Genomic DNA, 100,260 nt, shown 5'->3' with positions numbered 1-100,260 from the left:
GCGCGGGCCGTGCGGGCGGGCGCCGGCTGGGCGGTGCCACGGTCCATCACCTTGATGATGTGGAAACCGTTGCCGCTCTGGATCAGGCCGCTGACCTGGCCTTTTTGCAGATTGCCGACGGCCTGAACAAACAGGTCGGGCCAGCCGTCCAGCGGGCGCACACCCATGACGCCGCCTTGCAAGGCTTCGGGACCGTCCGAGGCCGCGGCGGCCAGGCTGGCGAAGTCATCGCCACGCTTGGCTTGCGCCAGCAGGCTTTCGGCCTTCTTGCGCAGCACCGCCAGCTGCTCGGGCGACGAACCTTCCGGCACGCGCACCAGAATCTGGGCCAGGGCGTAGAGCATCGGGCCCGACGGCGCAGCGGCCTGTTGGGGTTCGGGCTGCGGCTGGGCCTGCGGTTGCGGGGCTGCCTGCGGCGCGGCGCCGAACGCCGGATTGCGCCGCTGGTCCTTCAGAAACGCGTCGACTTCGGCGTCGGAAATCACGATCGTGGAATCCACCGCGCGCTGACGCAGGCGATCCGTGCGGATCTCGTCGCGCAGCGACTTGCGATAACCGTCCCAGCTCGTGCCGGTTCTTTCGATTTCCTGGCGTAGCTGGGCCACGGTGATCTTGTTGCGAGACGCAATGGTCTGGATGGCTTGGTCGATTTGCGCATCATCCACGCGTATGCCCAGGCGATCCGCCTCATGGCGCTGCACGCGCTCCATGATCAGGCGTTGCAATACCTGATGCTGCAAGGTCTGATCATCGGGCACCTGGATGCCCCGGGTCTTGAGCTCGCTCGAAATGCGCAACGACGCATCGCGCAATTCGCGCAGCGTGATCACGTCCTTGTCCACGACAGCAGCAATGCCATCGACGAACTGCTCGCGCTGCGGCGCGGGCGCAGCGTTCTTCTGCGCGGCGGAATTCGGCTTGGCGCCATTGTTCGCGGCCTTGCCGCCCTGCTCGGCCGCATGGGCCACGGGCAAGCCGGCGCACACGGCCAACAGCAGCGCATTGCCAGAGAGGCGGCGCAAAGAGTGCAACCTACGCATCATTCATACCTTTCAAATGTGGTCCCGGTGGGCACAGGCGGCGTAACACGCGTGTAGCCGGGGATACTTCTGTTCAGCAGGTTCATCGGGTCGGTTCCCAGGGAACCCAGACCGGTCAGTTCAAGCTGGAAGAACAGTGCCGAGTTGGCGTCCGTGGCGGATACCGCGTATCGCTGGTAGACCATGCGGCCCACCCAGCAGCAATCTCCCTTGTACTCCAGGCCGGCAATGGCCTGCGTGACGCGAGGCGAGTCCATCGTGCCGGCCAGCGTGCTGGACGGACCGCTGCGCAGCGAGTAGTCCACGCGCCCGACGCCGTACCAGCGCTTGGAGAACGGCCACTGCATGGCCAGGCTCACCTGATTCTGACCCTGCGCCTGATATTGGACGCCGGGCTGGGGATCGCGTTGGTAGCGGTAGGACACGGCCACCGTCGTCAGGCGCTGCGGCGACCAGCGCGCGCTGATCAAGCCGCGCGACCAGTTGCTGTCGTAGGGATTGTATTGCGCAGCAATGTCGGTGCTAAGCGTGTCGGTGAGAGCCGCGCTCGCCCCCAAAAGGAAGTCGGAGCGCACGTTCTCGCGTGGCGTCTCGTAGGGAAGCGTCACCTTCTGGTCTGCGAAATACAGCCGCTGCGCGACACCCAAGGACATGCGCTCGAAACCGGTGTTGGCATCCAGCCAACGCGTCGTCAAAGCAGCGGTTAACTGGTTAGCGTTCGCGATGCGGTCCCAGCCGCCGGTATAGATGTTCTCTTCGAACGCCTGCGAGAAGCTGAAGTCCGCCAAAGCCGTATCGAAGACAGGCAGCTTGGACTGGTCACGATACGGCACGTACAGGTAGTACAACCGAGGCTCTAGTGTCTGCGTGGAGGCCTTGCCGAACAGCGTGGTATCCCGTTCGAAAACCAGGCCGGAATCCAGGGACAGGATCGGTACGGTTCGCGATTGCGAGCGCGGTGTGCCCGGACTCAGGTTGTACCAGTCGGTGTCGTACTGGGTGTAATTTACGCCAGCCTTCGGGATGATGAACCAGCCCGGTTTGACGATGGGGTAGGAAACCGTCGGATAGGTCTGGAAGCGATTGCCATCAGGTCCGAGTCGCTGCCCTTCGAACAACGATCTGCGGAAGCGCACCGCCGTGGAAGTCCAGTCGACGTCAAAGCCTCCCCAGTCATAGCGGGCGCCACGGAAGGAGAGCTCTGGTTCCTTGTCATACGGCGGTGCCAGCGGCGCGTCGGGATCCTGAAGCGTCTGGTACTTGTAGACCTGCGCATACCCGCTCCAATAGCCCGACGCGGACGACCAACCCACCCGCGCGCGTTGGGGCAAATAGGTCGTTGAAGCCTGATTCAGGCCCAACTGCGAAATGTCGCGGAAATAGTTGTCGTCCGATACCTTCGCGACATCCCAATCCGCATAGAAGCCGTAGGGCAGGATCTGCTGATGGCGCCACCAGTACATCCAGCGGTCGCTGTCGGTCAGCTTGTCGTTGGGCAGGTACGTACCATCCAGGATGCCGCTATAGGAGCCACCGAGATAGCGGAACTCACCCCCCAACTGCAGCCCGCGCTTGGAGAAGTAGCGCGGCTGCACGGTCATGTCATAGTTCGGCGCCAGATTCAGGTAGTACGGAATCGAAAAATCGAAACCGCCCTGGCTGGTCGTGCCATAGGTCGGCATCAGGAAGCCCGACTTGCGCTCCCGCTTGACCGGAAAGGTCATGTAAGGCGACGCCAGGATGGGCACGTCCTTGAAATACAGCACACCGCTGCGGGCCACACCTTCATTCTCATCGAAGTCGATGTCGACGGTATTGGCCTTGATGTACCAGGACGGCGTTTCGCAGGCGCAGCCGCTGTACGTCACCGTGTGCAGCCGCATCTGCGAGCGGCTGAAGATGTCCGCATGCTCGGCGACGGCGAAGCCGCCGTTGGCGCCCATCCAGAAATTGGGTTTTTCGATCTCGCCCGAGGACTTGTCGACGTTGAACTTGGCATTCGGCCCGATCACCAGGGTGCCGTCGCGCATCATGCGCGCGCTGCCCTGCACGTCGACTTCACCTGTGTCCTTGCGGTAGTTGATGCGGTCGCCCTTGATCACGCTGTCGATGCGGCGCACCTGGGCATTGCCCGTCAGGGTCAGGTCAGAGTCGGGATCGCCATCAATGCTGTCCGCCTCCATGAAGGCGGGAATGCTGTCGTCCGGCAGGCGGTGGATCCGCAGGCCCGGCGAGGTGCGCAACACGGGAGTCGCCGAGGTCGACGACGCGGCGGGAGCGCTGCCCTGGCTACCTTGGGCCTGGACGGCTCCGGCGGCGACACTGACAGCAGAGAGGATCAACCATCGAACCTTGCGCACGAGTGAAAACAGCCCTTTTTGACGATGGTGGGAACGCGACACCGGCACCCACGGAGGGCCAATGCTAACGGAAACGAGCCGGTATTATAGAGAAGCCGCGCCATAGGCCCAGACTTATGTGCTCGGGACACAATTCTCAGCAATATTGCCTTTCTGACACGGATCTTCCTTGAAAAACGATCACGACCCCCGCCTGGAGCAGATCCGCCACTGGCTGGGCGGCCTGCCCGCCAGCCTGAACCTGGCCATCGACACGCTGCGTCCGGCGTCAGCCGACGCCAGCTTCCGCCGCTATTTCAGGCTGGACGCCGGCGAGCGCACCTTGATAGTCATGGACGCCCCGCCCGCACACGAGGATTGCCGGCCCTTCCTGCACGTGGACCGTCTGCTGGCGGACGTCGGCCTGAACGTGCCTGCAGTGCTGGAGCAGGATCTGGACCAGGGCTTGCTGCTATTGTCCGACCTGGGCGAGCAGACCTATTACCAGCGCATTCAGGCCGGACTGCCGGACAGCGAACTGCAAACGCTGTATCGAGAGGCCCTGGCCGCCCTGGTCCGCCTGCAACAGGCCTCCACTGCCGGCCTGGGCACTTATGACACCGCCCGCCTGGCTGACGAACTCAAGCTCTTCCCCGAGTGGTACGTGCAGAAGCATCACGGCGTGACGCTGGACGACAAGACCGCAAACGCGCTGGAAAAGATCTTCGCATTGCTGTCCGCGAGCAATGGCGGACAGGCCCAGGTGCTGGTGCATCGCGACTACCATTCGCCCAACCTGATGGTCTGCGACCAGCCGAAGTACGGACCGAACCCGGGCATCATCGACTTCCAGGATGCGCTGGCCGGCCCCATCACCTATGACCTGGCCTCCCTGGTGACGGATGCCCGCACGACCTGGGAAGAACCCCAGCAATTGGACTGGGCCATCCGCTATTGGGAAATGGCGCGGGCGGCCGGCCTGCCGGTGGACTCGGATTTCGCGGAGTTCCACCGCGCCTATGAATGGATGGGCCTGCAACGCAACCTGCGCATCCTGGGCGTGTTCGCCCGCCTGAATCACCGCGATGGCAAGGCGCATTACCTGGCCCACATTCCGCGCATGAACGGCTACGTGCGCCAGGTGGCCCAGCGCTACGGCGTCTTCACGCCGCTGCTGCGCCTGCTGGACAAGCTCGACGACCGCCAGGTCAGCGTCGGATACACCTTCTGATGCGGGCCATGATCCTCGCGGCGGGCCGCGGCGAACGGATGCGCCCCCTCACCGACCGCCTGCCCAAGCCCCTGTTGTCCGTGGGCGGCCAGCCGCTCATCGTCTGGCACCTGCGGCGGCTGACGGCCGCCGGCATCCGCGACGTGGTCATCAACCACGCCTGGCTCGGCCACGAAATCGAGCAGGCGCTGGGCGACGGCAGCACATACGGCGTACAGATCCGCTATTCGGCCGAAACCTCCGCGCTGGAAACCGCCGGCGGCATCGTCCAGGCGCTGCCGTTGCTGGGCGACGAGCCCTTCCTCGTCGTCAACGGCGACGTCTGGTGCGACTGGGACCCCGCCGCGGCCGCAGGCTTGGCGCGCACATTGCCTGAAGGCGGCGCCTGGCTGCTGCTGGCGGACAACCCGCCCCAGCATCCGGCTGGCGATTTCCGCCTGGATGCCGACGGCAGCGTCCATGCCCAGGGCGAACCTCGTTTGACCTTTGCGGGCATCGGCGTCTACCATCCCTCGTTGTTCGCCGACGTCCCCCGGGGCGCGGCAGCGCCCCTGGCGCCTCTGCTCCGGCAAGCCATGGCCCGCGGCCTGGTGCGCGGCGCGCGCCACCAGGGCAAATGGACGGATGTCGGCACGCCGCAGCGGCTCGCCGACCTGGATGCCGAGCTCACCGGCCAAGCACGCTGATGTCCACATATTTCACAATATCAAGGTGCGCAACCAGGCTTGTCCGCGCACCCAACGGTCCCGGCTAACGGGGTATTCTCTAGCGCTTTGACCTGCGCACGCAGCGCGCGGGCGAGCAAACACACAGGAAGTTTTCTAGGAATGGGGATGTTTGGAAGATCGCAACGGGCTGTATTCAAGCCTTCCGTATACCAGCCCGGTCAACGCACGCGCCGCATGCCGCGCTGGCTGGTCCTGCTGCTGGTGGGCATCGCCCTGGGCGCCGGCGGCGTGCTCTTCCTGCAGACCAACTACGGCCCGCAACGCCTGACCGTGGAGCAATCCGAGCAGCTGCACAGCGAACTGAGCACCGCCAACCTGGAGCGCCAGCGCCTGCAAAGCCAGCTTGAGGAAGCCACCCAACAACGCGACGCCAACAAGTCCGGCCATGAAAAGCTGACCGCCGACCTTTCTGAAGCCCGCAGCAAGATTGACACGCTGAACAAGGAACTGGTGCTGTTCCAGGACGCCATGCCCGCCGACCCGCGCGGCGGCAACCTGGGCATCCGCTCGGCCACCTTCAAGCGCGCGCCCGGTCTGCTGGACTACCAGGTGCTGGTCATGCGCGAGGATCGCCAGGGCGCGCCGTTCAAGGGCACCCTGACCTTCTCCATCGACGGCACCTACCCCAACGGCCGCGCCGCCACCGTCACGCCGGAAGGCCCCGCCCTGAACGTCGACCGTTACGACTACGCCCTGGGCCAACTGAAGCTGCCCGACGGTTTCACTGCCAAGGTCGTGGTGCTGCGCGTGCTGGACGGCGCCCAGAAGCAGCAGGCGATGCGCATCTATTACGTGCGCAACTGATAGATACGCCGCGCCCGAAGACCCGCCCTGATCCGGCGGGTTTTTTTTTGCCCCAAAAATATGGTTGCGCACGCAACCTCTTAAGCATATAGTTGCGTAAACAACCAATTTCTGGAGACAGCATGCCGCTCCCCGCGCACGTTCCCGTCCTCATCGCCGGCGGCGGCCCCGTCGGCCTGACGCTGGCCGCCCTGCTTGCCGAATACGGCATCCCCTCGCTGACCCTGGAGGCCGACGACGACTATTGCAGCGGCAGCCGCGCCATCTGCATCTCGCGGCGGTCGCAGGAAATCATGGGCTGGGTCGGCGCCGACCAGCCCCTGACCGCCACCGGCCTGGCCTGGACCGGCGGCCGCAGCTACTTCCGCAACAGCGAAGTCCTGCATTTCGAGATGCCGCACGATCCGCTGCAGCGCTACGCGCCCATGGTCAACATCCAGCAATACGCCGTGGAGGAGTACGCCCATCAGGCCATGCAGCGCCATCCGGCGCTGGCCGAGCTGCGCTGGTCGGCGCGGCTTGCCGGCCTGAGCGCCGACGCGGACGGCGTCACGGCTGAAGTGGACATCGAAGGCGGCCGCCAGACCGTGCGCGCCGATTGGCTGATCGCCTGCGACGGCGGCCGCAGCACCGTACGCGAGGCCATGGGCCTGAAGCTGGAAGGCATGCAGTACGAAGGACGCTACGTGATCGTGGACATCGAACAGGAGTCCAGCCGCCCCGTGGAGCGCCTGGCCTGGTTCGATCCGCCTTCCAATCCCGGCTCCACCCTGCTCATGCACCGCCAGCCCGGCAACGTGTGGCGGGTGGACTACCAGATCCGCGACGACGAGGACCCCGAAGAGGCCGTAAAGCCCGAGAACGTGCTGCCCCGCGTGCAAAGCCATCTGGACATGATCGGCGAAACCGCGCCTTGGAAGCCGTTGTGGATCTCCATCTACAACGCCAAGTGCCTGACCTTGGAAAACTACCGCCACGGACGCGTGCTGTTCGCCGGCGACGCCGCCCACCTGGTGCCGATCTTCGGCGTGCGGGGCCTGAACTCGGGACTGGACGATGCCGGCAACCTGGCCTGGAAGCTGGCCTGGGTGCTGCGAGGCCAGGCTCCCGACAGCCTGCTGGACAGCTACAGCGTGGAGCGCGTCCACGCCACCCGCCAGAACCTGACCTATGGCGCCAAGAGCACCGAATTCATGGCCCCGCCGGACTTCGGATTCCGCCTGATGCGCGAGGCCGCCCTGCACCTGGCGCTGACGGATGAGCGGGTGCGCCAGCTGATCAACCCGCGGCAATCGGCGCCCATCTCCTACGATGCCTCGCCGCTGAACCTGGATGACGGCGCGCCGCAGGCCGGCGCAACCGCCGCGCCCGGCCAGCCCGCGCCCGAAGCGCTGCTGCACGATCGCGGCGCGCCGCTGCATCTCAGCGCATGCTTTGGCGCCGGCTTCGTCGCGCTGGCGCTGGCCCCCGACACCGCTCTGGCGGCCGAACTGGACGCCCTGGCCGCCGCCACTCGCAACTCGCCCCAGCCGCTGCGTGTGCTGAAGACGGGCGATGATGCCTTGCAGGACCCGCACGGGCAGCTACGCCAGCGCTACGGCGCGCAAGCCGGCGCCGTCTACCTGCTGCGGCCCGACGGCTACGTCCTGGGACGCTGGATTGCCCCCTCGGCCGCCACCCTGCGCGCCGCGCTCAAGCCCTACTACCCCTCGATCGCACTGGACGCGCACAAGGAAGAGCTAGCATGAACAACGATGAACTGGACCAGGTCTATACCGCCATGGCGCAGACCCTGACGCGCGTCGGCGAAGAACAGGCGTCGCTCTTCCTGTCGATCCTGAGCCTGTCGCTGCTGGCCCGCGTGAGCGATGCGCGCGACGCCGCCGCGCTGCTGGCCCAGGCGGAAGCCGCCTGCCTGGCCAACGGCCCTGTGGCACACTATCCCGCCTCCGCCCCTGCCCGCCCGACGTGAAACAGCCCGCCCTGGAACGATTCCTGACCTACCGCCTGCACGTGCTCAACAAGATCACGGACAGGGACACGAATCGCGCCTATCTGGAAGAATGCGGGATTCCTCTGGGCGAGGCGCGCTGCCTGGCGGCCATCGGCCGCTACGCGCCCTTGTCGGTCAACGATCTGGCGCTGGCGGCCAATCTGAACAAAGGCCAGGCCAGCCGCTCAGCACAGGCGCTGGTGGACCGCGGCCTGGTGGAAAAGACCATGTCCGCCTCGGATGGACGCGGCGTGGTGCTGGCGCCCACCCCGGAAGGCCTGGTGCAATACCAGCGCGTCATCGACCTGATCGCCCGCCGCAATGAAGAGATCTTCGGCTGCCTCAGCGCCGACGAGCAGCTCCTGCTGGGCGACATGCTGGACCGCGTGAACAGCCATTTGCAGCCCGACGCGGACGGCTCGGAAGAGCCGCTCCCGCCCACGCCGCCAGGAAACGCGCCCTAAGCCTTGGGCGCGGTGGCGCCCAATTGCGCTGCCGCCTCGTCCATGAACTGCGCCATGCGCACATCCAGCTCGGTCACGCCGCCGGCGTCGTGGGTGGTCAAGGTCACGTCCACGCGGTTGTAGACGTTGGTCCATTCCGGATGATGATTCAGCTTCTCCGCAAACATGGCGACGCGCGTCATGAAGCCGAATGCCGCATTGAAATTGGGAAAGCGGAAACGCTTTTCGATGGCGTCGCGCATCGCCACGGCCTGCCAGCCAGACAGGGCGGCCACGGCGGTATCGGTGCCGATGCGGGCGGGAGGGAACATGCTCATGACGGACTCCAAAAAAAACAGGCGGCGGCACGTTGCGCCAGCCGCCTCGGACACTGGGCTGGCCCAGGTTTACTGCTGGACCGCGTACAGGTAGATCTCCACCCGGCGGTTCAGCGCGCGGCCTTCGGCGGTCGCATTGTCGCCGATCGGATCGTTCGGCCCGCGGCCCTCGACCGTCAGGCGGCCCGCTGCCACGCCCTGCTTGCTGAGGTAGTCGGTCACGCTCTTGGCGCGGTTGACCGACAAGGTCTGGTTATGCGCCAGGGCGCCCGTGCTGTCCGTGTGGCCGACCACCTTGGCCCGCAGTTCAGGATGCTGGTTGAGCGAGCGCGCCACGCTGTCCAGCACCGGCAACAGCGCGGGTTTGAGCTGCGTCTTGTCGGTATCGAACGACACGCCGCTGGGAATGTTGACCTTGAGGCTGCCGTCGGGCATTTCGACCACGTCGATGCCCAGCGACGAAGCGCCAGACTTCTGCACGTCTTCCTTGACGACCTTCCAGTTGTAGCCAACCAGGCCGCCCGCCACCGCGCCGATGCCGGCGCCGATGGCCGCGCCCTTGCCGTGGCCGATCAAGGCGCCGATGCCGGCGCCGATCGCCGCCCCCGCGCCCGTGCCCACGGCGGTATTGGTCTGCTGCTGCGTGGCGCATCCCGCCAGCAATGCACCCGCCGCCGCAACGACTGCGATCCGGTTGAATATTGTTCTTGAGCTCATGGCAACCTCCACTTATTCCGTCGGTGTGCCGGATCATTCCGGCCAGACCATGCTAGCAAGCACACGAAGGGAGGCAGGCAACATTTTGTACTATCAGGAAGGTCCTGAAGATAGTGCGGCCGCGCTGTGGAACACGGCCGCAGCCTGGGCGGAAAAACGCTCAGGCCCGCAACAATGGGCTACATTCCACCCGCCGCCGGCCGGCCTCCGATGCGAAGGCCGGCGCCCGGCGCCTAACGCTGCTGGAACGTCCGGCGCGCCACGTTTAGCGACACCATCGCCATGAGCGCAATGGCCAGCAGGTAATAGCTGGGCGACAGCTTGGAGTCGGTGGTCGCGATCAGCCAGGTCAGGATGAATGGCGCGAAGCCGCCGAAGATCGTCACTGCAATGTTGTAGCCCAGGGACAGGCCAGTGGTGCGCACCTGCACGGGGAAGATGGCGGACATCAGCGCCGGCATGGGCGCGAAGTACGCCGTCGCCAGGATGCCCAGGATGACCTGGACGATCATCAAAACGCCCACCGTCGGATACGACACCAGCAGATAGAACAAGGGATAGCACAGCAGCGCGGTCGAAAGGGCCGCGGCCATCATGATGCGCGCGGGTCCGATGCGGTCGGCCAGCGCGCCGACGAAGGGCGCGCCTACCGTCATGATGACGCCCGTGACCAGCGTCGCCAGAAAGCCGATGGTAGGCGGCAGACCCAACTGGCGGATCGAGTACGTAGGCATGTACAGGGCCAGGTAGTTGCCCACCGAGCCCAGCGCCACGAAGCCAACGGTAACCAGCAGCCGCAGCTTCTGCCCCGCGAACATGTCGCTCAACGGCGAAGCCGATGCCTCTGCCGCGCTGAACTCCGGCGTTTCATCCATGTGATGGCGGATGTAGTAGCCCACCGGCGCGATCAGCAGGCCGAACACGAACGGAATGCGCCAGCCCCAGCTTTCCAGCTGGGCCTGGGTCAGCGTCGCATTGAGCACCGCGCCGAACAAGGCCGCCAGCAGGATCGCCGCGCCCTGGCTGGCGACCTGCCAGCTGGCGTAATAGGCGCGCCGGTCCGGCGCATATTCTATGAGGAAGGCCGTGGCGCTGCCGAATTCCCCGCCCGCCGAAAAGCCCTGGATCAGCCGGGCGACCAGGATGATGATCGATGCGGCCACGCCGATCTGCGCATGCGTGGGGACCACCACGATGATCAGCGTGCCTATCATCATCAGGAAAATGGACGCCGTCAGCGCCGCCTTGCGGCCCGCCCGGTCGGCATAGCTGCCCAACACGATGGCGCCCAGCGGCCGCATCAGGAACGACACGCCGAAGGTGGCCAGCGCCAGCAACAGCGAGGAGCTCTCGCTGGCGGACGGAAAGTACAGCTTGGCGATGATCAGCGCGAAGGTGCCATACGCGATCATGTCGAACCACTCCAGCGCATTGCCGATGGACGCGGCGATCACCGCGCGCCGCGCCTGGGTGCGCCGGTCGCCTGCCGGCGCCGCCTTGCTGCGGCCGGCGGCGGCCGCATTCCACGTTGTCTTCTCCGAATAAGCCATTTTTCCCTCTGTTATTTTCTAAAAATTAACGATCGATCAACTCATTGGCCGGCCATCGCAAGATGGCCCGCCAGCTTTTCCATGAACTGTTCGCACAGGCCGATCTGCGACAGCGCGACATACTCGTCCGGCCGGTGCGCCTGCTGCAGATTGCCGGGACCGCAAATGACCGCCGTCATGCCGGCCCGCTGGAACAGGCCGGCCTCCGTGCAATACGCCACCTTCTCGGTGCCGCGCGCGCCAGTCAGCGCCTGCGCCAACCGCGCAATCTCGGCGGTGGCGGCGGTATCGAAACCGGGCACCTCGGCCAGCGCTTCCAGCTCGATGTCGGCCTGCGGGTTCTCCGCCTTGATGCGGTCGCGCAGCTCGCCAGTGATGTAGCGGCGCAAACCGCCGATCACGTCCGGCGCCAGCACGCCCGGGATGGTGCGGAATTCGAACTCGAACTGGCAACGGTCCGGGATCGTGTTGACGGACAAGCCGCCCGAGATCGTGCCGGTGTTGGCCGTGGTGTACGGCACCTCGAAGTCCTGGTCGAAAGGGCCGTTCTGGCGATGGGCGTCGGCCATGTCGCGGATGTGGCAGATGGCGCGCGCCGCATATTCGATCGCGTTGACGCCGCGCGGCGTCAACGAAGAATGCGCGGCGTGCCCATGCACGGTGCAGCGGTACAGATTGCTGCTCTTGTGGGCGGAAATGACGCGCATCTCGGTGGGCTCGCCCACGATGCAGCTATCGGGGCGGATATCCAGCTTGGCCAATTCACGCAGCATGATGTCCGCCCCCAGGCAGCCGACCTCCTCGTCATAGCTCAGCGCCAGATGCAGCGGCACGCGCAAACGCCGCGACGTGAATGACGGCAGCATGGCCAGCGCGGTTCCGATGAAGCCCTTCATGTCGCAAGTGCCGCGGCCATATAGGCGGCCATCGCGCACCTCGGGCGCGAACGGATCGCTGCTCCAGGCCTGGCCGTCCACCGGCACCACGTCGGTATGGCCGGACAGCACCACCCCGCCCTGGGTGCCGCCGTCCGCGGCAGGCACGGTCACGAAAAGATTCGCCTTCTTGCCGTCGGCGTTGTAGATCAATCGGGGCGCCAGACCGGTCGCGGCCAGGTGGTCGCGCACCGTTTCGATCAAGCCCAGATTGGACAGGCGGCTGGTCGTGTCGAAACGCACCAGCCGTTCTATCCATTCCAGGGAACGGGGAAGCTCTGCAGTATTCATGGGTCGTACCCTAAGGTTGAGGCCTGGCGCTCAGGCAGCCTTGCTCCGCGCCGCATCCAGAAAGCGCGCCAGTCTAGCCACGCCTTCATCCAGGCGCTCGTGCGCGCTGGCATAGCACCATCGCAGATAGCCCTCGCCCTCGGGACCGAACGCCATGCCCGGCGCCAGGCCCAGCCCGCCGCGCACGACCAGATCCTTGCAGAACACCAGGCTGTCCGACACGCCCCGAATGCGGAAGAAGGTGTACATCGCCCCCGGCGCCGCACCCGCGAGTTCAACCCCGGGCACCTGCGACAGCTTCGACGCCAGATGGTCGCGCGCCAGCCGCAGCCGCTGCACGGTACGCGCGATGACGGGCTCGCCCTGTTCAAGCGCGCAAAGCGCGGCGGTCTGCACGAAACCCGGCGTGCAGGTGTTGCTGTATTCGATCAGCTTGCCGATTTCCGGCAGCAGCCCGCGCGGCACCACGACCCAGCCCACGCGCCAGCCGGTCATCAGCCAGGCCTTGGAGAACGAATTGCAGCTGACCACCCGGTCGTCCGGCGCAGCAATGTCCAGGAAGGTGGGCGCCACCGCGCCTTCGTAGTAGTAGCGTTCATACACGTCGTCGGAAATGATCCAGATGCCGTGCTTGCGGCAGTGCTCCAGCACCGCGCGCTGCTGCTCGGCGGTCATCACCCAGCCCGTCGGGTTGTTCGGCGAATTCACCAGAAGCGCGCGCACGTCCGGTGTCAGGGCGCTGAGCAAGGCGTCCAGGTCCAGGCGCCAGCCGCTCTCGGAGAACGACAGCGCAACCGTCGTCACGCGCGCCCCCAGCACCTTGGGCATTTCCACCAGGTTGGGCCACAAGGGCGTCACGGCGACCACGTGATCGCCCGCGCCCACGATGGCCTGCACGGCCGTCATCAGCGCCGACGTGCCCGAGCTGGTGACTGCGATGTTGTCCACATCACGTTGACCGTGCAGCCCGCTCACATACCCGGCCAGGCGTTCGCGCAACGCAGGCACGCCCAGCGTCTGTACATAGAAGGTCTGCCCGGAAGCGATGTGGGCGATGGCCGCGTCGCGGAACGCGGGCGGCGTCTGCTCATCGGGTTCGCCGAACCAGAAGGGCAGCACGTCGGCGCGGCCCATGCCCGCATTGGCGACTTCGCGGATTTGCGACGAACGCAAGCTCTGCACGCTGGCGCGCGCGCTCGCCGTGACGCCGCCGGTAGATACTGCTGTATTCATGCCTGTTCCTGACTTGCCAGTAGATTGAGATCGCGCCGCCACTCAGCGGCATGCCTCGCTGAACTGCGCGCGCGCCTGGCGGGCGCCGCGGGCCAGCCAGGCCACATCCGAGTGCAGCGCAATGAATTGCACGCCCAGCTTGCGGTAACGCGCGGCCTCTTCGGGATCGTTGGCGAAAATGCCGACCGCCTTGCCCGCCGTGCGGCCGGCGTCGATCACGCGGCCCACGGCCTCGCGCACCTCGGCGTGGGCCATGTCGCCCAGCCGGCCCAGGCTGGCGGCCAGGTCGGCGGTGCCGACGAACAGGCAGTCCGCCCCAGGCAGCGCGGCAATGGCTGCCACGTTGCGTACCGCCTGCGCCGATTCGATCTGCAGGATCGCGCAGGCCTGCTCATTGGCCCGCCTGACGTAGGAAGGGTCCTGCCCGTACATGCCGGCCCGCACCAGCCCCGCCACGCCGCGCACGCCGCCATTGCCTTCGCACGGAAAGCGCATGGCCGCGATGGCGCGGCCCGCGTCCTCGGCCGTGTCGATGTTCGGGAAAATGATCGTCTGGGCGCCGCAATCCATCGCGCGCTTCACCAGCGCGGCGTCGTTCACCGTCACGCGCACGACCGGATACGCGGCGGCGCCATGCGCGCGTGCCGCGTCGATGGCCTGCAATTGCGCCGTCAGGCCCGCCATGTCGTTGGGCGCATGCTCCATGTCAACGACCAGCCAGTCGAAGCCGCAATGCGCAATCGCCTCGGCCACGGCCGGGCTCGCCAGGGTCAGCCAGCACCCCTCGGAAGGCTCCAGGGCCAACAGCTTCTTGCGTATCGGATTCGGATCTTTCATGTCTGCTCCATAGTGTTCAAACGGGGAGCATTCATGACGTCGACGCCCCCTCCAGCAATCGAACAAAGATACCGGAGCGGAATCGCGAATATTTCCGAATTTTCGACGCGAATGTGTAATATTTTGGATTGAAATTAGCGAAACCTTCAATTTCTTGGAAAAATCGTGCAAAGCAAGAATTTCGATCCCACGGACCTGCAGATCCTGGCCGCCTTGCAGGTCGACGGACGGCTTTCCAGCGCCGATCTGGCCGAGCGCGTTTCGCTCACCCCCTCCCCCTGCTGGCGACGCGTCAAGCGCCTGGAGGACGAGGGCGTGATCCGCGGCTACCGGGCCGAGGTCGACGTCAAGAAGCTTGGCTTCGGCGTAACCGCGTTCGTCTGGATTTCGCTGGACATGAAGGGCGCCGAGCACGTCAAGGCGTTCGAGGACGCCATCAAGGACGTGCCGGAGGTGCTGACCTGCCATTGCGTGTCGGGCCGCTACGACCATCAGCTGACGGTCATCGCCCGCGACCTGGACGCGTTCGGCGACCTGGCGCGCTACGTGCTTGGCGCCCTGCCCGGCGTGAAGGAGGTCTACACCTCCTTCGTGCTGAAAGAGGTCAAGGGGTTGGGGGATGCGATTTCATTGCCGGCGGACTGACGCACGGCATCCACGGCGGCCAGCCATCAGGCCGCGTTGAACCGCTGCAGCCACGGCAGCGCCGCTTCCAGCCGCGCGGATTCCAGCTCCGGCTGCGCCGCGCCTTCAGGCAGCGTCAGTCCCACCCGGTTATGCCAATACGTGCGCAGGCCCACCTTGCTGGTGCCGAACATGTCGTAGCCCGAGCCCGCGACGAACGCGGCCTCGGACGGCTGCACCTGCAATCGGGCCAAGGCCAGCTCATAGGGGCGCGGGTCGGGCTTGTAGTAGCCCGCCTCCTCCGACGTCACCACCACGTCCCAGTCCACACCCAGCAAACCGGCGGCGCGCTGCCCCAGACGGGCGGAACAGTTGGTGACCACGGCCAGGCGGCAATGCGGCCGCAAGGCCTGCAGCAATTCACGGGCGCCATCCCAGGCGGGCAGCTCGTCCCAGCCCGCCTCCAACGCGGCGGGTGCGGATGCCGGCAGGCCGACCGCGGACGCGGCTTCCTGCACCAGACGCTCATAGGGTTGATAGGCGCCGCAACCATAAGTGCGGCGCAGGTACTCCGCGCGCCAGGCGCGTCCGGCGGCCTCGGAGCCGGCGGCGCGGTTCCATACGGTCCAGGAATCAAGCAAGGCCGTCAGCAGGTCGAACAACACAGCCCGGGGATAGGCGGGTACTGCGGCGGGACTGGACATGTGCGGCTCTCTCGGGTGGGTACGGACCCACTATAAAGAGCAACGCAGCCGCTGTGGTTCAACCTGCGTTTACCCAGAATTAAGCCTGAACTTAATCGCGCTACCAGCGGTACGCCACCCGCGCCATGATGGTCCGCTCCAGACCGTAATAGCAGTTTGTCACGCTGTCGCACGCCGCCACATAGCGCTTGTCGAACAGGTTGCTGGCGTTCAGCGAGAACTGGTAGCTCCCCATGTCGTAGCGCAGCGCCGCGTCCACCAGCGTGTAGGCAGGCACATGCACCGCATCCGGAATGTCATTGGTCGACCCCATGTAGCGCACGCCCGCGCCGAACCACAGGCCGGCCAGCGGCCCCGTCGCCGACAGGCGGTAATCGGCCCACAGCGACGCCATGTGATCGGGAATGTAGGGCGGACGCTTGCCCAGGTTGACCGCCGTCCGCGCCGCCTTGGTCACCTTGACGTCGTTGTAGGTGTAGGACGCCAGCAGGTTCAACTGCGGCGTGACTTCCCAGGTGCCTTCCAGCTCGATGCCGCGCGAACGGATTTCGCCGGTCTGCACGCTGAAGCCGGGATGGGCCAGGTCCGCGGTCGACACATTGGTCTGCCGCAGGTCGAAGAGCGAGACCTGCGCGAAGCTGCGGGCGCCCGCCGGCTGATACTTCAGGCCGATCTCATACTGCTTGCCGCGCGTGGGCTCGAATGGCGTACCGCCGTAGCCCGCGCCCGCCACCGGCTCGAAAGACTCGGTGTACGACGCGTAAGGCGCCAGGCCGTTGTCGGCCAGGTAAACCAGCCCGACCTTGCCGCTGAATTGTTCGTCGTTGCTGCGGGTCGTGGTTTCCACGCCGGTGCGCAGGATCGTCTCGCCCGTGGTGGAACGCGCCCAATCGTAGCGGCCGGCCAGTTGCAGCACCCATTTGTCGTAGAACTTGATCTGGTCCTGCGCATACAGGCCGAACTGCCGGCGCACCTGATTGGTATCGTTGGACGCCTGCGGTGTCGCGCCGGGGAACGGCCGCCCATACACCGGGTCCCACACATTGATCGGATCCACCGCGGCCGTACGCAAGCCGTAGAGCCGGTCAAAGCGCGATTCCTGATAATCCGCGCCCAGCAGCAGCGTGTGCGCCACCGGCCCATGCGCAAGATTGAACTGCGCCTGGTTGTCCAGCGTGAACAGGTGGAAGCCCTCTTTGCTGACCAGCGAAATGCGGCGCAGGTCGGTGTAGGGTTCACGCGTCTGCACCCAGCCTCCGTTCGCCCCCAGGCTGCGGTAATCGACGTCCAGCGTGGAATAGCGCAGGTTCTGGCGCAGCGTCAGCTGGTCGTTGACCCGATGCTCGGCCAGGTAGCCGATCTGCGCCTTGCGCCGATCGGTCTGGTCGAAGGTCGGGTCACCCGTGAAAAAGTCCACCGGAATATGGCCGTTGGCGACCGGCCAGAGCGTGCCCGCAGCGGGCAGGAAGTTGGCCGTATTGCCCGTGCGATCGTGCTGGTACTGCGCGAGCAGCGTGATCGAGGTCGCCGCGCTGGGCTTCCAGGTCAGCGACGGCGCCAGCAGGACGCGGTCGTCATCGACGTGGTTGGTCTGCGTGCCGCCCTCGCGCCCCACCGCCGTCAGGCGGTAAAGCCACTGGCCCGCATCGTCCAAGGGACCGGTGAAGTCGCCGGAGAGCTGCTTGCGGTCGAAGCTGCCGTACTGCACCGCCAGTTCGCCGCTGCGCGTATCCAGCGGACGCTTGCTGACCTGGTTGACCAGCCCGCCCGGCACGGTCTGCCCGTACAGCACGGACGAAGGACCGCGCAGGACTTCCAGACGTTCCAGCGTGTAGGGGTCGACCTCCCAGCCGCCGTAACCGCCCGAGTAGGCCAGCTTCAGGCCGTCCAGATACTGACCGTTGTTGGCGACGTTGAAGCCGCGCACATAGTAGGTGCCGCGGCGCGTGTCGTAGATGGGTTCGGTGCGCACCCCTGCGCTATAGCGCAAGGCCTCGTCCACGCGGCTGACGCCCTGCGCCGCCATCTGCGCCTGGGTGATGACGCTGATCGACTGCGGTGTCTCGATCAGCGGCGTGTCGGTCTTGGTGGCGGTCGCGCTGTTACGCGCGACATAGCCGTCGACCGGTCCCCAGGCCTGCTCGCCGCTGCCGTGCACCGTGATCGGCTCCAGCGTGCTGGCGGCAGCGCCGGACGCGCGCCGAATCGTATAGCCTGCCTCGCCGCGCGCAATCGCCTCCAGCCCGGTGCCTGCCAACAAGCCGGCGAACGCCTCCCTGGGCGCCACCGTGCCTGACAGGCCCGGGCTTTGCAGCCCGGCAGTCAACGCCGGATCGAACGACAGGATCAGGCCGGCCTGCTCGGCGTAGCGATTCAGCGCGGGAGCCAGAGGACCGGGCGCCACGTTGACCGTGCGGGCAACTGCCGCAACGGACGCATTCGACGACTGCCCCCAGACGGGATGAACTGCGGCCAGCGCGGCCGCGGCGGACAGCGCGCGCAAGATACGCACTGTGAACTTGGAATGACTCATGAGCGGACGACCCTCTCCAGATTGATGGCTACTCATGAGTCATGACGAAGCAAACCGCGACAGGGACAGCGGAATGCAGATTTTTTTTCAACGACGCTGCACCAGCACCAGCCAGGACGTGTATCGGTTCACCGTGATGGGGAGGCTGGCCGCCAGCGATGCCAGGGCCTGATCGGGCGCTTCCAGCGGGAATACGCCCGACACGCGCAGGCCATCCAGAGAACCCGCGTCGTACTGCAGGCGCCCCTTGCGGTAGCGGCTCAGCTCCGCCAGTACATCGGCCAGTGGCTGGTTATCCACCACCAGGCTGTGCCGTGTCCAGGCTAGCGCCTGTTCTGCGTCTACTGGTTCAACCTCGCCGACTTGGCCCGCGCCCATGCGCACGCGCTGCCCCGCCGCCAGATCGGCGCACACCGGCGCGGGAGCCTGAGCGCAGGCCCGCACACGGGATTCCTGCACGACCACATCCGTATGGCCGTCGCCGCGCCGCACCGCATAACGCGTGCCCAGCGCCTGCGCCGTGCCGTCCGGCGTCTGCACCACGAAGGGCCGTCCCGCGTCCTCGTGCGCCACGTCGACGAGGATCTCTCCTTGCCGCAAGGTGATCAGCCGTTGCCGGGCATCGAAGCGCACGTCGATCGCCGAATCGCTGTTCAAGGTAATGCGGCTGTGGTCGTCCAGTTCGATGACGCGCCACTCGCCGACTCCGCTGCGGTGATCGGCCAGCAGCCAGGCCGGCGGCGCCATGCGCCACAGGCCGGCCCCACACACCAGCAATGCCAGCGCGGCCGCTCCCAGTGCGCGGCGGCCGGTACGCGGCTTGCGGTCGGCCTGCTCCAGGATGCGGCGGGCTGCCGCAGGCGAATCGAAGGCCGCGGCCCGGTCGAAACTTCCCCAAAGATCCTCAAGCCGGCGATAGACCCGTTCGTGCTCGGGATCCGCGGCCCGCCACCGCAGACAGGCTTCGCGGTCGGCGTCGCTCGCGCACTCATCGCGCAAGGTGGCCATCCATTGGGCCGCGTCCGTCACGACGCAAGGAATAGCGTCTGCCTTCACGCCGCCTCCATCACCAAGTAGCAATGGGCAAGCGCGCGCGCGACATACTGCTTCACCATGCTGGAAGAGACGCCCAGTTCGACCGCGATCTCGCCGTAGTTCCATCCCTCCAGCCGATGCAGCAGAAAGGCGCTACGCGGCTTGGCGGGCAAGGCATCGAGCATGCGCGCCAGTTCCGCCAGGATCTCGACGGTTTCCAACAACTGTTCGGGAGCGGGCGATGTCTCGCCGCCATGCAGGATGGCCCAGCTTTCCAGGCAAACCGCCTCAAGCTTGCGCCGCCGTGCGTCGTCGATCACCAGCCGGGTGGCGGTCGTCGTGAGGTAGGCGCGCGGCGTCCTGATCGCCGCCAGATCGTCGCGGCCGATCAACCGCACAAAGGTGTCCTGCGCGAAATCAGCCGCGTCGCAGGACGAGCCCAGCTTGCGGCGCAGCCACCCGACCAGCCAGCCATGATGATCGCTGTACCAGGTCAACAAGGCCGCGTGGCGGGCGGTATCGGGAGCGGACATGGTGCGCGCGAGGAAATACTGGAATAAGAATGATTAGCAATCATATCAAAGTCCATGCCCCGCCATCGCGCTTTTTCCACCGCTGCGCGGATGCGTTTTCCCTACACCCGGCGATTCACGCAGCCTGCCCTGACATCAGCTTGACGCGGCAAAAACAAAAGGCCGTTGACGATGACGTCAACGGCCTTTGAAATTCTGGTGGGCTGTGAGTGGCTCGAACACTCGACCTACGGATTAAGAGTCCGCTGCTCTACCAACTGAGCTAACAGCCCTGCAACTTCACTCAGTCTCGTCCGCTTTGCTGCGCGTTGTTTAGTCCGCTGCCGCTGCGTTTCGTTATGTGTGTAGTGCGAAGAAGCAAGATTATATGCAGCTTTTTTGGTTTGTGCAAGTCAGGTGGAAAAAACTTTTTCCAGACCGGCCTCAAGCCGCAAATCCGCCGTCCACCGCCAGGCTCGCGCCCGTGACGTAGCGCCCTTCCGGCCCGGCCAGGAACGCCACCATGCCGGCGATGTCACGCGCTTCGCCGTAGTGCGGCAAGGACAGCACCGCCACCAGGTCCGCCGCATGCGCGCCGTCGGCGGGATTCATGTCGGTGTCGATCGGGCCGGGGTGCACTACGTTGGCGGTGATGCCACGTGCGCCCAGGTCGCGCGCCAGGCCCTGGGTCAGGCCGACCAGCGCGGACTTGCTGGCGGCATACAGCGCGACACCGGCGCGGCCCGCGCGGCCTGCCAGGCAGCTGCCGATGTTGATGATGCGTCCGCCGTCCGGCATGGACGCCTGTGCCGCCTGGATGGCGACGAAGGGCGCGCGCACGTTGACGTCCATGGTGCGCTCGTAGTCGTCGAGGCTGGTCTCGCCGATCGCGCCGGTCAGGAAGATGCCGGCGTTGTTGACCAGCACGTCGATGGGGCCCAGCTCGGCGATGGCCCGGTCGACCGCGCCGCGGACTGCGGACGCGTCTGCCGCATCTGCCTGGATGGCGAGCGCGCGGCGCCCGTCCACCGACAGTTCACGCGCCAGCGCCTGCGCACCGGCGGCCGAGGAGGCGCTCACGTAAGTGAACGCCACGTCGGCGCCATCGGCTGCAAGGCGGCGCACGATGGCGGCCCCGATACCCCGGCTGCCGCCGGTGACGAAGGCAATTTTTCCAGTCAGATTCGGCATTGCGATACCCATATTTGTAGTGATCAGTACAAATATATTCGCCGAGCCCTCCATCGCCCGTCAACTATTTTTTTATCAATCACCACAAAAATCCCTGCCGGGTAAAATCACGCCTATGGCAGAACGTGGGCGCCCCAGGAACTTCGACCGTGCCCAGGCCTTGCGCAAGGCCATGGACGTCTTCTGGTCGAAGGGATATGACGGAGCATCGCTGACCGACCTCACGGCGGCGATGGGCATCAATTCGCCCAGCCTCTATGGCGCATTCGGCTCAAAGGAAGGACTATTCCGCGAAGCGGTGGAGCTCTACCGCGAGACCGAGGGTGGCTCGGCCCGGCGTGCGCTGCAAGAAGCGCCCACGGCGCGCGAAGCCATCCAGTCCATGCTGCTGGCGTCCGCCGAACGCTTCACCGCTCCCGGCACGCCCTCGGGCTGCATGATCGTGCTGAGCGCGCCGGCAGGCTGCGTAAATCCGGCCGGCGTGGGCGACTTCCTGGGCGACAACCGCCGCGACATGCAAAGCCGCATCCTGGCCCGCCTCAATGCCGGCGCCTCGCATGGCGAACTGCCGGCCGGCGCCGACCTCAAGAGCCTGGCCGCCTTCTACACCACCGTGCTGCACGGCATGTCGATCCAGGCGCGCGACGGCGCCAGCCGCAAGACCTTGCAAGCCGTGGCCAGACAGGCAATGAGAGCCTGGGACGCGCTGACCGAAAGCATACCCAACGGATAACGTCATGTTCCGGATCAATCTGCGGCATCTCATCCTGTGGATCAGCTTGCTGTCGGTTGTGCTCGCGCTGATGGGCAGCCTGCATGCCAGCTACCTGGTGCAGCGCGACCTTCTGCTGCGCACCGCGCTGGAACTCAATCAGGCCTACGCTTCCAAGCTGGCTTCCGTGACCGACGTGTTCCTGACCGACCTCAGAAACTATCTGTCGTATAGCGCGGAAATGCTGACCGACATGGAAGTGCACCCCGAACACATGGTGGCCGAGACGCAGCGGCAGGAACGGCAACTCGGCCAATTCAACTCCACGTTTGTCGTGTCGCCGCAAGGCAAGGTACTGGCGGCATCGACATCAGACCGCGCGTTACTGGGCCAGCAGCTGAACAGCGAGGCCGTCAGGCGCGCGCAGGCAACCTTGCTCCCCACGGTCAGCCCTCCGTTCCTGGACCTCAAGAACCGCTGGCTGATCCTGTACACCCACCCTATTTTCTCGGCCGACCACCGCTATCTGGGGTTTCTCGGCGGCACTCTCTACCTGCATGAGCACAACATGCTGGATCACCTGCTGAGCCAGCACTTCTACCGCGGCGACTCCTCTCTTTACGTCATCGATCGCAACGGCACCCTGATCTATCACCCCGACCGCGGCCGGTTGGGACAAAGCGTCTCCAAATCCGACGCGTTCGCCCCCGCCTTGCGGGGCGAAACCGGTGAAATGCGCTTCACCGACGACGACGGCCACGCCTTGCTGACGGGCTATGCGCCAGTGCCCGGCATGGGCTGGAGCATCATCGCGCAACGCCACGTCGACGCCACGTTGCAGCCCCTGGGCGATCTGCTTCTGACCACGGCTCTCCATACCCTGCCCCTGCTGCTGCTTTCCGTGGCTTCCATCTGGCTGCTGTCGCGCTGGATCGCCCGGCCGCTAGGCGAACTGGCCGGCATCGCCAAGCACATGCAGAACGCGGATTCGGCGGATCGCATCCGCGACGTGCGCTCCTGGTACTTTGAAGCCGCGCAACTCAAGCGCGCGCTGCTGGCGGGCCTGTCCTCGATCCATCACAAGATCCGCGACCTGCGCCGTGAAACCACCACGGATACCTTGACGGGCCTCTTGAACCGGCGAGGAATGGACGAGGCGCTGGCGCTGCTGCAAGCCGAGAAGCAACCGGTGGCCGCCGTGGTCATCGACATTGACCACTTCAAGCACATCAATGACCGCTACGGCCACGCGGTGGGAGACCGCGCACTGCAGTCCCTGGCCAAGCTGATGGGCGAAGGTTCGCGCAGCGGCGACACCGTGGCGCGCGCCGGCGGCGAAGAGTTCGTCATGCTGCTGCCCGGCGCCCCCCTGGAAGCCGCCATCGCGCTGGTCGAGCGGCTGCGCCAGCGCATTGCCACGGAGCCGGGTGCCGTCGCCACGCCCCTCACCATTTCGGCAGGCGTGGCGGCCTACCCCGCACATGGCGCGACGCTCGACGCCGTACTACAGCGCGCCGACCAGGCGCTCTACTACGCCAAGAACCATGGCCGCAACGCCGTCTGCGTCGCGGACGACGATGCCCAGGCCGGAGCGCGCCGGGCCTCGCCGGCCTGAGCCCTATTTGCCTTTGGGCTGAGCGGGCGGCGGGGCCTTGGGCGGCACGCGCATCTCCTTCAGCAAGGGGCCGCAGGCATTGTCGTCGGTGGTGCTGGGCGCAACCAGCGCCAACAGCCCGGCGGCCGGCGTCAGCAGTACGCCCAGGGCCACCATGCCCGCGCCACGCGCCGCCAGCGGCAACACATGCACGCCCACGTCCGGCGATCCGAACGTACCCCGCACATACAAGGGAGAGCGCAGCGAGAAGATGCGGAAGCCCTTGCTGTCCGGGGTGATGTCCAGGTCCATCTTCTCGTTCTTGAAGTCAGCCGTGCCGGTAATGCTGATCAGCGCGTTCTCGGTGTCGAACACGAACACGCGCGGCGTCATGACGCCGTTCTTCATTTCCAGATCGGCCGCGCCGCAATTGATCTTCACCTCGTCGTCGCCGAACAGCTTGGAGACGACGTAGTTGCCCACGTTGAGCCCCGCGATCTCCATCAGGCTGCGGCTGATGACGCCATCGTTGACCAGCATTTTCACATCGCCCGTCGCCGTGCCCAGCAAGGCGGCCACCGAATTCCCCGCGCCGCTCACCGCCATGTCGCCATTCAGCTCGCCCAGCGTTTTCTGCATGGCGGCTGTGGCGGGAAACAGCTGCTTGAGCCGCAGGCGGCGCGCGCTGATGTCCACGCGCCCGGTCAGGGTCGAGCCGGAGCCGTCCAGCCGTATGGTGGAATTGATGTTGCCGCCGGCCATGCCGAAGCGCAGGGGGTCGAGCGTCAGCTTGCCGTCCTGCAGCACCAGGTGCACGGACAGGTCCGACAGCGGCAGCTTGCTGTCGTGCACGATGCGGCCGGCGTCCAGCGCAACGTCCGCATCCATGTCACGCCAGCGGTCCGTGCGGAATGCCTGCGTGGGCAGCACCTTGCCGCCCTTGGGCTTGGCCGGCGCGTCCTTGGCCTTGTCCGTTGCGGCGCCCGCCACCTTGCCCGACGGCACGCCGATCAGCGGCCCCAGGTCCTCCATGCGCAATTGTTTGGAGGAAAGCTTGCCGGTCAGCTTGGGCCGGGGCATACCCAGTGCGAAGCTGATGTCGCCATGCAGATCGCTGTTGCCTACCTTGCCGTTGAAATCCTTGTAGTCGAACACCGCCCCGCCGGGATTGCGCAGCTTGGCCACCAGATGGCCGTCAGTGGAATACGGCGGCGTGTCCGGCAGGGTGACACCCGTCAGCGGGTACAGTTGCGCCATGGACGCGCCCGACAGCTTCAAACGCAGATCCAGCGAGCCAAGATTGACCGGATCGGTCAAGGTCCCCGCGACTGACGCCCGGGTACCGCCGATGGTCACGTCCGCCTGCACAGGAAAAGGCTGGCTGGCGTCCTGCAGGGCAAGCATGCCGCCAACCTTGCCTTCGCCCTTGGTGGCCAGGCCCTTGAACTTGCCGTCCAGCTTCCAGCCGAATACGTAGTCGCGCGGCGACGTCGCGGCGCCACCCTCCGGTGCCGCGAAGGCCGTCCCGGCTACGTCCGCGAACGGCACTGGCTTGCCCAGCGGATCCACCATCACGGTCAGGTCCGCCTTGAGGACTTCGTCCACCAGCGCCGCGCGGCCCTTGTCAAAGCCGATCTCGTTGATGTCCAGCACCCAGGGCGAAGGCTCGCCGGTTTCTGGCAACGTAAATTCCCAGTTGGCGCGGCCGTCGGCCAGGCGCTGCAAATCGGCGGCGGGTTCGGTCAGCTGGATGCGGCGGATGACCACGCGCTGGCGCAACAGCGGCAGGAGCGCCAGGCTGAACTCGCCGCGCTTGAGGGTTGCGAACTGGGGGGCCTTGGCCCAGGGCACATTGGCCACCGAGATATCGTTGGCAATCACATGCGGCCATGGCACCCAGGCCCGCCAGCTGCCTTCATCGGGCTCGCGAGTCCATTTGACGCTGAGATCGCCGTTGATGGCAAAGGGGCGTCCGATCGCGGCGCTGGCCCGTTCGTTGATGAAGGGCTTGGCGCGGTTCCAGTCGAAGGTGGCGATCACCGCCACCAAAATCGCCACGAGGAGCGCCGCTCCCCCTACAATCCCGATCGCTATTTTTCCTGAGCGCGTCATGGTTATTATCCTTGGCATTGCGGCCGGCGCACCGCTACCGGCCCTCGTTACCTTTAAGGGTATCGCGGCCCGCAGGGCCAGCCAGGCTTTCCGGCCCCATAATGTGTGCGGATTTTTCCTCGCCCGGCTCTCCAGGCGGCGGCGCCCGGCGCGTGCCAGCCGGGGTTTGCACAGCATGGCGCGTGCCCAGCCCTGGGACGGTCGGTTACAAACCGAAATGGCTTCCTACGGCGAAATGTGACCCAGACGTCGGCGCCTACCGAATTTTCGACGCCGGTCACGCTCAAATGCCTGAACGACAGACCCCGGCCCCTCTGACCGGGCAGCAGAACAACCTGGAGGCCCGATGCGGCATTCGACCTTGATTTTCGTGGTAGCGGCATTTGCGCTGCTGACGCTCAGCCGCCTGGCGCTGGCCGCCTGGCAGTCCAAGCGCGTGCGCGATGCCGGGGGGCTCCTCCCCCTGCTGCTCGGCGGGCTGCGCATCGACGCGCACCAGATCGCCGTGCTGGCGGCGCTGCCGGCCGTGCTGTCGCCCTTGTTCGGACACATCCCGCTGGCCGCCACGCTGGCCGGCTACTGGTATTTGGTCGCCTTCATCCTGCTGGCCTTCCTGGAAGTGGCCACCCCGCCCTTCATCCTGGAATACGACTCCCGCCCCAACCGCCTGTTCGTCGAATACCTGAAGCATCCGCGCGAAGTCTCCGGCATGCTCTGGCGCGGCTACAAGGGCGCACTGGTGGGCGGTCTGGCCGTCGTGGGCCTCATTGGTTGGGGCGCCTACGGCCTGTTCGGCCACGCCCTGCCCGACGCGCAACTGAGCTGGTGGCAGATGCCGCTAGCCAGTCTGGCGATCCTGGCCATCGTCATCCTGGCCATCCGCGGCACGCTGGGCCACCGCCCGATCAACCCGTCCTCGGTCGCCTATAGCTCGGACGGCATGCTCAACACGCTGGCGTTGAACTCGCTCTATAACGTGTTCTATGCCGTCTACAGCATGAAGAACGAAAAGTCCGCCTCCGCCGTGTACGGCGGCATGGACGACGACAAGATGCACGCGAGGGTGCTGGCCCAGGCCGGCCTGCCCAACCCGCCCGCCAACCCCGACTACCCCAGCCTGCACCGCCAGGTGGCCACCCGCAAAACGGCGCGGCCGCTGAACCTGGTGATCATCCTGGAAGAAAGCCTGGGCGCGCAGTATTGCGCCGGCCTGGGCGGAGCCGACCTGACGCCGGAACTGGACGCCCTGGCGCGCGAAGCCTGGACCTTCACCCGCGCCTATGCCACCGGCACCCGCTCGGTGCGCGGGCTGGAAGCGGTGGTCACGGGCTTTCTGCCCACTCCGGCGCAGGCGGTGCTGAAGCTGCCGCGCTCGCAGCGCGGTTTCTTCTCGCTGGCCGACCTGCTCGGACGCCATGGCTACCATTCGCGCTTCATCTACGGCGGCGAATCGCACTTCGACAACATGAAGGGCTTCTTCCTGGGCAACGGTTTCAAGCAGATCGTGGACCGGCCCGATTTCGTGGACCCGGCCTTCGTCGGCACCTGGGGCGCGTCGGACGAAGACATGTTCAACCAGCTTGACCGGCTGCTGCGCGAAGACGGCGACCAGCCCACCTTCACGCTGGCCTTCAGCGTGTCCAACCATTCGCCCTGGGAGTACCCGGCAGGCCGCATCCAGACCGACGGCAACCCGGCCACCGTGGAAAACACCGTGCGCTACGCCGACTGGGCGCTGGGCCGCTTCTTTGAACGCGCCAAAGCCTCGCCGTACTGGGAGAACACCGTGTTCCTGATAGCGGCGGACCACGATTCCCGCGTCTTCGGCGCCAGCCTGGTGCCCGTGCGCCACTTCCATATTCCGGCCGTGATCCTGGGCGCCGGCATCGAGCCGCGCCGCGACGACCGCCTGATCAGCCAGATCGACCTGGCGCCGACCCTGCTGTCGCTGATAGGCGTGGACACCGAGCACCCGATGATCGGCCACGACCTTACCCGCAGCACGCCAGGCCGGGCGATCATGCAGTACGACAACACCTACGGCTATCTGAAGGAAGACGATCTGCTGGTGATGGCGCCCAACAAGACGCCGCTGCAATATCGCTACACGGCGCCCGAGGAATACGCACCCGTGCCGCTGGATCCCGAGTTGGCGGCCGAGGCGCTGGCGCATGCGCTGTGGCCCAGCTGGGCCTATCGCGAAGGCCGCTACAGCCTGCCGGAACAGGCTGGCGCATCCTCCGCCTCCGGCGACAAGCCGGCCCTGTGAGTTCCCTGCCCCGCGGCCGCTACGCCGGCCGCTTGAACGCTTTGCGGGCTTTCTCGCTGGCGGCGTGGCAATGGCAATCGGGGCTGTGGTCATTCACCATGCCCACCGACTGCATGAAGGCGTAGACGGTGGTGGGCCCGACAAATTTCCAGCCCAGTTTCTTCAGCGCCTTGGACAAGGCCTCGGATTGCGCCGAGGTCGAGGCGCCGCGGGTCGACGGCGCCCCCTTCGGGGCTTCGAAGCGCCACAGGTAGGCGCCCAGCGAGCCTTCGCGCTCGATCATTTCCAGCGCACGGGCGGCATTGTTGATGACGGCTTCGATCTTGCCGCGATGGCGCACGATGCCGGCGTCGTCCAGCAGCCTCAACACCTCTTTTTCGCCGAAGCGCGCCACCTTGGCGGGCTCGAAGTTGGCGAAGCCGCGGCGGAAGGCGTCGCGCTTGGACAGGATGGTGCGCCAGCTCAACCCCGACTGGAATCCTTCCAGGCAAAGCTGCTCGAACAGCGCCCGGTCGTCGCCCTCGGGGTAGCCCCATTCAGTGTCGTGGTAGGCCATGTACTCGGCGGACGTGTCCACCCAGCCGCAACGGATCAGACCGTCGGGGGATTCGATGTTGGCGTTCAAGGCAGGCTCCTGGGCGCTATCGGGGCTACCGATGCTACCGCAGCAACGTCCCCGATAAAAGTCCGCCCATGCGCAAAAAAGCATGGCGGCCGCCGATCATATCCCGCTACTATTTGCAGCCCTGATCCCGCGCCGGCCCTGTCCGCGCGCATCCCGGCGCTGCACGGGGGGTCTGCATCATGCAGCCCGTTTTGCGAGCCAGCCGGGGCCTGGACAGGTTTTCAGCCTTCCGCGCGCCATGTCCCTGCTAGAGTCCTCTCTTATTTCCTTCGTCTCTCCCGCCGTCCTGGCAGGCGACGACCCGGCCGCCAACCCCTGTCTGGACTGCGGGGCGTGCTGTGCGCATTTCAGGGTGTCGTTCTATTGCGGCGAACTGGCAGGCGAGAACGGCGGCCATGTGCCGGTGGAACTGGTCACCCAGATGAGCCCGCTGCGCGCGTGCATGAAGGGCACGGAAACCGGCGGCGGCCGCTGCATCTCGCTGCGCGGCGAACTCGGCCAGCCCGGCATCCATTGCGCCATCTACGAAAACCGCCCCACGCCGTGCCGGGAATTCGACATCTGGATGCCGGACGGCTCGCCCAATCCGGATTGCCAGCGCCTGCGCCTGGCGCTGGGATTAGCCCCGGTGCCGCCCCGGCCGGACGCCGAGAACGATCCGCAAGGCCCCCTGCACCCCAACCAGCCCGCCGCGGCCTGAGTCGGGTTTCAGCCGGCGCAGGAATGGCCGGCCTGCGCCAGCATCGCCTGCCCGGAGCAGACATCGGCCGCGGGGGCCCGAACCCGCTTGCGCATTCGGACGATGTCGGGGTCCTTGCCCAGGAAGCCCAGCACATTGCGCATCACGCGTTCGCGCTCCTGGTCCACGCAGATCATGTGATAGCTGTCCTCCAGCATCACCACCGTCGACTGGGATATGCGCCGCTCCAGGAAGCGGGCTGAGCGCGGACTGGTCAGCTCGTCCTCTTCCGCATGCATGATCAGAGTCGGGCAGCGCATGCGCTCCAGCCCGCGCCGCACCATGCCGCGCAACCGGTCCACCTGGCGCACGCAAGCCAGCGGCACCCACTGGTAATGGAAACCGTCGCCGCGCGCGAACCCCGCCTTGATGAAGGCGCGCACCAGTTCGCTCTTGACTCCATATGGATCTTCCTCGCGCACGCGAATCCGCCGCCGCAGGCCCGGCAGGCGATACACCAGGTAGCGCACGGCCCGGTACCAGGGCGTGCTCCATCCATCCAGGAACACCGGCGCGGACAGCGACACCAACGCGCCGCGCGTGTGCGATTCGCGCTTGCATAGCTCCACCGCCAGCAGCGCCCCCAGGCACATGCCGATGACATGCAGTACCTCGTATTGCGCACAAAGTTCGCGATAGCGCTGCGTGACCACCGCCATCCAGTCCTCGACCGTCACGTCAAGCAGGTCTTCCGGACAACCGGCATGGCCGGGCAAGGTCACGCCGTGGGGTTCGACCCCGGCGCGCGCCAGCACCTTGTGCATGGCGCCCATGTCGAATTCGGTGCCGCCCAAGCCGTGGATAAGCAGCGCGCCGACGCGTTGCTGGCTCACGGCGCACTCCCGGACGGCGGCAACGCCAATAAAAACAAGTCATTCATGAAACACCCCTGAAGCATGGCGGGCAGGACGAAAAGGCCTGTCCGACCCTGGCGTCATACTAGGCAGGGGGTGTCCGGGAAGATCGGCAAAACTGTCGGAGAACCGTGAAAATCCGTAAAGCCCACGGCCGGGGGGCTGAACTAATCGCGTTCGGCCAGGTAGCGCGTAGGCGTCACGCCGAAGGCGGCGCGGAAGCTGCCGATGAAGGCGCTGGTGCTCTCGTAACCCACCGAGAGGCCGGCCTCGGTGACGGAGCCGCCGCGGCAAAGCAGCTCCAGGGCGCGCAACAAGCGCGCCTGCTGGCGCCATTGCCCCAGCGTGACGCCCGTTTCCTGGCGGAAACGGCGCATCAGCGTGCGCGAGGACATGCTCAGGCGCTGCGCCCACTCATCGATGCCGGCGGTGTCGTCGGGCCGGTCCAGCAGCGTATTGGCCAGATCCTGCAAACGCGGATCGACAGGCATGGGCAACAGCACGGGTTCATGCTCGCGCTGCTTGAGCTCTTCCAGCAGCACGTCGAACAACTGTTCCTGGTAGGCGGGAGACAAGGTCGTGTTCGGCTGGACCGACGTGAAGCGGTCCATCAGGGCTTCGATCAGCCTGGACGCGGGCCAGGAGCGGCAGCGGTCCGGCAGGCGCCCGCAGGCGTCGCGGCGCACGTACAGGAAGGACCCGCGCGCCTCGCCGAACCAGCGCGCGCCGTGCTGCACGCCGGGCGGAATCCAGCCCAAACTGCCCGGCATCACCGTCCAAACCTGGGCGCCCGCCTGCACCAGCACCAGCCCCTCGTGCACGAGCACCAGCATGCCCTCGTCATGGACATGAGAGGGTACGGCAATGCCTTTGGATTCACGCCGTCCCTGGACGCTGAACGGCGTCAGCAATACGTCCGGCAGGGGAGGCGCAACGGCCACGTGAAGCATGGTTGGCAGGTTTGAGCTACAGGTTGACGGTTTCCGGTGAGCGGATCCAGTTGGAAATGTACATCATTCTCACCTGGATATCAGCCACGCAAGGAAAACCTCCCATGGACCACTCAAGACTGCGCCATGCCGGCATCAAGGCCACCTTCCCGCGCATGAAGATCCTGGATCTCTTCTATCAGCACGCCGGCCTGCACATGAGCCCGGCCGACATCTACCGCAACCTGCTCTCGGACAGCAGCAACATCGGACTGGCCACCGTTTATCGCGTCATCACGCAACTTGAAGGCGCCGGCCTGCTCAAACGAACTCAGCTCGACGCCCACACCACCGTGTACGAGCTCAACGACAAAGGACACCACGACCATCTGGTCTGCACCGATTGCGGACGGATCCTTGAGTCCAGCGACCCGGCCATGGGCCAGCTGGTCAGGAAGATCGCCAAGCGCAGCGGCTTCCTGCTGGACTCCTACAGCCTGGTGCTTTACGGCCACTGCGGCTGCGGCAAGAACGCCGCCGCCCTTCCTCACGGAGAATTCGAATGAACCACGAACAGTTTTTCTTCCACGACCTGTCCCAGTTTCCCATCGTCACGTCCAGGCATGGCGGCGCGCCCGACGGCTATTCCGCCAGCTGGATACGCGAAATGGAAATGCTGGTAAACAACCCCCAGAGCTTCGTCATGGTCGTGCCCGACATGCGGCAGGAAGCCGGCCAGGCCGACCGCAAGGCCATGATCGAATGGCAGACCGCCAACATGCCGCGCCTGAAGGCCCGCTGCCGGGCATTCATCGCCGTGGAGGGCAATGCCGAAGCGTTGGACAAGATCCGCAAGCGCGGCGAAAAGATGACCCGCGCCTTCGGCGTGCCATTCCTGGCCGTGGCCACCGTCGGCCAGGCGGCGCAATGCGCCCGCGAACTGCTGGGCCAGTCGGGCCCGGGGGGCTTTATCGTCGACTAGAAGGGCCCGTCGATTTAAGAGTTGGCCGCCAGCGCCGTTGTCCATTGATGTCAGGGCGCTGGTACCCGCCGGGTTGCGCGCCCCTTCAACCCCAGGACCGGCCGCCCAGCATGAATCGCGCACTCGCCTGCATTTTTTGCCAATCGACGCTTGCGCAAGGTGCCCCGCTGCTCGAACAGAACGGTGCAGCCATCTGCAAGGCCTGTGCCGACAGCTTCTCGGCCCGGTTCTCCGAACGCGCCTGGACCATGGCGGCCAGCCTGCAGGAACAGCTCGACGTGCTGCTGGACGAAAGCCGGCGCGCCCTGGCGCATAGCGAATTGATGGCGGAGCGCGCCCGCAGCTGCGGCCTGAACCTGCACGATCTGTCGGCCATGCCGGCGCGCACCCTGTCCTGAAATCCCCGCGGTCAGCGCCCTCCTCCTGCGATTTGCACACGTTGGTCGATGGCGCCGAACGGCGCATCGCCATCCGGTCCGCGCGCCAGGATGCGCACGCGATCGCCATGCCGCAGGTAGGGCGGCAGCCGCGCTTCCGGCACTCCGTCGAGCTGCGCGCGAACCCGCGCTTCGGTAATGCAGGCGCTGCCCGCGCCCGGGTCCGCATTGCTGATGGTCCCCGCGCCGATGATGCTGCCTGCCGCCAGGCTGCGCGTCCTGGCAAGGTGCGCGATGATCTGTGCGAAGTTGAAGACGATCTCGCTATTGGCGTGAGGCTCGCCAAAGCGTTCGCCGTTGATCTCGATGCGCACGGGCAGGTCCAGCATGCAATCCTTCCAGGCGGCGCCCAGCGCGTCCGGCGTCACCGCAATGGGCGCAAAGCTGGTCGCCGGCTTGCTCTGGTAGAACCCAAAGCCCTTGGAGAGCTCACCCGGAATCAGCCCGCGCAGTGACACGTCGTTGAGCAGGACCACCAGCGCGATCAAATCGGCGGCCCGGGCGGCATCGGTGCCCATGGGCACATCCTTGGTGATCACGGCGACCTCGGCTTCCAGGTCGACCTGATGGGCCTCGTCGATCGCCACGATGGCGTCCTGCGGCCCGATCATCACGTCCGACCCGCCCTGGTACACCAGCGGCTCCTCTTCGTAGCGCGGCGGGATAGGCTCCCGGCGCCACTGGTAGATCAAGCGCGCATGATTGCGGTAGACGGAGGCATCCGCCCACTGATAGGCCCGTGGCAACGGGGCCATGCACTGGCTGGCGTCGAACGCGCCCGCTCCCGCCCACTCGGCGGCGTCGAGCTCCTGCGCGTGGCGGGCGAGCTGCGGCGCCAGCGCATCCCAATCATCCAGCAGGGTTTGCAGCGTAGCGGCGCAGCTCCCCGCGGATATCCATCGCAGGCCCGACGGGCTCACCAGCATCAGCTCGCCGTCACGCGTGCCGTTCCTGCGCGTCGCCACGCGCAATGGCAAGGCAGGCTTGGTCATGCCAGTCTCCCCGGCGCCGCCGCGGCGCCCCGCTTGTCCTCGGTCCAGCGGTCCAGCGCCGCGCGGGCCTCCCGCACGTAACCCTCGACGACTTCGGGCGCGGCCACTTCGACCGTCAGCTCCAGCCGCAGGCCGTTGGGATCGAAGAAATAGATCGATTCGATGTAGCTGTCGTGGTCCGTAACGCCGACCACTTCCACGCCATGGGCCTCCAGCCGCGCCTTCATGGCAAGCAGATCGTCGCGCTGCGGCACCCGCAGGGCTATGTGATTGACCCACCCGGGCGTGTTCGGCGATGGCAGCGCCGCGGTCTGGTCACCCAGGTCGAAAAACGCGATGCAGGAGCCGTCCCGCATGCGGAAAAAAATATGCACATAGGGGCAGAATTCACCGGTGCTGGGCACGGAGTCCTTCTTGATGACATGCACCAGCGGCAAGCCCAACAGGTCTTCGTAGAAGCGTCGGGTCTCCTCGGCATCCCGGCAGCGCCAGGCGAAGTGATGCAGTCCCTGCACGGGACGAGCGGCAGTATGGTCCATGCGATTCCTCAATCGAGCGAGATCTTGTTGGCGCGGATGACTTCGCCCCAGCGGGCCGATTCGGCGCGCGCCAGAGTCCTGAATTCATCAGGCGTTCCGGGCAGCGGCTCGAAGCCGAACTCGGCAAAGCGTTTCACCACGGCGGGATTGGCCAGCGCCGCATTCAGCTCCTGGTTCAGGCGCGCGACCGCTGGCGCCGGCATGCCCTTGGGGCCGAGCATGCCCTGGAACGCGAACACCTCGGCGTCCGGCACGCCCAGTTCGGCCAGCGTCGGCACATCCGGCAGCAGCGACGAACGGGCCTGCGAGCCGATGGCCAGCGGCCGCACCTTGCCGGCCTTGATGATGGACGCGCCCGAAGCCAGGTCCAGGAACATCACCGGCACCTGCCCGCCCATCACGTCCTGCATGGCGGGCGCAGCGCCGCGGTAAGGCACGTGGGTCAGACGGGCGCCGGTCCGGCTCTGGAACAGCTCCATGGCCAGATGATGCGGCGAGCCGTTGCCGACCGAGGCGTAGTCCACCTTGCCCGGCTCGGCCTGCACGCGCGCCATGAACGTCTTGAAGTCCGCAGCCGGAAACGCCGGATTCACCACCAGCACCAGCGGAAACTTGCCGATGGCCCCGATATAGGTGAAGTCCTTTTCCGGACTGAAGGCCAGCTTGCGGAACAGGTGCTCGTTAAAGGCCAGCACGCCGTTGTCCGCCGACATGACGGTGTAGCCGTCGGGCTTGGCGTTGGCGACCTGCTCCGCGCCGATATTGGTCGCGGCCCCCGGCCGGTTGTCGATGATGATCTGCTGGCCCAGCGCGGCGCGCATGGACTCGGCCAGCGTGCGCGCGAGGTTGTCGGTGCCTCCGCCCGCGGGATACGGCACCACCCACTTGATCAGTTGGTCGGGATACTTGCCCTGGGCGCGGGCCAGCGGCGTGGCTGCGGCCAGGGCCGAGGCCCCAAGCGCCGCGAGGAAATGGCGTCGGTTCAAGTCTGTCTCCTTTGGAATGGTCGTCGCCGGTCAGTCGGCTGAAAGCGAGGGATTGGGCAGGTCAAGCAAGGCGTGCTCGATGGCGTCCAGGCAACGCTGCTCGTCCTGGACCTGCTCGAACAACAGCAGGGCCAGGCGCGCCAGAAACAAGGACTCACGCCCGCGCCCGGCGGTCGCGATGGCGTTGCTGCAGCGGGCATAGATACGGTCCTGGACCGCGGCGTCGACAATCATTGAATGGCTCCTTGCGCCCCGCAGGCGCGTTCGATGGCGGACAGCACGGTGTCCAGCGATGGCGAACGCCACCGGCCGCAGACATGGCCGTCGGGCCGCAACAGATAGGCCATGCCGGCCTGCGGCGACTCCGCGTGCGCCGCAGGCGCGGCACAACGGCAAGGCAGAAACCGCCACGCAGGCGAAGCCGTCAGCGCTTCCAGCGCCTCCTGTTCCGGCCAGCCGCCGAACGCCAACAAAGTGAAACTGCCAGGCGTCAGCAGATCGGTCAGGTGCCCGCCGCCCGCCGTCCCGCCGTCCGTCAGCGGCGCGCCTGGCGCCCAATCGCCCCCGCCCTCGTCATCCGTCGACAAGGGCGATCCCGCATAGGCGATGGCTCGCGTCTGCCGCGGATTGACCAGGCGCGCGATGCCCGGATGCCGGCCCGCCAGCGACAGGCAGGCCTCGCGCATCAGATCGAAGCCGCGATGCGGCGGCGACATGAACTCGGTACTGCGCATGGCGTTCTCGGCATTGATGTGGAACGCCTGCCGCCGTTCGCCGCAATAGCTGTCCAGCAGAGCATCCGCGCCCTTGCCTTGCAGCACGGCCGCCAGCTTCCAGACCAGGTTGTCGGCATCGTCAAAACCTGAGTTCAAGCCGCGCACGCCGAAAATCGGCATGGCATGCGCGGCGTTGCCAGCGAACAGGATGCGGCCATGCCGATAGGCATCCAGCGTCATCGCGCCCGCGCGGTACACCGAAGTCCACACCGGCGTCCAGGGCAGATGTCCTTCGCCGATGGCGTCCAGATGCGTCTGCACGAATGCCTGCACCTGATCCGGCTGCAAGGCTTGCGCGGCATCCGCGCCGGCCGCCAGTTGATAGTCCACCCGCCAGATGTTGTCCGGCTGGCGATGCATCAGGATGGTGGTCCCGCGCGCCCAGGGCGGGTCGAACCAGGCGCGGCGCTCCGCAGGATGGTCGCTGGCGAGCTCGATATCGACGATCGCGTAGCGGCCTTGATAGCCCGTACCCTTCAGCTCCAGACCCAGGCTGGAGCGTATGAAGCTCTGGCCACCATCGCAGGCCAGCAGCCAGTCGGCGCGCGTCTCGTAGCTGCCCAGCGGATTTTCGACCCGCACGCTCACGCCCCCGGTGTCGGGACGGCATTCGACCACCTTGCTGGCCCAGCGAATATCCACCCGCCCCGGGAAGCGGCCATTGATGTCGTCGATGGCGTCCAGCAGGAACTGTTCGATGTAGTACTGCTGCAGATTGATCATCGGCGGGTACTTGTCGCCCGGCGTCGACGGCATGTCGAACACCAGCACCTCCTCGGTGCCGTAAAAGCTGCGGCCCCGGGTCCAGGCCAGGCCTTTTTCCATGAAGGCCGGCGCCACGCCCAGGCGGTCCAGGATTTCCAGGCTGCGGCGCGAAATACAGGCCGCGCGGCTGCCCTCGCAGACCGAGTCGTCGGCCTCGATCACCACGCTGTCCAGGCCCAGTCGGGCCAGACCCAGCGCGGCCGCCAGCCCCACCGGACCGCCGCCCGCAATCAGCACGCGATGATGCCGGGCCTCACCGCCTTCCGCGTTGAGCCGGGGCAGCGACGGCGGGTAGCGCCGGTACTCGAAGGGTCCGATTCTTTCCAAGGGCATGCGCAAGTCCTGAACGTGTCATCAAAAAAAGGCCGTATTGGCTTGCGTCATATTCTGCGGGGCCGGACTGGTTAATATGTCCTAATTAATCAGGACAGACTAACCCGCTATGAAATTGCTGCCGCTGCCGCCGCGGCCCCTTCCTCCCGGCCAAGCGCTGAGCATTGCACTGATGAATGCAATCGGCGCCGAAAACTTCGCCGCCGGGGTGCTGGACGCGCTGGGCACCACCTTGCCCGCCAGTCATTGCACGGTGTTTGCGCTGCGCAGCAGCGGGCGTGTGGAAGCCGTTTCGAGCGCCAGCGCCATCGGTGAAGTCGCAACGCTGACCGCCATCGAATACATGCGCCTGGGCTTCGACAAGCAGGACTCCAACATGATCTGGCTGTCCCGGCGCAAACCCGCCAAAGCGCGCCAACTCTGGATCGGGCATCAATTCGCCGAAGAGGTCGCCGATGCCCACTACCGCCGCGTCTGCTATGACGAGCCCGGCATACGCGAACGCATGTCGCTGCTGGCCGTGTTCCCTGACGGCTACCGGGTGGCGGTCAGTCTGCACCGGAACTTTTCGTATCCGGACTACGGTCCCAAGGACTTCGAGCGCATGTCGCAACACGCGTCGCTGATCGCGGCGGCAGTCATGCGCCATGTCCAGGTGACCCGGCGCGCGCCCGCGGACCAGCCGCTGCAGGTACAACTCTTGACCAAGCTATCGGGCCGCGAACGGCAACTGATCACGCATGTGCTCGACGGACTGACCACCAAGGAAGCAGCCCTGGAAATGGGCGTGTCCGAGACCACTGCCCTGACCTATCGCTACCGGGCCTTCCAGCATCTGGGCGTGCGCAACCATCGGGAGCTCATGGCGCTGCTGGGCGCGAGCCTTCCCAAGCGCGGCAGGCCGGCGCGCTGACCCAACTTCCGGGCGACAGCCGGCATCACGGCAGGGCCAGTCCCGCGGAGTCCATGAGACCGGATTTTTGCGCGCTGGACCGCCCTTCCTTGGAGGCAGCGAACATGGAGTCCCGTGTGGCGATCAGGCAATCGATGAAGCACTCGGCGGCCGGCGTGGGCGGCGACTCCTTTTTTGCCAGGATCGAAATGCGGGCAGAAGGCAACTCATGCGCCAACGGCATCATGCGCATGTTCGCCGGCAGGAGGTCATGCTCGAACAAAGGGCGTACGAAAATGCCCAGCGCATCGCTTTTTGCCATGATGGCCAACGCCACTGCCACCGAATGGCAGGAAATGGTGTCGCGCGGCAAAGACAGGCCGTGCGCGGCGAAAGCCAGCCTCAGCAGGTTTGTGGGGGCTTCCGGGTTACCCGGCACGAGCCAGGGCGCGTCATGCAACTCAGCCAGGCTGCGCGCCTTGCGCAGCGGATGCCCCAGACGCGCGCCGACCGCGAGCGGCAGCGTGAACAGCGGACGATGCGCGAAACCGTCGATGATCTCGCCGTCGTACTCGGTTTGCACCAGAAAATCGTAGCGTCCGGACTCCAGCTGCTCATGGCTGTAAGGCGGCGCCACTTCATTGAACGAAACCGCCACGCGCGGCATGCGCGCGCGGAATGCAACCAGTGCGTCCGGCACGACGACCAGCGCCGCCGAACTCACGGCCAGGTTCAACGTACCGCCTTCACCATCGCGCATCTGACCGATTTCCTCACGCGCGCGGCGGGTCTCCTGCAGGATGACGATGGCCCGTTTGTACAGCGCCTCGCCGTAGGTAGTCAGCTCCACACCCTTGACGCTGCGGCGCACGAGATCGACCCCCACGGTCTGTTCGAGTTCGCGCAAGCTGCGGGTCGCGGCGGGCTGCGTCACGGAGAGCGCTCGCGCCGCGGCGCGGATGCTGCCGTGCTCGGCGATCAACGCGAAGGCGCGCAATTGGCGTAGGTTCATGCGTTCGGCTCCGGCGGACTTTTGCGGAATACAAAAGGACAGATCACTGCGCGCAACTTCGGTTTTTCATTCTATGGCAACCATATAGCAGCGGCGCACAGATGTGCTCGCGCGGAATTCACCGGCAGCCTGCGGCAGGAACGCCGCCACCGGCGCGGCCACCATTCATGCAAGGCACGATTCGCCCCCGGGGTATATGCGCAGGACTTTTCAGGTCACCCGCCCTATAAGGAAAAGTATTCATTAGAACGCAAATCCTGTCTTTTTCTTATTTCAAGGCGTCCTTATAGTGCCTCTCAAAGAAGGGGGGCCGAGACCAGGATGCACAGACCGCGCCCCCCGAGAGACACCAGGGAAAACCATGCCTTCCGATCGGCGTGGCCGCCCCATGACGACACTGACGCGCCTGTGGCGTGACGCCCCGAATCTGAATCGCCATTCCATGTTGGCGACCGGATCAAAACACTGGGGGAAAGGGAGGCTGCTCTATATAAAAAAGTGTTCACCAAATCGAATTTTCTTTCTTTTTCTTATCCAAGGGCATCCGTATAGTGCCCTTCGAGAGGCGAGCCCAAGGCCCGGGACCACGGATCGGCGCACCTCTCACCAGACACCAGGGGAAACCATGTCTATCGCAATCGCAGCGACCGCGTCCAACGCGCTTTACACGCCGTCCATGCGCCGGCGCGTCATCGCTGGCACCACCATCGGCAACGCACTTGAATTCTTCGATTTCACCGTTTTCACCTTTCTGATGCTGGTGCTCGGCCCGCTGTTCTTCCCGGCCGCCTCGGGCTACGGCCAATTGCTCTTGACCACCGCCACCTTTGGCGTCGGATTCCTGATGCGCCCCGTGGGCGGCATGCTCATCGGCTCCTATGCCGACCGCCACGGCCGCCGTGCGGCCATGACGCTGACGCTGTGGATGATGGGCCTGGGCTGTGCCTTGATCGCCGTGGCCCCCACGTATGCGCAAATGGGCATGGTCGGCCCGGTCATGATGGTGCTGGCCCGACTGATCCAGGGCTTCGCCGCGGGCGGCGAGGTCGGCGCCTCCACCACCCTGCTGGTTGAACATGCGCCACGAGGCAAGCGCGCCTTCTATTCCAGTTGGCAGTTCGGCAGCCAGTCGCTGGGCGTAATGCTTGGCGCACTGGTCGTGACGCTGCTGACCATGGGACTGACAACGGAACAGATGCAGGCCTGGGGCTGGCGCGTGCCATTCGTGATCGGCATCCTGACCGTGCCCGTGGGCGCCTACATCCGCCGGAACCTCGAAGAAACGCTGACCAGCTCGCCTCAAAACACCGGCAAACCGCAACGCGCGACCGCGCACCGCGCCACCACTCACCAACCTTTGCGCCGCGTCTTCGCCGACTACAAGGTCACCATACTCAAGGGCATCCTGTTGCTCATCGGCGGCATGGTCAGCACGCAGATCCTCAGCTTCTACATGCCAGCCTATGCCAACCGGGAATTGGGCTTGCCGGCGACGTCCACGCTGTCGGCAAGCGTCGTGTTCGGCGCTGTCGGCTTCCTGATTGCGCCATTTGTCGGCATGCTTGCGGACCGCTATGGCCGCAAGCGCGTGATCTTCTGGTCGCGCCTGGCGACCCTGATCGTCCTGCTGCCCTGCTTCCAGTGGCTGATGACCGCACCCAGCACCGAACGGCTGATGTTGCTCGTCGCCCTGTTTGCGGTACTGGTGGCGCTGCAGTCGGCGCCGGCATTCACGATGCTTCCCGAACTCTTCCCCAAGGCCGTACGCACGACGGGCATGTCGGTCGTGTACGGACTGGGCATCTCCGTGTTCGGCGGCTTCGCGCAGTTCTTCGTGACCTGGCTGCTGCACGTGACCGGCAACTCCATGGCGCCGGCGTGGTTCCTGATGGTGGCGATAGCGCTTTCAACAGTGGTGCTGTTCTGGATCGACGACCGCACCCACGACGACATCGACGCTCAGGAGGCCTGATGCAGCTCGGTTCCAGCTACTTCTCGCGCAGCTACGAAGAGGCTCGCCACCGTTTCGTGCTCGCGGCCAAACCACTGGCCACGCACTTTCACTCCTACGTCATCGAACCCGCGGGCCGCGCAGGCGAAGCGTTGGCAACCGATGTCGCGTTGATCGGCCCGCCGGACGCGGAACGGCTGTTGATCATGACCTCCGCCACGCATGGCGTGGAAGGCTTTTGCGGCTCGGGCTGCCAACTGGCCCTGCTGGACGACGCCGCCATGCTGGAACGCGCCCGCAGGGCCGGCGTGGCGTTGCTGCTCGTGCACGCAATCAACCCTTACGGGTTTTCCTGGCTGGCGCGTACGAACGAAGACAATGTCGACCTGAACCGCAATGACCAGATCTTCGACGGTCGCCCCCTGCCGCAGAACCCTGGATATGCCGAAGTACATGATCTGCTGCTGCCCAAGGAATGGCCGCCCGCCCCGTCGAACATCGCGCGAATCGAAGCCTACCTCGCCGAGCACGGCCGGGCGGCTTTTGCCCAGGTCGTGACCCGCGGACAGTACACGCACGCCGACGGCCTGTTCTACGGCGGCAACCACACCACTGCGTCGCTACTGAATCTGCGCCATATCCTGCAACAGCACGGCAGTCGCAGCAAGCATATCGGCTGGATCGACGTGCATACAGGATTGGGGCCTCGCGGTCACGGCGAGAAAATCTACGCGGGCCGCCGCGACGCTGCCGCGGTCGCCAGGGCCCGCCAATGGTGGGGCAGCGATATCGCGGTTCCCTACGAAGGCAGTTCCGCATCGGTGGACATTACCGGCCAGTTGGCGGGCCTGATCTACCAGACTTGTCCGGACGCCTTGCACACGCCGATGGCGCTGGAGTTCGGCACCGTGCCCCTTGACGTCATGATCGAAGCGCTGCGCGGCCGCAACTGGTTGCTCGCTCATCCAGAGGCCGACGACGCCAAGCGCGACGCCATCCTGAACGCCACGCTGGATGCGTTCTACTGCAACGCCGCCGATTGGCACGGCATGATCCTGGGCCAAAGCCGCGTGGCCGTTCTGCAAGCCCTGTCCGGCTTACAGGAGGCCTGATGCTAACCAGCGCGAGCTACTTTTCCCGCAGCTACGCCCAGGCGCGCGAGCGTTTTGCGCAGGCGGCCAGGCCGCTCGCCGATTCGTTCCACTCCTATGGCATCGACCAGACCGGCAGCGAAGGCGAGGCATTGAGCACCGATGTCGCCTACATCGGCGACCCCGACGCCGATCGGATTCTCATCATGACATCCGCCGTGCTGGGAGTGGAAGGATTCTGCGGCTCCGGGTGCCAGCTCGCGCTGCTCGACGATACCGTCATGCTGGCCCGCGCACGAGAGGCCGGCGTGGCCTTGCTGCTGGTGCATGCGGTCAATCCTTACGGCTATTCCTGGATCGCCCGGACGGACGAGTACAACATCGACCTGAACCGCAACGGACTGCCCTTCGACGGACGACCGCTACCGGCAAACCCCGAATACGCAAGGCTGCACGACCTGCTGCTGCCCGAGGAATGGCCCCCCACAGAATCCAACCAGCAACTGATCGCCCAGTACATCGCCGAACACGGCCAGTCCACATTCGCGCAAGCGGTCTCGCGGGGCCAGTATTCGCACGCCAACGGCCTGTTCTATGGCGGTGACCGTCCGGCGGCATCGCTGCAAAACCTGCGCCGTATCCTGCACGAGCATGCGCGTACGCGTACCCATATCGGCTGGATCGACGTGCACACCGGCTGGGGACCGCGCGGCCACGGCGAAAAACTCTACGCCGGCCGCCACGACGACGCCGAAGTGGCGCGCGCACGCCAGTGGTGGGGAAGCGACATTACCGTTCCCTATCAAGGCAACTCGGTGTCGGTAGATATCTCCGGCCAGCTTGCCGATCTGATTTATCAGGCCTGTCCTTTGTCGCTGCCGACGTCCATGGCCATTGTTTTCGGGGCTGTCCGTTTCGACGCCATGGTGCATGCGTTGTGCGGCAGGAACTGGCTGCACGCGCACCCCGAAGCGCCGGACGAATTGCGGCGGACCATCCTGCAGACCACGCTGGACGCGTTCTATTGCAACGAGGCGAATTGGCACGGCATGGTGCTGGGACAAACCCGGGTTGCAGTGCTACAGGCGCTACGCGGCTTGCAGGTAGCTTGACGCAATGAGTCAAAGCGATTGCTCGGGGTGTACGCGCTCATGGTTTGAAAGGAATTGACTTCGTCTCAGGATACGGGGGGTGCATAACATGGATCGGTTGGGCTTTACGGAAGAACAGATCAGGCATGCGTTGAGACAGGCGACGCTTGGCACGCCGATGTCTGACATCTGCAAGCGCATGGGCGTGAGCGTAGCGATTTTCCACGAGTGGAAGACGCATTACGACGGGCTTGCGTCCTCTGAACTGAAGTTGCTGAACAAGCTGGAAAGCGAGTGCAACCGGCTTGAACGCCTGATCGCCATCCTGGCGCTCAACAAAGTGATACTGCAGGACACGCTCGGAGCCAAGGAGTGAATCGCGCGCGACGCGGCAAGTCTGCCGCTATCCCTCCCGCCTGTTGAAATCTCTTCGTCCGCACCGTTCTTTTGAAATCCCTGAACCGCTACACGGTGGCCTATGTCATCGGCGTGCTCATCCCGGTCAGCGCGCTGATAGGCATTCAACTTACGCATAGCTGGCGGGCCCACGCGGCGGCGCGCGATGCCATGTCGAGCCTGGGCGTCGTCCAGGGCACGCTGGAGGCGATGGCTACCGTCCTGATGGAACGCGGTTCGATGAATGCGGCGCTGATTGAAGGCCAGCCGGTATCCGAGGCCAGACAGCAAGAACTACAACTCGCGCGCAACGCCAGCGACAACAGAATTGCCGAGCTGCTGGAACTGCACCGAACCCGCAGCTGCGACAGTTGCAGGGATGTCCGAGCCACCATCCAGCACATCGCGCGGACCCTGGTCCAACACCGCGCCGCCGCAGATCGGCTCATCGCCAGGCCGCGTGCGCTGATCAGCGCGCAAGAGCTGAATGACGTGGTGGTCATCATGGCCGGGCTCATTCCCGCTCTCGAGGAAACCGCGCTCGACAACTCGGCCGTCGTGATCCGACATGAAGTGGAAAGCCCCGGCCTCATGACCATTGCCATGCTTGCTGCAGGCCTGCGCGAACAAGCCGGCCTGCTGGGATCCTCCTTCATGCCCGCACAGGTTCAGCGTCGCCCTCTCAGTGACTTGGAAACGCAACGCATCGAACAGCAGCTTGGACGCGTTTCGCAATTGCGTGCGTTGCTTGAAGTACAGCTTTCCACCCATGCGGACCTCGAGACGCGCGCGTATCCCCGAGTTCAGTTTGAGTATTTTGGCGCAGGCCTGGAGTACATCGAAACCTTGCGCCACACGCCGCCTTCAAGCGCGGACTCGCCCAGTCCGCAGGCGGGCACGCAGGAGCGTTATGTTCCGCTGATGCAATCCATCGTCGACTTCCGCGATGAAGTGCTGAGCGTATTGGAAAAGCTCCTGGAACGGCAACGCGTCAACGCGGTGACGGAACTGGTCACGACCACAGCGGTCGCCATCGTGCTGTTGCTGGCCGCCACCTGGGGATTCACCAAGTTCCGCTGGCGTCTGATACGACCGTTCGTCGTGGCCACCGAAATCATCAACTCCATCAATGACAACGCCCCCGCGCCAATCTCCGGCGCCGGCTATCGGAAGGAAGTCCGCGGCCTGTTCGACGCCATTCAGAGATTGAAGGAGGACGCCATCGCCAAGTCCCGGACAGAGCATGAACGCGAGCGGCTCATCGCCGATCTGGCGACCTTGGCGGAGACAGACTTCCTCACGGGGCTGCTCAACCGTCGCGCATTTCACGTCCGCGCCGTAGCCTTGTGCGCAAGCCTGCATGAGCTGGAACAGATGCTGACTTTGATCGTCTTCGACATCGATCATTTCAAGCGGATCAACGATTCCTACGGCCACGCCGGCGGCGACAACGTGCTGGTGGCGGTGGCCCAGGCATGCCATCAGACATGGCGGCGCACCGACATCGTTGCGCGCATCGGCGGCGAAGAATTCGCGGTGCTATGCACGGTTCCCAGCATGGCGCAAGCAAGCGCAATGGCGCAGAGCATGCGCCGCCGCATCGAACGCCTGACGGTCCCTGCCGACGGCAGGACCATAACGTCGATCACCAGCAGCTTTGGCGTGGTCTGCGCGCGGGCAGATGAAATCAGCGATATCGACGCGTTGCTGAAGCAAGCGGACGCACTGCTCTATCGCGCCAAGGCCTCTGGCCGCAACTGTGTCATCACGCAATCCGACAACCCGGCGCGATAAATCGATGGATGGCTTTCACCTGCGCCGCGCGGGCTTGCGCGGCGTGATCTACGGTCGCCCACAAAATAGGAAAAAGTGCTTGGCGGAACAAAATTTCTGTCTTTTGTCGCGCGCAGCGCGTCCGTATAGTCCGGACAGCGTGAACCGAATACAGAGATTCCATTTTTGAAAGCGAAACTGAAATGAAGCCATCAAAGCTGAAGATGCGTACTCGCCTTGCCATGGGTTTTGCGATGATCATGGTGGCGCTGCTGGTGTCCGGCGTTCTCGGCGCGTTTGGCATCCGGGCGTTGGAGCAGGATGTCTATCAGATCACCTCGATCAACAACGAACAGCGGCGCCTGGCGATCGACATGCGCTACCAAGTCCAGGAACAGGCCATCGCGATCCGCAACATTCTGCTCCTCACGGATCCGTCGGTGCTGAAGGCCGAACTACTGCGAGCAAATGAAGCGGAGAAACTCTACAACGAATCTCGAGACAAGCTGGGCGGCATGTTCTCAAGCCGCTCTGGCACCACCAACGAGGAAAGGCGTCTGTTCGCCGCCGCCGGCGTTGCACAACAAGACATGCGTTCGCAGTTCGTGCGAGTCATGGAAGAAGGATTGAACGGCGACCGCCAGAACGCGCAACATCTGCTGGAAGAGGAACTGCGGCCCAAGCAACGCGTGCTCCAGGAAACGCTTTCCACACTCGCAGCGCTCGAAACGCAGATCAACGACGCACGCGCGGCGGATACCCGAACGTTCGCGAACCAGTTGCAATGGGCTGTAGGAACGACCGTCATGATCGCGCTGCTACTTGGGGTGCTTGCTGGCTGTCTCACGGCGCGCAGCATCCTGCGCCAGCTGGGTGGCGATCCCGGCGATGCACAAGTCCTGGCGGTAAGCATCGCGGATGGCGATCTGACCAGCCGACTGCAGCTCGATTCCCGCTATGACCACAGCTTGATGCATGGTCTGGAATCCATGCGATCACGTCTATCCAGAATCGTCGATGCAATCAAATCGTCGGCTTCGTCGATTTCGACGGCTGCTGGTCAGATTGCCCAAGGCAATGCAGACCTGTCGCACCGTACCGAGGAGCAGGCCGCCTCTCTGGAAGAGACAGCCGCCAGCATCGAACAGCTGACGTCCACCGTGCGACTGAATCAAGACAACGCGGCAAGCGGAGACGAGGTAGCCATTGAAGGAGCCAAGGCAGCCGAGAAAGCTGGCAGCGTGGTGTCCGAGATGCTCGCAGCCATGACAGAGATTTCCGCCAACTCCGAAAAGGTCGCTCAGATCGTGTCGCTGATCGAGAGCATTGCATTTCAGACGAACATACTTGCGTTGAACGCTGCGGTGGAAGCCGCCAGGGCCGGGGATCAAGGCCGCGGCTTCGCCGTGGTCGCCGGCGAGGTCCGGGCGCTGGCTCAACGCAGCGCCACATCCGCAAGGGAAATCAAAGACCTGATCGAGACCTCCACTTCCGTGGTCCAGGCCGGACGGGATCTCGCCGCGCGGGCTGGCCGGGACATGGAGAACGTCGTGACCTCGGTGATGCGCATGAAGACAATAACAGGAGAGATCGCCACCGCGTCGCGCGAACAAGCCATCGGTATTGAACAGGTCAACGTCGCCATCGCGCAACTGGACTCCGTGACACAGCAGAACGCGGCATTGGTCGAGGAATCAGCTGCCGCGGCGCATTCCATGGCGGAACAGGCGCGCGACCTGCTGCATGCGGTCGAAGTGTTCAAGACGGCATCGTCCCAGCCCCCGCGGCATGTGCCGATGGCGGAGCCGACCCTCATCGCGTTTGCGGCCTCTACGTAAGAGAGCAACACGAATGGACCGGCTGCAACGCGCGCCGGTCCAGCAGCGGCTTCAACCCGGCCACAAGCCGAGTCCATAGCCAGGTCATGAACCACAATGATCAAGAAGCAAAAAAAACGCCGCTAGAAATAGCGGCGTTTTTCTTGAGTACAGCAATGCTTGGACAGCCATTGCTTTGTACGAGAATTGGGGTGGTGGGTTGTGCGAGACTCGAACTCGCGACCAACGGATTAAAAGTCCGCTGCTCTACCGACTGAGCTAACAACCCGACCGAAGCCAGAAATTATGGCCGATTTGGCGCCGTTTGTCAAAATTCGGTGCAAGGCCCCAACCCATAACTTCCACCGAGCAACAAAAACGGCCGCTCGCGGCGGCCGTTCCTGGAGCTGGCGGTGCTGGGCTTACCAGGCGGCCACCACCGCGCCCTTGTACTTGGTCTCGATGAACTGCTTCACGGCCGGGCTGTGATAGATGGCGATCAGCTTGGCGAACTCGGGACGGTCCTTGTCCTTTTCACGTACGACCAACACGTTGGCGTACGGCGAGTCGGGCGATTCCTGGGCGATGGCGTCCTTGGCGGGATTCAGGCCGGCTTCCAGCGCAAAGTTGGTATTCACGGCCGACGCATCGGTGTCATCCAGCGAGCGCGGCAACTGAGCAGCGTCGAGTTCGATGAAGCGCAGTTTCTTGGGGTTCTCGACCACGTCGATCGGGGTCGCCTTCAGGCCGACATCGGGACGCAGCTTGATCAAGCCGTTGGCCTGCAGCAACAGCAGGGCGCGGCCGCCATTGGTCGGATCGTTCGGCAGCGCAATGCGGGCGCCTTCCTTCAGCTCGGACAGCGACTTGATCTTCTTGCTGTAGATGCCGATGGGGAAAATCACCGTCTTGGCGATGCTGACCAGCTTGTAGCCGCGGTCGGCGTTGGCGTTGTCCAGATAGGGCTGGTGCTGGTAGCTGTTGGCGTCGAGGTCGCCCGAGGACAGCGCGACGTTGGGCTGCACGTAGTCGGTGAATTCGATGACCTGGATGTTCAGGCCCTGCTTGGCGGCTTCCTGCTTCACCACATCAAAGATCTGGGCGTGCGGGCCGGCGGTCACGCCGATCTTCAGCGGCTTGTCCTGGGCCAGCGCGGGCTGGGCGAAAACGGCGGCGCCGAGTGCGAACGCGGCCAGCGACTTCAAAACCTTGATGCTCATGTTGCAGTATCCCGAATGTCGGAAGTGAGGAGAAATGGATGCGGCGCCGGCAGGATCAGCGATGCGAGATGCGGCGCACGTAACGGTCGCCCAGGCTCTGGATCACCTGGACCAGGACGATCAGCACGATGACGACTGCGGCCATCACGTCGGACTGGAAGCGCTGGTAGCCGTAGCGGATGGCCAGGTCGCCCAGGCCGCCTCCGCCGATGGCGCCGGCCATGGCCGAATAACCGATCAGGCTGACGACAGTGACGACCGTGGCTGCGATGAGGCCGGGCAAGGATTCGGGCAGCAGCACCTTCATGATGATCTGCATGGGCGACGCGCCCATGGCGCGCGCCGCGGTAATCAGCCCCGGGTCGACTTCGCGCATGGCGTTTTCGGCGATGCGGGCCATGAACGGAATCGCGGCGACCGACAAGGGCACGATGGCGGCGGTGGTGCCGATGGAGGTCTGGGCCACCAGGCGCGTGAACGGGATGATCGCTACCATCAGGATGACGAACGGCACCGAACGCGTGGCGTTGATCACCGCGCCCAGCACATGGTTGACGGACTGGTTCTCGAGCATGTTGCCGCGGGCCGTCACCGTCAGGATCACGCCCAGCGGAATGCCGATCACCACCGCGATGGCGCTGGCCACGCCCACCATCAGCAGGGTGTCAAGCAGCGACGTAATAAGCAGGTCGATCAGTTGCGGACTCATGAGCTATTTCTTCAACGGTAATGTCACGGGCGGCCAGCGCGGCAATCGCGTCCTTGACCGATGCGGGCGCGCCTTGGGCCAGCACGAACATCGTGCCCACGGCCACGCCCTGGATGTCTTCCACGCGCGCCTGGATCAGGCCCACGTCCAGCGAATACTGCTTGTACAGGTCGGACAGGAAGGAGCCCGACGCGTCGGTGCCGGTCAGCGACAGGCGCAGCAGACGCACGGCCTGGCCCGGCTTGGCGGCGGCAAGCGCCTGGATGCGCTCCTTGACCGCGGCCAGCGTGGCGTCGGTCAGGTCGGACGCGGTGGCGGCCGACACCATGGCGCGGGTCACTTCGTGGCGCGGCTGCGCGAACACTTCGCGCGTGCTGCCCATTTCGACGACTTCGCCCTGCGACAGCACGGCGACGCGATCGCAGACCTCGCGCACGACTTCCATCTGGTGCGTGATCATGACCACGGTCACGCCGGTCTTGCGGTTGATGTCGCGCAGCAAGGCCAGGATGTTGTGGGTGGTTTCCGGATCCAGCGCGGACGTGGCTTCGTCGCTGAGCAGCACGTCCGGATTGTTGGCCAGGGCGCGGGCAATGCCGACGCGCTGCTTCTGGCCGCCGCTGATCTGGCTGGGATAGCGGTCGCGCAGATGCTCCAGGCCCACCAGCGCCAGCAGGCGCTCGACGCGGGCCGGAATCTCGGCCTTGGCCACGCCGGCAATTTCCAGCGGCAGCGCAACATTGCCGTACACCGTGCGGCGCGACAGCAGGTTGAACCCCTGGAACACCATGCCGATGCGGCGGCGTTGCTCGCGCAACTGCGCCTCGTTCAAGCCGGTCAGGGACTGGCCGCCGATGGCGATCGATCCTTCATTGGGCCGCTCCAGCAAGTTGATGCACTGGACCAGCGTGCTTTTGCCGGCCCCGCTGGGGCCGATGATGCCGAAGACCTCGCCCTGCTTGATATGCAGGTTGATGCCGCGCAGCGCCTGGAATTGTCCGTGCGGCGTGGCGTAGGTCTTGGATAGGTTCTCGATCTGAATCATGGCAAGCGATTTTGTATCTTTTCTCTTCTACAGAGAACGACTGTTTCTTTCATTTTTTATAACTACAAGTAATATAAGAGCCCGTACCCGCGCCCGGTTGCGTCCCTAAGGAGCACACGCCATAACGCGGAAAGGGCAGTCAGGAAGGAAAGCCTTCCTGACTGCCCATTTTGTGCCGGACCGGCCGCAGCCGGCTTTTTCAGCGTGCGCGCGAGATGCGGACTTCCGCGCCGCGGCGCTTGACTTCCAGGCCCTCGGACGGAGAGATGCGCAGGCCTTCCAGCCCCTTGATGTAGCTGGAGCCTTGCATCTGCATCACGCGGATCTTGTTGCGCATGACGACCGGGTTATGCACCGGCATGCCGAACATCCAGACCTCGTCCAGGATGCGGGCCGAGTTGAACTCGCCCGTATGCTGCGCCGCCGGTCCAAGACAGAGCATGTGCCCTTCGCGGCCGAAAACCGGGAACTGGCCCAGTTCGCAATCGATGGTCCAGGTGGTGCCGCCTTCGTAGCGGTGCCCGGTGTTCAGGTCCCACCAGGCCTCGCCCTTGGGCAGGTACACGCGCACCTGCTTGCCGGGTTCGGTCACCGGCGCCACCAGCAGGGCCGGACCCAGCAGGTATTGCAGGTCCCAGTCATGCGCGTGCGGATCGTTCGGGAACGACATCGCCATGGAACGCTGCACCGGCAAGCCGGTGCGCGCCGAGTCCTCGATGGCGCCAAGCACGTAAGGCACCAGGCGGTAACGCCACTGCATCCAGGTCTTGGCATGCGCCAGGGTTTCTTCGCCGAAGTCCCATGGCATCAGGCCTTCCACGCCCTGGAAAGCGAAGTTCGACGAGAACACGCCGGCGGTCAGCCAGCGCAGGTACAGCTCGGGCGTCATGCCGGCGCGGTCGCGCGCGGCCGAGCCGATGCCATGCACCTGGACGGGCAAGCCGCTGGCGCCGATCGACAACGCGGTGCGCAGGGTGTGACGCAGCCCTTCCCAGGTGTTTTCAACCTGCGGCCCCACTTGCCACGGCAGACGCTGGGCGGCGGGGAACAGATCGGAGCTGGGCACCACGCCTTCCGGCGGCACCTTCAGGCCGGCGACCGCATCGAACAGCGCGCGGCGCACCAGCAGCGGATACATGCTGCGCAGCGCAGGACCGGTTTCGCCGTTGCGGGCCGTGACGCCGTCGGGGATGGCGATCTGGGCGTCGCACGCGGGCGCGTCCAGGCCGTCTTCGACCAATTGGCGATGGCGCTCCACCCACAGGTTGTAGATGTCGCGGTAGGTCAGGTCCAGCAGGCCGTAGGGCTGTCCCGAGGTGGCGGCGGTGCCGTCGAACACCTGGGCCGAACCGTCGTCCTTGGCCAACAGCCAGCCGCGGTCTTCAAGTTCCTCGAACAGCGGGCTGGTCTTCAGCACGCCCGGGAAGCCGGAAGCGGCGACATGCACATGGTGCTTGTGGAACAGCGCCAGCATCTGCTTGGCGTCCGGGAAACGCTGGGCGTCCCATTCGAAAACCGTCTTGTCCGACTGGAAGCCCCAGGCCGCAGGCTGCGCCAGCGTCACGGCATCCACCGGAATCTGGTTTTCGCGCATGCGAGCGACCAAGGCCACGGTGTCCGTGGGCATTTCGCCCGGGGCCTGCTGCAGCCACGCGCCCATCGCCCACAGCGAAGGCTGGCCCGCGCGGCCGGTCAAGGCGGTGTACTGATTGAGGATCTCGCCCGGTTCGCCAGCGAACAGGAACATGTCCAGCACGACGTCGTCCACGGTCAGCACATAGGCGGAATCCGCAGGCGCCACGCCCACCGAATGTTCGACGCGGCGCATGGTGTTGACGTAGACCCCCCAGCCGCGCGGGCTCCATGCCAAAGGCAGGGCGCGGTGCTCGGGGTCGTCGGACACCACGGATTCTTCGCGGCGGTTCAGATCGCCCGGGGTTTCGCCCAGGCCATAGATGCGCTCGTCGGACTGCAGCGTGAAACCCGCCGTCCAGACGGCGTCGTCGGCCTGATCCAGCGCGTTGTGCCCGAATGCGGGCGTATGCGCGGATACCTCGGACTCGAACACTCGTTCGTCGTTGCGGTAGATCGCGACGCGCACGGGGTTGGACAGGATTTCCAGGGAAACGTCACCCTGGGTGATCCGCCAGCCCTCCCCGTCGTCGCGCGGAGCGATAACGGCTTCGCCCACGGCCTCCTGGCGCGCGAGCAGCATTTCCGCCACGGCGCGAGCACGCGCGCCGGGCTTGTCATCGGTAAGGTGATTAGCCTCGCCGCAGCGCAGGCGAAAGACGCCAGGCGCATGCGCCTCGACTACCAGATGCAACCCATCGCCCGCGTCGAAATCGATGCGACTGGGGCGGGACGTCAGCAGCTCGACGTTTTCGAGCTGGGTAGTATGGGCAAAGTCGAACTTGGGCGGCACAGAGCATCCCCCGGCTTAAGCCAAAAACCATCAAAAGACGCTATTTTGACGGATTTGGGCTTTGAAATAAACTCGGTCCCTCATTTGGACTGCGATCTCATCCATAAAAGGGGTCTAAAGCCTTCGGCCAGCGCCCCCCAAGAGGAGCGGCCGTCGAGCCGCCAAAATGCCAGGTTCGCGGCCAACTCAGGCCAATTTGGCGCCAAATCCGGGCAATTCCTGCCATTCTACGCCACCCGGGACAAGCTCCCGGCGCCCCTTTCGGCTTTTTTTCATCGTGGCGAAATAAGTTGGGCCAGATCGGTTTCCAAAGGCGACGGCTCCCCAGCCAGACGCGCGGCGATCAGGTCTCCCATGAGCGCCGACCAAGACAGCCCCCGCGATGCATAGCCGATGGCCAACCACAGGCCCGGCGCGTGGGGTAGTTCTCCAACGGCGGGCAAGCGCCCGGGCAGCACGGCCCGCCATCCGGCCCAGCCCGGCAGGCTGCCGGGCTCCAGGGATTCGAATTCGGGGAAGCCTCCGCCCAGCAGGCCCGCAGCCTTGTCCAGGGTGACACGCTGGCCCTCGGCGCCGATCCGCGCTTCGGCCGCGCCATGCACATAGGTGCTGCCGGCCACGCAGCCAGAGCCCACGTCGGGCAGCAGATAGCCCTCGCCGCCCACGATGCAGCGAGGACCGCCACGCAGCGTCTGCGCAGGCAGCAGCGTCACTTCTCCCGCAAGCGCGTGCATCTGGCCCACGCGCGGCAAGGGATCCAGCAAGCCGCTGTCTGCCAGCACGGCGCGCGCGCCGAACGCGTTGGCCAGAACGACGGTATCGGCTCGCGCCAGTTCAGCGCCCTCCGCATCGCGCACGCGCCAGCCGGCGCCGGCGCGTTCGACCCTGGCCGCCGCGCCGGGCTGCACCGTGACGCCCTCGGTCGCCAGCAGGGCCTCTATCAACAAGTCTGGCCGCAGCAGCATGCCCTGTCCGAAATACACGCCGCCGCGCGCCAGCGGCAGGCCGGCCAAGGCGCTGGCTTCGTCGCGGCTGACCTGGCGCACCCAGTGTTCGGGAAAGGCCAGGGTCTCCAGGGTGCCGGCCAAGGCCGCGGACCGGCCTTCGTCGCGCTCAAGCTGGACCGTGCCGCAGACCAGGGGCGCCGCGCCTGCCGGCAAACCCTGCCAGCGCGCCAGCGCGCGCAGGCTGCCGGCGCGCGACAGGCGCGCCCGCGCGTTGTCGTCTCGCGCCACCACCGGCGTCAAGGCCGCCGCGACATGCCCTGCGTGCGCCGCCGCGCCCTGCGCCCGGCCCGCGTCGATCACGGTCACACGCCATCCGCGCGCGGCCAGCGCCTGGGCGATGCCGGCTCCCGCCAGCCCCGCTCCCACCACCACGGCGTAGCGGGACTCCGCGTGCGGGACGTCCGCGGCCGCGCCTCCAGGGGCAATCGCAGTGGCCACGGTCATATGCCATTTGCCGCCGTAGCCGGGCGCGCGCCGCGCCTCGAAACCCGCCGTCCGCAAGGCCTGGCGCAATTCGCCGGTGCAGGCCCAGGTGGCCAGCGTGGCGCCGGGCGCCGCAAGCTTGGCAAGGTCGCGCAGCAAGGGCAATTCCCACATCCGCGGATTGCGTTCAGGCGCGAAGCCGTCCAGGAAGAACGCGTCCACGCCGACGCGCAGACGGGACGCCAGGACCTGCGCATCGCCAAAGCCCAGCGTCAGCGTGACGGCGCCGCCCTCGAATTCCAGGCGATGCAGTCCGGGCAACAAGACCGGCCATGCTGCCGCCAGTTGTCGCCCCAGACCGGCCAAGGGCTCGGGCGCATAACGCGTCAAGAGAGCCGCCAGGTCCTCGCGTTCAAAGGGATGCCCTTCCAGCGACACCACGTGCAGCGCGGCGCTGCGCTGCGGATCGTCGCGCCATGCCTTCCAGAGAGCCAGGAAGTTCAGTCCCAGTCCGAAACCCGTTTCGCAGACGGTGAATGCGCGGCGTCCGCGCCAACGCTCAGGCAGGCCATTGCCCCGCAGGAACACGTGTTCCGCCTGTCCCAGCGCGCCCGACGGCGAATGGTAGACATCGCCATAAGCGGGGCTGTAGAGCCGGCCATCGGCGTCGAATTCAGCCTCGGCGGGGATCAGGGGGGCATAGGAGAAGGACATGGAAACGGCGGCGGCAGACGAAATAGAGAATGAAAATCAGCGCGGATTATCGGATGCGGCCGCGTTGGGCGGAAGCCACGCGGCATGGCGGTTTCGGGGCTTCACCACGGATTTGACGCATACATGGGCTTACACTGGTTTCATGGATACCTATGATCAGCCCCGCTCGCAGACCTCGCCCATCGACCTGTGCGCCGCGATCGACGCGGCAGTCACGGCAGCCCATGCCGGCGCGGCCATACTGCAATCCTACGCGCATCACCGCGCCGATCTCGTGATCGACCGCAAGGCGCGCAACGATCTCGTCTCCCAGGCGGACCGCGAGGCGGAGGCCGCCATTATCCAGGAGCTGCAAACGCGCACGCCCAAGTTCGGCATCGTCGCCGAAGAAACGGGCGGCAAGCCCCAAGGCAGCGCCACCTGGTATATCGACCCGCTGGACGGCACCACCAACTTCCTGCACGACATCCCGCATTACGCCGTGTCGATCGCGCTGATCGCACACGCAGGCACCGCCATATCGGCGTCCGACACGCTGGCCGAGGACACGCCCGTGGTCGGCGTGGTCTACGACCCCAGCCGCGAGGAACTCTTTACCGCGGTCCACGGCCTGGGCGCCTGGCTCAACGGACGGCGCATCAAGTGCTCGCGCACGGCGACCATCGAAGATGCGGTGCTGGCTACTGGCTTCCCGTTCCGCGACTTTTCATTCGCTGCGCAGTACATGCCCATGCTGCATGACGCCATCAACCGCGCGCGCGGCGTGCGCCGTATGGGTGCGGCGGCACTGGACCTGGCGTGGACCGCTTGTGGCCGCTACGACGGCTATTGGGAAATGGGCCTGGCGCCCTGGGACGTGGCCGCCGGCACGCTGATCCTGCGCGAAGCGGGCGGCGCATGTTCCGACATGCACCGCCAGGATCCCTGGCCCATCGGCGGGCGCGTCGTGGCCGGCAACAAGGCCATCGAACGCGCCCTGCACGAGATGATCGCGCCGCACCTCGACAAGAAGGACTGACGGCCCTACGCCGCCTTGCCTGCGGGTACGCCCGCCACTGCGTCGGGACGCAGTTCCCGGCGCAATATCTTGCCCACGTTGCTCTTGGGCAGCTCATCGCGGAACTCCACATAGCGCGGACGCTTGTAGCCCGTGAGCTTTTCCCGGCACCAATCCTGGATCTGCGCCTCGGTCAGCGTCGGATCCCGCCGCACCACGAACACCTTGACGGCTTCGCCCGAATGCTCGTCCGGCACCCCGATCGCCGCGCACTCCAGCACGCCCGGATGCTGGGCCACCGCCGCCTCGACTTCGTTCGGATAGACCTTGAAGCCCGACACCGCAATCATGTCCTTCTTGCGGTCGACGATGCGTGTATAGCCCTGCTCGTCCATGATGCCGATATCGCCCGTGCGGAAATAGCCGTCGGCGGTCACGGAGTGGCGGGTTTCCTCGGGCTTCTGCCAGTATCCCAGCATGACCTGCGGTCCGCGGATGCCCACCTCGCCGCGTTCGCCCAGCGGCACTTCGCGGCCTTCGTCATCGAGGATGGCCACGTCGGTGGATGGCAGCGGCAGGCCGATGGAACCCGAATACGCGGTGGCGTTGGTGGGATTCACGGTCGCCACCGGCGAGGTCTCCGACAGGCCATAGCCTTCGATCAGCGGCCTGCCGGTGATCTTCAGCCAGCGTTCGGCAACCTGCTGCTGGACCGCCATGCCCCCGCCCAAGGTCAGCCGCAAGCCGGAGAAATCCAGGCGCGCGAAGTCTTCGTTGTGGGCCAGCGCGTTAAACAGCGTATTGACGCCGGGGAACACATTGATCGGCACCTTGCGCCATGCGTTGATGAGCGAAGGCTGGTCGCGCGGATTGATGATGAGCACATTGCGCATGCCCGCATGCAGGCCGTACAGCCCGCAAACGGTCATCGCGAACACGTGGTAGAGCGGCAGCGCGCTGATGATGGTGAGCTGCTGGTCCGCGAGGTCGTGCACCACCGGCTGCGCCACCGCTTCCGTCTGCAGCACGTTGGCCACCAGGTTGCGATGGGACAGCATCGCGCCCTTGGGCACGCCGGTGGTGCCGCCGGTGTATTGCAGCACCGCCACGTCGTCCATCGACAGCGCGGGCGGCGCAAAGCGCTGGCGCGCGCCGTCGCGCAGCACATCCGGCAGCATGCGGGCGCCATCGATCTGCCACGCGGGCACGATCTTCTTGACATAGCGCGCGGCCAGGTTGACCAGCGGCGCCTTCAGGCCGCCGAGCAGATCGCCCGGACCGGTCACGACGATATGCTTGAGCTGCCCGCGATCCGTGACGCGCTGCAAGGTGTGCGCAAAATTCTCCAGGATGACGATGGCCGACGCGCCGCTGTCCAGCAATTGGCGCTGCAGCTCTTCGGCGGTGTAGAGCGGATTCACGTTCACCACCACCAGCCCCGCGCGCAGCGTGCCCAGCATGCTGACCAGATAGGCGGGCACGTTGGGCATCATCAGTGCCACGCGCTCGCCCTTGGACAGGCCGACGCTTTGCAGCCAGCTGGCGAACGCCTGCGCGTGCGCATCGAGTTGCGCATAAGTAATGTTGCTGCCCATCGCGGTGCACGCGATGCGCGAGGCGTACTGCTTGCAGGCCCGGTCCAGCAAGTCAGTCAGGGAGGCATAACCGTCTGTCGATATCTCCGCCGGAACCCCCTGCGGATAATGGGCAAGCCACGGACGCGTCATGGTATTTGTCTCCATTAAATTGGTTTTTGATTGATGATACCCTTGTTGCGTTCCCTTTTTTCGCCCGAGAGCCCCATGAAACTGCTCGAACCCATCGTCGCGTGGCATCACGACATTTCCAAGATCCGACGCGACATCCACGCGCATCCCGAACTGGCGTTCGAGGAGTTCCGCACCGCCGATGTGGTGGCGGCGAAGCTTGAAGAATGGGGCATCGAAATCGACCGCGGCCTGGGCGGCACCGGCGTGGTCGGCATCATCCGCGGCAATCTGCCGGGCGACCGCGCCGTGGGCCTGCGCGCCGACATGGACGCGCTGCCCATGCAAGAAGCCAATACCTTCGAGCATGCCAGCACTAACGCCGGCAAGATGCACGCCTGCGGCCATGACGGCCACACGGCCATGCTGCTGGCCGCTGCGCAATATCTGTCGCAGCACCGCGATTTCGCCGGCACGGTCTACGTGATCTTCCAGCCCGCGGAAGAAGGCGGCGGCGGCGCCAAGCGCATGATCGACGACGGCCTGTTCAAGCGCTTCCCCATGGAAGCGGTATTCGGCATGCACAACTGGCCCGGCATGAAAGCCGGCCAGTTCGGCCTGACCGCCGGCCCCATCATGGCTTCCAGCAACGAGTTCTCCATCATCGTGAAGGGCAAGGGCACCCACGCCGGCATGCCCAACCTGGGCATCGATCCCGTCATGGCGGCCGTGCAACTGGCGCAATCGCTGCAGACCATCATCACGCGCAACCGCAATCCGCTGGACGCGGCGGTGCTCAGCATCACGCAGATCCACGCCGGCAGCGCCGACAACGTCGTGCCCAACCACGCCGAATTGCGCGGCACGGTGCGCACCTTCACGCTGGACGTGCTGGACCTGATCGAACGCCGTATGGAAGAGATCGCGCGCCACACCTGCGCAGCGATGGACTGCGAAGTGCAGTTCACGTTCCAGCGCAACTATCCGCCGACCATCAACCACGCCGAGGAAGCCGCGTTCTGCGCCGACGTGCTGCGCGACATCGTGGGCGAGGCCAACGTCAACGATCACGTGCAGCCCACCATGGGCGCGGAAGACTTCGCCTTCATGCTGCAGGAACTTCCGGGCTGTTATGTGTGGATCGGCAACGGCACCGGCGAACATCGCGACAGCGGCCACGGCCTGGGCCCCTGCATGCTGCACAACGGCAGCTACGACTTCAACGACGAACTGCTGCCGCTGGGCGGCACATACTGGGTCCAGCTGGCGCTCAAGCGCCTGGCCAAGGCCTGACCCTCAAACGCCGTCCGCCGCCCCGACCGCCAGGCACATCGCCAGGAAGCGTTCGGCGGCGCGGGCGGCCGCGTCCGCGTGCGGCACCAGGATGCTCAGAGTCCGCGTCAGCGGCTTGGGCAACAGGCGCAAGGCCGCCAGCGCGCCATCCTCATGGCGCATCGACATGACGGACACGAAGCCCACGCCCAGCCCGGCACGCACTGCCTGCTTCACGCCCTCCACGCCGGCCAGCTCCAGCCCCACGGACGGCGCCAGGCCCGCATCCGCAAACGCACGCTCCACCAGCCGGCGCACGCCCGAACCGGGCTCGCGCATGACCAGCGCTGAAGCCGCCAGATCGCGCAGCGTGACCGCCCCCTTGCCGGCCAGCGCGTGGTCCGCACGCACCACCGCCACCACTTCGTCCTGCCGCCAGGCATGCACGGCCGTGTCGGCGGGCAGTCCTGCGGGCACGTCGCCCTCGATGAACGCCAGGTCCAGGGCCGGCAGGCGCTCGACGATTTCGCGCGTGTTGCCGTCCGACAGATGCAGGCTGACCGCCGGGAAGGCCAGGCGGAAATCCGCCACCAGGCTGGGCAGCAGGTAGCTGGCGGGGGTGGTGCTGGCGCCCAGGCGCAGATCGCCGGTTTCCAGCCCGCGCCAGGATTCGCGCACCGCCTGGGCCTGCCGGTACACCTGGCGCAGCTGGCGCGCCTGCTCGGCCAGGCGCTCGCCGGCTTCGGTCAGCGCGATACCGTGCCCGCTGCGGCGGTACAGGGGTTCGCCGAACCATTCCTGCAGCATCCGTAGCTGGCCGGAAACGGCAGGCTGGGACAGGTTCAGCAACTGCGCTGCGCGGCTGATATTGCCGGCGTCGGCCACGGCGGCGAAGGTAAGCAGCTGGTCAGGAGTCATGGTCGCTAAATTATCAGAATTCCTGATATTACATATCTGAAATAAAGATTTTTCAAATAGTAGGCGGGAAATTAATATTTCGTGAAGTTATTTAGATATGCCTCCGCCAAAAGGCCAGCCATGAGTACCTCTTCCAGCACCGCCGTCCCCCTGCCCGCCACCCCGGCTTCGCCCGCCGCCACTCCCGCCGCTACGCCGTGGCGGGACAAACTCAACGGCGTACTGTTCGTCGGCCTGATGGCCGCCGCGGTGATGCAGCTGGCGGACCTGCCCGCGATCCGCCAGTTGGGTTTCTCGCCGCTGGTCGTGGGCATCGTCTGCGGCATGCTCTACGGCAACTTCCTGCGCGGCACCATGCCCGCCGACTGGGGCGCGGGCGTGAACTTCACCGCGCGGCGCCTGCTGCGCATCGCCGTGGCCTTCTACGGCCTGAACATCAGCATCCAGCAGATCGCCGCCGTGGGCCTGCCCGGGCTGGCGGTTTCGGTGGCGGTCGTGGTGGGCACCCTGCTGCTGGGCACCGTGGTGGGCCAGCGCCTGCTGGGCCTGGACCGCGACACCGCCATGCTCACCGCCGCTGGCAGTGCCATCTGCGGCGCCGCCGCCGTGCTGGCCTTCGAGCCCACGCTGCGGGCCGCGCCGCACAAGAGCGCGGTGGCCGTGGCGACCGTAGTGCTGTTCGGCACCTTGTCCATGTTCCTGTACCCGGTGCTCTATCACGCGGGCTGGCTGAACCTCGACACCCAGGCCCTGGGCATCTATATCGGCGGCACCATCCATGAAGTGGCCCAGGTCGTCGGCGCAGCCAGCAATGTCGATCCCGCCACCACCGAAGTCGCCACCATCGTGAAGATGACCCGCGTGGCCCTGCTGGTGCCGGTCCTGCTGATCCTGGGCATGTATCTGCGCAGCGCGGCCTCGCATGCCGGCGGCCAGGGCAAAGGCGCCAAGCTGCCCATTCCCTGGTTCGCGGTGGGATTCCTGGTGCTGGCCATCATCAATTCGCTGAACATCATCCCCGCCGATGCCGTCGCCGCCATCCGCCGCCTGGACGTCTTCGCCCTGACCATGGCCATGACCGCCCTGGGCATCGAAACCCGCTTCGCCCAGATCCGCAAGGCCGGTCCCCGGGTGATGGCGCTGGGCCTGATCCTGTACCTCTGGCTGCTGGTCGGCGGCTACGGCATCGTCAAGCTGGCAGCCTGATCCCCGGCCCGCCGCGCCCAAGGCAGCGGCGGGCTTTGCGCATGCACGCCGCTGTCTCGTTTTTCCTGCATAATCGGCTGGTTCCCTAGCAGTGGAGTCGGCCGCATGACCTCCAGCACCAAAACCCCGTTTACGACTTTGCCCGCCGATCGCGACGCGGTATTGCGCGTCATGCCGATGCCGGCGGACGCGAATATCCACGGGGACGTCTTTGGCGGCTGGATCATGTCCCAGGTCGACATCGCCGGATCCATCCCCGCCGCGCGCCGCGCCGCCGGACGCGTGGCCACCGTGGCGGTCAATGCGTTCCAGTTCAAAGAACCGGTGTTCGTGGGCGACCTGCTCAGTTTCTACGCAGCCATCATCAAGACCGGCACGACGTCGGTCACGGTGTCCGTCGAGGTCTACGCGGAGCGCCAGCGGCTGGACGCCGAGATCGTCAAGGTCACCGAGGCCACGCTGACCTACGTCGCCACCGACGAAGCCCGCCGCCGCCGTCCCCTCCCCACTCTTTGAGCCGTAACGCATGACGCAGTCCGCCGCCGCGCAGAAACCGCCCGCGACGCCCCGCCGCCTCGACCCGGAAGACGCCCAACACGCCCTGGCGGAAGTGCAGGAACGCCTGCGCCGCCAGCAACTGGTTGCCGATCTGGTGCATCGCCAGGAGGAAGGCGACTCCAAGGCCTCGCTGGTCGAGGACCTGGTGCACCGCCAGCACGAGGCCGAACTCAAGACCCTGCTGGACGGATTGCATCCGGCCGACATCGCTTTCATCCTGGAGTCGCTGCCCAAGGACGAACGGCAAGCCATCTGGAAGCTGGTCAGCCCCGAGCACGACGCGGACGTGCTGCTGGAAGTCGAAGACTGGGTGCGGGAATCGCTGATCGAGGCGATGGACCGCCAGGACCTGGTTGCCGCCACCGGCAACATGGACGCCGACGAGCTGGCCGACCTGGCGCCCGACCTGCCGCCCGACGTGGTGGCCGAAGTCCAGAAGGGCCTGACCGAAGAGGAACGCGCACAGCTGCTGGAAGCCATGGGCTATCCTGAAGACAGCGTGGGCGCGATCATGGACTTCGAGATGGTCCGGGTGCGCGAGGACGTCACCCTGGAAGTGGTGCTGCGCTACCTGCGCCGGCTGCACGAACTGCCCGACCACACCGACCAGATTTTCGTGGTGGACCGCCAGGACAAGCTGCAGGGCATCCTGCCGCTGTCCAAGCTGCTGGTCAGCGAGCCCGAAACCGAAGTGCGCGCCGTCATGAACTCGGACTTCCTGACGCTCAACCCCCTGGACTCCGATGCTGACGCCGCCGGCGCCTTCGAACGCTACGACCTGGTCTCCGCGCCCGTCATGGACGACCAGGGCCGCCTGATCGGCCGCGTGACCATCGCCGACGTGGTGGACGTGATGCGCGAAGACTCGCAGGAGCAGGCGCTATCGCGCGCCGGTCTGCAGGAAGAGGATATCTTCGCGCCGGTGTCCACCGCCCTGCGCAACCGCGCCCCCTGGCTGCTGTTCAACCTCTGTACCGCCGCCACGGCATCCTTCGTGGCCTCCCAGTTCGAAGGCACGGTCAGCCAGATCGTCATTCTGGCGTTCCTGATGTCCATCGTGGCCGGCATCGGCGGCAACTCTGGCAACCAGACCATGACCCTGATCATCCGGGCCCTGGCCATGGGGCGCATCACGGGCCGCAACCTGTGGCAGCTGGTCAAGCGCGAACTCTTCGTCACCCTGATGGTGGGCCTGTGCGGCAGCCTGGTGGCGGCCCTGTTCGCCTGGGTCATCTCGCACTCGGTGTCGATCGCGCTGGTGATGATGGCCGCCATGGTCTGCAACATGCTGGTCGGCGCGTCGGTCGGCGTGCTGGTGCCGATGGTGCGCGCCCGCTTCGGCAAGGATCCTGCGATGGGTTCTTCCGTGCTCCTGACCTTCGCCACCGATTCGCTGGGCTTCTTCATCTTTCTGGGCCTGGCCACGATTTTCCTGCTGTAGTTCGCATACAACAGCAGGAAAAATCCGCTTCCCTCTGGCGACGCCCGCTTGACAGCTAGCTGACAGGGTGAAAGACGACTGTTCCATTACAGTAATGGGATTGTCATCTCCCCCTTTTCAGCGCCCACAATGACCGCAAGATTCCGGGCGGCAATCCTTTGCCTGCTGCTCGCCACCTTCGCCGCCACCGCCCAAGCCTGTGACAGCATGCCCTCATGGGCCAAGTCCGCCTGCAACCGCCTGGACCAGATCTGGACCGAAGGCGGCAATGACCTGTACTTCACCGGTTATTCCTGGCACAACCGGGCCACCTACAGCAAAGAGAAGATCGACAGCTTCAACGAACTGGCCTGGGGCGGCGGCTACGGCCGCAGCATCTACGACGAAGATGGCGACTGGCAAGGCCTGTACGCCATGGCCTTCCTGGATTCGCACAGCAAGATCGAGCCCATCGCGGGCTACGGCTTCCTGAAGATCGGACGCGTCAGCGAAAACGTCCGTCTGGGCGCGGGCTACACCGTCTTCCTGACGGCGCGCCACGACATCATGAGCTATGTGCCGTTTCCCGGCATCCTGCCGCTGGTGAGCGCCAGCTATAAGGACACGATGCTCTACGCGACCTACATCCCGGGGTCAGCTGGCGCGGGCAACGTGCTGTTCATGTTCGGCCGCTGGCACTTCTGACGCACCCCAGGCCTCAGAAGACCTGCCCCAGCCTGCGCACCAGATCGCCCAGGCGCCAATCGTCGATGCCATGCGCGCGCAGGGCTCTCTCGGTTTCCACGACATAGTCCAGGCACGGCCCCGAATGCCCCACGGCATTGCGCACCGACGCCAGCAGACGGTCGTCGCTCAGGCCGGCCGCGTATTCCTGGCAGGCCCGGTTCAGCAGGAACACCAGCCCGCGCACCGGCGCGGCTTCGGTATGGCAGGTGAGCCAGCGCGGCGTGTAGGCGCCGGTGACCATTTCCCGGCGCCACAGCGCCTGGAACACCGCAGGCACGTCGCAGGCGGCAATCTGGAAGGCGACGCCGCGGCAGCAGCCGCCGCGGTCCAGGCCAAACACCAGGCCAGGATTGTCGGGCGAGCCGCGATGGTCGTGCGACCACAGGCACAGGGACCGGTGGTAGCCGCGCACAGTCGCCAGCCGCCGTTCGCGCCAGGTGAAACCGGGATGCCATATCAGGGAGCCGTAGGCGAACACCCACAGGTCGTCGACGCCGTTCCAGCCGCCCAGCAGGTCATCCACCGAAAGCGCGCGCCGCGAATTTTCCGTACCGGCGCAGCCGGCGGGTACTGCCAACGACATAGGGTCCTCTGATATCCCGATTTGTCCCATGATGGGAGTGGGGAATATCCTACGCCGTAGCCCGCGCAAAAGAATTGCGTGATGGGGGCCGGCCGGCAGGCCGAATGGAATTTGCATCCCCGCCGCCCCCTGCCATGGAAAAAAAATTGCGCGCGCCCGCCTACAACGCGTCCAGCGGCAATTCCGTGGTGCTTTTGATGACTTCCATCGAGAAGCTGGCGCTGACGTCCAGCAGGTCCACGGCGGCGATCAGACGCCGGTAGAAGCGGTCATAGGCCGCCATGTCCTCGACCACGACTTTGAGCAGGTAATCGACGTCTCCCGCCATGCGGTGGAACTCCACCACGTTGGGCAAGGCCATCACGGCATTGATCAGGCTCTGCGTCCATTTCTCGTTGTGCTGGCTGGTCTTGATGGAGACGAAGACCGTCAGGTTCAGGCCCAGCGCGCAGGGATCCAGCAAGATGGCGTTGCGGGCGATGACGCCGTCATCCTTCAGCTTCTGGATGCGGCGCCAGCAAGGGGTGACGGACAGATGCACCTGCTCGGCAATCTCGGCGACCGAACAGGTGGCGTCCTTCTGCAGCAAGGCCAGTATCTTGATGTCCGTCTGGTCCATGGGTTTCCTTGGCTGGATCGGCCCCAATGTTGCCTGTTCCGCCTGCCCGCGTCCAGCCTGCGCCCTCCCGGGGCGCCGGACTTCAGTAGGTCCCGGGGTAGCCGCCGCCGTCGATCAGGATGTTCTGGGCGGTCATGTAGCCGGCCTGCGCGGAACAGACATAGGCGCACAGGGCGCCCAGCTCCTCGGGCTGGCCATAGCGGCCAGCCGGGTTGGCGCGTCCGCGCTCGTCCCAGAGCTGTTCGAAGCTCTTCCCGCCGGATTGCTCCAGCATGCCTTGTATGTGCCTGACCTGCGCATCCGTGGCGAAGGCGCCAGGCAGCAGGTTGTTGATGGTGACGTTGTGGCGCACGGTCTGCCGCGCCAGACCGCTGACGAAGCCGATCAGGCCCGAACGCGCGCCGTTGGACAGGCCCAGCTCGGCGTGCGGCGCCTTCACGCTGCGCGAGACAATGTTCACGATGCGCCCGAAGCGTCGTTCCATCATCCCGTCCACGACCCGCCGGATCATGTCGATGGGCCCCAGCATCATGCTGTCCAGCGCGGCGATCCAGTCGTCGTGGCTCCAGTTGCGGAAATCGCCCGGCAGCGGGCCGTCCGCATTGTTGACCAGGATGTCCGGATGGGGACAGGCGGCCATGGCCGCATCCCGCCCTTGCGCCTGCGTCAGGTCGGCCGACACCCAGCCGACTCCTATCCCGGTCTCATGCGATATCTCGGCCGCGGCCTGCTCCAGCGTGGCCGGGTTACGTGCGGCGATCGTCACCGCCACGCCCTCGCGCGCCAGTTGCAGGGCGCAGGCCCGGCCCATGCCGCGGCTGCCGCCGAATACCAGTGCCGTCTTGCCGCTGATCCCCAGATCCATGCCTGACTCCCCTGTCATTGCGCTGCCCGGCGCAGCTTTGCGCCAACGCGAACCAGTATAGGAGCGCGCAGCTGCCGGGCGGAATGGAATTTTTTTCCAATCTGCGGCCCTGGCGCGCCGAATTTGGCAAAGGCATTCCAGCGCAAGCTCCTACCATGGAAGCTCTGCCCGGAGGCCTGCCATGTCTTCCATCCAACTCGCCGGCGGCGACCTGCAATCGCTCTGCGCATCGGTGCAGTCCGCCCAATTGAACGCCGCGCGCGCCCTGCTGCGCGACCTGGTCGCCAGCGTCGCCAACGCCGGCGACATGCTGCAGAACCTGCCCGCGGAACTCCGCGGTGGACGGGCCGAGTCCTACAGCCGCCATATCGCCTACGCCGACCCGCATGGCGCCTTTACGATGGCCTACCTTATCTGGCGTCCGGGACAGTTCAGCCCGGTGCATGGCCACAAGACCTGGTGCACCTACCAGGTGCTACAGGGCGAACTCACCGAAACCCACTACCGCTGGGATCAGGAATCCGCCATCGCCCAGGCCTGCGGCACGGTGATCCGCCGCCCTGGCGACATCGTCACCGCGACGCAAGGCCTGCGCCAGATCCACCGTCTGGGCAATGCCGGCCCGGACATCGCCGTATCGCTGCACATCTACGGCGTGGCCCGGGACGACCTCTGCACCGGCGTCAACCACCTGGTCGACAGCGTCAACCCATCCACTGGCTGACCGGCGCGGCCGCGTCCTGCAAGGGCTGCGCCACCACGTCGATCAGCGCCGGGCCGTCATGCTCCATCGCAGCCTTGATGGCGGCATCCAGCTTGGACGGATCCTCGACTCGCCAGGCCTTCACGCCATAAGCCTCGGCGATGCGGGCATGGTCGGTGCGGTTGAAGTCCACGCTGTAGTAGCGCTTGTCGTAGCCCGCCTTCTGGCTGGCCTTGATCCAGCCATAGACGGAGTTCGAGAACACCACCATCAGCAGCGGCGCCTTGTGCCGCACGATGGTTTCCAGTTCGCCCACCGTGAAGCCGAAGCTGCCGTCGCCCATCACCGACACGCATTTGGACTGCGGCCGGCCCACCCAGGCGCCCAGGGCGGCCGACATGGAGAAGCCCAGCGCACCGTGGGCGCGGTTGGTGATGAAGTGCCGGCCGGGGCGCGACACGTCGTAATAGGCGGAAAAATACGGGCAAGGCGTGCCGGGGTCGGCGCAGACCACCGCGTCGTCGGGCAGCAGGCGGTTCAAGGACTGCACCACGCGCTCGGGGCGGATGGGCGCGTCCAGGCTGTGGGCCAGCGGCTCCAGCTGCGCGCGGCGCGCCTCCTTGGCGCGGCCGGCCAGCACCGCGCCGTCGGCGGCGTCGGACGGACGGTGCGCCAGGCGCGCAGCCACCTCCACGCCCAGGGCTTCCAGCGCCAGCTTGGCGTCGCCCACCATGCCGACCTCGGTCAGGTAATTGGCGCCGATCACCATGGGATCGATGTCGATGTGCAGGATGGGCACGTCGCGGTTGGGGAAGCGCCAGTGCTCGGTCGAGGTGGAGCCCGCGCGGCAGCCGACGAACAGCACCACGTCGGCCGCGGCCACCACGTCGCGCGTCGCCATCACGCCGCCGTTGGAGCCGACCACGCCCGCATTCAGGGGATGGGTGTCGGCCAGGCTACCCTGCCCGCTCACGGTCACGCAGACCGCGGCCTTGAGCGATTCAGCCAGCTCCTGCAAGGCGCCGCTGGCGCCGGCGATGACCACGCCGCCGCCGCAGATGATCACCGGCGCCCGCGCGCTGACCAGCCGCTGCGCGGCGCGCGCGACGTCCAGGGGATCCGGCGCGTAGCGCATGGACGGGAAACGCCCGTGCTCGGGCTGGGCCCAGACATCGGACGCGTCCACCTGCTGCTTCATCACGTCGTACGGAAAGCACAGATGGGCCGCGCCAGGCTTGCCGGTGGTCATGGCGCGGAAGGCCGCGCGCACCATGCCGGGAATCTGGTCCGCGCGGTCGATGGTACGGTTCCACTTGGTCAGTGGACGGTACAAGGCTTCCTGGTCCAGCTCGGTCAGCGGGTACTTGCCGCGCGAGCCCACCGCCACGTCCGAGGTGATGCCAAGGACCGGAATGGACGATTCGTTGGCCTCCACCAGCCCGGGCAGCAGATAGGTCGCGCCGCCGCCGCTGGGGCCTTCGCACACGCCGACCTTGCCGGTCACGCGGGCATAGGCATCCGCCATGTAGCCGGCGCTGCGCTCGTCGCGCGTCAGGATGTGCTGCATGCCGTGGTCCAGACGGTACAGCGCGTCGTAGAACGGCAGGCTGGTGTCGCCGCACAGGCCGAATATGTGCTTGACGCCGTTGTGCTGCAGCATGCGCACCATGGCTTCGGCGCCGGTCATGTTTTCCATGTCATCTCCACTTGTGTTGCACGCGTCGCGGCCGGGCGCCTCAGCGCCAGGCCGCGAGCCGTTCAGTTGTCCAGATTGATGTTGCTGCTCTTGATGAAGGCGCTCCACCGGTCGTATTCCGACTTCACGTAGGCATCCAGCGCCGGGCCGTCGGAGGCCACGATCTCAAAGCCCGCGTCGGTCACTTTCTTGCGGATTTCCGGGTCGGCCAGTACGGCCTTGAAGTCGGCCGTCAGCTTTTTGACGGTCGCTTCCGGCGTGCCCTTGGGCGCGAACATGCCGCTCCAGGAATAGGCGACAAAGCCGGGGAAGCCGGATTCCGCCACGGTCGGCACGTTGGGCAGATCCGGCAGGCGCTTGTCGCCCGCCACCGCCAGCGGCTTGATCTTGCCGGCCTGGATCTGGCCGCGCAGGGCCGCGAAGCTCAGCCAGGTCATGCTGGCCTGGCCGCCCACCACCGCCTGGATGGCCGGTCCGCCGCCGCCGTACGGCACGTGCAGCAACTCCACCTTCGACAGGCGCTTGAGCTCTTCGGGCGCCAGATGGTTCAGCGAACCCACGCCGGTGGATGCGTAGTTGAACTTGTTGGGCGGCTGCTTGGCGGCCGCGGCCAGGAACTCCTTCAGGTTGTCCCCCGGCACGCTGGGATTGGCGCCCAACACCAGCGGGAAACGCACCGTCTGCGAAATGGCGACGAAGTCCTTGAACGTGTCGTAGGGCAGCTTGGGCTTCACGGCGGGGTTGATGCCGTGGTTGTCGAAGCTGACCAGCAGCGTGTTGCCGTCGGGTTCGGCGCGCGCCACAAAAGCCGTGGCGATCTGGCTGGCCGCCCCCGGCCGGTTCTCGACCACGACCGCGCGGCCGCCCAATTGCTGAGACAGGCGTGGCTGCAGGATGCGCGCCAGGATGTCGGTGCTGCCTCCGGGCGGATACGGCACGACCAGCACCAGCGGCCGTTCTTCGGCGGCGGCCGGCGCGGCAACGAAGGCTCCCGCCGTGGCGGACAGCATGCATAGCGCAGCCAGTCCGCGCTTTATCCCGTGATTCATGACTTTTCCCCTGCTTGTATGGTGTTGGCCGGCGCTGCCGTGGCGGGTTCGGCCTGGTCCCGCATGTAAATCGTGGAAAAACCCGTACGTATGACGTCGGTGATCTGGTCCAGGCGGCGGCCGATATGCGCGCTCATCAGTCCCGGCAAAGTGTCGATGTCACGCCGCTCCAGCGCCTCGACGATGCGCAGATGCTCGCCCTGGGTATGACTGCGGCGCCCTTGCAGCATGTCGATCCAGCGCACGAAATGGATGCGGGCGTTGACGCTTTCCAGCGCGCGCACGAACTCCTCGTTGCGCGAATAGCGCGCCAGCGTCAGGTGAAAGGCCTCATCGAGTTCCAGCAGGCGGGTGGCGTCGCTGTCCTCGGGCACGTCGCGCGAACGCTCGACGAATTCCCGCAGGCTTGCCAGCTCCTGGTCGGTGGCGCGCTCGCAGGCCGCGCGCACGATGCCCGCCTCCAACACTGCGCGGTATTCGTAAAGGCTGTGGATCTGCTTGGCGTCGAGCAGGCGGGCGATGAAGCCCCGGTTGACCGAGCGAGTCAGGAAACCTTCAACCATCAGCTGGTTCAGCACCTCGCGCAGCGGCGTGCGGCTGACGTTCAGCCTGCGGGCCAGCTCGACCTCGTTGATGCGTTCACCTGGCTTGAATTCGAAGCGCACGGCCATCGCCTTGACCGCGCCATACAGCTCGGCCTGTGCTTCCTTGGTGCGCGCTGCAGGCCGGATTGCGGCTGAGGGTTGCGTCATGCCGAATCACCTGGTCGGTTGGATCGTCGGGAATGAACTGCATACTAAAGTGCATACACTTTACCCAACAACCCCGGGTTTCCCCGGAAGCGGGCTCTTGCCAGCCGCGCTCACCATGCCTTTCGGGACAAAAAAAAAGCCCGCAACGCGGACGTTGCGGGCGATTTTGTCCTTGTCAGCGGCATCTGCCGCCTGGCGCTTACAGGCCGGTATCCAGCGTGTAATGCGCGCCGTCCTTGTTTTCCAGAGTCAGCGTCGACAGCGTAGGCCCCGCCGCTGCGGCATCCTGGCTCACATGGATGCGCAGGTTGGCCAGCGGCACATCCCAGCCACCGCTGGCGGCTTCGGCCTGCACGCCGGCCACCAGCGCCAGGCGCTCGGCGACCGCGCGCGCATCGGGCGCGCGGGCATCGATGCGCAGCAAGCTGCGCGCGCCGTTGGGATGCGCCATGAGTTCGGGCGACCACACGCATTCGGGCGTCAGATGGCGACAGAAATACATGCGGATGCCGGGCAAGGGCTGCTCGGCGAAACGCACGGTGTGGAAACGGGCCTGGACTTCCTGGCCGTCCAGCATGGCGGGGCGGCTCAGTTCCTGGACGGGATTGACGGCAAAACCTGCCGCCAGCAGGCGCTCGCGGGTGGCTTCGGCGTCATGGGTGCGGAACACCAGCGCCTCCAGCCCGAACGGGGAATCAGCGATTTCCTTGCGCGCGGGCGGCGCGCCGGGCGGCCAGCCCAGCAATTCGACGTACGTGCCTTCCAGCACGATCAAGCGGTTGCACGACCCCAGGTTGTGCACCGCCTTGTCGCTCAGATGAAAACCCTGGCGTTCGAAATGCGGGGCCAGCGCATCCAGCCGGTCGCGCACCATAACCACGGCATGGTCGAATTCTGTGCGGCCGACGGAATGCAGCATCATGGCTCCTGGATCAGACGAGCTTGCCGTGGCACTGCTTGTACTTCTTGCCGCTGCCGCAAGGGCACGGGTCGTTGCGGCCGACCTTGGGCAACGCATTGCGCACGGGCTGCGCACCGCTTTCCGGTTCAGACTGGGCCAGCGCTTCGTCGTAGTCGGAATGGTGGTATTGCACGTTCTGCACGTGCGGCTGCGCCGCTTCGGCTTCGGCCTGTTCGACCTGCTCCTGCGACTGCACGCGCACCGTCATCAGCACCCGGACCACGTCGTCGCGGATGCGATCCAGCATGCCCGAGAACAGCTCGAAGGCTTCGCGCTTGTATTCCTGCTTGGGGTTCTTCTGCGCATAACCGCGCAGATGGATGCCCTGGCGCAGGTAGTCCAGCGCCGACAGGTGTTCGCGCCAGTGCGTGTCGATCGCCTGCAGCATGATCGAACGCTCGAACTGCGACCACGATTCCGTGCCCACCTGGTCGACCTTGGCCTGATAGGCCTCGCGCGCGGCGCTCACCACGCGTTCGCGCAGGTCGTCGTCGGTCAGGTTGGTTTCCTTTTCCAGCATTTCCGTCAGCGGCAGCTGCACATGCCAGTCAGCCTCCAGCGCCTTCTGCAGCGCCGGCACATCCCACTGTTCTTCCACCGATTCCGGCGGCACGTAGGTGTTGAACATCTCGGTCACGGCGGCGTCGCGCAGGTTCTGCACGGTGGCGCCCACGCTGGCGGCTTCCAGCACGTCATTGCGCTGCGAATACAGCACCTTGCGCTGGTCGTTGGCGACGTCGTCGTATTCCAGCAATTGCTTGCGGATGTCGAAGTTGCGGCCTTCCACCTTGCGTTGCGCGGTCTCGATCGAACGCGTCACCATGCCGGCCTCGATGGGTTCGCCCTCGGGCAGCTTCAGGCGTTCCATGATGGCGCGCACGCGGTCGCCCGCGAAGATGCGCATCAGCGAGTCTTCCAGCGACAGGTAGAAGCGCGACGAGCCCGGATCGCCCTGGCGGCCCGCACGGCCCCGCAACTGGTTGTCGATACGGCGCGATTCGTGGCGTTCGGTGCCGATGATGCGCAGGCCGCCAGCGGCCTTGACCTGCTCGTTCAGCGGCTTCCATTCGGCACGCACCTTCTCGATGCGGGCGTTCTTTTCGGCATCGGACAGCGATTCGTCGGCGCGGATCAGATCGACCTGCTTGTCGACGCTGCCGCCCAGCACGATGTCGGTGCCGCGGCCCGCCATGTTGGTGGCGATGGTGATGTGGCCAGGCTTGCCGGCCTCGGCGACGATCTCGGCTTCACGGGCGTGCTGCTTGGCGTTCAGCACTTCGTGCGGCAGCTTGGCTTTCTTCAGCAGGCCCGACAGCAGCTCGGAGTTCTCGATGCTGGTGGTACCCACCAGCACCGGTTGGCCGCGTTCGTGGCAGTCGCGGATGTCTTCGAGGATGGCGTTGTACTTTTCGCCGTCGGTCTTGAAGACCTGGTCGTTCTGGTCCTTGCGGACCATGGGCTTGTTGGTCGGGATGATGACCGTTTCGAGCCCGTAGATTTCCTGGAATTCGTAGGCTTCCGTGTCGGCCGTGCCGGTCATGCCGGACAGCTTTTCGTACATGCGGAAGTAATTCTGGAACGTGATCGACGCCAGCGTCTGGTTCTCGTGCTGGATCTTCACGCCTTCCTTGGCCTCGACCGCCTGGTGCAGGCCGTCGGACCAGCGGCGGCCCACCATCAGGCGGCCGGTGAATTCGTCGACGATGACCACTTCGCCGTCCTGCACCACGTACTGCTGGTCGCGGAAGAACAGCGTGTTGGCGCGCAGCGCCACCATCAGGTGGTGCATCAGCGCGATATGGCGCGGGTCGTACAGCGATTCGCCTTCCGGCAGGATGCCCAGGCGCGACAGGATGCCTTCGGCGTTTTCGTGCCCGGCTTCGGACAGGTAGACCTGCTGGCTCTTTTCGTCGACCCAGTAGTCGCCTTCGGGTTCCGGCTCCTGCGGCTTCGGCTCATGCGCCATGCGCTTGAGCAGCGGCGGCACCGCGTTCATGCGGACGTAGAGTTCGGTATGGTCTTCGGCCTGGCCGGAGATGATCAGCGGGGTACGGGCTTCGTCGATCAGGATCGAGTCCACTTCGTCGACGATGGCGTAGAACAGGCCGCGCTGGCGACGGTCTTCAACACGGTATTCCATGTTGTCGCGCAGGTAGTCGAAGCCGAATTCGTTATTGGTGCCGTAGGTGATGTCGGCCTGGTAGGCCGCCTTCTTTTCCTCGTTGGGCTGCTGCGGCACCACCACGCCCGTGCTCAGGCCCAGGAAGTGGTACAGGCGCCCCATCCATTCGGCGTCGCGGCGCGCCAGGTAGTCGTTCACCGTGACCACGTGCACGCCCTTGCCGGCGATCGCGTTCAGGTAGACCGGCAGCGTTGCCATCAGGGTCTTGCCTTCGCCCGTGCGCATTTCGGCGATCTTGCCGCTGTGCAGGGCGATGCCGCCCAGCATCTGCACGTCGAAGTGGCGCATGCCGAACACCCGCTTGCCGGCTTCGCGAACAACCGCGAAGGCTTCGGGCAGCAGATCGTCCAGGGACGTACCCTGGGCGTGACGGGACCGGAATTCCTCGGTTTTGGCCGCCAGCTCCGCGTCGGAAAGCGCGGAGATCTTGGGTTCGAGCCCATTGATCTGGGTTACCAGCTTGCGATACTGCTTAAGCAGCCGGTCGTTGCGGCTGCCTATGAGTTTTTTGAGCAGAGAAACCATGCGTATGTCGGCCGCACGAGCCACGCCGCGCCCACGAAAGGCCGGAGCAGCGTCACCCGTGACTTGATGTTATTGGTTGAGCGGGGGTCCGCTGGAAAACGAACCAGTTTAACGCACATGGAGCGCAATAGCCTGAACCTATGGCCAGGGTAGCGCTGCCGGCCGGTTTGACCGGCGCGGGCCGCCCAGGTTCACTGGGCGGCGTGGGCCACCGTGGAAGGCGGTGCGGTCTGGTGCGGCCCCAGGAACAGGCGCGGGTCCAGCGGCTGCCCCGCCAGACGGACTTCGAAGTGCAAATGCGGCCCCGTGGAACGGCCGGAGCTGCCCACGCGGGCCACTTGCTGGCCGCGTTCGACGAGCTGCCCCTGCTTCACCATCAGGGAGGAAGCGTGGGCGTAGCGGGTGATCAGGCCGTCGCCATGATCGATCTCGACCATGTTGCCGTAGCCCGGCTGGAACTTGGACTCCAGCACCACGCCACCCGAGGCCGCCAGGATGGGCGTACCCGGAGGCGCGGCGAAATCCAGGCCTTCGTGCATGGCGCTGCGGCCGGTCACGGGGTTGCGGCGCCAGCCATACGACGAACTGAGGTAGGGATAATCGGTGATCGGCATCGCGGTCGGCATGCGCGCCTGGTCCGCCGACCGCTTGGTCAGTGCCGCGTCCAGCAGTTTCAGATTGTCGGACTGCTGGGCCAGCCTGGCCTGGATCTCGTCGAGCTGGCGGCCCAGCGCCTCGGCCGAGGCCGCGCTGGGCGGCGGGTGGTCGGTGAACAGATCGTCCATGACCTGGGTGGCTTCGGGCTGGGTCAGCGCCTCGGGCTGCGCCACGGCCAGCTGCCTGGCCAATTCGGGGTCGGTATAGGCCACGCCGGCCACCTTGGCCACGCGCTGGCCCAAGCCGTCGATGCTTACCAGCTTGGCCTGCAACGCACCGACCTTGGCGGCCAGCAGATTCATGTTGCCGCGCAGGAAATCGGCATCGCGCCCGGGTTGGCCCGCCAGGGGCCAGCCCACGGCATGTACGGCCGGCAGGATCGGAGTAAGGTATCGTTGTAATGCGGCGCCAAAGATGGCGGCCGTGATCAAGGCGCCCCCCAGAAACAGCGCGAGGCGCGCGCCGCCCAGGGTGAAATGCCCGTCCTGCCCGTCGCGGGCGTGCATAATCACGATTTTCAAGGTTTGCTTCCTAATTCTTAGAGCCGGGATGAATAGACCCACTTCATACCGTCAACGTTCCAGTTCCAGCCGGCGGAAAGAAGATACCGCCCTGGGATGGCTGGGTCATGACATGCGGGGCGCCGGAGTTCTGGCGACCGCCCGCAAGCACCTGCAAATTCAGTACGCGGTGGCGGCGGTTCTGCCCGCCCCGCTGGGCGCCGTATGCCAGGTGGGCAAGCTGGAAAACCAGTGCCTCCACCTGGTGGTGCCGAGTGCCGCGCATGCGGCCAAGATGCGTCAATTGGCACCGCGCATCGCGCGGTCCCTGGCAGACCAAGGCTGGAACCTTAACGAAATCGCCGTCAAGGTACAAGCGGGTTTGCCCAAGCCCGGCGCCCGTCAGCCGCGCCCTCCCAAAGAGGCGCAACCGCTGGGCAATACCGCCCTGGGCGCGTTCGAGACACTGCACGGCAACCTGCGGCCCGGTCCTCTGGCCGACGCGGTCGCCAAGCTCTTGAAGCATCACAAGAGTAGCTGAAGCCGGCAGGGTTGTCCTTGATCCGGCGCACCCGGAAACGAAGCGAAACCAAGTTCTCGGACGGATCGATACTATGGTTTGCCGCCGGTTTGCGCCTTAAGCGCTAGGGGATGACGACCGCAGCCATCCGTCGGGAACCGCACCGGGGAATTACCGCGAACGATCAGGAATCAAGCAAGAACCCCGTCGCGCAAGATGATAGCGCGGGCGCCGCGGAGCCGGCTTTGCCGGTCCGCCAGCGCCGCCCCCTCAGGGGGCCCGCGTCAGGGGGGTTGGGGATGGGCCTGGCCTTGCCGCTCAGGCCAGCTTCCACTCGTGGCGGAACGCCTGCGGCGCCTCCGCCTGCGATTCGTAGGTGATCAGTTCCCAGGCATCGCGCTGCTCCAGCAGCGCGCGGGCCAGCTGGTTGTTCAGGCCGTGGCCCGACTTGCACGCGACATAGCGCGCCACCAGGGGCTTGCCCAGCAGATACAGGTCGCCGATGGCGTCCAGGATCTTGTGTTTTACAAATTCGTCGTCGTAGCGCAGACCGTCGCTGTTGAGCACGCGGTACTCGTCCATGACGATGGCGTTGTCCAGGCTGCCGCCGCGGGCCAGGCCCATGGAGCGCAAGGCCTCGACTTCGTTGACGAAACCGAAGGTGCGCGCGCGGGCGATTTCACGCACGTACGAATGCGTAGCGAAATCGATCTCGGCGAAATTGGCCGTGGAGTCGATGGCGGGGTGGCGGAAATCAATCGAAAACGCCAGCGCATAGCCTTCGTGCGGTTCCAGCCGGGCCCACTTCTCGTTGCGGCCTTCGCCTTCGCGCACTTCCACCGGCTTCAGGACGCGGATGAATTGCTTGGGCGCGTTCTGTTCGACGATGCCTGCCGAGCGCAGCAGGTAGACAAACGTGGCCGCACTGCCGTCCATGATGGGGACTTCTTCGGCAGTGAGGTCGATATGCAGGTTGTCGATGCCCAAGCCGGCCAGCGCCGACATCAGGTGTTCCACCGTCGACACGCGGACATTGCCTTGCTGCAGCACCGATGCCATGCGCGTGTCGCCCACGCCCGTGGCCTGCGCGGGCAGGTCCACGACCTGCGGCAGGTCGACGCGGTGGAAAACGATGCCCGTATTCGGTTGTGCCGGGCGCAAGGTGAGCTCGACCCGCCGTCCGGAGTGGACGCCGACGCCTGTCGTGCGGACGAGATTTTGAATGCTGCGCTGTCGGAACATGAGACTTGGGTGTTTTGAGCCAGGAAGCCGGCAAGAAGACGAGCAGATTGCCGGCGTAACTGACGTATTGTAACTCTGTCCGATCCCTGGCGCCATTTGGCGTCCGGACCGACCGATACCTCCGTCCCTTATTGAAACCGTGCAAGGGAAACACGGACCGCTCCGCCTCCGGCCTGCCTGTGGGGACAGGCAAGCCGGAGATGAGGGAGTGCGTTTAGAGCCCGAAACGGGCTCTCAGGTTCAATCCGCCTGCTTGCGCAGGAATGCCGGGATGTCGAAATGATCCATGCCCGAGCTTTCCAGAGCACGCACCTGGGCCGACGCCTGGCTGCGCGGATTGCGCATGACAGACGGCATGTCCAGGTTGCGGTAATCGCCTTGACCGCCAGCCGGCATCGCGCCCATGGGCATGTTGTCGGTGCCGGTACGCAGCACTTCAGCGGTGTTCTGCACCAGCTGCGGACGCGCTTGCGCACGGCCCAGGCCGGTCGCAACCACGGTCACGCGCAGGTTTTCGCCCATGGACTCGTCATAGGCGGTGCCGAAGATCACGGTCGCGTCGTCCGAAGCGTAGCTGCGGATCGTTTCCATGATTTCGCGCGTTTCGCGCATCTTCAGCGAGCGGCTGGCGGTGATGTTGACCAGCACGCCGCGAGCGCCGTTCAGGTCCACGCCTTCCAGCAGCGGGCAAGCAATCGCGTGCTCGGCAGCCACGCGGGCGCGGTCTGCGCCCGAAGCCGACGCCGTGCCCATCATGGCCTGGCCCTGCTCGCCCATGATCGTCTTGACGTCTTCGAAGTCGACGTTGACGTTGCCTTCGACGTTGATGATTTCGGCGATGCCCGCGCAAGCGTTGTGCAGGATGTCGTCGGCCGAACGGAAGCAGTCTTCCTGCGTCGCGTCCTCGTCCATCAGTTCATAGAGGTTCTCGTTGAGCACCACGATGAGCGAATGCACGTGCTTGGCCAGTTCCGAGATACCGTCCTCGGCCATCTTCAGGCGCTTGTTGCCTTCGAAGGTGAAAGGCTTGGTGACCACGCCCACGGTCAGGATGCCCAATTCCTTGGCGACTTCGGCCACGACCGGACCTGCGCCGGTGCCGGTGCCACCGCCCATGCCGGCGGTGATGAAGACCATGTGCGCGCCGTTCAGCGCGGCACGGATCTCCTCGCGCGCGGTCTCAGCCGACGCGCGTCCCTGCTCGGGCTTAGCGCCCGCGCCCAGGCCGGTGCGGCCCAGACGGATCTGCACCGGGGCGTTGGTCGCCGCCAGTGCCTGCGCATCGGTGTTGGCGCAGATGAAATCCACGCCGTGCACACCGCTGCGAATCATGTGCGCCACGGCATTGCCGCCCGCACCGCCCACACCAACGACCTTGATAACGGTCCCTTTGGTGTTGTTCTCAAGCATCTCAAAGTTCATCATGATGACTCCCTCACAAGTCCGATTTCGCAAATCACAAAAATTCCCCAACCAACCTATGTTTTGTGAATCGCCTCAAACTCGTCGCCGGACGGGCCCGCAACGGGTTTGAAGCGCCTCCCCTCTTCTGGCCCGGTCCGCAATACCGCTACGAACCGCACCAAGGACAGGCCCCAACCTGCCCTTTACAACTCAGTTCATGAACCATTCCTTCATGCGCGCCAGCAGGCTCTTGAAGTTGCCTGTCTGGGCGGCGACCTTGCGGCCGCGCACGCGCTGCATTCTTGCTTCCTGCAACAAGCCCATCACCGTCGAGAAGCGCGGATTGCGCATCACGTCGGCCAGGCTGCCTTCGTATTCGGGCACAGCCACGCGCACCGGCTTGAGGAACACGTCCTCCGCCAGTTCGATCATGCCGGGCAACTGCGCCGAACCGCCGGTCAGGACCACGCCGGAAGCCAGCAGGTCCTCGTAGCCGGAGTCGCGCACGACCTGCTGCACCAGCGTGAACAGTTCTTCGACGCGCGGCTCGATCACGGCGCCCAGCGCCTGGCGCTTGACCTGGCGCGGGCCGCGGTCGCCCAGGCCGGGCACTTCCACGGATTCGTCGGGGCTGGCCAGCACCTGCTTGGCCACGCCGTAGCGCAGCTTGATTTCCTCGGCATCGGGCGTCGGCGTGCGCAGCATCGCGGCGATGTCGTTGGTGATCTGGTCGCCGGCGATGGGCAGCACGGCGGTGTGGCGGATCGCGCCGCCGGTGAAGATGGCCACGTCGGTGGTGCCGCCGCCGATGTCGACCAGCACGACGCCGAGTTCCTTTTCATCGGCGGTCAGCACGGCCAGGCTCGAGGCCAGTGGCTGCAGGATCAGGTCCTGCACTTCCAGGCCGCAGCGGCGCACGCACTTCACGATGTTCTGGGCGGCGCTGACCGCGCCGGTCACGATGTGCACGCGCACTTCCAGGCGCAGGCCGCTCATGCCGATGGGCTCGCGGATGTCTTCCTGGCCGTCGACGATGAACTCCTGCGTCAGCACGTGCAGCACCTGCTGGTCGGTCGGGATGTTCACCGCCTTGGCGGTCTCGATGACGCGGGCAACGTCGGTGGCGGTGACTTCCTTGTCCTTCACGGCGACCATGCCGCTGGAATTGAAGCTGCGGATATGGCTGCCGGCAATGCCGGTGTAGACGTCGCGAATCTTGCAATCTGCCATCAGCTCGGCTTCTTCAAGCGCGCGCTGAATGGAATTCACAGTGGTCTCGATATTGACGACCACGCCCTTGCGCATGCCGCGCGATTCGTGCTGGCCGAGGCCCAGCACTTCGAATCGCCCTTCAGGCAAAATTTCAGCCACCACAGCCACCACCTTGCTGGTGCCGATATCGAGGGCGACGATAAGGTCCTTGATGTCACGGGTCATGGCGTTAGCGTTTCTTGGGAGGTTTCGGTATGGATTTGGATTTGGTTTCCGACGGCGGCAACGGGGCCAGCGCCAGGGCGAAACCATTGGGATAGCGCAAATCGGCCTGCGTCACGGTGCGCCCTTCCAGGCGCCCCGCCACGGCGGGCCACGCCTGCACAAAACGTTGAATGCGGGCCGCGAACGGCAGAGCGCCGGGCAGGCCATGCGGATCCGGCGCATCGGCGCCCGGATCGCGGCCCAGGTCCAGCGACATGCCGTTGGACAACACCACGCGCCAGGCGTAGCGCGGACTCAGGTCCAGCTGCGTGACGTGCATGTCCAGCGGGGCGAACCAGCGCGCCAATTCGGCGTAGCGCTGCACGACCAGCGACTCGGTGCCTTCCGGACCGGAGAACTGCGGCAGAACGGTCTCGTCGTCCACCTCGCCCGTGTTGGCCGTGAACGCCTCGCCCCAGGTGTTGATCATCTGGTTCTCGTTCCACAACGCCAGGGGCTGCTGTTCCTCGATCCGCACGCGCAACACATTGGGCCAGATCCGCCGCACGGTGGCGTGCCGGACCCACGGCACCGATTCGAAGATCTCGCGCGCTTCGTCCAGGTCCACCGTGAAGAAATTGCCCTTGAAGCGGCCCGCGATCGCCGATCGCACCGCCCCCGTGGACACGTAGTGCAGCTCGGTGTCCGGCATCGATTCCAGCTCGATGGCCTGCAGCGTGAAGAACGGGCGTTGCGCCACCCACACCACACCCGCGACGAGCATGGCGCAAACCGCCAGCACGGCCAGCGTGTTGGCGATCAGGTTGGTGGTGCGAGCGTCGTTCCACACAGAGTATCCGGGTCAAGCGTTGCGGGCCGGACTGCGCACTTTGCACGCAGCCTCGGACAAGATCGCCACGCACAGATCGGCGTAGCTGATTCCCACCGCCTTGGCGGCCATGGGAACGAGTGAATGGCTGGTCATGCCAGGCGAGGTATTCATTTCAAGCAGCCACGGCCGGTTGTCGCGGTCGAGGATGAAATCGGCGCGGCCCCAGCCTTCGCAGCCCAGCGCCTGATAAGCCTTGACCGCGATCTCGGCGACTTCCGCGGCCACTTCGGGCGGCAGCGTGGCCGGGCAGAAATACTGCGTGTCGTCGGAGAAGTACTTGTGCTCGTAGTCGTAGTTGCCGCCGGGCGCGGCGATCTCGATGACGGGCAGCGCGCGCGCGGTCTTGCCGCCGCCCAGCACCGCCACGGTCAGCTCGCGACCAGTGATGAACTGCTCGGCCAGCACTTCGGCGTCGAAACGCGCGGCCGCGGCATAGGCTTCCTTCATGTCGGAATAGCCCACCACCTTGGTGATGCCGACCGTCGAGCCTTCATGCGGCGGTTTGATGATCAGCGGCAGGCTCAGGCGGTCCGGCACCAGACGCAGCTCGGTGTCGGCGTCCAGCAATTCGAAGTCGGGCGTGGGCAGGCCGTGCTGCAGCCACACGCGCTTGGTCATGGTCTTGTCCATGGCAAGCGCGGAGGCCAGCGGACCGCTGCCGGTATAGGGGATGCCCAGCAGTTCCAGGGCGCCCTGGATGGTGCCGTCTTCGCCGTAGCGGCCGTGCAAGGCAATGAACACGCGGTCAAAACCCTGGGCGGCCAGCTCGGACAGGCTGCGCTCGCCCGTGTCGAACAGGTGCGCGTCGACGCCGGCGCTGAGCAGCGCCTGGTGCACGCCCGTGCCCGACATCAAGGACACTTCGCGCTCGGCGGATCGTCCGCCGTACAACACACCGACCTTGCCGAATTGCGTGTTCATGCCAGTTCTCCAACTTGAGCGGGGACCTTGCTGATCGAACCCGCTCCCATCACTATCACCACGTCGCCATCGCGCACGAAATCCACGATGGCCTGCGGCAGTTCCGTCACGTCCTCGACGAACACCGGCTCGACCTTGCCGGCCACACGCAGGGCGCGCGACAAGGCTCGGCCGTCCGCCGCCACCAGTGGCGGTTCGCCCGCGGCGTAGACCTCGGTCAGCAACACCGCGTCGGCCGTGCCCAGCACGCGCACGAAATCCTCGAAGCAGTCGCGGGTACGCGTGTAGCGGTGCGGCTGGAAGGCCAGCACGATGCGGCGGTCGGGCCAGGCGCCGCGCGCGGCGGCCAGCGTCGCGGCCATTTCCACCGGGTGATGGCCGTAATCGTCGATCACCGTGAAAGTGCCGCCGCCATGACTGGCCGGCACAGGGAATTCGCCCGTCTGCGTGAAGCGGCGGCCCACGCCATGGAAGGACGACAGCGCCTCGCAGATGGCTGCATCGGCCACGCCCAGCTCGGTCGCCACGGCGATCGCGGCCAGCGCGTTGCGCACGTTGTGCAGGCCCGGCAGATTCAGTTCGACCTGCAGCGGCGGCAGCAGGGTGTCGCGATGCGTGCGCTGCACGTTGAAGCGCATGCGCGTGCCTTCCGGCTGCACTTCGTAGGCGCGCACCTGCGCCTCTTCGTTCAGGCCGTAGGTCGTGATGGGCCGCGAGACAAAAGGCATGATCTCGCGCACATTGGCGTCGTCCGAGCACAGCACCGCGCTGCCGTAGAACGGCAGGCGCTGCGTGAACTCGATGAAGGCGCTCTTCAGGCGCGCCACGTCGTGCCCGTAGGTGTCCATGTGATCGGCATCGATGTTGGTCACGATGGCCATCACCGGCAGCAGGTTCAGGAACGAGGCATCCGATTCGTCGGCTTCGACCACGATGTAGTCGCCCTGCCCCAGCCGCGCATTGGCGCCGGCCGAATTCAGGCGGCCGCCGATCACGAAGGTCGGATCCAGGTCGCCAGCGGCGAGCACGCTGGCCACCAGGCTGGTCGTGGTCGTCTTGCCGTGCGTGCCGGCGACGGCAATGCCGCGCTTCAGGCGCATCAGCTCGGCCAGCATGATGGCGCGCGGCACCACCGGGATGCGGGCGGCGCGGGCGGCGATCACCTCGGGATTGTCGCCCGCCACCGCGGTGGACGTGACGATGGCGGCGGCGCCCGTGACGTTGCTGGCCACGTGGCCGATTGCGATCTTCATGCCCAGGCCGGCCAGGCGGCGCGTCACCGCCGACTCGTTCAGGTCGGAACCGCTGATGGTGTAGCCCAGGTTGAGCAGCACCTCGGCAATGCCGCTCATGCCCGAGCCGCCGATGCCTACGAAATGGATGTGTTGAATTCTGTGTTTCATGATGCGCGCCCCGCTGCTTGTTCACAGACGTCGGCGATATGGGCCGCGGCTTCGGGGCGCGCATGCGCGCGGGCCCGTTCGGCCACGGCTTGGAGTTCTTGTCGAGAGCGTTGGCCCAGCCACTTCGCCAGCCATTCGGGCGTCAGGCCGGTCTGCGGCTGCAGCCAGGCAGCCTGCGCGTCGCTCAGAAAGCGCGCGTTGGCGGTCTGGTGGTCGTCGATGGCATGCGGGAACGGCACGAACAGGGCTGCGACGCCCGCCGCGGCCACTTCGGACACCGTCATGGCGCCCGCGCGGCAGATCAGCAGATCGGCTTCGCCCATGGCGCCCGCCATGTCATCGATAAATGCGCGGCAGTCGGCTTCCACGCCCGCCTGGGCGTAGGCCTGCTGCAGCGCGGGCAAATGTTGCTCGCCGGCCTGGTGCACCACCACCGGTCGGTTTTCCTGCGGCAGGCGCGCCAGCGCCTGCGGCAAAGTCGTGTTCAGCGCCTGGGCGCCCAGGCTGCCGCCCACGACCAGCACGCGCAGCGGGCCGCTGCGGCCGGCGTAGCGCGCGGCCGGGTCCGGCAACGCGCACAGGTCCGCGCGCACCGGATTGCCCATGGCCTCGCCCTTGGGCAGCACGCCGGGAAAGCCGCTCAGCACGCGGCGGGCCATCCTGGCCAGCCACTTGTTGGCGGTGCCGGCCACGGCATTCTGTTCATGCACCACCAGCGGCGTGCCGCGCAGCGCCGCAATGACGCCGCCCGGGAAAGCGACGTAGCCGCCCATGCCCAGCACCACGTCGGGCCGCACGTCGGACAGGCGCGACCACGCTTGCCCGAATGCGCGCAGCAACAGAAACGGCAGCTTCAGCAGCGCCGAAGCACCCTTGCCGCGCACGCCCTGGAAACGCAGCGGAACCAGCTCGATGCCGCGCGGCGGCACCAGCCGGCCTTCCATCTTTTCAGGATTGCCCAGCCACAGCACGCGCCAGCCGCGCTCGCGCAGCACATCAGCCACGGCCAGGCCCGGCATGATGTGTCCGCCGGTACCGCCAGCCATGATCAGAATGGTGCGAGAGGCCGTCATACCCGCCCTCCACGCATCATGACGCGGTTTTCCACGTCGACCCGGATCAGCATGGCCAGCGCGCACAGGTTCATCACGATGCCCGAACCGCCATAGCTCATCAGGGGCAGGGTCAGGCCCTTGGTGGGCAGCAGGCCCAGGCAGACGCCCATGTTGATGAAGGCCTGCACGCCAAACCACATCGCCACGCCATGCGCAACCAGGCCCGCGAAGGTGCGTTCCATGGCGATGGCCTGGCGGCCAATGTCGAAACCGCGATAGACGATGATGGCGAACAGGGTGATGACCAGCATCACGCCGGCAAAGCCCAATTCCTCGCCCACCACCGCCATCAGGAAGTCTGTGTGCGCTTCCGGCAGGTAATGGAGCTTCTCGACGCTGGCGCCCAGGCCCACGCCCAGCCATTCGCCACGACCCAGAGCGATCAGCGAATGCGACAACTGGTAGGCGCTACCGTAGGCATTGTCTTCGTTCCAGGGATCCAGATACGCGAACAGGCGCGCCCGACGCCACGGCGACAGCCAGATCAACATCAGGAAAGTGCCGACCAGCACGGCCAGCAGGCTGCTGAAGTACTTGCCGTTGATGCCGCCCAGGAACAGGATGCCGATCGCGATCGCCACGATCACCATGAAGGCGCCCAGGTCAGGCTCCAGCAGCAGCAGCATGCCGACGCCGGCCAGCGCGAACGCCATCGGCAGGAAGCCGCGGGCAAAGGCCTGCATGTGCTCTTGCTTGCGCACGGTGTAATCGGCAGCGTAGAGCAGCGCAGCCAGCTTCATCAGTTCGGAGGGCTGGAAGTTCAGCGGACCCAGCGGGATCCAGCGGTGCGCGCCGTTGACCTCGCGGCCGATGCCGGGGATCAGCACCGCCACCAGCAGCACCATCGCCACCACGAACAGCGGCACCGCCAGGCGTTGCCACACGCGGATCGGCACCGCCAGCACCACCGCCGCGCCCACCAGGCCGGCGCTGATGAACAGGCCGTGGCGGATCACGAAGTAGTAGCGGCCATATGAGGCATAGCGCGGGCCGTCGGCCAGCGCGATCGACGCCGAATACACCATCAGCAGGCCGAGCAGCAGCAAGGTCGACGCCGCGATGACCAGCGGCAGATCGAAATTGCGCATGCGGGTACGGCCGGGCCGTACGGCGTTGACGCTGGCGGTGAGATCGGCGATCAGGCTCATGCGATCTCTCCACGGTCGCGGGCCAGGTCTTCGACCTCTTCCACGAACACCTGTCCGCGGTGCGGATAGTTGCGGAACATGTCCAGGCTGGCGCAAGCGGGCGACAGCAGCACGGCATCGCCCGGCTGGGCCAATTCAGCGGCGCCGCGCACGGCGTCGCGCAGGGTTTCAACCGTCACGCACTGCACGCCGGTCGACGCCAGCACGCGGCCGATCTCGGGGCCGTCCTGGCCGATCAGCATCACGGCACGCGCATGCTGCGCCACCACGGGAATCAGCGGCGAGAAATCCTGGCCCTTGCCCTGGCCGCCGGCGATCAGCACGACTTGCTGGCCCAGGCCTTCCAGCGCGGCCACAGTGGCGCCCACGTTGGTGCCCTTGCTGTCATTGATGTAGTCGACGCCGCCGATCGTGCGCACGAAGGCCGCGCGGTGCGGTTCGCCCGTGTACTCGCGCAAGGCGCGCAGCATCGGCCCCCAGCCCAGGTCCAGGCAGCGCGCCAACTGCAACGCGGCCAGCGCGTTCAAGGCATTGTGGATGCCGCGGATACGCAAGGCGTCCACCGGCATCAGGCGGCTCATGCGGCCCTTGGCGCGCGTCGGCTCGGGCGCGTCCTTCTTGCGGCGCACCGGCGGCGCGGGTTCATCGAAATCGTTGGGTTCGCAGGCCACCAGCCAGGCCACGCCCTGGCCCAGCTCCAGGCCCATGTCGCCGACCAGCTCCGGCACGTCACGGCCGAAGCTGCGCACGTTCAGCGCGTTCAGCGTGGCGACCATGTCCACGGTGTACGGATCGTCGCGGTTGACGATGGCCACGCGGGCCATCTTCAGCAGGCGGGCCTTGGCCTGCGCGTAGGCTTCCATGCCGCCGTGCCAGTCCAGGTGATCCTGGGTGACGTTCAGCACCACGGCCGCGTCGGCCATCAGCGAGCGCGTGGTTTCCAGCTGGAAGCTGGACAGCTCCAGCACCCAGACCTGCGGCAGCGATTCGGCGTCCAGCGCTTCCATCAGCGCGGCCAGCGCCGCGGGGCTGATATTGCCCGCAGCCACCGCCGACAGGCCGCTGGCCTCGACCAGCTGGCGCGTCAGCGCGGTGACGGTGGTCTTGCCGTTGGTGCCGGTCACGGTCAACAGGCGCGGCCGGTACTCGCGCGTCTCGGCCAGATCGGCCAAAGCGCGCGCAAACAATTCGATCTCGCCGACGACCTCGATGCCGCGGGCCTCGGCCTCGCGCAGCAGCTCGGCCGCTGGCGCCTGGGAGGGCGCCAAGCCGGGGCTCAGCACGACCTGATGCACGCCGTCCAGCAGCGCCGTGTCGAAGGACTCGTCGCAGCCCAGGCGGTACTCCACTTCGCTTTGCGCCAGAGATTCGCGCAGCGCGGCCAGCCCGCCCGGTTCGGCGCGCGTGTCGGCCACGCGCAGGCGGGCACCCAGGCGGGCGCACCAGCGAGCGGCGGCGACACCCGTCTCGCCCAATCCGAGGATCAGGACGAGCGGCGCGTCTGCGCGGGAGGTTTCCATCGTATTCATCGCAACTTCAGGGTAGAGAGGCCAATCAGCACCAGCATCATGCTGATGATCCAGAAACGCACGACCACCTGGGTTTCTTTCCAGCCGCCCACTTCAAAGTGATGATGCAACGGGGCCATGCGGAAAATGCGTCTACCTGTTCCATAACGTCGCTTCGTGTACTTGAACCAAGTCACTTGCATCATCACGGAAAGGGTCTCGACCACGAACACGCCGCCCATGATGAAGAGCACGATTTCCTGGCGCACGATGACCGCGATGGTGCCCAGCGCGCCTCCCAAGGCAAGCGCGCCGACGTCGCCCATGAAGACCTGGGCCGGATACGCGTTGAACCATAAAAATGCCAGCCCGGCGCCGCCAATCGCGGCGCACAGCACCATCAATTCCGCCGCTCCCGGGATGTAGGGGAACAGCAGGTACTTGGAATAGTCCACGCGGCCGACCACGTAGGCGAAGATACCCAGTGCGCTGCCCACCATGACGGTAGGCATGATGGCCAGACCGTCCAGGCCGTCGGTCAGGTTCACGGCATTGCTGGTGCCGACGATGACCGCCCAGGTCAGCGCCACGAAACCGAGCACGCCCAGCGGATAGCTCACGCTCTTGAAGAAAGGCACGATCAAGTCGGCGCGCGTCGGCAAGGACATCGTGAAACCGCTGCCCACCCAGGCCTTGAACAAGGGCCACAATTCGGTATTGGCCGGCGCCGACACGGCAAACGCCAGATACACCGCGGCCACCATGCCGATGGTGGCCTGCCAGAAGAACTTCTGCCGCGCGGGCATGCCTTCCGGATCGCGATAGACCACCTTGCGATAGTCGTCCATCCAGCCGATCCAGCCGAAGCCGAAGGTCACCAGCAACACCACCCACACGAAGCGGTTGGTCCAGTCCGCCCACAGCAGCGTGCTGATGGCGATGGAAATGAGGATGAGCACACCGCCCATGGTGGGGGTGCCGGTCTTGACCAGATGGGTTTCCGGACCGTAGGAGCGCACGGCCTGGCCGATCTTCATCTCGGTCAGTTTGCGAATCACGCGCGGACCCGCCACCAGGCCGATCAACAGCGCGGTCGCGCATGCCAGAACAGCGCGCAGGGTGATGTATTCGAACACCCCCAGTGCGCGCACATCGTCAGACAGCATGCGGGCGATTTCAAGCAGCATTCTGCTCTCCCTGCCCCTTGGCCGTCACACCTTCATTCGTAGAAAAAGCCGTCACTACCCGCTCCATGCGCATAAAGCGCGATCCCTTTACCAATACGCAGGACGCGCGCAAGCCGCGCATTGCGGCAACCACTTCGTCTACCGATGCGCAGGCGTGTGCGCCCACTCCGAATGCGGCCGCGGCCGCCCGGCTGGCTTCGCCTAGCGTGATGAGCGCGTCGAGCCCTTGCTCACGCGCGTAATTGCCCACCTCGACATGCATGGCGGGGCCGTTGTCCCCGACCTCGCCCATGTCGCCCAGCACCAGGACGCGCTTGCCGGCCATGCGGGCCAGCACGTCCACGGCTACGCGAACCGAGTCGGGGTTGGCATTGTAAGTGTCATCAATGAGCAACGTTCCGTCACTCATACTCTTGTGCTGCATGCGACCCGCGACCGGGCTGAAACCTGCCAGGGCGCGCACCGCGCCATCCAGCGGCGCCCCCGCCGCGATCGCGCTGGCAATGGCGGCCAGCGCATTGCGCAGGTTGTGCAGGCCCGGCACCGGCAGCGCCAGGTCGGCGACGCCCACCGGCGTCACCACACGGCAGCGGGTGGCGTTCACGTCAGCCAGGATCTGCTCGGCATACACGTCCAGGCCGGGCTGCAGGCCGAAACGCAACACGCGGCGCGGCTCGGCCAGGGCATCCCAGATCGCCGAATACGGTTCATCGCCGGGATATACGGCAACGCCATCCTCGGGCAGCGCCGCGATGGCGGCGCCGTTCTCGTGCGCCACCGCTTCCACGCTATGCATGAATTCCTGGTGTTCGCGCTGAGCGTTGGTGACCAGCGCCACCGAGGGCGCCGCGATCGCGGCCAGTTGCGCGATCTCGCCGGGGTGGTTCATGCCCAGTTCGAATACGGCCGCGCGGTGCTCCGGCCGCAGGCGCAGCAGAGTCAGCGGCACGCCGATGTCGTTGTTCAGGTTGCCCGCGGTCGCCAGGCGGCCCGCTTCACCCTGCCACTCGGCCAGCATCGCCGAGATCATTTCCTTGGTCGTGGTCTTGCCGTTGCTGCCGGTCACCGCCACCACGGGCAGCGTGAACCGCGCGCGCCACGCGGCGCCGATGCGCATCAACGCGACGCGGGTGTCGCCCAGCACCAGCTGCGGCAGCTTGGCGTCGGGCACGGCGTGCGCCACCACGGCCGCGCACGCACCGCGCGCTTCGGCTTGATCCAGATAGTTATGGGCGTCGAAGTTCTCGCCCACCAGCGCCACGAACAATTCGCCTTCGCCGATACGGCGGGTGTCGGTCGACACGCCCTTGACCTGCGGCAGCAGCAGCGCCAGCCGCGCCCATTCCCGGTCATCGAAAGGCAGCTTCTCGCCCCCGATGTCCTGGTAGGTTTCATGGCCCTTGCCGGCCAGCAGCACCACATCGTCGGGCGTCGCGGCCCAGATGGTCTGCATGATGGCGCGCGCGCGGTCCACTTGCACGTCGGGCTTCACGCTGTCCGGGATGCCCGTCAGGATCTGTTCGACGATGGCTTCAGGCGACTCGGTGCGCGGGTTGTCGCTGGACACGACCACATGGTCGGCCAGGTCCGCCGCGATGCGGCCCATCACGGGACGCTTGCCCGGATCCCGCTCGCCGCCGCAGCCGAACACGCAGATCAAGCGGCCCGATCGCGCTGTCGCAACGGCGCGCAAGGCAGTCAGCGCCCGCGACAACGCATCCGGGGTATGAGCATAGTCCACCACCACCAGCGGGCCGCGACCCGTGCTGGCCTGGGTGCTGTACGCCACCGGCTCGACGGTTTGCAGACGGCCGTCGACGGGGTCCGTCGCGGCCAGTTCGCGCGCGATCTGCGCAAACGGCAGGCCCAACTGATACAGCACGCCCGCTACCAGCAGCAGGTTCGATACATTGTGCGCGCCCAGCAGGCGCGTCACGATCTGGGCTTCGCCATGCGGCGACACCAGCGTGAAGATCTGACCCTGCGCGGTGGCCTGGAGATCGCGCGCGCGCATGGCGGCGGGAATGTCCTGCGCTTCGCTCAGGCTGTAGCCCATTGCCAAGCCTGCCGGCAGATCGGCAATCAGGCGGCGGCCGGCTTCGTCGTCGGCGTTGATCACGGCGGCGGTCAGGCCCGGCCAGCGGAACAGGCGCGCCTTGGCTGCTTCGTACCGTTCCATCGTGCCGTGGTAATCGAGGTGATCGCGCGTCAGGTTGGTGAAGGCGGCCAGCGCAACGCGCACGCCATCCATCCGGCCCTGCTCGATGCCGATGGAAGACGCTTCCATGGCCACGGCCTTGGCGCCGGCGTCGCGCATGGCGGCCAGCGTACGGTGCACGGTCAAGACGTCCGGCGTCGTCAGGTCGCCGCCCAGCGTCTGCCCGTCGGGCAGCACGGCGCCCAGGGTGCCGATGGTGCCGCAGGGCTTGTCATTGCGGCTCAGCGCGTGCGCAATCCATTGCACCGACGACGTCTTGCCGTTGGTGCCAGTTACCGCCACCACCGCCAGCTCGGCCGAGGGCCGGCCGTACCAGGTGTCGGCCAACTCGCCCAGCAGGGCGCGCAGGCCAGTCACCGGCAGCATCGCGGCCCGGTCCGCCACGGCCGCGACGGCATCGTTGGCGGGGGCTTCGAACAACACCGCGCTGGCGCCCAGCGCCAACGCCTTCTCTATATAGAGACGTCCGTCGCTGGACAGGCCCGGGCAGGCGACGAACACATCGCCCGGCTCGATATCGCGGGAGTCCAGTTTGAGGTGCGCGGTCAACGACACGCGCGAATGCAACCACGCCACGGTTTCGGCAACCGTGGCGACAGGGTTGGAGAGGAAGCCTTTGGCGCTCATCTGCCTGGCTCCTTGAGACCAGCAACAATTGTGGATTCGAAGGGCGCGTCCGGGCGCACCCCCATCAGCCGCAAGCTCCCCCCCACGATCTGGGAGAACACGGGCGCGGCGATGGCGCCGCCGTAATAGCCGCCGATCGTCGGCTCGTCGATGGACACGGCCACGACGATCTTCGGATCGGACACCGGAGCGAAGCCCACGTAGGAGCTCCGATAGCGCTGCATGCTGTATTTGCCGTCGACGATCTTGCGCGCCGTGCCGCTCTTGCCGGCGACGCGGTAGCCCTGCACCTGGGCAGCCTTGGTGCCTTCGGGGCCGGCAGCCGCTTCCAGCATGCCGCGCACCATTTCAGTCGTCTTGGGCGTGTAGATCTTGACGCTGGTGGGATCGCTGTCGCGCTTGACCAGGGTCAGCGACACCATGTCGCCGTTGCGGGCGAAAACGGTATAGGCGCGCGCCACCTGCAGCAGCGACACCGACAGGCCGTAGCCGTAGGCCATGGTGGCCTTTTCGATCAGGCGCCAACGATCCCAGGGACGCAGGCGTCCGGGCGCCGCGCCGGGAAATCCCACCTGGGGCGCCTGGCCCAGGCCAAGTTCGGTAAAGCGGTCCCACATTTCGCGGGATTCCAGCTTCTCGGAGATCATCGTCATGCCGATGTTGCTGGACTTGCGCAGCACGCCGGCCACGTCCAGCGTGCCGTTGCGGCTCACATCGCTGATCGTGCTGCCCTGATACTGGAACCGGCCGTTGCCGGTTTCGAACAGGGTCTTGGTGCTGATGCGACCCAGGTCCAGCGCCAACGCGGCGGTGAACGGCTTCATGATCGAGCCCGGCTCGAAGGTGTCGGTGATGGCCTGGTTGCGCAGCTTGGAACCGTGGAAGGTCTCGCGCTTGTTCGGATCGAAGGTCGGCACGTTGGCCAGGGCCAGGATTTCGCCCGTATGCACGTCCACGACCACGGCGGTCGCGCCCTTGGCCTGGTGCTTGTCCATGGCGTCCTTCAACGCCTTGAACACCAGATACTGCAGACGCGTGTCGATCGACAGGCGCAGGTCGCGGCCATCCACCGGCAGGGTCACGGCCTGCACATCTTCGATCACGCGGCCGAGCCGGTCCTTGATGACGCGGCGGCTGCCGGGACGGCCGGACAACTGCTGGTTGAACGTCAGCTCGACGCCCTCCTGCCCCTGATCCTCGACGCTATTGAAACCCACCACGTGAGCCATCACGTCGCCGTCCGGGTAGTAGCGGCGGGTCTCGGGCTGCTGGTGCACGCCGGGCATGCCCAATTGTTTGATCTTGTCGGCCACGTCCATGGAGACCTGGCGCTTCAGGTAGACGAAGTTCTTGTCTTCGTCGACCAGGCGGTGACGCAGGTCGGCCGGCGGCGTTTCCAGCAGCTTCGCCAGCGTGTCCATCTGCGCCGGGGTAGCCTGCTTGGCGTCTTCCGGAATCGCCCAGATGGCGCGCGCCGGCACGCTGGAGGCCAGCACCGCGCCGTTGCGATCCATGATCTTGCCGCGCGTCGCGGCCAGGGTCAGCGTGCGCTCATAGCGCCGCTCGCCCTGCTGCTGCAGGAATTCGGTGGACAGCCCCTGCAGGAACAGGGCGCGGCCGGCCAGCACGGTGAACCCGCCGAACAGCAGGATCAGCACCAGGCGCGCGCGCCAGGTGGGCAATTGCCCGCGCAGCACGGGGTTATCGAAGAAGGGGACGCGTTTCATTGCGCGCCTCCGGTGGCGGAAGCGGGCGGCTGGTTCAAGTACAGCGTGCGATCCGGAACGATGGAGATCATCTTCAGGCCATCGCGCGCGATGGCGTCGACCCGCGCGTTGCGGGCCAGTTCGGCGCGGTCCAGCTGCAGGCGCCGCCAGTTGGTTTCCAGGTCGCGAGCCTGCGCCTGATCACGTCCCAGCTCGATGAAGAGCTGGCGCGACTGATACCGGCTGGTGACCAGGGAAATGGCCGACAGCATCAGCAAAGCCGCAACGATCAGGTTGACGCGACCCATTAGCGGCGCCCTCCCTTGCCGCGACGCGGCGGGGGTGCCAGGTCGCTGCCCGGCAGCGAACCGATCTTCACGAACGCGAAGCCGCCCTCGGCGGGCAGCGGCGTCTCGGTACGTTCGGCTACGCGCAAGACGGCGGAACGGGCGCGGGCGTTGGCCGAGACTTCGTCGTCTTCGGCCAGCACGCGGCCCAGGGAGCGCAGGACCGGCTGGGGCATTTCGCTTTCGCGCAGGGGCAGGCGCGCATGCGCGGCGGCCGGACGAGCCGCCGCCGCGATGCACTGCTTGACCATGCGGTCTTCAAGCGAATGAAAGCTGATCACCGCCAACCTCCCTCCCGGGGCGAGCAGGTCTAGAGCTGCCGCGAGGGTGCGCGCGAGCTCTTCGAGTTCCCGATTGATGTAAATCCGTAGAGCTTGAAAGGTGCGTGTGGCCGGATGTTGCCCCTTTTCGCGCGTGCGGACGGCGCTGGCGACGCACTCGGCAAGCTCGAGCGTGGTGCGCAGCGGCCTTGTTGCGCGGCGAGCAGCAATCGCCTTTGCAACCTGAAAAGCAAACCGTTCTTCGCCATAATCCGCTATGACCTCCCGCATCTCATCCACACTGGCTTGCGCCAGCCAATCCGCCACCGTGGGACCACGAGTGGTGTCCATCCGCATATCGAGCGGGCCGTCTCGCATGAACGAGAAACCACGCTCGGCGTCATCGATCTGAGGCGAGGAAACGCCCAGATCCAGCATCACGCCATCGACCTTGCCGATGCCGAGCTGCTCCAATTCTTCGGCCATGGTGGCAAAGCCGCCATGCACCACGGTGACCCTCGGGTCCGCTGCCGCCAGTTGCCTGGCTACGGCGATCGCCTCCGGATCCTTGTCGAACACCACCAGCCTGGCGCTCGGGCCCAGGCGGCCAAGCAGTTCGCGGCTGTGCCCGCCACGCCCGAAGGTGCCGTCGACGAAGACGCCGCCTTCCGCCCGCGTAGCCGCAGCCGGCCCGGCCTGCTGATGCGACCGTGCCGCGCCCTTGCCGCCGAAGTCAGGCAGCAATAGCGCGTCCACCGTCGGCTCCAGCAGAACGGGCCGATGTTCGAATTCCATAACTTTTTCAGAACGAAAACTGATTCAACACATCCGGCATACCCTTGGCCAGGTCCTCAGCCTCGCGGCTGGCCAGAGTAGCGGCGTCCCACAGCTCGAAGTGCGCGCCCAGACCGAGCAGCATCACATCGCGCGTCATACCGGAAGCGTTGCGCAGTTCAGGAGCGATCAGGACCCGGCCGGAGCCATCCAGTTCCACGTCCTGAGCGTTGCCCAGCAACAGCCGCTGCAACGCGCGCGCCGTCATGGGAAAGGCGGCAATCTGCTCGCGCTTCTTTTCCCACTCGGGCCGCGGGTAGACCAGCAAGCAGCCGTCAGGGTGGCGTGTCAGGGTCAGCCGGCCATCGGCCTGCGACATGAGCGCGTCACGGTGCCGGGTCGGAATCGAGATCCGTCCCTTGGCATCCAGCGTGAGCGCGCTGCTTCCCTGAAACACCACTTTTACCCCACTTAATTGCACAATTTCCTACTATTTCCCACTCTACGGTATGGGATCGGGGCGGTCAAGCGCGTGGTTGCAATTTTTTCAATCACAACAAGGACTTAGATCAATATGTAAATCCGCAAAAAGAAAAACCTCCCAATAAATCAGGAGGTTGCGGCACTATCTAAAAGTCCTTCTTCAGAAGTGGCGGCTAACAATGCCTTTGCATTGTTTTACGGTCGGTCGTTTGCTCCGGTTGGCAAGGCTTCCAGCCGGGCCCGTCGATTTGAGCGGCCCCAAAAATGGTCCGGCCCGGCCAGCGCGACGCCAGGTTCCAGCCAGGACCAGGCTCGCGTTGCGAATGAGTTGCAAGACGGGTCTATAGGCCGGATTCTGTACACCAGGTTTCCCTGGCGGACGATCATTCCTCTGGACGGATCATTGCTGAGCCGCTCTAGCCATCTACCCGCATGCTTGGACGGGCCGCCCTACGCGGTCCGAAGACCGCACGCATGCCTATTTGATGTTGCTCCGGATAGAGGTTGCCGCGTTTCACCCTGCGATGCCGCCGCCCGTTGCCGGACGGCGCGATACGGAGATGGCCGTATCTGTGCGCGCGATGCACGCCCGCCCCGCAGACTCGTCTCTGTGGCCCTATTCCTCAACCGCGCCCGAAGACGCGGCCGGACGGCCGTTAGCCGTTACCCTGCCCTGTGGAGTCCGGACCTTCCTCGATGGATTCGCATCCACCGCGATCGTCCGACCCGCCTTGCGGTGCGTATTCTATTACACCCGCCAGCTCCGTCCCCGAAGAAGCCGCGACACTAGCCGTGCAAACGGCGTTACGGGGTTCCTGCGACAATACGCCTTGATTCGCTCAGACGCCGCAGACAATACCCATCACATGGCCCTTGCTACTCTCATCACCCTTACCGACATCCAGCTGGCCTATGGCCACCACCCGCTGCTGGACCACGCCGATTTCGCCATCCAGGCCGGCGAGCGCATCGGCCTCATCGGCCGCAATGGCGCCGGCAAGTCCTCGCTGCTGAGACTGCTGGACGGCAGGACCCAGCCCGACGACGGCGACATCGCCCGCAGTTCGGGTCTGCGCGTGGCCACGGTCGAACAGGAACCCGAACTGGACGAAAACGCCACCGTCTTCGATGTGGTCTGCAATGTCGAGGGCGATCATGAAGACTGGCAGCGCCCCTCGCGCGTGCGCTCGGTGCTCGAAAAACTCGGCCTGCCCGCGGACGTACAGATCGCCGGCCTGTCCGGCGGCACGCGCAAGCGCGTCGCGCTGGCGCGCGCCCTGGTCGATGAGCCGGACCTGCTGCTGCTGGACGAACCCACCAACCACCTGGACTTCGAAGGCATCGCGTGGCTGGAAGACATGCTGCGCACCTGGAAAGGCGCCGCCGTCATCATCACCCACGACCGCCGCTTCCTGGACGCAGTGGCTACCCGCATCGTCGAACTCGACCGCGGGCGCCTGCTGAGTTTTCCCGGCAACTTTTCGCAGTGGCAGGAGCGCAAGGCCCAGTGGCTCGAATCCGAGCGCCTGGAACAAGCGCGCTTCGACAAGCTGCTGGCGCAGGAAGAAGTCTGGATCCGCAAGGGCGTCGAGGCCCGCCGCACCCGCAACGAAGGCCGCGTGCGCCGCCTGGAACGGCTGCGGGTCGAACGCGCCGAACGCCGCGAACGCGTCGGCGACGTCTCGCTCGCGCTGGCCGAGGGCCAGCGCTCCGGCAAGCTGGTCGCCGAACTCGACCACGTGAACAAGGCCTTCGGCGACAAGATCGTGGTGGACGACTATTCCACCACCATCCTGCGCGGCGACCGCATCGGCATCATCGGCCCCAACGGCGCCGGCAAGACCACCCTGCTCAAGCTGATCCTGGGCGAGATGCAACCCGACAGCGGCACGACGCGGCTGGGTACCAACGTCGCGGTCGCGTACTTCGACCAGATGCGCGCGCAGCTGGACGAAAACGCCACGCTCGTCGACATCATCAGCCCGGGCAGCGAATGGGTGGAAATCGGCGGCGCCCGCAAGCACGTCATGAGCTACCTCGGGGACTTCCTGTTCTCGCCCGCCCGCGCCGGCTCGCCCGTGCGCAGCCTGTCCGGCGGCGAACGCGCCCGCCTGCTGCTGGCGCGCCTGTTCGCCCGCCCTGCCAACGTGCTGGTGCTGGACGAACCCACCAACGACCTCGACATCGAAACGCTGGAACTGCTGGAAGAATTGCTGCAGGAGTACCAGGGCACGGTGCTGCTGGTCAGCCATGACCGCGCCTTCCTGAACAACGTCGTTACGCAGACCATCGCCTACGAAGGCAATGGCCGCTGGCGCGATTACGTGGGCGGCTACGACGAATGGGTCGCGCAGCGGCCCGCGCCCGCGGCCCCGGCCGAAGACGCAACCCCCGCCGCCCGGCCTGTCGACGATGCCGCCGCGCGCGCCAAGGCCGCCAAACCCAAACCGGCCAAGTCGGCCAAGATGAACTCCTGGGAACTGCGCGAACTGGAAGGCCTGCCGGACGCCATCGCCGCCCTGGAGGCGCAACAAGCGGAACTTGCCGGCAAGCTCGCCGATGGCAGCCTCTACCGCGACGCGCCCGCCGAAGTCGAACGCATCAACGGCGAACTGGCCAAGCTGGAAAGCGAACTCGAAGAGCGCTTCGCCCGCTGGGAACTGCTGGAAGCGCGCCGCGAAGGCACGCTGTAATCAGCTTGTCTCTATATACATATAGAGGCGCATGAAAAATGCCCCCGAAATCCGGGGGCATTTCTTTTGTTCCGGACTTGCCGGACGGCGCAATTGCCTAGCCCCGCGCGCGCCAGGTCAGCGCTTCACCCGCAGCCAGCGGAACCAGCGTCGTGTTGCCGAACGCGACTTCCTCGGGCACCTGGTAGGCCTCGCGCACCAGCGTCAGCGTGCCGGTGTTGCGCGGCAGGCCGTAGAAGTCCGGGCCATGGAAACTGGCGAAGCCTTCCAGCTTGTCCAGCTTGCCGACCGCGTCGAAGGCGGTGGCGTACAGCTCCATCGCGTGCAATGCCGTGTAGCAGCCGGCGCAACCGCAAGCATGCTCCTTCAACCCGCGCGCGTGCGGCGCGCTGTCGGTGCCCAGGAAAAAGCGCGGACTGCCACTGGTCGCCGCCTCGACCAGCGCAAGGCGGTGCGTTTCGCGCTTAAGCACGGGCAGACAGTAGAAGTGCGGCCGCACGCCACCTTGGAAAATCGCATTGCGGTTGTACAGCAGGTGCTGCGGTGTGATCGTGGCTGCGATGGGACCTTCCGCGTCGCGCACGTATTCCGCGCCCTCTTTCGTCGTGATGTGTTCGAACACCACCTTCAAGGCGGGGAAGGCGCGGCGCAGCGGCTTCATCACGCGCTCGACAAAGATTGCTTCGCGGTCGAACAGGTCGATCGACGGATCCGTCACTTCGCCGTGCACCAACAACGGCATGCCGCATTTTTCCAGCGCTTCCAGCGCCTTCGTGCATTTGCCCAGCAGATCGGTCACGCCGGCATCGGAGTTGGTCGTGGCGCCTGCCGGATAAAGTTTCACGGCGTAGACTTGGCCCGACTCGTAGGCGCGGAAAATCTCTTCCGACGTGGTGTTGTCGGTCAGATACAGCGTCATCAACGGCGTGAAGGCATCGGGATTGCCGCCCGCCTTCTTCAAGGCCTCCAGAATGCGGCCGCGATAGGCCAACGCCTGTTCGGTGGTCGTGACCGGCGGCTTCAGGTTGGGCATGATGATTGCGCGCGCGAACTGGCGCGCGGTATCCGCCACCACCGCCTCGAGGGCTGCGCCGTCGCGCAGATGCAAGTGCCAGTCGTCCGGCCGGGTGATGGTGAGCTGAGTCGTGTTTTGAGTAGACATGGAAAGGCTTCTTAATCTGCCAGCGGCATGCCCCGTTCGGCCAGCGCGCTGAACATCGCGCTGCCCAAGGGGATGACGGCATCGTTGAAATCAAAATGCGAGTTGTGCAGCACGCAGCCGGAATCGGCTCCGCCCTGGCCCAGGCGGAAGTATGCGCCAGGCTTGCTCTGCAACATGAAAGAGAAATCCTCGGAGCCCATCGACGGCGTCAGATCGCGCACGACGTTCTCCTTGCCTATCATCTCGGTGGCGATGTCGGCCACCAGATTGGCGTGCTGCGGCGTGTTCAAGGTCGCAGGGTAGATCCGTTCGTAAGTGACCTCGGCAGTGCCGCCGAAAGCGCCCGCAATCGCGGACACCAACTCGCGCATGCGGGTCTCCACCATTTCCTGGACGGACTTGCGGAACGTGCGCACCGTGCCGACCATTCTCGCTTCGCGCGGAATCACGCTCATGGCGCCGGGATGCCCGGCCTGCAGCGATCCGATGGACACCACCGCCGAATCCAGCGGATTGACGTTGCGCGACACGATGGTCTGCAACGCCGTAATGATCTGCCCTGCGATGGTGACCGGATCGATGGTCTGGTAAGGATGCGCGCCGTGGCCGCCACGTCCTGTGATCAGGATCTCGAAGCGATCGGCCGCGGCCATCATCGGCCCGGGGTTGATGCCTATCGTGCCCGGCTTGAGACCCGGCCAGTTATGCAGCGCGTAGATCGCGTCGCACGGAAAGGTGTCGAACAGGCCATCTTCCAGCATGGCGCGCGCGCCGCCGCGCCCCTCTTCCGCGGGCTGGAAGATCAGAACCGCGGTGCCATCGAAATTGCGCGTCTGCGACAGGTACTTGGCCGCGCCGATCAGTACCGCGGTGTGACCGTCGTGGCCGCAACCGTGCATCAGGCCAGGCTTGGTCGACTTGTGCCCGAAGTCGTTGTCTTCGGTCATGGGCAAGGCGTCCATGTCGGCACGCAGGCCTATCATGCGCCCGCTATCGCAGCGTTTGCCGCGGATGACGCCCACCACGCCAGTCTTGCCGATGCCGCGGTGCACCTCGATCCCCAGCGCCTCCAGCGCGCCCGCCACGATTCCGGAGGTCCGGACTTCCTCGAAGCCCAACTCGGGGTGCGCGTGCAAATCGCGCCGCAGCGCCGTCAATTCGTCATGAAAGAGGCGAATTGATTCCAAAGGAGATCGTGCGTACATAGGAGGTTACAGAATGACGATATAGAGGGGACAGTCTGTGCATTTTAGTTGCTACAGAGGATAAATGCCTTTGTCTTTACGAGAGAGACACGTTATGCTCCGGCCGCAGGACAATTTTTCCAACAGCCAGAGAAGGAGCGCCGCATTATGGCCACAACCTCCAAACCCGCGACCGCGCGCAAGCCGAACGCTGCATTCATGAAGCCCCTGACCCCCAGCGCCGAACTGGCCGCCGTCATCGGCTCGGAAGCCGTGCCGCGTACCGAGGTCACCAAAAAGATCTGGGAATACATCAAGAAGCACAACCTGCAAGATGCCAGCAACAAGCGCAACATCAACGCCGATGCCAAGCTGCGCCCGATCTTCGGCAAAGATCAGGTCACGATGTTCGAACTGACCAAGCTGGTCAACGCACATCTGAAGTAAGCAGGCAAAGGGCGTACCCCGTACGTCCCTGCCTTCATATCGTCGCGACGCCCCGGTTCATTCCTGGGCGAGCTCGCCTCCCCAGCGCAGCTTTCTCTCACCGCGACAGCCTCGCCGCAACCTCGCCGGCACGGCCTGATTCCCCACACCAGCATTCCCCGAAAGCCAAGCCTGGCGCGCCTCTTCAGGCAGTTGGCATGGCTTCCTCACGGTCCCACGGCCAGCATTCGGAAGCAACATGGATTGGCCCATGCGCGATGGCTGCACATGCTGCGGGCCCACGTGTCGTGCGTGAATAATCCTGCACCAGCAGAGGCCTTCGAAACGCTGAATTGCACTCAGCGCTTGTTCGCTGATGCCCGCACCCGCTGTCCAAGTACGGGCGGCAACATCAAACTCAACAAAGCAAAAGGCCGGCATATGCCGGCCTTCTGTTTGAACGCGAGCCTTCAGGCGTAGGTAGTCGGCGCGGAGCCTTCCAGCAACGACAGCCAGCCCTTGATCAGGCGATACAGCACCCAGATCACGGTCGCGGCCAGGCCGATCCAGCCGATGAAGATGAGCGTCGCGATGCCGCTGATGGCCAGCCACAGCAGGGCCCACCAGAAGGTACGCAGCAGCCAGTCGAAATGAGCGGCATAGACGGTACCTGCGGCGTCCGAGCGCTTCAGGTACATCAGCACTACGGCCGCCAGCGTGGCGATGCCCAGGAAACCGCTCGTCAGGAAGCCCAGGGCGTACAAGCCATAGGCAACGTGGGTCAGCGTGCGCAGGTCTAACGTCGTTCCGGGCACGGGGGTCTGGGGATCACTCACGATAACGCTCCAACGAATTGACTCGGTCAATCTTACCGCACAAAGCTACCCCGCCCACGGCCGTTGTTATTTGTGCACATTCAATGCTGGCGCGGCTTGCAGCCTGATTGACGGTCCGCGACCACTCGCCCAAAAGCCCCAGCCGCCCGCAGCCGCGCCGACCGCTTGCTAGCTCATCGCAACAACACCGCAAAAGAAAAACCCCGCAGCGCGAGCTGCGGGGTTCCTGGAATCAAAGCCTGACAATGACCTACTTTCACGGACGTCCGTCCACTATCATCGGCGCAAAGGCGTTTCACTGTCCTGTTCGGGATGGGAAGGAGTGGGACCACCTTGCTATGGTTGTCAGGCGTAACTGCTTGAGTGCCTGCCCTATCGTGGGCAAACGCTCCAATCCTGTAGCGAGACCGATGCGCGTGCCTGGAGCAGATCTCGACAGGCGCCCGCAATGGGCTCTCACAAAGACAAAACCCCACAGGGGTTACCTGTGGGGTTCTGCGGAATAAAAGCTTGACGATGACCTACTTTCACAGACGTCCGTCCACTATCATCGGCGCAAAGTCGTTTCACTGTCCTGTTCGGGA

General features: G+C 65.6%; 88 protein-coding genes, 2 tRNA genes, 1 rRNA gene and 1 other RNA gene. 31 read left to right on the top strand and 61 right to left on the bottom strand.

The window, feature by feature from the left end; all coding sequences use genetic code 11:
• Nucleotides 1-1,043 (bottom strand): peptidylprolyl isomerase (locus IB258_RS29075; RefSeq protein ID WP_192353544.1); only part of this gene is annotated, 1,043 nt, incomplete at its 3' end.
• Complete coding sequence (locus tag IB258_RS29070; protein WP_054457537.1) at nt 1,040-3,400, bottom strand: LPS-assembly protein LptD; 2,361 nt, start codon at nt 3,398-3,400, stop codon at nt 1,040-1,042. The genes IB258_RS29075 and IB258_RS29070, both read right to left, overlap by 4 nt.
• 169 nt (nt 3,401-3,569) lie before the next feature.
• On the opposite strand from IB258_RS29070, the gene IB258_RS29065 reads away from it, so the two are divergent.
• From IB258_RS29065 to IB258_RS29040, 6 genes are all read left to right on the top strand, one after another.
• Nucleotides 3,570-4,610: an aminoglycoside phosphotransferase family protein gene (locus IB258_RS29065; RefSeq protein WP_119451437.1), complete on the top strand. Its 1,041-nt coding sequence runs from the start codon at nt 3,570-3,572 to the stop codon at nt 4,608-4,610.
• Nucleotides 4,610-5,296 carry an N-acetylmuramate alpha-1-phosphate uridylyltransferase MurU gene (gene murU, locus IB258_RS29060; RefSeq protein WP_192353543.1) on the top strand — a complete coding sequence of 229 codons (687 nt, stop codon included), beginning with the start codon at nt 4,610-4,612 and terminating at the stop codon, nt 5,294-5,296. The genes IB258_RS29065 and murU overlap by 1 nt, the downstream gene beginning before the upstream one ends.
• Nucleotides 5,297-5,443: 147 nt before the next feature.
• A complete protein-coding gene (locus tag IB258_RS29055; RefSeq protein ID WP_054457540.1) occupies nt 5,444-6,142 on the top strand; it encodes a DUF6776 family protein in 699 nt (232 codons plus the stop codon).
• 122 nt (nt 6,143-6,264) lie between these two features.
• The gene (locus IB258_RS29050) at nt 6,265-7,890 is read left to right on the top strand and encodes an FAD-dependent oxidoreductase (protein WP_192353542.1); all 1,626 of its coding nucleotides are present in this window, start codon (nt 6,265-6,267) and stop codon (nt 7,888-7,890) included.
• Nucleotides 7,887-8,114: a hypothetical protein gene (locus tag IB258_RS29045; protein ID WP_054457542.1), complete on the top strand. Its 228-nt coding sequence runs from the start codon at nt 7,887-7,889 to the stop codon at nt 8,112-8,114. The genes IB258_RS29050 and IB258_RS29045 overlap by 4 nt, the downstream gene beginning before the upstream one ends.
• Entirely contained in the window at nt 8,111-8,599 is a 489-nt protein-coding gene (locus IB258_RS29040; RefSeq protein WP_175213804.1) for a MarR family winged helix-turn-helix transcriptional regulator, read from the top strand. The genes IB258_RS29045 and IB258_RS29040 overlap by 4 nt, the downstream gene beginning before the upstream one ends.
• Here IB258_RS29040 and IB258_RS29035 read toward each other — a convergent pair.
• The 6 genes from IB258_RS29035 to IB258_RS29010 all read right to left on the bottom strand — a co-directional run bounded on the left by IB258_RS29035 (nt 8,596) and on the right by IB258_RS29010 (nt 14,479).
• Nucleotides 8,596-8,916: a 4a-hydroxytetrahydrobiopterin dehydratase gene (locus IB258_RS29035; protein ID WP_119451434.1), complete on the bottom strand. Its 321-nt coding sequence runs from the start codon at nt 8,914-8,916 to the stop codon at nt 8,596-8,598. The genes IB258_RS29040 and IB258_RS29035 overlap by 4 nt on opposite strands.
• A 69-nt stretch (nt 8,917-8,985) precedes the next feature.
• Nucleotides 8,986-9,633: an OmpA family protein gene (locus IB258_RS29030; protein ID WP_054457545.1), complete on the bottom strand. Its 648-nt coding sequence runs from the start codon at nt 9,631-9,633 to the stop codon at nt 8,986-8,988.
• A gap of 233 nt (nt 9,634-9,866) precedes the next feature.
• Nucleotides 9,867-11,183 (bottom strand): MFS transporter, encoded by a 1,317-nt coding sequence (locus IB258_RS29025; protein ID WP_225590547.1) that lies wholly within the window; start codon nt 11,181-11,183, stop codon nt 9,867-9,869.
• A 41-nt stretch (nt 11,184-11,224) separates the two neighbouring features.
• Complete coding sequence (argE, locus tag IB258_RS29020; protein ID WP_192353541.1) at nt 11,225-12,409, bottom strand: acetylornithine deacetylase; 1,185 nt, start codon at nt 12,407-12,409, stop codon at nt 11,225-11,227.
• Between the two features lie 30 nt (nt 12,410-12,439).
• Entirely contained in the window at nt 12,440-13,642 is a 1,203-nt protein-coding gene (locus tag IB258_RS29015; RefSeq protein WP_192353540.1) for a pyridoxal phosphate-dependent aminotransferase, read from the bottom strand.
• Between the two features lie 42 nt (nt 13,643-13,684).
• Nucleotides 13,685-14,479: an HpcH/HpaI aldolase/citrate lyase family protein gene (locus IB258_RS29010; protein WP_175213803.1), complete on the bottom strand. Its 795-nt coding sequence runs from the start codon at nt 14,477-14,479 to the stop codon at nt 13,685-13,687.
• 165 nt (nt 14,480-14,644) lie between these two features.
• On the opposite strand from IB258_RS29010, the gene IB258_RS29005 reads away from it, so the two are divergent.
• Nucleotides 14,645-15,124 (top strand): Lrp/AsnC family transcriptional regulator, encoded by a 480-nt coding sequence (locus IB258_RS29005; protein WP_054457549.1) that lies wholly within the window; start codon nt 14,645-14,647, stop codon nt 15,122-15,124.
• A gap of 26 nt (nt 15,125-15,150) precedes the next feature.
• Here IB258_RS29005 and IB258_RS29000 read toward each other — a convergent pair whose 3' ends face one another.
• From IB258_RS29000 to IB258_RS28975, 6 genes are all read right to left on the bottom strand, one after another.
• Nucleotides 15,151-15,807, bottom strand: a complete 657-nt coding sequence (locus IB258_RS29000; RefSeq protein ID WP_175163521.1) for an HAD family hydrolase — start codon at nt 15,805-15,807, stop codon at nt 15,151-15,153.
• A 100-nt stretch (nt 15,808-15,907) separates the two neighbouring features.
• The gene (locus tag IB258_RS28995; RefSeq protein ID WP_192353539.1) at nt 15,908-18,340 is read right to left on the bottom strand and encodes a TonB-dependent siderophore receptor; all 2,433 of its coding nucleotides are present in this window, start codon (nt 18,338-18,340) and stop codon (nt 15,908-15,910) included.
• 87 nt (nt 18,341-18,427) lie between these two features.
• A complete protein-coding gene (locus IB258_RS28990; RefSeq protein ID WP_175213800.1) occupies nt 18,428-19,396 on the bottom strand; it encodes a FecR family protein in 969 nt (322 codons plus the stop codon).
• Complete coding sequence (locus IB258_RS28985; protein WP_054457552.1) at nt 19,393-19,908, bottom strand: sigma-70 family RNA polymerase sigma factor; 516 nt, start codon at nt 19,906-19,908, stop codon at nt 19,393-19,395. Before IB258_RS28985 ends, IB258_RS28990 begins: the two co-directional genes overlap by 4 nt.
• 196 nt (nt 19,909-20,104) lie before the next feature.
• Nucleotides 20,105-20,180 (bottom strand) — tRNA-Lys (locus tag IB258_RS28980).
• Between the two features lie 151 nt (nt 20,181-20,331).
• A complete protein-coding gene (locus IB258_RS28975) occupies nt 20,332-21,078 on the bottom strand; it encodes an SDR family oxidoreductase (RefSeq protein ID WP_125472060.1) in 747 nt (248 codons plus the stop codon).
• A 115-nt stretch (nt 21,079-21,193) separates the two neighbouring features.
• On the opposite strand from IB258_RS28975, the gene IB258_RS28970 reads away from it, so the two are divergent.
• Together IB258_RS28970 and IB258_RS28965 are read left to right on the top strand one after the other, a co-directional pair.
• The gene (locus IB258_RS28970; protein ID WP_054457553.1) at nt 21,194-21,811 is read left to right on the top strand and encodes a TetR/AcrR family transcriptional regulator; all 618 of its coding nucleotides are present in this window, start codon (nt 21,194-21,196) and stop codon (nt 21,809-21,811) included.
• Nucleotides 21,812-21,815: 4 nt separating this feature from the next.
• A complete protein-coding gene (locus IB258_RS28965; protein ID WP_192353538.1) occupies nt 21,816-23,405 on the top strand; it encodes a sensor domain-containing diguanylate cyclase in 1,590 nt (529 codons plus the stop codon).
• Between the two features lie 3 nt (nt 23,406-23,408).
• Here IB258_RS28965 and IB258_RS28960 read toward each other — a convergent pair whose 3' ends face one another.
• Nucleotides 23,409-25,496 carry an AsmA family protein gene (locus IB258_RS28960; RefSeq protein WP_175213797.1) on the bottom strand — a complete coding sequence of 696 codons (2,088 nt, stop codon included), beginning with the start codon at nt 25,494-25,496 and terminating at the stop codon, nt 23,409-23,411.
• Nucleotides 25,497-25,842: 346 nt separating this feature from the next.
• Here IB258_RS28960 and IB258_RS28955 point away from each other — a divergent pair, with 346 nt between their 5' ends.
• Entirely contained in the window at nt 25,843-27,765 is a 1,923-nt protein-coding gene (locus IB258_RS28955) for an LTA synthase family protein (RefSeq protein WP_192353537.1), read from the top strand.
• Nucleotides 27,766-27,784: 19 nt separating this feature from the next.
• Here the strand turns inward: IB258_RS28955 and IB258_RS28950 are convergent, their stop codons facing one another.
• Entirely contained in the window at nt 27,785-28,390 is a 606-nt protein-coding gene (locus IB258_RS28950; RefSeq protein WP_119451423.1) for a DNA-3-methyladenine glycosylase I, read from the bottom strand.
• Between the two features lie 238 nt (nt 28,391-28,628).
• Here IB258_RS28950 and IB258_RS28945 point away from each other — a divergent pair, with 238 nt between their 5' ends.
• Nucleotides 28,629-29,090, top strand: a complete 462-nt coding sequence (locus tag IB258_RS28945) for a YkgJ family cysteine cluster protein (protein WP_059373686.1) — start codon at nt 28,629-28,631, stop codon at nt 29,088-29,090.
• 8 nt (nt 29,091-29,098) lie between these two features.
• Here the strand turns inward: IB258_RS28945 and IB258_RS28940 are convergent, their stop codons facing one another.
• Nucleotides 29,099-29,962 (bottom strand): carboxylesterase, encoded by an 864-nt coding sequence (locus tag IB258_RS28940; protein ID WP_054457560.1) that lies wholly within the window; start codon nt 29,960-29,962, stop codon nt 29,099-29,101.
• A gap of 188 nt (nt 29,963-30,150) precedes the next feature.
• Complete coding sequence (locus tag IB258_RS28935; RefSeq protein WP_192353536.1) at nt 30,151-30,933, bottom strand: AraC family transcriptional regulator; 783 nt, start codon at nt 30,931-30,933, stop codon at nt 30,151-30,153.
• Between the two features lie 104 nt (nt 30,934-31,037).
• Here IB258_RS28935 and IB258_RS28930 point away from each other — a divergent pair, with 104 nt between their 5' ends.
• From IB258_RS28930 to IB258_RS28920, 3 genes are all read left to right on the top strand, one after another.
• Nucleotides 31,038-31,478 carry a Fur family transcriptional regulator gene (locus IB258_RS28930; RefSeq protein WP_054457561.1) on the top strand — a complete coding sequence of 147 codons (441 nt, stop codon included), beginning with the start codon at nt 31,038-31,040 and terminating at the stop codon, nt 31,476-31,478.
• Complete coding sequence (locus IB258_RS28925; protein WP_054457562.1) at nt 31,475-31,894, top strand: hypothetical protein; 420 nt, start codon at nt 31,475-31,477, stop codon at nt 31,892-31,894. Before IB258_RS28930 ends, IB258_RS28925 begins: the two co-directional genes overlap by 4 nt.
• A 110-nt stretch (nt 31,895-32,004) precedes the next feature.
• A complete protein-coding gene (locus IB258_RS28920; RefSeq protein WP_054457563.1) occupies nt 32,005-32,292 on the top strand; it encodes a hypothetical protein in 288 nt (95 codons plus the stop codon).
• An 11-nt stretch (nt 32,293-32,303) separates the two neighbouring features.
• Here the strand turns inward: IB258_RS28920 and IB258_RS28915 are convergent, their stop codons facing one another.
• From IB258_RS28915 to IB258_RS28895, 5 genes are read right to left on the bottom strand one after another with little or no spacing between them, the layout of a single operon-like run.
• Nucleotides 32,304-33,323, bottom strand: coding sequence for a fumarylacetoacetate hydrolase family protein (locus tag IB258_RS28915; RefSeq protein WP_119451419.1), 1,020 nt, complete (start codon nt 33,321-33,323; stop codon nt 32,304-32,306).
• A complete protein-coding gene (locus IB258_RS28910) occupies nt 33,320-33,862 on the bottom strand; it encodes a VOC family protein (protein ID WP_054457565.1) in 543 nt (180 codons plus the stop codon). The genes IB258_RS28915 and IB258_RS28910 overlap by 4 nt, the downstream gene beginning before the upstream one ends.
• An 8-nt stretch (nt 33,863-33,870) precedes the next feature.
• Nucleotides 33,871-34,848: a tripartite tricarboxylate transporter substrate binding protein gene (locus IB258_RS28905; protein ID WP_192329690.1), complete on the bottom strand. Its 978-nt coding sequence runs from the start codon at nt 34,846-34,848 to the stop codon at nt 33,871-33,873.
• A gap of 30 nt (nt 34,849-34,878) precedes the next feature.
• Nucleotides 34,879-35,082, bottom strand: coding sequence for a hypothetical protein (locus IB258_RS28900; RefSeq protein WP_054457567.1), 204 nt, complete (start codon nt 35,080-35,082; stop codon nt 34,879-34,881).
• A complete protein-coding gene (locus IB258_RS28895; protein ID WP_192329688.1) occupies nt 35,079-36,722 on the bottom strand; it encodes an FAD-dependent monooxygenase in 1,644 nt (547 codons plus the stop codon). Before IB258_RS28895 ends, IB258_RS28900 begins: the two co-directional genes overlap by 4 nt.
• 172 nt (nt 36,723-36,894) lie before the next feature.
• Between IB258_RS28895 and IB258_RS28890 the strand changes: the two genes are divergently transcribed.
• On the top strand, nt 36,895-37,635 hold the full coding sequence (locus IB258_RS28890; RefSeq protein ID WP_225589009.1) for a helix-turn-helix transcriptional regulator: 741 nt from the start codon (nt 36,895-36,897) through the stop codon (nt 37,633-37,635).
• 25 nt (nt 37,636-37,660) lie between these two features.
• On the opposite strand, the gene IB258_RS28885 is transcribed toward IB258_RS28890, so the two are convergent.
• Nucleotides 37,661-38,626 (bottom strand): LysR substrate-binding domain-containing protein, encoded by a 966-nt coding sequence (locus IB258_RS28885; RefSeq protein WP_054457570.1) that lies wholly within the window; start codon nt 38,624-38,626, stop codon nt 37,661-37,663.
• Nucleotides 38,627-39,251: 625 nt separating this feature from the next.
• Here IB258_RS28885 and IB258_RS28880 point away from each other — a divergent pair.
• The 6 genes from IB258_RS28880 (at nt 39,252) to IB258_RS28855 (ending at nt 46,766) form a co-directional block, all read left to right on the top strand.
• Entirely contained in the window at nt 39,252-40,598 is a 1,347-nt protein-coding gene (locus IB258_RS28880; protein ID WP_192353535.1) for an MFS transporter, read from the top strand.
• On the top strand, nt 40,598-41,689 hold the full coding sequence (locus tag IB258_RS28875; protein ID WP_192353534.1) for a M14 family metallopeptidase: 1,092 nt from the start codon (nt 40,598-40,600) through the stop codon (nt 41,687-41,689). Before IB258_RS28880 ends, IB258_RS28875 begins: the two co-directional genes overlap by 1 nt.
• On the top strand, nt 41,689-42,780 hold the full coding sequence (locus IB258_RS28870; protein WP_119451418.1) for a M14 family metallopeptidase: 1,092 nt from the start codon (nt 41,689-41,691) through the stop codon (nt 42,778-42,780). Before IB258_RS28875 ends, IB258_RS28870 begins: the two co-directional genes overlap by 1 nt.
• 88 nt (nt 42,781-42,868) lie before the next feature.
• A complete protein-coding gene (locus IB258_RS28865; RefSeq protein WP_175163501.1) occupies nt 42,869-43,135 on the top strand; it encodes a transposase in 267 nt (88 codons plus the stop codon).
• Between the two features lie 71 nt (nt 43,136-43,206).
• Nucleotides 43,207-44,949, top strand: a complete 1,743-nt coding sequence (locus IB258_RS28860) for a diguanylate cyclase (RefSeq protein ID WP_125472045.1) — start codon at nt 43,207-43,209, stop codon at nt 44,947-44,949.
• A 182-nt stretch (nt 44,950-45,131) separates the two neighbouring features.
• Complete coding sequence (locus IB258_RS28855; protein WP_192353533.1) at nt 45,132-46,766, top strand: methyl-accepting chemotaxis protein; 1,635 nt, start codon at nt 45,132-45,134, stop codon at nt 46,764-46,766.
• 192 nt (nt 46,767-46,958) lie between these two features.
• Here IB258_RS28855 and IB258_RS28850 read toward each other — a convergent pair.
• From IB258_RS28850 to mnmC, 6 genes are all read right to left on the bottom strand, one after another.
• A tRNA-Lys gene (locus tag IB258_RS28850) sits at nt 46,959-47,034 on the bottom strand.
• A 133-nt stretch (nt 47,035-47,167) separates the two neighbouring features.
• Nucleotides 47,168-47,965 (bottom strand): MetQ/NlpA family ABC transporter substrate-binding protein, encoded by a 798-nt coding sequence (locus IB258_RS28845; RefSeq protein ID WP_054457577.1) that lies wholly within the window; start codon nt 47,963-47,965, stop codon nt 47,168-47,170.
• Between the two features lie 55 nt (nt 47,966-48,020).
• The gene (locus IB258_RS28840) at nt 48,021-48,674 is read right to left on the bottom strand and encodes a methionine ABC transporter permease (protein ID WP_042796433.1); all 654 of its coding nucleotides are present in this window, start codon (nt 48,672-48,674) and stop codon (nt 48,021-48,023) included.
• Nucleotides 48,631-49,719 (bottom strand): methionine ABC transporter ATP-binding protein, encoded by a 1,089-nt coding sequence (locus IB258_RS28835; RefSeq protein WP_054457578.1) that lies wholly within the window; start codon nt 49,717-49,719, stop codon nt 48,631-48,633. Before IB258_RS28835 ends, IB258_RS28840 begins: the two co-directional genes overlap by 44 nt.
• A gap of 199 nt (nt 49,720-49,918) precedes the next feature.
• Nucleotides 49,919-52,144: a TIM-barrel domain-containing protein gene (locus tag IB258_RS28830; protein WP_054457579.1), complete on the bottom strand. Its 2,226-nt coding sequence runs from the start codon at nt 52,142-52,144 to the stop codon at nt 49,919-49,921.
• Between the two features lie 272 nt (nt 52,145-52,416).
• Nucleotides 52,417-54,288 carry an FAD-dependent 5-carboxymethylaminomethyl-2-thiouridine(34) oxidoreductase MnmC gene (gene mnmC / locus IB258_RS28825; RefSeq protein ID WP_192353532.1) on the bottom strand — a complete coding sequence of 624 codons (1,872 nt, stop codon included), beginning with the start codon at nt 54,286-54,288 and terminating at the stop codon, nt 52,417-52,419.
• A gap of 142 nt (nt 54,289-54,430) precedes the next feature.
• On the opposite strand from mnmC, the gene IB258_RS28820 reads away from it, so the two are divergent.
• Nucleotides 54,431-55,306, top strand: a complete 876-nt coding sequence (locus IB258_RS28820; protein ID WP_054457624.1) for an inositol monophosphatase family protein — start codon at nt 54,431-54,433, stop codon at nt 55,304-55,306.
• Between the two features lie 5 nt (nt 55,307-55,311).
• On the opposite strand, the gene IB258_RS28815 is transcribed toward IB258_RS28820, so the two are convergent.
• Nucleotides 55,312-57,012, bottom strand: a complete 1,701-nt coding sequence (locus IB258_RS28815) for an AMP-binding protein (protein WP_192353531.1) — start codon at nt 57,010-57,012, stop codon at nt 55,312-55,314.
• 75 nt (nt 57,013-57,087) lie between these two features.
• Between IB258_RS28815 and IB258_RS28810 the strand changes: the two genes are divergently transcribed.
• A complete protein-coding gene (locus tag IB258_RS28810; RefSeq protein WP_119451413.1) occupies nt 57,088-58,284 on the top strand; it encodes a M20 aminoacylase family protein in 1,197 nt (398 codons plus the stop codon).
• A 3-nt stretch (nt 58,285-58,287) separates the two neighbouring features.
• Here IB258_RS28810 and IB258_RS28805 read toward each other — a convergent pair whose 3' ends face one another.
• Nucleotides 58,288-59,181, bottom strand: coding sequence for a LysR family transcriptional regulator (locus tag IB258_RS28805; RefSeq protein WP_054457583.1), 894 nt, complete (start codon nt 59,179-59,181; stop codon nt 58,288-58,290).
• Nucleotides 59,182-59,301: 120 nt separating this feature from the next.
• Between IB258_RS28805 and IB258_RS28800 the strand changes: the two genes are divergently transcribed.
• The 4 genes from IB258_RS28800 (at nt 59,302) to pagP (ending at nt 63,070) form a co-directional block, all read left to right on the top strand.
• Nucleotides 59,302-60,387 (top strand): YeiH family protein, encoded by a 1,086-nt coding sequence (locus tag IB258_RS28800; protein ID WP_054457584.1) that lies wholly within the window; start codon nt 59,302-59,304, stop codon nt 60,385-60,387.
• 105 nt (nt 60,388-60,492) lie between these two features.
• Nucleotides 60,493-60,903: an acyl-CoA thioesterase gene (locus tag IB258_RS28795; RefSeq protein WP_054457585.1), complete on the top strand. Its 411-nt coding sequence runs from the start codon at nt 60,493-60,495 to the stop codon at nt 60,901-60,903.
• A 10-nt stretch (nt 60,904-60,913) separates the two neighbouring features.
• Nucleotides 60,914-62,386: a magnesium transporter gene (mgtE, locus tag IB258_RS28790; protein WP_054457586.1), complete on the top strand. Its 1,473-nt coding sequence runs from the start codon at nt 60,914-60,916 to the stop codon at nt 62,384-62,386.
• Nucleotides 62,387-62,515: 129 nt separating this feature from the next.
• Nucleotides 62,516-63,070 carry a lipid IV(A) palmitoyltransferase PagP gene (gene pagP / locus IB258_RS28785; RefSeq protein ID WP_054457587.1) on the top strand — a complete coding sequence of 185 codons (555 nt, stop codon included), beginning with the start codon at nt 62,516-62,518 and terminating at the stop codon, nt 63,068-63,070.
• Nucleotides 63,071-63,083: 13 nt separating this feature from the next.
• On the opposite strand, the gene IB258_RS28780 is transcribed toward pagP, so the two are convergent.
• The 3 genes from IB258_RS28780 to IB258_RS28770 all read right to left on the bottom strand — a co-directional run bounded on the left by IB258_RS28780 (nt 63,084) and on the right by IB258_RS28770 (nt 65,179).
• Complete coding sequence (locus tag IB258_RS28780) at nt 63,084-63,695, bottom strand: gamma-glutamylcyclotransferase (protein ID WP_054457588.1); 612 nt, start codon at nt 63,693-63,695, stop codon at nt 63,084-63,086.
• Nucleotides 63,696-63,855: 160 nt separating this feature from the next.
• Nucleotides 63,856-64,314: an Lrp/AsnC family transcriptional regulator gene (locus IB258_RS28775; protein WP_054457589.1), complete on the bottom strand. Its 459-nt coding sequence runs from the start codon at nt 64,312-64,314 to the stop codon at nt 63,856-63,858.
• A gap of 82 nt (nt 64,315-64,396) precedes the next feature.
• Complete coding sequence (locus IB258_RS28770) at nt 64,397-65,179, bottom strand: SDR family oxidoreductase (RefSeq protein WP_192353530.1); 783 nt, start codon at nt 65,177-65,179, stop codon at nt 64,397-64,399.
• A 181-nt stretch (nt 65,180-65,360) separates the two neighbouring features.
• Between IB258_RS28770 and IB258_RS28765 the strand changes: the two genes are divergently transcribed.
• The gene (locus IB258_RS28765; protein ID WP_192353529.1) at nt 65,361-65,903 is read left to right on the top strand and encodes a cysteine dioxygenase family protein; all 543 of its coding nucleotides are present in this window, start codon (nt 65,361-65,363) and stop codon (nt 65,901-65,903) included.
• Here IB258_RS28765 and IB258_RS28760 read toward each other — a convergent pair.
• The 6 genes from IB258_RS28760 to IB258_RS28735 all read right to left on the bottom strand — a co-directional run bounded on the left by IB258_RS28760 (nt 65,884) and on the right by IB258_RS28735 (nt 74,210).
• A complete protein-coding gene (locus tag IB258_RS28760; RefSeq protein WP_082401227.1) occupies nt 65,884-67,578 on the bottom strand; it encodes a thiamine pyrophosphate-binding protein in 1,695 nt (564 codons plus the stop codon). The genes IB258_RS28765 and IB258_RS28760 overlap by 20 nt on opposite strands.
• Nucleotides 67,579-67,640: 62 nt before the next feature.
• Complete coding sequence (locus tag IB258_RS28755; RefSeq protein ID WP_175163960.1) at nt 67,641-68,627, bottom strand: tripartite tricarboxylate transporter substrate binding protein; 987 nt, start codon at nt 68,625-68,627, stop codon at nt 67,641-67,643.
• Nucleotides 68,624-69,379 carry a GntR family transcriptional regulator gene (locus tag IB258_RS28750; protein WP_192353528.1) on the bottom strand — a complete coding sequence of 252 codons (756 nt, stop codon included), beginning with the start codon at nt 69,377-69,379 and terminating at the stop codon, nt 68,624-68,626. The genes IB258_RS28755 and IB258_RS28750 overlap by 4 nt, the downstream gene beginning before the upstream one ends.
• 199 nt (nt 69,380-69,578) lie before the next feature.
• Nucleotides 69,579-70,298, bottom strand: coding sequence for a VOC family protein (locus IB258_RS28745; protein ID WP_054457594.1), 720 nt, complete (start codon nt 70,296-70,298; stop codon nt 69,579-69,581).
• Nucleotides 70,299-70,311: 13 nt separating this feature from the next.
• Nucleotides 70,312-73,047 (bottom strand): preprotein translocase subunit SecA, encoded by a 2,736-nt coding sequence (gene secA / locus IB258_RS28740; RefSeq protein WP_175163958.1) that lies wholly within the window; start codon nt 73,045-73,047, stop codon nt 70,312-70,314.
• Between the two features lie 191 nt (nt 73,048-73,238).
• A complete protein-coding gene (locus IB258_RS28735; RefSeq protein WP_192353545.1) occupies nt 73,239-74,210 on the bottom strand; it encodes a M23 family metallopeptidase in 972 nt (323 codons plus the stop codon).
• Between the two features lie 127 nt (nt 74,211-74,337).
• On the opposite strand from IB258_RS28735, the gene IB258_RS28730 reads away from it, so the two are divergent.
• Nucleotides 74,338-74,745, top strand: coding sequence for a DciA family protein (locus tag IB258_RS28730; RefSeq protein WP_082401228.1), 408 nt, complete (start codon nt 74,338-74,340; stop codon nt 74,743-74,745).
• Nucleotides 74,746-75,042: 297 nt separating this feature from the next.
• On the opposite strand, the gene lpxC is transcribed toward IB258_RS28730, so the two are convergent.
• The 16 genes from lpxC to rnpB form a co-directional block, all read right to left on the bottom strand.
• Nucleotides 75,043-75,966, bottom strand: coding sequence for a UDP-3-O-acyl-N-acetylglucosamine deacetylase (gene lpxC / locus IB258_RS28725; RefSeq protein ID WP_008160097.1), 924 nt, complete (start codon nt 75,964-75,966; stop codon nt 75,043-75,045).
• A gap of 240 nt (nt 75,967-76,206) precedes the next feature.
• Complete coding sequence (gene ftsZ, locus IB258_RS28720; RefSeq protein WP_054457598.1) at nt 76,207-77,391, bottom strand: cell division protein FtsZ; 1,185 nt, start codon at nt 77,389-77,391, stop codon at nt 76,207-76,209.
• 189 nt (nt 77,392-77,580) lie between these two features.
• Nucleotides 77,581-78,807 (bottom strand): cell division protein FtsA, encoded by a 1,227-nt coding sequence (gene ftsA / locus IB258_RS28715; RefSeq protein ID WP_006217473.1) that lies wholly within the window; start codon nt 78,805-78,807, stop codon nt 77,581-77,583.
• 4 nt (nt 78,808-78,811) lie between these two features.
• On the bottom strand, nt 78,812-79,636 hold the full coding sequence (locus IB258_RS28710; protein WP_054457599.1) for a cell division protein FtsQ/DivIB: 825 nt from the start codon (nt 79,634-79,636) through the stop codon (nt 78,812-78,814).
• A gap of 12 nt (nt 79,637-79,648) precedes the next feature.
• Nucleotides 79,649-80,599, bottom strand: coding sequence for a D-alanine--D-alanine ligase (locus tag IB258_RS28705; RefSeq protein WP_054457600.1), 951 nt, complete (start codon nt 80,597-80,599; stop codon nt 79,649-79,651).
• The gene (gene murC / locus IB258_RS28700) at nt 80,596-82,002 is read right to left on the bottom strand and encodes a UDP-N-acetylmuramate--L-alanine ligase (protein ID WP_054457601.1); all 1,407 of its coding nucleotides are present in this window, start codon (nt 82,000-82,002) and stop codon (nt 80,596-80,598) included. Before murC ends, IB258_RS28705 begins: the two co-directional genes overlap by 4 nt.
• Complete coding sequence (murG, locus tag IB258_RS28695) at nt 81,999-83,075, bottom strand: undecaprenyldiphospho-muramoylpentapeptide beta-N-acetylglucosaminyltransferase (RefSeq protein WP_192353527.1); 1,077 nt, start codon at nt 83,073-83,075, stop codon at nt 81,999-82,001. Before murG ends, murC begins: the two co-directional genes overlap by 4 nt.
• Entirely contained in the window at nt 83,072-84,265 is a 1,194-nt protein-coding gene (gene ftsW, locus IB258_RS28690) for a putative lipid II flippase FtsW (RefSeq protein WP_042796415.1), read from the bottom strand. Before ftsW ends, murG begins: the two co-directional genes overlap by 4 nt.
• Nucleotides 84,262-85,794, bottom strand: a complete 1,533-nt coding sequence (gene murD, locus IB258_RS28685; protein ID WP_175182180.1) for a UDP-N-acetylmuramoyl-L-alanine--D-glutamate ligase — start codon at nt 85,792-85,794, stop codon at nt 84,262-84,264. Before murD ends, ftsW begins: the two co-directional genes overlap by 4 nt.
• On the bottom strand, nt 85,791-86,960 hold the full coding sequence (gene mraY, locus IB258_RS28680) for a phospho-N-acetylmuramoyl-pentapeptide-transferase (RefSeq protein ID WP_042796413.1): 1,170 nt from the start codon (nt 86,958-86,960) through the stop codon (nt 85,791-85,793). Before mraY ends, murD begins: the two co-directional genes overlap by 4 nt.
• A complete protein-coding gene (gene murF / locus IB258_RS28675; protein WP_192353526.1) occupies nt 86,950-89,805 on the bottom strand; it encodes a bifunctional UDP-N-acetylmuramoyl-L-alanyl-D-glutamate--2,6-diaminopimelate ligase MurE/UDP-N-acetylmuramoyl-tripeptide--D-alanyl-D-alanine ligase MurF in 2,856 nt (951 codons plus the stop codon). The genes mraY and murF overlap by 11 nt, the downstream gene beginning before the upstream one ends.
• Nucleotides 89,802-91,532 carry a penicillin-binding protein 2 gene (locus IB258_RS28670; RefSeq protein WP_054457606.1) on the bottom strand — a complete coding sequence of 577 codons (1,731 nt, stop codon included), beginning with the start codon at nt 91,530-91,532 and terminating at the stop codon, nt 89,802-89,804. Before IB258_RS28670 ends, murF begins: the two co-directional genes overlap by 4 nt.
• On the bottom strand, nt 91,529-91,819 hold the full coding sequence (gene ftsL / locus IB258_RS28665; RefSeq protein WP_054457607.1) for a cell division protein FtsL: 291 nt from the start codon (nt 91,817-91,819) through the stop codon (nt 91,529-91,531). Before ftsL ends, IB258_RS28670 begins: the two co-directional genes overlap by 4 nt.
• Entirely contained in the window at nt 91,819-92,913 is a 1,095-nt protein-coding gene (rsmH, locus tag IB258_RS28660) for a 16S rRNA (cytosine(1402)-N(4))-methyltransferase RsmH (protein WP_054457608.1), read from the bottom strand. Before rsmH ends, ftsL begins: the two co-directional genes overlap by 1 nt.
• Nucleotides 92,914-92,920: 7 nt before the next feature.
• On the bottom strand, nt 92,921-93,349 hold the full coding sequence (gene mraZ, locus IB258_RS28655) for a division/cell wall cluster transcriptional repressor MraZ (protein ID WP_006226256.1): 429 nt from the start codon (nt 93,347-93,349) through the stop codon (nt 92,921-92,923).
• Nucleotides 93,350-93,703: 354 nt separating this feature from the next.
• Nucleotides 93,704-94,108, bottom strand: an RNA gene (rnpB, locus tag IB258_RS28650) — RNase P RNA component class A.
• A 133-nt stretch (nt 94,109-94,241) separates the two neighbouring features.
• Between rnpB and IB258_RS28645 the strand changes: the two genes are divergently transcribed.
• Nucleotides 94,242-96,068: an ATP-binding cassette domain-containing protein gene (locus IB258_RS28645; RefSeq protein ID WP_054457609.1), complete on the top strand. Its 1,827-nt coding sequence runs from the start codon at nt 94,242-94,244 to the stop codon at nt 96,066-96,068.
• Between the two features lie 97 nt (nt 96,069-96,165).
• Here the strand turns inward: IB258_RS28645 and pyrC are convergent, their stop codons facing one another.
• Together pyrC and IB258_RS28635 are read right to left on the bottom strand one after the other, a co-directional pair.
• On the bottom strand, nt 96,166-97,230 hold the full coding sequence (gene pyrC / locus IB258_RS28640) for a dihydroorotase (RefSeq protein ID WP_054457610.1): 1,065 nt from the start codon (nt 97,228-97,230) through the stop codon (nt 96,166-96,168).
• Nucleotides 97,231-97,241: 11 nt separating this feature from the next.
• Nucleotides 97,242-98,435 carry a M20 aminoacylase family protein gene (locus IB258_RS28635; protein ID WP_054457611.1) on the bottom strand — a complete coding sequence of 398 codons (1,194 nt, stop codon included), beginning with the start codon at nt 98,433-98,435 and terminating at the stop codon, nt 97,242-97,244.
• 147 nt (nt 98,436-98,582) lie between these two features.
• Here IB258_RS28635 and IB258_RS28630 point away from each other — a divergent pair, with 147 nt between their 5' ends.
• Nucleotides 98,583-98,861, top strand: a complete 279-nt coding sequence (locus tag IB258_RS28630; RefSeq protein ID WP_006217453.1) for an SWIB/MDM2 domain-containing protein — start codon at nt 98,583-98,585, stop codon at nt 98,859-98,861.
• A gap of 449 nt (nt 98,862-99,310) precedes the next feature.
• On the opposite strand, the gene IB258_RS28625 is transcribed toward IB258_RS28630, so the two are convergent.
• Nucleotides 99,311-99,676: a membrane protein gene (locus IB258_RS28625; protein WP_013391517.1), complete on the bottom strand. Its 366-nt coding sequence runs from the start codon at nt 99,674-99,676 to the stop codon at nt 99,311-99,313.
• Between the two features lie 237 nt (nt 99,677-99,913).
• Nucleotides 99,914-100,026 (bottom strand): 5S ribosomal RNA (rrf, locus tag IB258_RS28620).
• Between the last annotated feature and the right edge of the window lie 234 nt (nt 100,027-100,260).

It is taken from the genome of Achromobacter sp. ACM02 (genome assembly GCF_014851605.1).
Taxonomy (GTDB): Bacteria; Pseudomonadota; Gammaproteobacteria; order Burkholderiales; family Burkholderiaceae_B; genus Achromobacter; species Achromobacter aegrifaciens.
Note: the sequence above shows the minus strand (reverse complement) of the source record. Positions and strands in the feature narration are given on the sequence as shown.

Bases quoted from the DNA above. Each gene is read 5' to 3' on its own strand.
- IB258_RS28645 (WP_054457609.1), top strand. From the start codon at position 94,242: ATGGCCCTTGCTACTCTCATCACCCTTACCGACATCCAGCTGGCCTAT.
- IB258_RS28795 (WP_054457585.1), top strand. From the start codon at position 60,493: ATGACCTCCAGCACCAAAACCCCGTTTACGACTTTGCCCGCCGATCGC.
- IB258_RS28755 (WP_175163960.1), bottom strand. From the start codon at position 68,627: ATGAATCACGGGATAAAGCGCGGACTGGCTGCGCTATGCATGCTGTCC.
- IB258_RS28810 (WP_119451413.1), top strand. From the start codon at position 57,088: ATGAAACTGCTCGAACCCATCGTCGCGTGGCATCACGACATTTCCAAG.
- IB258_RS28775 (WP_054457589.1), bottom strand. From the start codon at position 64,314: ATGGACCAGACGGACATCAAGATACTGGCCTTGCTGCAGAAGGACGCC.
- IB258_RS28705 (WP_054457600.1), bottom strand. From the start codon at position 80,599: ATGAACACGCAATTCGGCAAGGTCGGTGTGTTGTACGGCGGACGATCC.
- IB258_RS28995 (WP_192353539.1), bottom strand. From the start codon at position 18,340: ATGAGTCATTCCAAGTTCACAGTGCGTATCTTGCGCGCGCTGTCCGCC.
- IB258_RS28835 (WP_054457578.1), bottom strand. From the start codon at position 49,719: ATGATTCAGATCGAGAACCTATCCAAGACCTACGCCACGCCGCACGGA.
- ftsA (WP_006217473.1), bottom strand. From the start codon at position 78,807: ATGACCCGTGACATCAAGGACCTTATCGTCGCCCTCGATATCGGCACC.
- IB258_RS28960 (WP_175213797.1), bottom strand. From the start codon at position 25,496: ATGACGCGCTCAGGAAAAATAGCGATCGGGATTGTAGGGGGAGCGGCG.
- IB258_RS28865 (WP_175163501.1), top strand. From the start codon at position 42,869: ATGGATCGGTTGGGCTTTACGGAAGAACAGATCAGGCATGCGTTGAGA.
- ftsL (WP_054457607.1), bottom strand. From the start codon at position 91,819: ATGGGTCGCGTCAACCTGATCGTTGCGGCTTTGCTGATGCTGTCGGCC.
- IB258_RS29045 (WP_054457542.1), top strand. From the start codon at position 7,887: ATGAACAACGATGAACTGGACCAGGTCTATACCGCCATGGCGCAGACC.
- IB258_RS28630 (WP_006217453.1), top strand. From the start codon at position 98,583: ATGGCCACAACCTCCAAACCCGCGACCGCGCGCAAGCCGAACGCTGCA.
- murC (WP_054457601.1), bottom strand. From the start codon at position 82,002: ATGAAACACAGAATTCAACACATCCATTTCGTAGGCATCGGCGGCTCG.
- mraY (WP_042796413.1), bottom strand. From the start codon at position 86,960: ATGCTGCTTGAAATCGCCCGCATGCTGTCTGACGATGTGCGCGCACTG.
- IB258_RS28855 (WP_192353533.1), top strand. From the start codon at position 45,132: ATGAAGCCATCAAAGCTGAAGATGCGTACTCGCCTTGCCATGGGTTTT.
- IB258_RS28885 (WP_054457570.1), bottom strand. From the start codon at position 38,626: ATGAACCTACGCCAATTGCGCGCCTTCGCGTTGATCGCCGAGCACGGC.
- IB258_RS28670 (WP_054457606.1), bottom strand. From the start codon at position 91,532: ATGAAACGCGTCCCCTTCTTCGATAACCCCGTGCTGCGCGGGCAATTG.
- IB258_RS29010 (WP_175213803.1), bottom strand. From the start codon at position 14,479: ATGAAAGATCCGAATCCGATACGCAAGAAGCTGTTGGCCCTGGAGCCT.
- IB258_RS28820 (WP_054457624.1), top strand. From the start codon at position 54,431: ATGGATACCTATGATCAGCCCCGCTCGCAGACCTCGCCCATCGACCTG.
- IB258_RS28770 (WP_192353530.1), bottom strand. From the start codon at position 65,179: ATGGATCTGGGGATCAGCGGCAAGACGGCACTGGTATTCGGCGGCAGC.
- IB258_RS28760 (WP_082401227.1), bottom strand. From the start codon at position 67,578: ATGGAAAACATGACCGGCGCCGAAGCCATGGTGCGCATGCTGCAGCAC.
- IB258_RS29035 (WP_119451434.1), bottom strand. From the start codon at position 8,916: ATGAGCATGTTCCCTCCCGCCCGCATCGGCACCGATACCGCCGTGGCC.
- murG (WP_192353527.1), bottom strand. From the start codon at position 83,075: ATGACGGCCTCTCGCACCATTCTGATCATGGCTGGCGGTACCGGCGGA.
- IB258_RS28890 (WP_225589009.1), top strand. From the start codon at position 36,895: ATGAATGCAATCGGCGCCGAAAACTTCGCCGCCGGGGTGCTGGACGCG.
- mgtE (WP_054457586.1), top strand. From the start codon at position 60,914: ATGACGCAGTCCGCCGCCGCGCAGAAACCGCCCGCGACGCCCCGCCGC.
- IB258_RS28750 (WP_192353528.1), bottom strand. From the start codon at position 69,379: ATGACGCAACCCTCAGCCGCAATCCGGCCTGCAGCGCGCACCAAGGAA.
- mnmC (WP_192353532.1), bottom strand. From the start codon at position 54,288: ATGTCCTTCTCCTATGCCCCCCTGATCCCCGCCGAGGCTGAATTCGAC.
- ftsZ (WP_054457598.1), bottom strand. From the start codon at position 77,391: ATGATGAACTTTGAGATGCTTGAGAACAACACCAAAGGGACCGTTATC.
- rsmH (WP_054457608.1), bottom strand. From the start codon at position 92,913: ATGGAATTCGAACATCGGCCCGTTCTGCTGGAGCCGACGGTGGACGCG.
- IB258_RS28945 (WP_059373686.1), top strand. From the start codon at position 28,629: ATGTCCCTGCTAGAGTCCTCTCTTATTTCCTTCGTCTCTCCCGCCGTC.
- murU (WP_192353543.1), top strand. From the start codon at position 4,610: ATGCGGGCCATGATCCTCGCGGCGGGCCGCGGCGAACGGATGCGCCCC.
- IB258_RS28735 (WP_192353545.1), bottom strand. From the start codon at position 74,210: ATGCACGCCCGCGACGGGCAGGACGGGCATTTCACCCTGGGCGGCGCG.
- ftsW (WP_042796415.1), bottom strand. From the start codon at position 84,265: ATGAGCCTGATCGCCGATCTCACCGCCAGCGTCAACGCCGTACGGCCC.
- IB258_RS28870 (WP_119451418.1), top strand. From the start codon at position 41,689: ATGCTAACCAGCGCGAGCTACTTTTCCCGCAGCTACGCCCAGGCGCGC.
- IB258_RS28805 (WP_054457583.1), bottom strand. From the start codon at position 59,181: ATGACTCCTGACCAGCTGCTTACCTTCGCCGCCGTGGCCGACGCCGGC.
- IB258_RS28635 (WP_054457611.1), bottom strand. From the start codon at position 98,435: ATGTACGCACGATCTCCTTTGGAATCAATTCGCCTCTTTCATGACGAA.
- IB258_RS28970 (WP_054457553.1), top strand. From the start codon at position 21,194: ATGGCAGAACGTGGGCGCCCCAGGAACTTCGACCGTGCCCAGGCCTTG.
- IB258_RS28930 (WP_054457561.1), top strand. From the start codon at position 31,038: ATGGACCACTCAAGACTGCGCCATGCCGGCATCAAGGCCACCTTCCCG.
- IB258_RS29030 (WP_054457545.1), bottom strand. From the start codon at position 9,633: ATGAGCTCAAGAACAATATTCAACCGGATCGCAGTCGTTGCGGCGGCG.
- IB258_RS28875 (WP_192353534.1), top strand. From the start codon at position 40,598: ATGCAGCTCGGTTCCAGCTACTTCTCGCGCAGCTACGAAGAGGCTCGC.
- IB258_RS28895 (WP_192329688.1), bottom strand. From the start codon at position 36,722: ATGCCCTTGGAAAGAATCGGACCCTTCGAGTACCGGCGCTACCCGCCG.
- IB258_RS28800 (WP_054457584.1), top strand. From the start codon at position 59,302: ATGAGTACCTCTTCCAGCACCGCCGTCCCCCTGCCCGCCACCCCGGCT.
- IB258_RS28880 (WP_192353535.1), top strand. From the start codon at position 39,252: ATGTCTATCGCAATCGCAGCGACCGCGTCCAACGCGCTTTACACGCCG.
- IB258_RS28965 (WP_192353538.1), top strand. From the start codon at position 21,816: ATGTTCCGGATCAATCTGCGGCATCTCATCCTGTGGATCAGCTTGCTG.
- secA (WP_175163958.1), bottom strand. From the start codon at position 73,047: ATGGTTTCTCTGCTCAAAAAACTCATAGGCAGCCGCAACGACCGGCTG.
- IB258_RS28815 (WP_192353531.1), bottom strand. From the start codon at position 57,012: ATGACGCGTCCGTGGCTTGCCCATTATCCGCAGGGGGTTCCGGCGGAG.
- argE (WP_192353541.1), bottom strand. From the start codon at position 12,409: ATGAATACTGCAGAGCTTCCCCGTTCCCTGGAATGGATAGAACGGCTG.
- IB258_RS29015 (WP_192353540.1), bottom strand. From the start codon at position 13,642: ATGAATACAGCAGTATCTACCGGCGGCGTCACGGCGAGCGCGCGCGCC.
- IB258_RS29000 (WP_175163521.1), bottom strand. From the start codon at position 15,807: ATGTCCAGTCCCGCCGCAGTACCCGCCTATCCCCGGGCTGTGTTGTTC.
- IB258_RS28730 (WP_082401228.1), top strand. From the start codon at position 74,338: ATGCGGGGCGCCGGAGTTCTGGCGACCGCCCGCAAGCACCTGCAAATT.
- IB258_RS28955 (WP_192353537.1), top strand. From the start codon at position 25,843: ATGCGGCATTCGACCTTGATTTTCGTGGTAGCGGCATTTGCGCTGCTG.
- IB258_RS28780 (WP_054457588.1), bottom strand. From the start codon at position 63,695: ATGTCGTTGGCAGTACCCGCCGGCTGCGCCGGTACGGAAAATTCGCGG.
- IB258_RS28920 (WP_054457563.1), top strand. From the start codon at position 32,005: ATGAATCGCGCACTCGCCTGCATTTTTTGCCAATCGACGCTTGCGCAA.
- IB258_RS28840 (WP_042796433.1), bottom strand. From the start codon at position 48,674: ATGAGTCCGCAACTGATCGACCTGCTTATTACGTCGCTGCTTGACACC.
- IB258_RS28915 (WP_119451419.1), bottom strand. From the start codon at position 33,323: ATGACCAAGCCTGCCTTGCCATTGCGCGTGGCGACGCGCAGGAACGGC.
- murD (WP_175182180.1), bottom strand. From the start codon at position 85,794: ATGAATACGATGGAAACCTCCCGCGCAGACGCGCCGCTCGTCCTGATC.
- IB258_RS28745 (WP_054457594.1), bottom strand. From the start codon at position 70,298: ATGCTGCATTCCGTCGGCCGCACAGAATTCGACCATGCCGTGGTTATG.
- IB258_RS28765 (WP_192353529.1), top strand. From the start codon at position 65,361: ATGTCTTCCATCCAACTCGCCGGCGGCGACCTGCAATCGCTCTGCGCA.
- IB258_RS29050 (WP_192353542.1), top strand. From the start codon at position 6,265: ATGCCGCTCCCCGCGCACGTTCCCGTCCTCATCGCCGGCGGCGGCCCC.
- IB258_RS29055 (WP_054457540.1), top strand. From the start codon at position 5,444: ATGTTTGGAAGATCGCAACGGGCTGTATTCAAGCCTTCCGTATACCAG.
- IB258_RS29025 (WP_225590547.1), bottom strand. From the start codon at position 11,183: ATGGCTTATTCGGAGAAGACAACGTGGAATGCGGCCGCCGCCGGCCGC.
- murF (WP_192353526.1), bottom strand. From the start codon at position 89,805: ATGAGCGCCAAAGGCTTCCTCTCCAACCCTGTCGCCACGGTTGCCGAA.
- IB258_RS28975 (WP_125472060.1), bottom strand. From the start codon at position 21,078: ATGCCGAATCTGACTGGAAAAATTGCCTTCGTCACCGGCGGCAGCCGG.
- IB258_RS28900 (WP_054457567.1), bottom strand. From the start codon at position 35,082: ATGATTGTCGACGCCGCGGTCCAGGACCGTATCTATGCCCGCTGCAGC.
- pagP (WP_054457587.1), top strand. From the start codon at position 62,516: ATGACCGCAAGATTCCGGGCGGCAATCCTTTGCCTGCTGCTCGCCACC.
- IB258_RS28935 (WP_192353536.1), bottom strand. From the start codon at position 30,933: ATGCTTCACGTGGCCGTTGCGCCTCCCCTGCCGGACGTATTGCTGACG.
- IB258_RS28910 (WP_054457565.1), bottom strand. From the start codon at position 33,862: ATGGACCATACTGCCGCTCGTCCCGTGCAGGGACTGCATCACTTCGCC.
- pyrC (WP_054457610.1), bottom strand. From the start codon at position 97,230: ATGTCTACTCAAAACACGACTCAGCTCACCATCACCCGGCCGGACGAC.
- IB258_RS28985 (WP_054457552.1), bottom strand. From the start codon at position 19,908: ATGTCCGCTCCCGATACCGCCCGCCACGCGGCCTTGTTGACCTGGTAC.
- IB258_RS28845 (WP_054457577.1), bottom strand. From the start codon at position 47,965: ATGAGCATCAAGGTTTTGAAGTCGCTGGCCGCGTTCGCACTCGGCGCC.
- lpxC (WP_008160097.1), bottom strand. From the start codon at position 75,966: ATGTTCCGACAGCGCAGCATTCAAAATCTCGTCCGCACGACAGGCGTC.
- IB258_RS28925 (WP_054457562.1), top strand. From the start codon at position 31,475: ATGAACCACGAACAGTTTTTCTTCCACGACCTGTCCCAGTTTCCCATC.